The following is a 115,343-nucleotide window of genomic DNA, read 5'->3' on the forward strand; positions in this document are numbered from 1 at the left end:
TAGATTTCTCATTAAAAGCATACGTATACGTCTATATGTAACGGGTTACAGGGAGTGAAGGAAGGAATGTATCATGTCAACTATTAGAGATGTCGCAAAACAAGCCAGTGTGTCTGTAGCAACGGTATCACGGGTTATTAATCAATCTGGATATGTACATATAAAAACGAAAGAACGTGTAGAAAAAGTAATTAAACAGTTAAATTATCAGCCGAACGATGTGGCAAGAAGTCTTTATAAAGGAAGGTCCAAAATGGTTGCCTTACTCGTACCTGATATAATGAATCCCTTTTTTCCACAATTAGCTCGTGCGGTTGAAGATGTTGCGAGTAAGTATGGGTATACCTTTGTGTTGTGCAATACGGATGATGAAAAGGAGAAGGAGCTTGCCTATTTAAATGCATTACGGCAAAAATCAGTCGATGGAATGATCATTGTATCGAGCAAGCTTTCACAGGAGGATGTATCTGATATAACCACTCCGATGATCGCACTTGATCGTAAAATTAGCATTGATATTGATCTTGTGACAGTAAATAATCAAGATGGCGCACAGCAAGCAGTAAGATTCCTTATGCAAAAAGGCTGCCAGCGTATTGGTCATATTTGTGGTCCGGAAAATGCGAGTAGCTCAAAAGCCCGCTTAAAGGGATATTTAGATGTTGTCAAAAATGAACCATGGTTTTCTTCAGGGTATATTCGGTCAGGGAAGTATGGATTTGAAGCTGCTTTTGAGGCAACGAAAAAGATGCTTACAGAACACCCAGATATCGATGGCTTGTTTGCTGCAAACGATTTAATGGCAGTAGGTGCGTTAAAAGCAGCAGAGCAATTAGGGTATCGCGTTCCGGATGACCTATCGATTATTGGATTTGATGGTATCGGCATTGGGAAAGCAACAAAACCAGCAATAACGACGATGGCACAACCAATCTATGAGATTGGCGCAACAGCTGCGGAAATGCTGATTACTCGAATTCAAGATACTACCATTCCTATAACTGAAAAGGAGTTGCGAGTGAAGCTTATTGAGCGTGGATCAACGCGAGTTAGTTGAGTAATAAAGAAGGGGGTGTAGGCTGATTTAAAGCATCACGTTTGTATCTGTTGTCAAATAGAGTCAAGTTATAAACGGATGCTTTTATTCAGATTTTAATTTTCTGTTCTTTCTTCCACCTTTACCTTTAGTAAAAGAATGGTTTCATATTCACTGGTTAGTTGTTCTACGTCTGCTTCGTCCGTCAAATCTGGTATTCTAATGCTATTACTCGTCGTTTCTATATACACACCAAGTAGCGTTGGTTCATATAATTTGATTTCTATCTTTTCATCATCTTCCATGACAGACTGCCAACTACTAGTACTAGAAGAGTCCATCTTCATTTCTTTATCGATGCCGAATGACTGTGCAGCGCTCCCGAATCCATAAAGAAAGGCAAACGGATAATCTCCATTCGTATTGACTAATCCACCTCCTCATTCGGATTATTTGGAAAGGATAGTTCGGATAATGGTTTCGAGATTTTTTGTCCATTTTCATACTTTTCAACCCATAATGTAAACCAGCGCTCGTCTTCATTTGGAATCTGGATGTTGAAATCTAGTATTGTTCCTAAGCTTAGATCGTTAAATGTTTTTACATACTCAGAGTTTGAGTCCTTGGATAATATAACTCCCTCTGTTTGCTGTGAGCACCCATAGCTGAAAAAAATAAAAGAAATAAGAGCAACGATCAATAATGGCTTTCGTTTGAACATAGACTTCCTCCTTTTTCTTCTGAATAAGTAATCTTAGTTGGGTACTATTATATGGGATAACCATATTGTTCCAATATTGGTTCTCAGGTAATAGAATGAGATAAACTTCTTTTGTAATAGAAGAAGCACGATTACAATTCTAATCAAAATATTCTAGTGAAACACTCCTTAAAAAAAGTTTATTTTTTAAGGTTCGTTTTCTTGCTCTTCGGACGAGTTAACGGTAATATATCATTGTGAAATGGATAACAAAAAATAGGATACGATAATGTTTGTTGGGGATTGTACAAAGCTAGAATCGTAATTTTTTTCATCCAACGCTGTAAGTTTCCTATCGGTAATGTTAGATCATCATGACAGACAAAGGAGAATTCGTGTGAAAATAGGAATTGATAAAATTGGATTTTACACCCCTCATTTATATGTTGACATGAACAAGCTAGCAGTTGCTCGAGATGTCGAGCCAGAAAAGTTTACCATTGGAATTGGACAAAGTCAGATGGCGATTGCTCCGATTACACAAGACCCTATCTCTTTAGCGGCAAATGCAGCTTTGCAGATAATAGATGAGGAGGACAAAGCCAAGATTGACCTCGTTATTTTTGGTACAGAATCAGGTATTGATCATTCCAAGTCTGGTGCTGTCTATGTTCATCAATTATTAGGGCTTCGTTCAGAGGCGCGAGCGATGGAAATAAAACAAGCATGCTATGGTGCCACTGCGGCAATCCAACTGGCCAAAGGTCATATTGCGCTTCATCCAGAGAGCCGTGTGCTGGTGCTCGGATCTGACATTGCGCGTTATGGATTACGCACTGGTGGAGAAGCAACACAGGGAGCAGGTGCTGTAGCATTAGTGATTAGCGCTAATCCAAGTGTTATGGTGCTTGAGGATGAAAGTGCATATTTCACCTCAGATATTATGGATTTTTGGCGACCAGTTTACTCGGAAACAGCTTATGTAGACGGAAAGTTTTCTAATGAGCAATATATTCACTTTTTTGCAAAGGTTTGGGAGCAATATAAGGAAAAAACAGGCTTGCAGTTAGCAGATTATGAAGCGATTTGCTTCCATTTACCATATACGAAAATGGGCTTTAAAGCATTAAAAACAATCCTGGAAGAAGCTTCAGAAAAAGAACAGGAACGTCTTTTAACCAACTATAAAACAAGTACGTTATATAATCGAAATGTAGGTAATATATACACGGGCTCTCTATACTTAAGCTTACTTTCCTTGTTAGAGCAAAAAGAAGATTTACAGGAAGGTGCAAGATTTGGTATGTACAGCTATGGTTCAGGAGCAGTTGGTGAATTCTTCTCCGGAATCTTACAGCCAGGGTATCGCGAGCATTTGTTTGTTGCAGAGCATGCTGCACAGTTTCAAGCTAGAAAAGAAGTTAGTGTAGCAGAATATGAAGCTATTTTTCAGGAAAGCTTGCCAACGGATGGCTCAACTGTAGAATTAGATATTAGCCAAGATCCAGCAACAATCTGTCTAGCGGGAATATCGGATCACCAAAGAAACTATGTGAATAAGCAGCAATAAAAAGCAGGAATCTCCTGCTTTTTTTGCTCTATATTAATTGTGGGCTTATCAGGTCATAGGTAAGACATAAAGATGGTACATAAAACACTCATTTCTCTCTTATTGATAACCTATAGCTGCGAGACAAAAGGAAAAGGAGAGGGGATGAGTACAACATGATTTTATTACAGTGGTGCTAGGGATTAAAGATAAAAACCCTCTATTCTAAATGTATTGCTATCCTTTAGCTAGAAAGCTTCAAGCTTGTGTTAATCCATCTATATCCAATATCATAAATCGTTTTGGAGAGATCTTTTTAATATATCCTTTAGATTGTAATGTATGAAACACTCTACTTACAGTCTCAGGTGTTGTTCCGAGATAAGAAGCTAAATCTTTGTGACTCATTGGTAAAATTACTTCATTTGTATCATTGGAACTAATTTCAACGAGATATAACGCAATACGACTTTCGACTGATTCAGTTGCAAAACGGGTAGTCTGGACTTCAGATTGCTCAAGTCTATTGGCGAATTCTTCTAATAGCTTTAATGAGATAGATGGGAATTTTAATAATAATTTCTGAAATGAAGAACGACTTATTTTACATATTGTCACATTATCCATCGCTTCTGCGTACGATTCATGCACTGTATCCTTAAAAATGGAAAGCTCGCCAGAAAATTCACCAGCATGTATAATTCGAACGAGCTGCTCCTTTCCTGCTTCTGAAAGTCGATATATTCGTATTCTCCCTTCATTTACAATATATAGAGTATCTGCACACTCACCCGCTCGATAAATTGTGTGTCCTTTTTGATAGGTTACAGCATTGACAACTGCCTCTATTTCTTTCATTTGATCATTAGTTAGATGATTAAATATGGGAACGCTTGATACACATCCTCGTTTTTTATCAATAGAACAGGATGAAACTGCCTCATTTTTTTTCAAGATATCCCTCCTTACCTACATAATATTATTCTATTATTTACATGGAACAATTACCATTTTTAGTTACTATTTATTTCCGTCGTTTTGTATTTCAATAGTCTCATCCCATTTAAGATGACAAGCAACACACTCGCTTCGTGAATAAACATTCCAGAGGCGAGATGAATGTAGTCGAAAAGCACGCCTATTAGAAGTACAAAAACAGTAATCATTGAGAATAAAGTATTTTGTTTCATATTGCGTATCGTTTTCTTAGAAAGCGCATGTGCTTGAACAAGTTGAATAAGGCGCCCTCCCATTAACACAATGTCAGCAGTGTCCATGGAAATGTCTGTTCCACTATCTCCCATTGCTATACCAATATCGGCAGTTGCGATAGCGGGTGCATCGTTGATTCCATCACCAACCATTGCAGTTATCTGTCCTATGTTCTTTGTCTGTTTAATATAAGCTACTTTCTCTTGTGGTAGTAACTCTGCTTGATAATCATCGAGTTTTAGTTTGTTTGCGATAAGTTCAGCGGTATATTTATTATCTCCTGTAAGCATGACTAGTTGCTTCACATCGTTCTTGCGAAAAGCATTTATTGCCTCTATCGTATCGGTGCGAATTTGATCTGCGATAGAAATGATACATATAGGTTTTCCATCTATCGCAACATAAACGGCTGTATTTCCTAATCTTTCTTGTTTTTCAGCATAGGCCGTAATAACTTGTGGAAGGGTGATTTCTTCTTGTTGAAGCAACTTACGATTTCCGATTACTAGTTGCTTCCCTTCCACTTTCACCTGAATCCCTTTGCCTTTAATAATTTCTCCTTCACTAGTTGGTTGATTTATGTTCAGATCTCGTTCTTGAGCTTCCTTTACAATTGCTTTTCCTAAGTGATGTTCAGAAATAGTTTCTGCCTGTCCAACTAATTGTACTAGTTCATCTTCATCATATGTCTCATCAAATATTTTAATTGCAGTAACTTGCGGCGACCCTTTAGTCAATGTTCCCGTTTTATCGAATACAATTGTGTTTACTTTTGAGAAAGCTTCTAATACTTCTCCGCCTTTGATTAATATTCCATGCTTAGCTCCATTTCCGATGCCAGCAACAGTAGATACTGGTGCACCAATTACGAGTGCTCCAGGGCAGGCTATAACTAAAAATGTGATTGCTATATGCAAATCATTTAGTAAAAAGTATACGATTACGGATAGAAAAATCACAGATGGTGTATAATACCGTGCAAATTTATCCAGAAACTTTTCAGTATTTGATTTTGCTTCCTGCGCTTCCTCTACAAGCTCTATAATTTTAGCGAATGTCGTATCATTTCCAATTTTTTCAACTAATACTTCAAGATATCCTTGTTCAACAAGTGTACCAGTATAAACAAAATCATTTATCACCTTAGATGCTGGAATAGATTCTCCGGTAATGGTTGCCTCATTCACAGAAGCAGTTCCTTTTATTACTTTTCCATCAACGGGAATTTTTGCTCCTGTTTGAATAATAACACGTTCTCCAACCTCAATTTCTTCTAAGCTTACAGTTTGCTGCTTATCATTGCGAATAACAATGGCGTTTTGTGGAGCCGCATCCATTAATTCTTTTATAGAGGATCTTGTTTTAGCTAACGTTCGAGCTTCTAAGTAATCCCCAAATAAGAAAAGAAATGCCACAACAGCAGATTCAACATATTCTTGAATAAAAAGCGCCCCAGTGATAGCTAGCATTACTAGTAATTCAATGCTAAATGCTTTCATGTATAATGCTTGAAAGGCTTTTATTGCAATGGGCATACCAGCAATGACAGTAGCAATGATTAGCATTATATCTATCAAAGTTTGATCATTTGTTAATTTAAAAATAAAACTAAACATAATGAACAGTAATGAAATGAACGTTAATTTAGTCCTATTGTTATGAATGTAGGAAATCAAATGGTTCACCTCCGAATATGGCCATTCCTAGAATAATGAAGGACTGCAATTTTATAATAAATTAGTTGTTAGAATAGGATAACCTAATTTTGTGAGTGTAGAAGCTAAGTATTCTGCATTCGTTTTACTTTCGTCAAAAACAATTTTCACCTTACTTGATTGAAATAGAACGTTTACTTTAGTTACCCCGTCAATTTTTTCTACTGTTTTTTCTATTTTTCTGATACAGGTTGGACAAGTAAGTGTCTCTAATTGAAAAGCGACAGTTTTCACTTGAAAAACCTCCTTTTTGTTTGTTACCTAAAGTATAGGTGAATAAGAACAGCTAAAAATTGATCTACATCAAGATTTACTATTGGAGAATAATTTATTTACTTGATCGTAAATAAAAAAAGTAACTAAAAAGCATAGCTTATTAGTTACTTAATGTAGCAGTTAGTAGTTTGCTTACTATTCATTCATATGTAGCGCTTTTCTAGCTAATTGATCTGCATGTTTGTTTTGTTTTTCCGGAATCCACTTTATAAAAAAATATGGAAAAGCAGCTATTTCTAGCTTTATTTTTTCTAAGTAGGGTAAAAAGGTTTTGTTCTTTGTATAATCCTTTTCGATCGTATCGACGACTACCTTTGAATCAGATCGAAAAGAAAGGATTTCATCAGGGAAATCGCGTTTGCAAAGGAGTAATGCTTCTAATACTGCTTGGAACTCTGCTTCATGATTTGTTAGCTCCCCTAAAGGAAGCGCATATTCATACGATTCACCATTCCTTTTTATATAAATCCCTGCTCCGCTTTGACCAGGATTACCATTCGTTGCCCCGTCTGTATATACTTCGATCATTAACAATCCGTCCTTTTAATTTAGCATTCGCATTTTGATAGTTCTCTATAAACTATAGCATATGTCTTATTGTAATTTAATTCGTGAAAGACGGTTTCTTCATTATCTAACCAACTTCTTTTTCGCTATAATTTCAATGTTCTATTCTTTTCACTATTGAAATAAAATTGAGAATAGACGAAAATAGAGGAAAGAGCTCTGTGAGATTATTCTCCAGGGCATAGAGGAGGCAGAAAACATGCTTGTAAGTAACGATTATGTAAATAAGAAGGATGTTGTCTACGTAACAGAGAATACTAGCATGAAGGATGTCATGACAAAGCTTGCGGACTCAGGCTATCGCTGTATCCCGGTTTTGGATGAGTCTGGGGAAAAATATGTCGGAAATATTTATAAGGTCGATTTATTAAAGTATGAAAAAGAGCATTCCTTAGATGATGCTGTTGCACAGCTCGTATCTGATCGGGAAATTGGATTTGTGAAGGAAGATGACCCATTTTTTAAAGTGTTCTCTACGATTAAGCAACTGCCTTATCTTGCGGTAGTAAATGAAGAAAAGGATTTCCTAGGTATACTTACAAATGGAAATGTTATTCAAGTACTAGAAAATGCCTGGGGCGTGCATAATGGCAGCTATTCATTAACGATTGGTACGATTGAATATGCTGGTGTACTTCGTAAAATGCTGAAAATCATTAACAAATACTGTAATGTGCAAAGTGTTATTTCCTTAAATAACAATTCGAAATATGTTCGCAGAGTTTGTATCGTTTTACCAAAAGAAGTAACGGAAGAAATGGCGAAGAAAATTGAAGCTGACTTAGATCGAAACAATTTTACAGTTACGGATATTGAAAAGCTGAGTTAGCATGTAATTGAATAAAATGCATGAGGTTTATTAACGTAAGCCTGATGAGGCAAACAGAAGTAAAGAGGATAATTAGTTTATTACTTTGGCTAATATCCTCTTTTTTCTTTTGCGTGGATGATTTTGGTGGAACAAGTGTGCTAGATAAGTATATTAAAATGTATTTTTCATGATATTGCTTTCAATTCTTAAAGTACGTAAATGCTAAAAGCAAGGGTCGTTCAAAATAATAATAATTAATTTTTATCAAAAGCTATTTTAAATCCATATTATTCCTAGTAGGGAATGTCGTTTATATTAAGGATGGTAGGGCAATTTCAGAAAGGGGTGGATAAGCGCATGGATTTTCATGATAAAAGGAATAAATCAACCTATACGACACGTAATGCTGATCAATCGTGGATTAAAGTTATACAAGATCTCATTCCAATTAACCGTATAACGAATGCTGTAGATATTGGTTGTGGGGGAGGAATCTATGCGAAGGCTTTATCAGACATGGGGATAAATTTAATAACTGGAGTCGATTTTTCAGAGCAAATTCTCGAAGGAGCAAGCTACAATTGTAGGAATCATGACAACATTATTTTAAAGCATGGGAATGCCCTCGAAACAGGATTGGCTAGTAACAGCTATGAATTGGTACTCGAAAGGGCATTGATTCATCATATTGATGATTTGAATAAAGGTTTTAGTGAAGTTAATCGAATCTTGCAAAAAGAAGGGTTCTTTATTATTCAGGATCGCACGCTTGAAGATTGTTTGCTAGAGGGAAGTGAGAATCATATTCGAGGATATTTTTTCGATTGCTTTCCAAGATTAGCTGCGTTCGAACGCTCTCGTAGGCATCGTTCAATAGATGTGATTCAGGCATTAGAAGAATCGGGCTTTATCGAGATAGAAGAAGTGTCACAATGGGAAACGAGAGCAGTTTATGAAAATAATGATCAGTTAAAAATGGACTTACTTGCAAGAACGGGTCGAAGTATTCTCCATGAATTGACGGACGAAGAATTAGCGCAGCTCATCTTTCATATTGATACGGTGTTAGATTCTAGTAAGAAAATAGTGGAAAAAGATAGGTGGACAATATGGACAGCAAGAAAAAAATAACTTTAGAAAAATCTGTGGGCATTCCTGATTCGCGAATGCTCTTTTTTATTGTTGGTAAAGTTGTATAATTTTTAGCAATTTTTTAGATAAGGTGTAGCATGCACATAATTTATGAGACATTAAAATTTCATTAAAAATCAGTGCTTCTCCTTAAGTCCTTTCCAATGCTGGCGATAATTAACATAGATAGCAGAAAAGTGATAAGAAAAAACAAAAGCCAAGGTGCGTATCATCTTGTTCTGCTCTCCACTTTATAGAAGACCTTTTATACACATGTGACTTGGCTTAAATACAGCATCCAGGAAGGTGTAAATCATGAAAAAGTTGAAGCTTGATATTCATTCGATTAAGGTAAAACTCATTATCGCTGCAATTTTAATTTTAGCAATTCCGATGATTGTATTAGGATTCGTAACGTACAACAAAAGCTTAACAAGCTTAAATGAAATCGGTGTTACCAATCTAAAAAACAGTGTAGAGCTTACACTCGAAATGATTGATACGCTAGATAGTGAAGTAACAAAAGGAAATATATCACTTCAAGAAGCACAGGAAAAAGTAAAGGTTGCACTTTTAGGGGAGAAGCAGTCAGATGGAACACGACCGATTAACAAAGCGATTGATATCGGGGAGCATGGCTATCTTTTTATTTTAGATGAAAAAGGAAATCAAGTAGCACATCCAAACGTGGAAGGAAAGAACAACTGGGATAATCCGGATGCAAAAGGATTTATGTCCACACAGGAAATTATTAAGACTGCCCAAAACGGCGGGGGGTTAACTTATTTTCATTGGCCATTACCAAATGATGAAAATATCATTGAACGAAAAGCAGCCTATTCCAAATTGAATCCAGATTGGGGATGGGTGATTGTAGCGGGAACGTACATGATGGACTTTAATAAACCTGCATCAGAGCTTCTTGGAATGATTTTAATCGTAATGGGGGTTACATTAGTTATTGGAGTAGGGCTTGTTTGGGTTCTAGCTTCGAAACTAGCCACACCAATTCGACGAGTTTCCAAGCAAATGAACTATCTTGCTGAAGGCAACTTAAGTCAAGAAGAAATCGTCGTTAACTCAAAGGACGAAACTGCAGAGCTTGCAGCGTCTATGAACCATATGCAAAAACAGCTGCGAGCACTTGTGAGTAATGTGATGAGTGCTTCACAAAAACTGAATAATCAAAGTGGCGCACTCACTCAGTCGGCAAATGAAGTAAAAGCTGGGTCAGAGCAGGTTGCCATTACGATGCAGGAATTAGCAAATGGATCAGAAAATCAAGCGAATAGTGCAAGCGGACTATCTGCTGCAATGCAAGGCTTTGCTGTCCAGCTCGAACAAGCAAATACAAGTGGAAATCATATTGAACGAGCTTCGAGGAAGATTTCAAGTATGACGCAAGAAGGAAGTCAGTTCATGACAACCTCCATGAAACAGATGGAGAAAATTGATCATATAGTTGATGAAGCGGTGCAAAAGGTAAGTGGTTTAGATCAACAAACACAAGAAATATCTAAGTTAGTCCTTGTTATAAAGGATATTGCAGAGCAAACAAATCTGCTGGCACTAAACGCTGCAATTGAAGCGGCTAGAGCAGGGGAGCATGGAAAGGGCTTTGCTGTTGTTGCAGATGAAGTTAGAAAACTAGCAGAGCAAGTAGCTGAATCTGTTACCGATATAACTTCAATCGTCACAAATATTCAGCAAGAATCTGGAGCAGTTACTGTTTCTTTGAAGGATGGTTATCAAGAGGTTGCATTAGGCTCTGAGCAAATTCAGGAGACAGGTGAAAGGTTCCGTTCTATTGATGCGGCGGTTACAGATGTTGTTAAAAGTATTGAGGCGGTATCAAGTAGTCTAGCACAGATTGTAGAAGAAAGTGAGCAAATGAATCGCTCCATTGAGGATATCGCTGCAATCTCTGAAGAATCTGCTGCAGGTATTGAAGAAACGTCTGCATCCTCTCAGCAAACGAGTAGCTCGATGGAAGAGGTTGCGGCTAGCTCAAATGCATTAGCAAATCTTGCAGAAGAGTTAAACGAACTGGTGAAGCAATTTAAAATTTAAATCTATTTCTTTTATTTCTACTTTTATGGAAAGAGGAAAAGGAAGCATATTAGATGCTTCCTTTTCATTACGAATTAATATGCTTGCATTGCTTCGTATACTTTATTTGCGATTTGTTTAGATAATGTTCCCGTACTAGCATAAGAGCCACTTGCTAGAGGACCATTGTTCTGTTTATTCGTTAATATTATAATTTGTAGGTTATAGGTAGGATCTACGATAATTTGTGTGCCGGTAAATCCAGTATGACCGAAAGCTCTTGGTGAATGTAAATCACCCATGTACCAGCTTTTATTTAGCTCCCAGCCAAGCCCCTGCCCAAAAAGGTATGGAGAAGTGAATTGGTCTATCGTTTCTTCGTCATATAGCTTTACTTTACCATAAGTTCCATTGTTTAACATTGCTTGCCCAAGAATGGCAAGATCTTTAGCGGTTGAAAATAAGCCTGCATGTCCAGCTACGCCTTGATTAGCATAAAAGCTATTTCCATCATTTACTTCACCACGTAGTGTATAGTCTCTCCATCTTGTGAAAGAATCTGCATCCTCTTCCACGTAATAACCAAAATTAGGATCGTCAATCATTTTGTATTCAAATGGATTCCCCCAGGATGTAGCAGCAATCCGTTTTTTTGTTTTGCTATTTGGATTGAACATCGTATCTTGCATCTGTAAAGGAGTATAAATACTTTGCTCTAGATATTCATCAAATGCTTGTCCTGTTACTTCTTCGATAATAAATGCGAGTGTCATAAAGCTAAAGTCACTGTACCGTCGATCTGTACCTGTTTCATATTCAAGTGGAAGCTCATTAATATAATCGAGAACTTCCTCAGGTGTGTCAGCATGTAAATAAGTAGGCTGCCAAGGTGTTAATCCTGAAGTATGCGATAATAAGTCGGCAATGGTAATGTCTTCTTTTCCGTTTTGTGCAAACGCAGGAATGATATCACTTACTTTATCCTCGATGGATAGCTTATTTTCCGATGCAAGTTTCATAATTCCTTGTGTTGTTGCCATTACCTTCGTGACAGATGCTAAATCAAATAAAGTCTTTTTAGTCATTTTAGTAGGTTTATCTAATAAATTACCCATATCATACTTTTCTGCATAACCGTAAGCGCTTTCTTTTATGATTTTATTATCCTTCGAAATTAACACAACAGCCCCTGGTGTTATTCCATTGTTTATTGCTTGAAGGACAATTGTATCAATTTCCTTTAGTTTTGTTTCACTAAGTCCAACTTTTTTTGATGTTCCATAACTGAGCTTACCGTTATTTGTTGCTGCAAAGGATGAAAAAGGTGTTGAAAAGAGTGCAAAGCATAGAATAAGAATTAATGTGATAAAGCTTTTCTTCCTCATTTAAAACAGCCTCCTAAAGTGTATTTGATGGTAAAAAGATCCATCGATTTTTAAACTTTCATTGCTATCTAGTAATGAAAGCGTTATAATTACAATATACGATATTTTGTATATTGTCTATGGGTTAAAAGTCCGGGCTTTTCATATGCTTTTATTAATTCCGAAGAGAGGTATTGGAGCATGGGGAATTTCAAGCAAAGACTAATCAATGCAGAGAAGGAAATAGGAAGGTCAGTAGTAGCTTTAAATCCATCTATAAAGAAGCAATTGTCACAGGACGATACTACCTTATATTTTGGAATAAAGGATACGAATCAATTTCCACATGCATTACTCGATAAGCTTTTAAGCATAGATGATTGGCAGTGGTTAACAATTGATAAAGCAGCAAGCAATGGAAGGGCAATAGATACAGATATCCATAATCCAGTTACATATCGATTAATGACTGGTTCGACGAGTGGAGGACCAATCAATATTATAAAAGGCATTACTGACTTTGCAATTGGAACGGATGGAGGAGGCTCCGTGCTGGCACCTGCTATAAGCTGTCAGCTACCAGCAATGATAGGTGCTGGGATTGGGATGCAGCTTGAGAAAAACAAAACCTCCACGGATGGAATTAATTTTGTTGGAAGTGTTGGAGTTATAGCAAAAAAAATGCAGCAAGTCGTCGATGTGATAGAGAAACTATCAGAAAGAAGCTTTAATATCCCACAAAGGGAGCGATTAACAATTGCAATCCCTAAAAAAGGAACTGTTATTTCTCCTGATCGGGTTGATATGTATGAGAAGGTATCCCATTATTTATCAATGCTAGATCCGAACGACTATTCTATTATCGAAATGGATATGCAAGGGATGGAATATAGAGAAAAGGGCATTGCCGTTATTCAAGAGGCATTTCAACGTTTAAACGTTGACTTAATTGTTACATGTGAAGGTCCAATTGATGTTTATGGTTATGGAGAAACGATGCCGTCCACCTTTGGAACGGTTGGCAAGGAGATATTCGATCAAAATGGAAAATATTTAGTTCGAGTAGCGAACATGTGTCAAACAACGGCTATTACTGTTCCAACTGAATGTCTTGCAACCGGATTGTTAATTATAGCAAATACGGGATATGCCAATTGTATGAACGCAATCTCCTTAGCAAAAAAATTAGAAGAAAAAATCGTATTACCTCACGCATGGGTACAACAAATGAATATGAAAAAGGAAACCGATGCTGGACTTTCCGATTACATTAAAAAAAATATACGAGAATAAGGTGAAGTAATGAGTAGAATTTGGGAAAGTTTATTTTCAAAAAACGGGTTAGCAGCAAAGGAAATTGCTAAAAAAATGATCTTTATCGAAGCAGGAGAAAGAATCCCGCGCGTAGAGGATTTTGTTCAAAGCTTGTCTTTGGGGCGTGGCACTGTACAAGGAGCACTTAAGGTATTAGAAAACCTGCGAGCAATCCATTTAGAATCTCGTGGTCACTTAGGGACATTCTTGATAACGAAGGACATGCATTTATTAAAAGAAATTGCAGGTGTAGGCTCACTTATGGGAGCAATGCCGTTACCATATTCTACTTTATATGAAGGGTTAGCAACAGGATTAATTGAAGTGTCAGATGCGATGTTAAATCGAGTTAATCTAGCATATATGAGAGGTTCAAAGCAAAGATTGGAGGGGTTGAAATCACGAAGATATGATTTTGTAGTGATGTCACAGCTAGCAGCAGAGGAAGAAATTGCGCAGGACAATAATTTGCAAATAGCTATTAATTTTGGTCCGGAAACATATGTGACACGACACCAAATTTTTTTAGCAAATGCGCATGAAAATCAAATAAAGGAGGGGATGCGAGTTGGTATTGACTATACATCTATAGATCAATCTAAAATCACATTGTTGGAATGTGAAAACTTAAATGTTGAGTTGGTTCCACTTAATTACATGCAATTATTCGATAGTCTTCAAAGTGGTAGCTTGGATGCCGCGGTCTGGAATGCAGATGAAACGCGAGCAAACAAGGTATTAAAAAAAGTAGATTTTAAATCAGAAAAAGCAAAGGCGATTGCTAAGAAAGCATCTACATCCGTAGTGCTGATGGAAAAGGATCGGCCGGAGGTTAGTAATTTTCTTTTGCGGCTGGATAAGCAGCTTATTTTAGATATACAGCGGCTTGTAGTGGAAAAGAAGAAGCTGCCTCATTATTAAATAAACAAAATAAGGTTAGGAGAGTTGGAATGAACATCCAAGAATTAAAAGAACGATTACAGCTATTGCTTGAACAACATGTAATCACAAAGAAAGCATATGCAACTACTTTAGATTCCTATGAGTTTTTGCTTCGTTACTTGGAAAGAGATTTTGCTGATCATGCTGAAATGCTCTTTACACATTTACCGATGGCACTTACACGGATTGAGAATGGTGAGGATGTAGCAAGTCCTACAGATGACATCATGCTTGATGTAAGGAATTCGCCCTTTTATCCAATTGCGCAGGAGCATGTAGCATTTATTGAACAAAGATGGGAAGCACCGTTGCCAAAAGGGGAAAAGGACTTTTTATATTTACATTATACGACTGTTATTACGATGAACACAGGAGGAGAATAAGATGAAGATTGTTATTGGTGGACAAGTTGAAAAAAAAGCTATTGAGGCATTGGTTAAAGAATTAGATGATTCGATTGAGACAGTAATCAAATCAGATTTAGAAGCTGCAATGGCACTCAAAACAAACCAAGCTGATTATTATCTAGGTGCATGTCATACCGGTGGTGGTGGAGCATTGGCAATGGCAATCGCGATGAATGGAAAGGCTTCTTGTGAAACCGTTTCAATGCCGGGGAAAAAGCCTGTAGAAGCATCCATAATCGCAGCAGTGAACGATGGAAAAAGAGCCTTTGGTTTTACCGGCGATCATATTGATTTGGCAGTACCAATGATTATTAATGCAATAAAAAATAAAAAATAAAACGTAGAATGGGGAGTGCATGAAATGGAAATGCTATTTGTCATTTTAATTGGAGCAGTTGCTGCTGTTCTATCAAACAGAAATATCGCAGTTTTTAATGATGGGCTACGACCGATTGTATCTGAGCATATCGAAGGTAGGTTAAAACGGAGAGAGCTTGGATTAACTGCATTTGCGATGAGCTTCGGCTTAGTTGTTGGGTTTGGGATTCCGTTTACATTGTCGGCTAGTATTATTTTGATTCATAGTATTTTATTGGGAACGGATATTATTGGATTAGTTACACCAAAAAACCGCTGGGGAACTCCAGTTGCCGCATTTGTTGGTGGTCTCTATGGTTGGGGATTACTTGCAGGGTTAGAAGGATTTGTGAAGCTGTTTGATTATTTGCCAGTGAATTTCCTTGATGCGATGGGACAAGTTGGAACACCAGTTGTTGTAACATTTATGGCTTTCCCAGCACTTGCAGTAGCATTTCAGTTTAGTGTGAAAAAAGGGATATTGACCTTTGTTGTTGCTGCTTTAGTAAGACAATTAGCAGTTTTTGTGAATGAGCAAGGCTTTTTAACAATAGGTGATAACGTTGTTTCCTTAAATCAAGAAGGAATGGCTTTGATTGTTGGAATGATCTTTCTCTTTACTTATGCCATTAAGGAAAAAGCAGAAGAAGGTTCTTCTATTGATTTAGCTTCTGTATTTAGTGAAAAGGTAAAATCAATTAAAAAGAATGTTGCCTTTTTCATGATTATCGGTGCATTAATAGCTGGGGCTACTAATCTATTATTAATGGCTGGTGATCCAATTTCTTTAAATCTTCTTGCAGAAGGAAAGCAAACAGATGCTGGTATTGCAGCTGCTGCTAGAGCGATTGGGTTTATTCCTTTAGTTGCAAGTACAGCGATTGCTACTGGTGTTTACAGCCCAGTTGGATTTACATTGATATTTGTTGTCGGGTTGTTTGCTCCAAATGTATGGTTAGCAGTAATTATTGGTGCATTAGTAATCTTTGGTGAAGTCATGCTCCTTAGCTCTATTGCTAGATTTTTAGATAAGTATCCAGGTGTTCGAAACTCTGGGGAAAATATCCGTAACGCGATGACGAAACTGCTTGAGGTTGCTTTATTGATTGGTGGAGCAAATGCTTCCAATGCGATTGCACCAGGATTCGGTTTCTTCTTTATTGCTGGCTTCTACTTGTTAAATGAAGCAGCAGGTCGTCCAATCGTTCGCATGGCAGTAGGGCCAGTCGGAGCGATTGCAGTAGGGATTATTGCAAACATACTTGTGGCAATGGGGATTATGGCGATACCTCAATAACAGCATGGGAGTGATTGGTAATGCTACAAACAGTTAGAGGAAAAATTAAGCAAAATGAATTTGGAATATGTGCAGCACATGAACATTTATCCATTGATTTATCAAGAATAAAAAAAGACCCAGATACGATATTAGATGATGAAGCAGGTATGGAATCAGAATTACACCATTTTTATCAAGCTGGTGGACGCTCAATGGTTGAATTGACGAATGAAGGAATGGGAAGAGATGTCCAACGCTTAAAAAGGTTAAGTGAGGCTACAAATGTCCATATTATTGCATGCACAGGCTTTTACAAGGATCCTTTTATTCCAGATTTTGCTCAAAAATGGGATCGAGATGCGTTTGCCTTGTATTTTACGAAAGAAATAGAAGAAGGTATTCAGAATACGGGAATTTATCCAGGTGTTATTGGTGAGGTAGGTACGAGTGTAAATGAAATTAAACCAGTAGAAAAAGAACTCATCATTGGTGCTGGGAAAGCGGCACTTGCAACTGGATTAACCGTCACAACCCATACGTCTTTAGGAACAATGGGGGTTGAACAAGTAAATATGTTGTTTGATTTAGGTGTACCTAAGGATCAAATCATTATTGGTCATCAGGATTTAAATACGAACAAGGATGAAGTACTTGATGTGCTTCGTGCAGGTGTTTATATCGGATTTGATACAATTGGTAAAACAAATTATCGTCCAGATGAGGATAGAATTGCATTTTTATTAGACTTTATCGAGCGTGGTTATCATAAGCAAATTTTACTCTCAGCCGATTTAACCCGCAAATCACATTGGAAGAAGCACGGTGGTCCAGGATATGATCTCGTCCTTCAAGAGTTTATTCCGAAATTACAGGAGCATGGGGTAACAAATGATGTTATTCAAGATATGCTTATCAACAATCCAGCACATGCATTTTCAATAAAGGAGCGTTAACCGTGACTTACGATCCAGCAAAACTTAAGTATGCAAATTCAGTTGTTCCAACACGAACAGTAAAGGAAGCGGAGGAGCTTCAATTTAAATTGGTTGAATGTATGAGTGAGCATTTTACTGGTGATCAGTTTCTTTCATTGGGAGATCTTGGAGTAGCACCAGTTTATAAGAAGCCAGAACAGACAGCTCGAGTTGAACGTGTGTTAGCATCGTTTTTTGGTGTGGAGGATGTTGCGCTTGTCCGAGGCGCAGGAACAGGGGCGATTCGCATTATTTTAAGCACGATCATGAGCCCAGGTGATACGATGTTAATTCATACCGCACCAGTATATACAACAACAACAGATACCATTCGCGTTTTAGGATTGCGTACAAAGGAAGTCGACTTTAATGATTTAACAGCAGTTGAAGCTGTATTAAAAAAAGATACAGTATGTAAGGTGTTTTATGTTCAGCATGCTAGACAGCAGCCGACAGATACGTATGATTTAAAAGCGGTTATTCAAACGGTAAAACTTGTTCGTCCAGACTTGCCAATTATTGTAGATGATAATTATCTTGCGATGAAAGCATACGGAATTGGTGTGGAGTATGGAGCAGATTTTTCCACGTTTTCTGGCTTTAAAGTGCTTGGACCAGAAGGAATTGGTATTATTGCAGGAAAAAAAGAAGAAATCCAATTGCTTCAATCGAGAAATTATTCTGGTGGTGGACAAGTTCAAGGCTTTGAAGCAATGGAGCTATTGCGAATGATGACCTTTGCTCCAGTATCATTAGCAATTCAAAATGAGCAGGTAGCTGAGGTTTGTAAGCAATTAAATACCGGTGCTATAAAAGGTGTCACACATGCATACATGGTAAATGCACAATCAAAAAATATAATCGTGGAATTAGAGGAACCTATTGCACAACAGGTTATTAAAGCTAGTAATACTTTTGGAGCGGCGACGCATCCAGTCGGAGCTGAATCCAAGTATGAGATTTTGCCGATGATCTATCGGGTTTCTGGAAGCTTTATTGCTTCACAACCTCGATTAAAGCAGTATGGCATAAGAATTAATCCGATGAAATCAGGATCGAAAACTGTTTTATCTATATTGGAGAAAGCGATGAAAGCAGTAAAGCAGGGGTTCTGATAATTGAATGAACAACAGGAGGATGTCCCATGTTTTTGGATGTGACAAAACGAAGGAATCCAGACCTTATAAAGACTGGTGTTACGTTACACCAAACGGGTGAGATTCCACCCAACACATATATTATTGATGTAGATATTTTAAAAGAAAATGTAAAATTACTGTCAAAGGCTGCTGATAAGCATGAGATGACATTATATTTTATGTCTAAGCAGCTTGGTAGGCTGCCAGAGATAGCAAGGATAATCGAAAATAATGGAATAGCGAAAGCGGTAGCGGTAGACTTCGATGAAGGAAAGCTACTAGCTGAAAACGGAATAAAAATTGGTAATATAGGTCATCTTGTACAGCCAGGAAAGCACCAATGGAAGGAAGTTTTAAGCTGGAACCCAGAAGTTGTGACGATTTTTTCTTATGAAAGAGCACAACAACTATCCGTTACTGCGAGACAGATGGGGAAAGTGCAGGATATTTTACTCAAAGTAGTTGATTCAGAGGATAAAATCTATCATGGTCAAGAGGGAGGCATTCCGCTTCACAGCCTTGAACAAACGATTGATAACATCCTGCAATTAACTGGAGTTCGAATTGTTGGTGTTACTACATTTCCAAACCTACAATTAAATAGCTTAAATCTGGAAATGATCCCAACGGAAAATCTTTCTACTCTATTAAGAGCAAAGAAGATATTAGAGAAGAAAGGAATAGAAGTTACTCAAGTTAATGGTCCAAGTGGAACAAGCTGTGAAACGATTCCGTTTTTATCCCATAAAGGAGTAACTCATGGAGAGCCTGGACATGGGTTAACGGGAACGACTCCACTGCACGCATATAAAGATTTACCAGAAAAACCGGCAATTGTTTATGTTTCTGAAGTATCTCATACCTATGATGACAAGTATCAAGTCATAGCCGGTGGATTTTATGGAAGATCAAATATGAAGGGTTGCTTCGTTGGTCATGATAAGGAAACAATTATGAATCGATATACGGCGGCATATGAGCTTAGCCCTGAATCAATTGATTATTATGGAATGATTGCGAAGCCAAACGACTTTCAAATTGAAATCGGAGATACAGCTATATTTGCTTTTCGTACGCAGCTTTTTGTTACGCGAGCACATATTGCGCTTGTTGAGGGAATACAATCAGGAAATCCGAATGTCATCCACCTAGAAAGGAAGTGGTGACATCATGGCTAAAATGATGTTACTCGTAATCGATAGCTTTGGAATTGGAGCAATGGAGGACTGTAAAGACTTTGTACCGTCAGATTGCACAGCAAATACGTATAAGCATATTCGTGCCAAAAAACAGGATAGTCTACAAATTCCTGTCATGTATAAGCTTGGGTTGGGCACACTTGTGGACGGAAAAGAGGCACCTGAAAACGCATATGGCTATGCAAAGCTAGCTCATCATGGGGCAGACACGTATTTAGGCCATCAAGAAATTGCCGGAAGCTGCCCCAAGAAATCAAATAAACGACTAATGAAGGACATTCATCATGAAATGAAAAATGCCTTAGAAAAAAGTGGCTATACCGTTACTTATCCATTAGCTCATTGTCCGATCTTATTAGTTAATGGCAGTGCTGTTGTAGCTGATAATTTAGAGTCTGCTTTAGGAAATATAATTAATGTAACAGCTGACTTTAATCGCATGCCTTTTTCAGAAGTAAAGAAGCTGGGTGAGGTAGTTCGAGAAAATGTGGATACTACAAGAGTGATTGCTTTTGGAGGACCCTACACAAGTATTGAACATATTTTATCCTGTGTACAAGAAAAGCATCCTGGTCAGTGGGGAGTAGATACTCCGAAGGCAAACGTTTATGGCAAAGGTTACGAAGTATATCATATGGGCTTTGGTGTGGAGATTGAAAAGCAATTCCCGATGATTGCCGCAAAAAATGGATTAAAGGTATATCGACTCGGTAAAACTGCAGATGTATTGCATGGCGAAGGACCTGCTGATCCTATTGTGAATACGACGAAGCTTTTAAAGAAAGTAACAAGCAGCTATAAAGCAGAAACAGGGGATGCCGCTTTCCTTGTGAACGTACAGGAAACAGATTTAGCTGGTCATGCAGAGGATGTCGATTGGTACTGCAGCTTGCTAAATGAAACAGATCAGTGGCTCGCTTCGTTCATTCCAGAGATGAACGAAGAGGATATATTAATTATCATGGCAGATCACGGCAATGATCCAACGATTGGGCATTCCAATCACACCAGAGAATATGTTCCAATATTAATAGTAGGAAACAAAGTGAAAAAAACATCTATTGGGTTAAGAAATACGATGGCAGATGTTGGGGCAACGTTTTGTGATTTCTTTCAATTGCCTGCACCTGCTGAAGGGAAAAGTTTTTTATCCGAAATTAAAAGTGAACATCCCTTCAAATAGAATAAAAAGAGGTTGAATAATGGTTCAACCTCTTTTTGTTGTTTGAGATAGTATCTAAAAGTTAGATATTTAAAATGACAACAAGCAGTGAAAATGCAAATAATAATCCAGGCATTTTTAACGATGCAACAGGATCCTTTGCCCGAATATGTGTTAACATTGCAAAAAACATTATAATCGCTAGCCAGAGGCCGGCCCAAATGACTAATGGCGTATACCATATCCCAGCAATGATTGCTATTGCTCCAACCCATTCAAATAACCCAGTTATAACACGAAACCACTGGGGGAGTCCGAAATGATTAAAGCCCTCCACCATTTTTGGCGAGGTGAATTTCATGTAACCAAACATAAAAAAACCTGCTCCTAGTAGTACTTGTAAACCAACAGATAACATTATTATTTCCTCCATTCTTTTGCTGCAGACTCTATTATGATATATATTATCTTTTTATTGAAGTAGGCACTTTAAAGTGGTATAGTATCCAAAAGGAAACTTAGGAGGATGCAGATGGATGACCGCACATGTGTTGGTGTAGAAGTAGCGATTGATGCAATGGTTGGTAAATGGAAGCCAATTATTTTGTTTCATTTGATGGAAAATGGAACAATGCGGTTTAATGAATTAAGGCGAAAAATACCAAAAATCACACAGAAAATGCTCACCTCACAACTGCGAGAATTGGAATCTCATAGCATTGTAAATCGAAAGGTTTATCCCCAAGTCCCGCCAAAGGTGGAGTACTCTTTAACAGAATATGGAGAAAAAATAATTCCGATTTTAAATTCAATGCAAGAATGGGGTTCGTCTCACAAAGAGCATTTAAAAGAACTTAATAATAATAATGATCAGACTGCGGAGAAGTAGATAAGTACTTCTCCGATATTTTTATAAAATATGGAAATCAAATTTTATAACGCTTCTTTTTTTGAAAGCAAATACACTTGACTATATACCTAAGGGGGTATATAATGAGGTTAGTTAATTGAGTTTTTGTAGGAAGGGGAGAATAAAATTGGCTACAGTAGCAAAGGTTTATGTAACTTCAACATGTCCATTTTGCACGATGATGACGAATTATTTGCATGAAAATAATATTCCATTTGAAACGATTAATGTACAAACGGATCGACAAGCTGCAGTAAAGCTTGTTGAAACGACTGGTCAAACTGGTGTACCACAGACAGAAATCAATGGAAAATGGGTGCTTGGCTTTGATCCAGATGCAGTGCAAGAAGCGCTAAAAGGGTGAAGCAAGTGAAGAAAGCATTTCAGAAAATCAAGTACCAGTTCATGTGTAATTCTTGTTCAGTGAATAATGAGGACAAGGGATGCAATACTAAAACAGGTGGTCCGAAGATTTGTATTGGTCATGTAGGGTTATTTTTAGCTGCCGTTTTTATTTTAATTTCGGAGCTAATGAGATAAGACAGCGTTTCATTTTTTAGGGGTCAATCCGATTTAGCTGCTGGGGTGATGCAAACGTGCATCTATATCCAGTAGCTTTTTTATCGGATTCTGTTCAGCTAACAATCAGTGAGGAATGAAAGAGATTCCTCACATATAATGAACGTTATTAATTTTAAGTAGGAGTGGAAGCATTGGAACAACACGGATTGCGTTATTTTCCAATTGGATTATTTGCAAGTGTGATGGGATTTGCGGGAGTAACAATAGCTAGTAGACATCTCGAAGAGCTCTTAAATTTTCCGCATTATGTATCATTAGTATTCTTATTTTTTTCAACCTTATTATTTCTAGTTAATTTAGCAATGCTAAGTTATCGTTCTATTCATTTTCTTCAGGATGTTAGGGAGGATTTTAATCATCCGGTAAAGATGAATTTCTTTGCAGCGATATCAATAAGCTTACTTTTATTAGCGGAATCCTATTATCATTATGTGCCAGCCTTATCTTTTGTAGTCTGGGTAGTAGGTGCTGTCTTACAGCTGTATCTGACTTTAAAAGTGTTGTCTAACTTAATTTGGCGGCAATCATTTGTTATTGCTCAATTTAATCCCGCTTGGTTTATTCCAATTGTAGGGAATATTGTTGTACCATTGGCTGGAGTGTATCATGTAGGAAAGGATATTAATTGGTTGTTTTTTAGTATTGGAATTGTATTTAGCATCATTTATCTAACAATCATGATGCAACGATTGTTTTTTGATCCTTCATTACCAAATCCGTTGATGGCAACATTGTTTATTTTAATGGCACCACCAGCAGTAGGATTTTTATCGTATATGAAGCTAACCGGAAATTTAAATGTATTTGCTCATATTTTGTTCGGGTTTGCATTTTTTATTTTTTTACTATTGCTTTTTAATATAAAGCGATTTATTGTCCTTCCGTTTTTCGTATCATGGTGGGCATTTTTATTTCCAACAGCAGCATTAACCATTGCTACGATTCATATGTTCGTTGTTACTAAATCGATACTTTATGCTTGGTCGCTCGTTTTTGAAAGTGCTGGTCTACTATTTCTAATCATAGTATTAAGTTGGAAAACCGTGAAGCTTGCTGTGAATAAGAAATTATGTGTATCGCAATAACACAAACTTTTGATACAAGCCATTCTTTGAAAAAGAAAGGCTTGTATTTTTTGCATTTCCAATATTTTATCGGATACTATCTTTAAAAGAATTACAATCAATGCTTAAATAGAATGTAAGAAGCGTAGTATACAGGATACTATTGTACAAAAATAGTAAAAGCTATTTACTTCTAAGTAGATTGCATGGTAAATTATGGTTATTGATTGTAACAAAAGGGGGAAGAAAAGTGGCAGTCGTAACAGTAGATTTTGATGGGACACTATACCAAGGGAACTCGTTTAAGATTATGTTTAAGATTGCGAAAAAGAAGTTCACCCTTAAGCAATGGCTTGTCGTGATTGCAGGGCTAATTCAGGCTATTTTTATTGGTGTATTTAAAGGGAAAGATGCGTTTCGCCATCAGTTTTTTATCGCATTTGCTAAATCATTTAAAGGAAAGACAGAACAAGAAATGGCTTTATTTTTCCAAGAGTTAGTATCTATTGGGAAAAAGGATGTCCATGAAGACCTTGTAGAAAAAATACGTGAACACCAGCAACAAGGCGATACAATAATATTGCTTTCAGGTGCATTACGTCCATTTTTAGAAATGTTCGTTCAAGAAGTTAAACTAGATGTGCATATCATAAGCACCTCTCTGCTTTATGATCAAAATGGGGTTTGCACTGGTGAAATTGGACAAATTATAAATGGTGCTAGTAAGGTCGAAAAGGTGAAGGATTGGCTGCAAGCCTATTCGCGTAAAGAAGACGATGCACTGAAAATATGGGCATATGCGGATAGTGAGAGCGATATTCCACTGTTTGAACTAGCAACCTATCCTGTTGTAGTAAATCCTGATGAAGCGATGTTAGCAATCGCAAAGAAAAGGGAATGGCCGGTATTTAGTTCCTAGAATTAAAACGAATAAAATGGAGTATGAATAAACAGTTATTAGATAAAAAGGCGGATGAAAAAAAGGTTTATTATTCAAAAAATACGAACGAAATATTGACGTTAAAATTTAACTGTAATTAAATGTATTTATAAGCAGTTGAAATGGGTGAGACTCCTCCGGGAAGCAACAGAGGAACACAGACTAAAATCGCTACGTCCTGTTGCAACGTCTGCGCTAGTACATCCTGTATGTCGAAAAATTAACTCGGAAAAGTGTACTTTCTTTTCCGAGTTAGTTGAGGTCGTGCCCGGGGAAAGCGACCCCATTTTTAAACTACGTGGCTATAGATAGAATTTTGACACAGATACTTTTATTTTATCCCAACCTCATTTTTTATCTTACTTATTCTTTTTTCGTTTGGATAGTCTCCCTAATAGGAATGCGCCTGCACCAATGGCAATAGCTGTGTTCGTTTTTTTGTTGAATACTTGTTTTACTACTAAATTCATATTTTGTGGACGCTCTGCTAAACGACGCATGAAATAACCATACCAGTCTTTTCCAAATGGTACGTATGTACAGAACTGATAGCCTTCCTTGGCAAGTGTAAGCTGTAGGTCCTTGCGAAAGCCGTATAGCATTTGAAATTCAAACTTATCTTTCGGAATATCATTTTCCTTTACAAACTGCTTTACATGGTTAATGACATGATGATCATGTGTAGCAATGGAAGTGAACGATCCGCTTAACAAATGATATTCGATTAATTTAAGGAAATTGTTATTAATTTCTTTTTTATCCTGGTAAGCTACCGTTTCCGGTTCTTTATAAGCTCCTTTTACAATGCGTAGACGAAAATCCTTATATGCTTGAATCATTTTCACAGAATCGAAAAAATAAGCCTGGATTACGGTTCCAATATTCTGATAGCTTTGGGACAATTCGTCAATTAAATCAAAGGACGGTTGCAGGTGTTTGTAATCTTCCATGTCGACATTTATAAAAATACCGAATTCATTTGCTTTCGCGACAATCTCCTCTAGATTTTCACGACAAAAGGCATAGTCGATGTCAAGTCCCAGCTGGGTTGGTTTTAACGAAATATGTGCATCTACCTCATGTGCATGAATCGCTTCTATGACGTTTAAAATTTGGTCCTTTGCTTCGAGTGCTTCTTCTTTTTCAAATACAAATTCTCCGAGATTATCAACCGTGGCGGAGATGCCGTGCCTATTGAGCTCTTTTACGCTTTCAATCATTTCTTCAATAGTTGTTCCTGCGACAACCGTTTGTGCACCTAATTTGGTGCCGTATTTTTTGGCCATACTATTTAAAAGCTGATTTTGAGATAAACCGATGAAGAAATTTTTTAACCACATCTTTTAACCCTCTTTTTTTAATAGTTTTAATTATATTATAACAGGAAAAATTAGAATAATGGTACAATTGTTTTGAAGATTTGTCATAATTGTATCCGTTATCAGTTTAAGAGATAATAAGAAAATGGACAGACGTTAACTTAATTGAATTGTTAGACAATTCAGCGTTGATTAAAGATAAGAGCTATGGTAACGTTAATTTGAAAAGAAATACTCTTAAAGTCATTGAATATAAAAGTATCATGTACTGAAGCATTGTCCTAATGGGGCTTTTTTCTTTTTTATTTAACATATACATACAATTGTGAGTTAGACGCAACAAGGAGGATTTATATTTTGAACCGGTCCATTGATATTAGAAGACTTCATTCCTTAGAGGAATTAAATGAGATGCAGCAGATAGAAGAACAAGTTTGGGAAATGCCTCCAACCCCTGTGCATCAAACATACACCGCTTGCAATAATGGCGGTATTCTACTCGGCGCTTATGATGAAAATAGAATGATTGGCTTTTTGTATAGCTTTGCTGGATTTGATGGGAGTGCTCCATATGTTTGCTCGCACATGCTTGGCATCCTACCAGCCTATCAGAAATTAGGGGTTGGTATGCGGATGAAGCTCGAGCAAGCAAGGATTGCAAAAGATTTAGGTTATCACATGATTACATGGACGTATGATCCACTTGAAACCAAAAACGCGTACTTAAATATACATAAGCTCGGAGCTGCAGGTGTACAGTATAAAGAAGATCATTACGGAACCTTGGATGATGGGCTAAACCAAGGACTTGCTACTGATCGATTTCTTGTAGCGTGGCACCTACATAAGGAGCCTATTAAAAAAGAAGTACATGAGATTTCCGAACATCTATTGCTTCTTAAGATAGGGGAAAATGATCAACCTGCTATAACCGATACTTTCAATTCTGCTAATTTAGTAGAAATAGAATGTAAAGATGGTTGGTTTGTAGCTGTACCAGACCATTTTCAACAAATAAAGCAAAGAGACTTACCATTGGCGAAAGCGTGGCGTTCGGCTACAAGACGTGTTTTTATGGCCTTGTTTTCGAATGGTTACATGGCGACAGACATTATTCGGGACAAGGAACAGCGTATTTGTTATTATTATTTTTCAAAATGATAGTGGAGGGATAGAAGTGGAAATTCCAATTAGACAAGTTATCTTACATCGATTGAAAATGCGGTTAAATGATCCGTTTACAACGAGCTTTGGAACATTCCAGGAAAAGGAGTTTTTTATAATTGAGGCGGTTGATGCGGATGGGAATCATGGCTATGGAGAGAGCGTTGCTTTTACCAGTCCTTGGTATAGTGAGGAAACTGTAGAGACAACATACCATATGATGCGTGATTTTTTAATTCCACTTTTGCAGGAGCATTCCATATCACATCCGTTTGAAGTCACAAAGCTGTTTTCACCGATACGAAGAAATAATATGGCTAAGGCAGCAATCGAAGGAGCGATCTGGGATCTATATGCGAAACGAAATAACAAGCCATTGGCAGAGATGCTTGGTGGAAATAAAAAAGAAATTGATGTAGGGATTAGTATAGGGATTCAACCTTCTATAAAAGCTTTATTGGAGTTAATCGATAAGTTTGTCACGCAAGGGTATAAACGAATTAAAATAAAAATAAAGCCTGGCTGGGACATTGATGTGCTAAGAGAAGTCCGTGCTCATTTTCCCGATATTCTAATTATGGCAGATGCAAATTCTGCGTATTCGCTTGAAGACCTGGAGCATTTACAACAGCTTGATGCATTTAATTTAATGATGATCGAACAACCGTTAGCACATGACGATATCGTGGATCACGCTTTATTACAAGCGCAGCTAAAAACACCAATATGCTTGGATGAAAGTATTCACTCACTCGAAGATACGAGAAAAGCAATCGAGCTTGGTAGCTGTCAAATTATTAATATAAAAATTGGACGCGTTGGTGGATTATCAGAAGCTAAGAAAATTCATGATTACTGTATGGAAAAGAAGATCGATGTATGGTGTGGTGGTATGCTTGAAGCAGGAGTTGGACGTGCACATAACATTGCACTAACGTCGCTTTCACAGTTTACGCTACCAGGTGATACAGCAGGTTCCTCTCGTTATTGGGAAAAAGATATTATTGAACCGGAAGTAATCGTCAAAGATGGGATAATTCGCATTCCGGATAAGCCAGGAATTGGATATGAAATTGATGCGGATACAATGAAAAAGTTTACCATTGCAACGCATGCTTTTCAATTGTAAAGAATCTATAATTGTAAGGGATAAGTACAAGCTATGTAGTGTTATGATATAGTGAAAAGGAGGACATCTAAGCAAAGGAGGACAAAAGAATGAAGCGAATTTTAGTAGCATATGACGGGTCAAATTTAAGTAAGCGTGCACTTGAAGAAGCAAGATTGCAAGCAACAGAAAACCCTCAAGTTGAAATTCATCTCATTTCTGTTGTAACTCATGCAGGGCCAAGTACAAATAAAGCAATTGCTAGTAGCATCATGATGGAATTGGCTGAAGAAATACGCCCCATACTTAGTAGGATTGAGAAAGAACTAAAAGAAGAGGGGATAAAGGTAATTTCAGAAGTGATGGTTGATTACTCGCAAGGAAATCCAGGTGTCAAAGTGTGTGAATATGCAGAGAATCATCACATGGATTTGATTATCGTTGGAAGTCGTGGACTAGGAAATATGAAGTCCTTTTTCCTTGGAAGTGTGAGTAATAATGTTGTACAACATGCCAAATGTCCAGTACTCATTATGAAATAAAATAGATAGGAGCTGTTCTTCGTTAGCGGAGAGCAGCTTTTTTGGTTTTCGTAATAAGCGTAAAGAAAGTTTTTAAATAAGAGGCAGTTACTCATTGAGGTAACTGCCTCTTCATTTACTATAGATTATTATGTTGGCACTATTATTATCATGGAATCGCGGAATAATGGATATTTTTTTCATAAATATTAATTATGAAGAAAATTATTTACAAAAAATAATATGTGTGATAAGTTTGTTTTGTAAACGTTATCATTTTTTTGAACAGGAACAGGAGGATATAACAACAATGATGAATGCGAAGTTTCACGGAATTATTCCCGCCTTTTATGCTTGCTATGATGCAGATGGAGAGGTTTCAGAAAAGCGAACAAAAGCGTTTGTAAACTACCTAACAAACAAAGGTGTTCGAGGGCTTTATGTAGGTGGTAGTTCTGGAGAATGTATATATCATAGCTTAGAAGAAAGAAAAAAAACGCTCCAATATGTAGCGGAAGAAGCAAAAGAAGGACTTACATTAATTGCCCATGTTGGTGCGCCATCAACGAAGGACAGTGTTGAACTTGCGAAATATGCTGAGACATTAGGGTATGATGCATTATCTGCGATTCCTCCGATTTATTATAAGCTTCCTGAAAGTGCGATTGAGAAATATTGGGAAGCAATTATAGAAGCAACGGAATTGCCTTTTATTATTTATAACATTCCACAAACAACAGGGTATTATTTATCGCTTTCCTTATTTCAACGAATGCTCCGAAACAAAAAAGTAATTGGGGTGAAAAATTCTTCCATGCCAGTGTTAGACATTGAGCGTTTTAAAACGACTGGTGGTGAGAACTTTATCGTCTTTAATGGACCAGATGAACAATTTGTTTCAGGAAGATTAATTGGAGCAGACAGCGGAATTGGTGGAACGTATGCAGTGATGCCTGAGTTGTATTTAAAAGCAGATGAATATGTACAGGCAGGACAATTTGATAAAGCTAGAGCAATTCAACAATCGATCAATGATATTATTATTGCTTTAACATCATTGGATGGGAATATGTATGCCGTCATTAAAGCATGCCTCAACTTACGTGGCATAGAACTAGGAGGAGTTCGTGCTCCTTTAGAGGAAGTAGCAAAGCATGAAGCACAGAAAATAAAAGAAATTAATCAAATGATCGATCAAGCTATCCAAATGTATCAATAAAACAGGCGTGCTTCGATTAATTATAGGAGGTGATGAGAAAAGGGGGGAGAGCTAAAGAGAAGAATGGAAAGAAAAAAGTATGAAAAAAGTTTGAGGATTAAGGAGGATTATACATTGAAAAAATTAGGATTGGCTTTATTTAGTATTGTTTTATTATTATCTCTGCTTACTGCTTGTGGAAATGACGATAAAGAAGCTGATAAAGGAAAAACCGATGGGAAAGATACGGTCGAAATTTCTTTATGGCTCACACCACAATGGAAAGGTGTTATCGATTCTTCGGAGGAAGGTGCAGACTTTGACAGTTTCTTTAAGTATGCTGCTGAGAAATTTTCCGAGCAGTATGATAAGCATGATGTGAAAGTAAATGTAGAAGTAATTGCTGGTGATCAGCGTGATGAAATGTTAAACGTTAATTTAAATGGTGGCACACCTCCAGATATTTTCTTTGAAAGCGTATTCGCAATGGGGGATTACGCACATCGCGGTGCTCTTGCTCCTTTGAATGATATTGTTGATGATGAAGCGAAACAGGATATCGAACAAAGCTTCTGGGATACGGTAACATTTGGAGAAGATATCTATTTTTATCCGTTCTCACATATGCCAGGTACATTAGTTTATAACGCAGATATGTTTAAAGCGGCAGGACTTGAAAAGTATGTCGGGAGTGCGGATGCAATTCAAACATGGACATTGGATGAATATGAAACGATTTTAAAAGAACTAAAGGCGAACACACCAGAGGATAAATATTCGAACGCGTATCCAATGGGATTATATGCATTGAATAATCAAGGTGATACATGGAACTTAGCTTATTTAAGAATGTTTGGAAGCCCTTTCTTTGATGATGAAGGAAATATTGTTTTGGCAGATGAAAAAGGGACAAAGGCTGCAGCATGGCTAAAGGATATGTATGACGAGGGTCTTACGAATCCGGGAGCGGAGTCTGTTTCCTCGAATGATGTAAATGCAATGTTCCAAAATCAACAATTAGGCGTTAGCTTCACAAACTCTGTATTGTACAACAACATTAAAGCTGATATGGCTAGTGGAAATGTGCCTGAATTCGATGCTCGACTTGCAAATATTCCGTCTGAAAGCGGAGATCCACTTTCATTCACCTATGTAACAGGTGCTTCTATTTTTGATACAGGAGACAAAACAAGAATGGAAGTTAGTAAAGACTTTGTGAAGTTCTTCTCTTCTGATCCGGAGCTTGTTAAAGCTTCGAAGAACGGTGTGCCAGTAAGAAAATCAGTCGTTGAAGAGTTTAAGGATGAAAATCCATTGTTTGCTGCATATGAAGCGAACTCACAATATATGTTTAGCTTCACAGGAAATGTTCCTGGTTACAATGAGTTAAGACAGGTTTTATATCCAGAGCTTCAAGCATTATATACAGGTGAAAAATCGCCAGAAGAAGCTGTGAAGGATTATCAGAAAAAAGGAAACAATGTAATCGAAAAAGCGAAGGAAGACTCTGTCATCTATAACAAATAATCTATGAGGCACTGGGACAAAGGAATTTATCTTTGATATAAATGCTTTTCTTTTGTCTCATCCTCTCATAGTTTTATTGGAAAGGTAAATGATGCGTATGAAAAACAACATGCACGCTTTAAAGCGTAATTTAACAGGGTATCTATTCATTTCACCACAGCTATTATTTTTCATGGTTTTTCTTGTGTATCCGATATTCGAAGGAATTCGTTTAAGCTTATATAAAATCAATTACGGCAACATGACATTCATTGGCTTTGATAATTACAAGGCACTGTTTCAAGATGAAGTGTTTATAAAATCAGCGGTAAACACAGTTGTATTTGTTATTTGTATTGTAGCATTGACCGTTGTGTTTGCTTTGTTTGTGGCTTCAGCTATTTTTGATAAAAACGCTAAATATGTTTCGTTTATTCGGGGGAGCTATTATATTCCGGTTATGGTATCCATGGTCGTTATGAGTATGATTTGGAGTTTTTTATTGAATCCTTCCAATGGACTTATACCATTTTTAGCTAGACAAATGGAATTGCCTGTCGTAAATTTTCTCGGGGATAAGGATCTCGTCTTACCCGTCATCATTTTTGTAACATTCGCCACAAATGTCGGTCAAGCAATTATCCTTTATATAGCAGCTATGATAGGCGTGCCAAGGGATATTTTTGAAGCCGCTGAGGTAGATGGTGCAAGCCGCATTCGTGTTATTTTTAAGATTTTGATCCCGTTAGTAAAACCTACAACGATTTATATCATCATTATCAATATCATCAATGTGCTAAAAATATTCGTCGTTATTCAGCTCCTCACAGGTGGAGGACCAAACAATGCCTCTACGACATTAATGTACTTCTTGTACAATAATGCATTTAAATACAATCAACTAGGCATCGCATCATCTGTAGGTGTGATTATGTTCGCCATTGCGATGGTGCTTTCGATTCCACAGCTACGTGCCATGTTTAAAACGAACTAGAGGTGAAATGAAATGTTGAAACGCAAAAATAAATTAAAACAGGAAAAATTCGATATTACAGCAAATGTGATTGTGCTATTTTTTGCGATATTAAGTTTATTTCCATTATATTGGCTCGTTACAAGCTCATTTAAAAACAGTGCAGCAGTTGTGAAAATGCCACCAGATTGGTTTCCGAAGACCTTTAACTTTCAAAATTATATCGATGTTTTCAGCAATCAGCCTGCACTGAAATGGGCAATGAACAGTGTGATTGTTTCGCTTGTTGCTACGGTAGCATTAATTATTGTTAGCTCCTTAGCAGCCTATGCATTTTCTAAGCTACAATTCAAAGGAAAAAATGTTATTTTCATTATTTTTATTTCGAGTTTAATGGTTCCAAAAGAAGTGATGATCGTTCCGTTATATCGTATTGTTGATCAGCTTGGTATGGTTAACTCGCTACATGGCATGATATGGCCGAATGTTGCTACGGCTTTTGGTGTGTTTTTATTAAAGGGATTCTTCGATAGTATTCCAGATTCATTGCGTGAATCAGCAAAAATGGATGGCGCAAGTGAGTTTCGAACCTTCTTTAAGATTATGCTACCGATTGTAAAACCAGGAATTGGTGCACTATTTATCCTTTACTTTGTGCAAGTATGGAATGACTATGTGTGGCAGTTAGTTATCGGACAAGAGGAAGGCGTAAAAACATTGATGGTAGGAACAGCGACATTAATGCAAGATTTAAATCCAAACTTCGCATATAAGATGGCTGGGGCCACCGTCGCCGCAATTCCAATGCTCGTCATTTTTCTTTTCTTCCAACGTTACTTTACACGAGGAATTTCGATAGGTGCAGAAAAAGGATAATCTAAAATTATGGAGATGCATGTGATGACAACAAATGAACAAATACTACAATCTATCCAGCATGAATTAATCGTTTCCTGTCAAGCTCTACCCGAAGAACCATTGCATAGTCCGTTTATTATGGCAAGAATGGCACAGGCAGCGCGCTTAGGTGGAGCAAAAGGTATACGGGCAAATGGAATTGATGATATTCGTGCTATTAAACAAGTGGTTGCATTACCAATCATTGGTATAATAAAGAAAACATATGAAGGTTCTGACGTGTTTATTACGCCAACTGAAGAAGAGGTAGAGCTGCTTCACCAGGAGGGAGTAGATATTATTGCAATGGATGCGACCGACCGAGTTAGACCAGGAGGACAGCGAATACGAGATGTTTTTCCAGCGTTTCGTGCAACGTATCCCGATCAGTTGTTTATGGCTGATTGCTCTAGCTATGAAGAAGCAAAAGAGGCTTATGAATTGGGTTTTGATTTAGTGGGGACAACCTTGTGTGGATACACCACGCAAACAAAAGGAGTTTCCCTTCCTGACATCCACTTGATTAAACAGATGGCACGTGATATTCCGATTCCAGTCATTGCAGAGGGTGGCATATGGACACCGGACGATTTAAGTAATGTATATGAAAGTGGTGCGTATAGTGCGGTTGTTGGAACTGCGATTACGAGACCAAAAGAAATTACGGAACGATTTGTTCGTGCCATTAAATCCTAGCAGAACGATGATATTTCCTTGAAAAGGAATGAGCATTATGAAATTATTAGGAATTGATATTGGGGGGACTGCAATCAAGGTTGGCCTCGCAAATGAACATGGGGAAATTTCGCTTTTTAAAGAATATGCCTCTGAAAGCAAAAAGGGTGGCGAATATATGATTCAGAAGGTGATGCGTATCATCACCGAAATGAATACGGTAGACGCCATTGGAATAAGTACTGCAGGTCAAGTAAACCACCAGGACGGTTCCATCCTTTATGCAAATGATAATATTCCAGGCTATACCGGAATGCCATTAAAAGAGCTGCTTGAGGATCGCTTCGGTGTTCCGGTAATGGTTGAGAATGATGTAAATGCTGCTGCGATGGGTGAGTATTATTTTGGAAATACACATAGGCGAGATGACTTCTTATTTTTAACGTATGGAACAGGGATTGGTGGAGCGCTTTTTTTAAATGGTCGATTATACCACGGAAATGATGGGATAGCAGGTGAATTCGGACATCTCATTACACATCCGTCAGGGGCGCTTTGTAATTGTGGGAGGTATGGTTGTTATGAAGCCTATGCTTCGACAACAGCATTGATTAATAAAGCAAAATTGGTAGATAAAAGTTATGATAATGGTAGAATTATTTTTGAGGGATATCAGCAAGGAGATGTTTCATTACAGCAGCTCATCGTGGATTGGATTTATGAGGTAGCACTTGGATTAACTTCTTTAATTCATATTTTTAATCCTCCATCTATTATTATCGGAGGTGGAATTATGGAGCAGGATGTCCTTGTTAAACAAGTATCCTTTCAAGTAAAACAAATGATTATGGATAGCTTTTCAAACGTGCAAATACAAAAAGCTTCTCTTGGTAATAAAGCAGGTGTGCTGGGTGCAATCGCTCTTCACTTAGCGAGAGAAGTTAGAAGGAGTATGCTATGACGAAGACGGATATTTTTTCACTCATCCAAACGAGATATCGTTCGTTTACAAATACGGAGAAGAAAGTAGCCGATTATATTTGTGAGCATACGAAGGATGTCATATACATGTCCATCACAGACCTTGCTGAAGCATGCCAAGTTGGTGAATCTAGTGTCTTTCGGTTTTGTAAATCGATGAATTTTAAAGGCTATCAAGAATTTAAGATTGCCATGGCACATACCATTTCCATGGCAGATGAAACACCACAGCTTACAAGTGAAATTACGATGCAGGATACAATTGAGGAGCTTTCTGCCAAAATATTATCTACAACAATCAATGCCCTTACCCAAACACATAATTTAGCAAATGATGCAGACATTTCGAAAGCAATTGATTGGATGGTTGAAGCAGAGCGTATTCACTTTTTTGGTGTCGGTGCATCACTAATGACCGCGATGGAAGGTAAAAATAAGTTTATGCGTATTACGAATAAAACGGAATGTTCATTTGACTCTCACCTTCAAGTGATGTCAGCTGCATTAATGTCCAACAAGGATGTTGCAATTTTAATTTCCTATTCTGGTTCAACAAAGGACACATTAGAAGTAGCAAAGATAGCGAGAGAAAGAGGCGTGAAAGTCATCTCGTTAACAAGGTTTGCTAAATCACCACTAACGAGTTATTCCGATATTACATTACTTTGCGGTGCAAATGAAGGGCCACTTCAAGGTGGCAGTCTTTCTGCCAAAATATCACAGCTTTACTTGTTAGATGTGCTCTACGCAGAGTATTTTAAGCGGACACATGAACAATCTATTCGTAATAAAGAAAGTACGGCAAAATCTGTTATTGAAAAGCTTCTATAACACATACCCTAACCAATTCCAATGGTTAGGGGTTTTATTGCTTTAAAAATGGTAAGAAAGGAATCTTTTTTTTAACTAACATCTTTCTTTTTCATATTATAATAGGATTGGATCAGCAAAAAGGCGGATCAAAAGGAAGTTTTCCTTTGGTCTGCCTTTTTTAATATATTTTAGTTTGCAGGTTAAACTTGCAAGACTTTAACGAATGATTGCAAATTGTTTTGCAAGAAATTGGTCTTGGTACGTTTTTTTGTAGTTCGTATAATGAAATTGAGGTGGAGGCAATGAATCAACGTGCAAGAGATCTGGTTTTGCTATTCATGGATAATGATCAATATTTTACCGTAAGCCAGCTTTCAGACCACTTTTCTGTTAGTCAGCGGACAATGTATAACGATTTAATGGAGGTGGATGAATTTCTAGAAAAGCATCACCTTTCTGCATTAGAGCGTCAAAAAGGGATTGGCGTGAGGCTGAATTTGGAAAATGGCGAGAAGCAAGTAATTAAAGAGTTTCTTGATCATGAGGATTTTACTTTTCATACTCCAGAAGAACGCAAATATCGAGCACTGCATTATCTATTAATTCAGCATGAGCATGTAACCATTGATCAAGTGTCAAATTTCCTTAAAGTATCTCGAAATACCGTTATTAATGATATGAAGCTACTGAAAGAGTGGTTGGCTTCGTTTCAATTATCATTAACGTCATATCCTTATAAAGGATTAAAGGTTGAAGGAACAGAACTTTCTATTCGAAAAGCATTGCTTGCTGTTTATCGTCAAGAGCAAAAGCATCGATTTCAAATTTCGAACGAAGAGCGAATAATGTTAAGTGGAATTCTCTCAAAGGAAGAAATTAATCAGCTTGCAAGCATGATAGATGTAGTAGAAAATGAGCTGCAAATTATTCTTTCTGATCATTCTTATTTTCGCGTAATGCTCCATCTTGGAATGGCAATCGCACGAGTAAAACAGAACTGCACGCTAGAAAAAGGTACAGTAGCGGAAAGTATTCAGGAAACACGTGAATACGAAGTGGCCTGTATCGTGAAGAAAGAAATTGACCGTGTGTTTCAGATTGATTTTCCAAAGAATGAAATCGTTTACTTCGCTGCGCAGTTAGTTAGCAGTAGCTTGCAGGATACGAATCATTTTGGAAATATAAATGATCAATGGCTTCCACTACAAATTGTAACACGTACGTTTATAAAGGCGCTAGAGAATGTGTTTAATGTCCCTTTACTAGAAGATGCTCAATTATTTAATGGATTGTTAGCGCATCTACGACCTGCTCTATATCGAATCAGAAATGGTTCAACGATTGATAATCCAGTATTGAGTCAAATTCGTGAGAACTATAGCTTTGTGCATCATAAGGTGATGAAGTCACTTACTGTTATGGAGGCAGAGTTAAATGTAATTTTTAATGAAGACGAAGCTTCCTTTATAACGATGTATGTAACAGCAGCTTTAGAAAGACAAAAGAAGCAAACAAAAAGAACGCCGGTCGCTATCATTGTTTGTGATACCGGTACAAGCACTTCACAGATGCTTGCCACACAGCTGAAAAGCTTATTTCATATTCGAGTGCTAGGAGCATTTCCGGCACGACAGGCAAGTGAAATCGTGGCAAAGGAATTAGTGGATGTAGTCATTACGACCGTACCTCTGAAAATGGAGAATACGCAAATTCTTAAAGTAAGTCCATTACTTACCAAAGAAGATATTCAGAAGCTTACATTGCTATTCGACAAGCTAGAGGGTCCTGAATTACTTGTACAGGATATTCTGCATATTATTTATCCGTATTGTACAATTCATGATCCATTGGCGCTTCATGAGCGATTACAGGACTATTTTCAACGTGATGTAAAAGAGACAGCCAAAATAGAGAGGAGAATAAATCCTGTGTTAATAGAAGTGTTAAATGAGAACTTAATTGAAACACAAGCTTTAATTACAGATAGAGATGAAGCGGTTAGACGAAGTGGTGAATTGCTTTATCAAAATGACTTAATCGAGCCTTCGTACATTGACGCGATGGTTGATAATGTCCATGAAAATGGAACATATATCGTCATTGCTCCTGGAATTGCAATGCCACATGCTAGACCGGAGTATGGTGCAAAAGATATTGGATTTAGTATCGTGACGTTAAAAGAGCCAATTCGATTTGGACATCGAACCAATGACCCGGTAAAAATCGTAATCGGTTTTTGTGCCATTGATCATGAAACCCATTTAACTGCGTTATCTGAACTAGTTGGTGTATTAAATCAAGAAGACAAGCTAGAGGCGATATTACAGGCAACAACACCTCAACAATTAATGAAAATATTTAAAGGGGAGGAATAATAATGTTATCTATTGTAACGGTTTGTGGAGCTGGTGTGGGAAGTAGTATGATGCTCCGTCTTTATGCACAACAAGTATTAACAGAAGAAGGGATTTCAGCAACAGTGGATGCATCCGACATTGGTTCGGTCCGCGCAGATGATTATGACGTAGTTATTACAACTTCTGATTTTGCTGATATTCTCCGTAATTCGCGAGCAAAAGTGTTGCGAATTGACAATATGATGGACAAAGAGCTATTGCGATCCGAGCTTTTAAAAGCAATAAACGAATAAATAGAAGTGTAAATGGGAGTTTTTGTTCGGAAGTCATATATGACCAGCAAAAGCTTCCAAAATGAAATAAATAGAAGACGTATGTCAGTTATCTTAGATAGTTCTAATATGTGAAAAATGTTCAAAAATATTTCGTTATTAAATACCATTAAATCTATTAAAGGAGCGAGCACACATGGACTTTATCATGTATCTTATTGATAACATATTTAGCCAGGCTGTATTTGTAATTGGTATTGTCGTCATTATTGGTTTATTGGTTCAGAAAAAGGGCTTTGATTCGATTGTATCTAGTACCATTAAAACAATGATTGGTTTTTTACTTATTAATACAGGTGCACAGTCGTTAGGGATTTCCTTACTGCCGTTGCAGCCAATGCTTAGTAAAGTTTTTCGTTTAGAAGCCGAAATTCCTACGCTTGCAGAGGCGCAAATGGAGAGCTTTGTTCAAATTGGAACAGAAATGGCACTTATTTTTGCTTTAGGATTTATTATTCATATTTTATTTGCGCGAATAACACCATTTAAATACGTACATCTTTCTGCACATGTATCTTTCTTCTATGCTGGTTTAATTGCAGCGTTATTAAAATTTGGTACGAATATGGGATTTGTTCCACTTGTTTTAACAGGGTCTCTAATTCTCGGTTTTTATTTAACCTTTACATGTGCTTATGTGGCACCGTTAATGAAAAATGTAAAAGGTGGAGAAGGATTTACGCTTGGCCATTCAAGCTCTAGTGGTGTTTGGATTGCTGCTAAGCTTGGCGGACTTTTTGGAAATAAAAAGCGTGATTTAGAGGATATTAAAATTCCTAAAAGCTTAAACTTCTTACGTGAAATGACTATTGCGTTGACGGTAATTATGTTTTTAATGTTCTTAATTGTATCGATTATATCTGGTCCAAGTTGGATTATGGAAAATATTAGTGATGGAAGAGATATAATCTCATTCTCACTTTTAAATGGTTTACAGTTCGGTTTATGGATTACGGTTATTTTAGCTGGTGTGCGGATGCTTCTAGCAGAAATAATTCCTGCTTTCCATGGCATTGCGGATAAGATCATTCCGAATGCAAAGCCAGGATTAGATGTTCCGTTGTTATTTCCAAATTATCCAACATCGGTTATTGTCGGTTTTCTCACTAGCTTAGTTGCTGGATTTGTAGGTATGGTTTTTCTAGCAATGATTGATTATCCAATTGCTGTATTCCCAGCATTAATTCCTACCTTCTTTACTGGTGCGGTAACTGCAATTTTTGGGAATTCTACTGGTGGGATTCGTGGAGCATTGATTGGTTCCTTTACAAACGGATTGATCTTAATAATAGGACAGGCATTATTGCTCCCTCATATTGGTTCATATGCATCAATTATGCGGATTTTAAGTGAAACAGACTATGCTTTATATGGTCCATTGTTAGGAATGTTTCTTAAGCTGATAGGAGGGTAATCATGAAAAAGCTTGCACTTTATCTACCATGCTGCTATCCAAATGAAGCTCGTTTTTTTGAGATTTTAACTCTGATGGATCAATATCAGGTTGACGTACTTGAATTAGGGGTTCCTGTTAAGGATGCGCACATGGATGGAGCAGTCATCCAAGAAAGTCATAAGCAGGTGCTTTCACAAGGCTTTAATGAGGAATATTTTGTTGAAATCCTTCAGCGAATCAAAGAAGCATTTTCCTTTCAGATTGTATTAATGACGTATAAAGAGGGATTGGAAAGCTATCGCTTACTCCATGAAAAGCAGCATTTATTTGATGGGTTACTTTGTGTTGATCAAGCACTAACGGTGGAAGATTTTCCAGCACCAATTCAATTGTATAATGAAGAAACATCTGAGGATGAAATGGTCAAGCAATTGGAAAACAATCGGCTGTTTGCATATTGTATGAGTGGGATCGGAAAAACAGGTAGCTTTGAAAAGGTTCCCACAAATTATATCGATACAATAAAGCGAATTCGTAATTATAGCAGCATTCCTGTTTATGTAGGGTTTGGAATAAAAGAAAGAGAAGATGTCTCCCTTGTGTATCAAAATGGAGCAGATGGAGCGATTATTGGTTCTCATTTTGTAAAAAAGGTAAGAGACTGCACATTACAAGAAATCGGTGCGTATATAAAAGAACTGAAGAGCATATCATAAGGGACGCTTTTGCGTCTCTTTTTTTCATTCTTCCTTTCATTTTTAATCCCGCGTATAAATTGGAGTAAACCCCATTGAAAGTCTTTATCTACCATATATTTTCTTTCATTTGCTATGATGGTGGAAGAAGATATATTTAAGGAGCACCAACTATGAATAATTCAGAACTATTTAACGAAGCAAAGCAATTTTTAGAGCAATATTATATGGAAACCAATAAATCTAAAGCACTACTTAATGAGCGCCTCTCTACAGTAAAAGCTATGATTGCGAAGGAAGGCTCTTATGAGCATACAATAGACGAATTAACCTATGGTGCACGGGTAGCATGGCGAAATTCTAATCGTTGTATCGGACGATTGTTTTGGGACCGGTTGGAAGTAGTAGATGCACGTCATGTCACGTCAAGTGAAGAAGTATTTCCATATTTAGTTCAGCATATTGAAAAGGCGACGAATGCTGGAAAGATTAAACCGATGATTACTGTGTTTCCACCAGCAAGTCATAATAAGCGATTGAAAATATGGAACCATCAATTATTGCGCTATGCAGGCTATGAAACCGAAAATGAGATTATCGGTGATCCCGACTCGATTCCCTTTACGAAAATGTGTGAACAGCTTGGCTGGCAAGGAAAGCGCAGTTATTTTGATTTATTACCCCTTGTTATTCAATGGAATGATGAAACACCAGTTTATGTTGAAATTCCGAAAGAAATTATAATGGAAGTGCCGATCGAACATCAAGAATATAACCTGTTTGGCGATCTCGAAGTAAAGTGGTATGCGGTGCCAATTATTTCGGATATGCGACTTGAAATAGGCGGGTTACAATATACTGCAGCTCCATTCAATGGCTGGTATATGGGAACAGAAATCGGTGCTAGAAATCTAGCAGATGAAAAACGATATCATTTATTGCCGCTAATAGCCGATCAAATGGGTCTCAATCGCAATAAAGCTCGAAGCCTATGGAAGGATCGAGCATTGGTAGAGCTTAATGCCGCTGTATTAGATTCTTTTCAGAAGCATGGTGTAACCGTTGTTGATCATCATACTGCAGCAAAGCAATTTAGCGTATTTGAACGAAAAGAGCAGGAAGCAGGACGAGAACTAACAGGAAAATGGTCATGGCTTGTTCCGCCACTTTCTCCAGCAACGACGCATATGTTTCATCGTCCATACAGTAATACGATTAAAAAACCGAATTATTTTAAGTAACTTGGAAATCCTGGGAAAAACGCATGCCTACTGCGAAAAGGGAATAATTTTCTGCCGCGTTCTTTGCCAGTACTATTTCATACCAATAAGTCTTGAAACAAGAGCAATGGAGAGAAAATTACACCACCACATATTACAAAGAATCGATTAGTTTCGTAAAATCTTCTCCATTGCTTTTCCTTTTGCTAACTCATCAATAAGCTTATCCAAATAGCGGATTTCTTGCATCGTTGGTTCTTCAATATTCTCCACTCGAACACCACAGATTACCCCTTTGATTAAAGCGCGCGAAGGATTTAGATTAGGAGCTTCCGCAAAGAAAGTCTCAAAATCTGTCTGTTTTTCCAATTGTGCTTCTAACGCTTTCTGGCTATAGCCTGTTAACCAGCCGATGATTTCATCTACTTCTGTTTTTGTACGGCCTTTTCGCTCTGCCTTCGTGACATAATGGGGATAGACACTTGCGAAAGGCATTGTATATATCCGATGTTTAGTCATGATACACCCTCCTTCATCCGTTTTTCTGGAAATATCATACCAGTAATTAATAATTTATGATTATTCATATAAATAATGATAGTTCAGAAGCTATTTAGAAAAACTGTTAAATTTAGGTTCATTATACACGACAGTATGTCGATATAAAAGAAGAATACAACATAATGGAGGTACACAAGATGACGATGGAAACGCAGGAACAGCATTCGCTTTTAGAAGCATTTGTGAAAGTCGCACCATTTCTTCAAACATTAGTTAATGATGATATTACGGTTGGAATTTATGACACGGAGAAGCTAGTAATCAACTTTCCCGCTAAAAGCTTTTCCTTAAATGTGAATCCGGGAGATCCTTTAATGGAAGGAGATATCGTGACAGCTGCTATAAGAAATAATGAGAACATGGCAGCAGCAGTTCCGCCGGAGCTTTTTGGTGTACATCTTATTGCTCGTGCTATTCCATTACATGACGAAGCTGGTAATGTGATTGGTGGAGTTGGAATTGGAAGCAGTATTGAACATGCACAAAGACTATCTGATATTTCATCAAATCTATCAACTGTCATGGAAGATGTGACGAAAACAATTATTGAAATGTCACAATCCATTACAGAGCTTGCTGAAAATATGACGATTGTTTCGAATCAAGCTGAAGAAGTTACTACGAGTGCAGGAACAATTGAAGAGGTTTCGAATGTTGTAAAAGAAATTGCAGATCAGAGTAATTTACTTGGACTGAATGCAGCAATCGAATCAGCACGAGCTGGGGAACACGGAAGAGGTTTTTCCATCGTTGCGGATGAAATTCGAAAAATGGCGGTTAACTCAAAGCAGCAAGTTACCGAGATTCAGGCAATTACAAAGAAAATAAAAAGTGATATTAGTGACTTAAACAAACATACAAGAGAAGTGAACACGGAATCTGACAGTCAATCTGCTGCAATTGAACAACTATCGGCAACCATGGAAGAAATAAATGCAAATGTACATACGCTAGCAAGCTTGGCAAAGCAAAATGTTCAAATCGACAACTAAACTTCGGAGGGATTACAAATGAATTTTACACAACTTGAAGGACAGTATATTGCTGGAGAATGGCGAGACGGAAATAGCGAACGTGCAATGGAGAATCGCAATCCTTATAATGGAAAGCTAATTGCTACATACAAGGCTGCTACTATTCAAGATTTAGATGCTGCTTATGTTTCTGCTCAAACGGTTCAGAAAGAATGGGCTCGCGTTAATCCGGTTAATCAACGTGAAGTATTTGAACGTGCGGTTGCTTATATAGAGGAACAGCATGAATCCATTGTTGATGTTATTATTGAAGAAATTGGTGGAACAAGATTAAAGGCAGAATTTGAGATCGGATTAGTTAAGAATATGCTAAAGGAAGCAGCAACATTTCCATTTCGAATGGAAGGAAAAATTATGCCATCTCCAATTGATCATAAAGAAAACCGCGTGTATCGTGTTCCAATTGGCGTGGTAGGTGTCATTAGTCCATTTAACTTTCCATTTTTTCTCTCAATGAAATCTGTTGCACCAGCGTTAGCGGCAGGGAATGGTGTTGTTTTAAAGCCGCATGAGCATACTGCTATTACAGGCGGTACGATGATTGCAAAGATTTTTGAAGCAGCTGGACTACCAAAAGGACTGTTAAATGTTGTAACAACAGAGATAGCTGAAATAGGGGATCGCTTTGTTGAACATCCAATTCCGAGAGCAATTTCTTTTACAGGCTCTACCGCTATTGGAAAGCATATTGGTGCATTAGCTGGAAAACATTTAAAAGAGGTTCATTTGGAGCTTGGAGGGAACAGTGCATTAATCGTATTAGATGATGCCGATATCGATCTTGCGGTAAGTGCTGCTGTATTCAGTCGTTTTACACACCAGGGGCAAATTTGTATGTCAGCAAATCGCTTAGTTGTTCATGAAAAAATATATGATGAATTCGTAGAAAAATATATTGCCAAAGTTTCTACACTAACATGTGGTGACCCACGCGATGCAAATACAATTATTGGTCCATTGATTAATGAACGCCAAGTTAATAATACGGTGGCAATTGTTGAAAAAGCGTTGAGTGAAGGAGCTACGCCATTATTGAAGGGCAAGGTAGATGGCAATACGATGGAACCTGTTGTTTTTGGAAATGTTACAACAGAAATGACATTGGCAAAAGAAGAATTATTTGCTCCGGTAATTTCCATTATGAAAGCGTCTAGTGATGAGGAAATATTACGTCTTGTTAACGACACGCCATATGGCTTAAGTGGAGCGGTTCATACGAAAGATGTTGAACGGGGTGCTGAATTAGCGAAGCAAATGGATACTGGTATGATTCACATCAATGATGGAACAATTAATGATGAGCCTAATGTAGCCTTTGGTGGAATGAAGCATTCAGGTGTGGGACGCTTAAATGGCGAATGGAGTTTAGATGCGTTTACTACATTTAAATGGATCTCCGTTCAACATGTAAAGCGGCAATATCCATATTCGTAACAGGTGCTATATAGTATCACTCGAGAGGGACTTCTGAAAGGAAGTTTCCTCTTTTTTTTTTTTTGCACACTGAACTTGAATTTATTGTTTTTGATAGCCTATTTCGCTACAATATATAAGAACATTTATTCTTATAATAAAAATATAGATTTGCAATATAAAGTTTTCATTAGGTTATTTTTTGATGAACAGGTGGAGAGATGATATGAAAATTGGTTATGCTTGCATAAATATGAGTTTAAAGAAAAAATTCCGAACATGTCGTGTTGCCACAGCAGAAAAAGAGGGTGTTCCCAAGCTAAAAGAGCTGACGTTGGAAAACCTGCGCTTAACAAAAGAAATTATTGAATGGAATATTGCCCATGGTATATATTTTTATCGCATAAGCAGTGATATCGTTGTTTTAGCAACACATCCAGTTAATACGTGGGATTGGGCGAAGGATAAGGACGTGCAAACAATTTGTAATGACATAAAAGCATTACAAGAAAAACATGGATTGCGATTGTCCATGCATCCTGGGCAATACAGTGTATTAAACTCACCACGAGCAGAAGTGGTTGAAAATACAATCGCTGATTTAAACTATCATGCTACCTTAATGGAGCTTACTGGTGCAACGGACATGATCCTTCATCTCGGAGGGAAGTATGGTGATAAAGAGGAAGCATTAGCACGATTAATGGAACAAACGAAGCGGCTACCAGCTAAAATTTTGCAGAAGCTGCGTTTTGAAAATGATGATAAAATTTTCGATTTAGAAGATGTGCTTTATGTATGTGAAGCTACAGGGATTCCAGCTTGCTTTGACATTCATCATCATTTTTGTAATCCTGCAATGAGGGAGTTGTCTGCATTACTTCCTGCTGTTTGGAAAACGTGGAAGCAAGGAGAAGTTCCAAAAGTGCATATCAGCTCTGGTAAGGAATTTCCAACCGATAGAAGGCATCATGATTATATATTTCCAGATGATTTTGACCGATTAATGCACTATTTAAATGGCGCTGACGTTGATGTGATGGTGGAAGCAAAGCAAAAAGATATCGCTGCGCTTCGTTTACAGCAATACATCGCTGAAAGATAAATAGTGTAAGGAGCATTGTCTCCATGAAAAAAGGCTGTGACAATGATCGCTTCTTAAAATGCGGTTGTCACAGCCTTATATGATTACTAAAGGATAGTGTTCCCTAAATGAGTGCTCTTGAATAATTTAAATCTCTTTTACACTATTTTTAACGACTAACCTTGGAGAAAGACAAAGACTTTCATATGATTTATTTGGGTCTTGTAGCTTGGAAAATAATAGTTGGACAGCATGTTTTCCTAATTGTTCTACATCCTGCTCGATAGAAGTAAGCTCTACACCGAAGACATATGGATAAATAGAATTATCATAACCAACAACTGAAAAGTCATCTGGAACACGCTTACCATTTTCATACACACTTTTTAAAAATCCTAGTGTCATCATATCGTTCGTAATAAATACAGCGGTAATATCCTTATCAAGTATTTGATTTCCTGCTTCATATCCACTGTCAATGCGGTAATCTCCTTGTAGCACATAGCCAGGCTTAATCGTACTATTGAATTCCTTCATTGCTTTATAATACCCACGAAGACGAAGGTTCCCGTTATAGGACATTTCAGAGCTTGCGATACAGGCAATTTTTCGGTGACCATTTTCTAAAAGGTGACGCACCGCCAAATAAGCGCCAAGCTCGTTGTCATACGTTATTTTGTCACAAGAAAGCTCTGGATAAATTCGGTCAATTAACACATACGGGATAGAAGCTTTACTTAATTTCTCTAACCGATTGATTATTTCAGTATTATCGCTATAGGATGAATCACTTGGAATGATAAACATTCCTTCTACAGAACGAGAAGCAAGTAAATTAATTAGTTCTAAGTCGTTGTCGTATTCGTTGTTTGAATTAACAATCATCAGCATATAGCCTTTTTCACGACAATATGCTTCTATGTTTTTTGCTAATGAGGAAAAGAATATATTTTCAATATCTGGAATAATTAAGCCTAATGTTTGTGTTTTCTTTGTTACTAGGCTTCTAGCGATTTGATTTGCTGAGTAGTTGTATTCCTCGGCGATTTCCTTTATTTTCTTACGCTTTTCATTTGATATTCGACATGGTCGATTATTTAAGACGAGCGAAACTGCACTCGGGGATACGTTTGCTTTTTTGGCAATATCCTTAATCGTGATTTTCATTATGCATAGGCCTCTTTCTATCCAATATTAAAAAGCACCTTTTTAAAGGATTCCATTCTATTATCGGCGAATAAAGCCTAAATGGCAATGTAAAAAGTCCAACTCACGATTCCGAAAACGGACAAAGCTTCTAAGTAGCATAGGCTATCCTTTCTCTAATAAACAAACAGAGGGGGAAGAATCCCGCCTCTGTTTAACGTTTCATTTTATAAGAAAAAAATCATTGATAGTATAAACATGAACACGACACCAGAGATCATTGGGACGGATGTTCGCTTAATAATATCTAATGGATCGAGCTTTAATGTACCCGCAATTATGAGAACAACGGCAGCTACAGGTGATACTGCTCTAAATAAGTTTCCTGCTAGTCCCATCGGAATGGAAATAGCAATTGGGCTAATTCCTGCTGCTTCTGCAAGTGGAACCATTAAAGGAACCATTGCGAAGAACAACGCAATTCCACTACCACTTAATAATACAATTAATGCCGTAAGGGAAACCATAATTAATGGAAGGATAAAGGATACATTGCCACCTTGCAAGTGCCCCATGGATTGCTGAAGCTCGTTAATTAATCCAATCGATTTTAAACCTGTTACAAAAACAGATGCTGCAACAATTAATGCAACGATTGGGAATACTTTCCCCATGCCTTCGAAAAACTTTTCCGTATTGGAGAGTACTGCCTTATCGCCTTTGTGACGAATTAATTCACAAATAATTGCCAGGATGAGTGATACTAAAACAGCTGATTCGACACCGATAGAAATCGTTATGCCAGCTGTTAATTCTAGGATAAACGAAATAAGAAGTAAAATTATTGGAAATACAGGAAGAATACCATATACTGCTTTGAAAAGGGATCCGCCTTTAATTTCGTCTACTTTTTGCACTTCAATTTCTTCGTGATGTCCAGTGTGTTCCAGCTTCTTGTCCATTCGTTTTTGCCATAAATAGTGTACGAGTGCTATGAAAAGAAGGGTCGGTAAAGATACGATAGCATGATAACTAAATACATAGTTGGTAACATTCATATCCGCGAACTGCGCATATTTTGCAAGTTCTTCAGCGATTGCTACATTGTCACTTCCAAGTGGTGTTGGAATAATCGTTGCTGATGTTGCAATAATTGCAGCAATGGTCAATGTAGACATTTTCGCTTGTTTTAAAACAGGATACAATGTTGCTAATAATAGAATAGCTAATGTTGATGCACTTGGAATAACTAAGGAAAGTAGATTTCCTAATAGAAACACGATGGGAACGAGTACATATACAGATTTGACCTTGCCAATCGGTTTTGTCAATAATTGTACCGTAACATCATTAGCACCGATGGATGTCATATATGCCGTGTATCCACCAAGTATTAAAATAATCAACCCGGCTTTACTAAAGGTATCCTTAAACTGCTCAACAATGACCTGTAGTGGATCGAGTAGTGGAGAGCCGGTTGATTCAAAGTCTTTGATAGCAATATCGTTCCCCATCCCAATACTGATTAAAATAAGAACAATCCCCATCATAAATAATGCGATTTTAATATCCATTTTTTTAATTAGCATATATCCGAGAATTACAACAGCTAATATAGCTGAACTATACATAATGATATCCTGCATAAGGAATCATACCTCCTTTATTATATCTGTAATTAGTTACATTTTTTCAGACTTTCCATAAACCATTTCTTGAATTCATCTGGATTAATATCGATACAAACCTTTGCATTTACTTCTTTTCCAAGATATCCTTTTAAGTCGACAACTGTACAACCCGCCGTTAATGTACCGTTTAGTTCAACATCAACATGTGTGTCAACTGCTTCAAACATGGAAGGTTGGAGCAAGTAAGCTATCGCTGAGCTATCATACATTTTAAGTCCTGTTTTCATACTTCCGCCACGATATTTTTGGAAAAGATGAAAAATCATATTTCCTGTTTTGTTCATATCCTTTAGCTTTTGACTATCTTCTGGATAAACAAGCGCTTTCAAACCAACATCAAGTCCAACCATTACGATTGGGATCCCGCTATTAAAGACAATCTTCGCAGCTTCTGGATCGGCAAAAATATTAAATTCTGCCATAACACCTGCATTTCCTCTGCTTGCTGAACCACCCATAAGAACAATTTCTTGAATGTTCGTTGTTACCTCTGGATAGAGACGAAGTAAAAGTGCAATATTCGTTAGTGGTCCAATTGGAACGATTGTGATCGGCTCTTTACTCGACATGATTTCTTTATGCATGGCATTAACCGCGTGATCGCTTAGAAGCTTGTTTGGCTCCGGCTCTTCAAATTCATATCCATCCATTCCTGTTTCGCCATGAATATTGCTAGCATCAATCGGCGCTTTAATAAGTGGTCTGTTCGCCCCAGCAGCAACAGGAACATCTTTTTCAAAGAACTTCATGAGTCTGAGTGCATTATAGGTTACTTTTTCCAAGCTTACATTACCTGCAACTGTTGTGATTAAACGAACGTCGAGTTCTTCACTGTACAATGCAATTGCTAAGGCAACAGCATCATCTATACCAGGATCTGTATCAATAATGATTGGTCTTTTATTCATCATGTTTTTCCTCCTTAAATTGTTCTACTTCTTCTTTATATGGAATAGATTCTTGTGCACCTTGTTTAGAGATGGTGATTGCAGCAGCCTTTGTCGCATATTGCATACTTTCTTTTATTGGTCGTCCCATAGCAAGAGAGCTAGCGAGCGTTCCAATATACGTATCGCCGGCAGCTGTCGTATCAACACTTGTGACTTGCATACTAGGAACAAAAATAAATTGTTGGTGACTTCCAAAAACGCTTCCATTTGCACCAAGCGTTATGATAACGGATTGGACGCCATGTTCAAGATAGTATTCTATCGATTTTTTGCAATCGCTTTCTGTTTCTGGATAGATATTTGTTAACATTTGATTTTCCCACTGATTAACAACCAACAAATCAATTTCCTTGTAAAGTGTGATTGGTATTTGCTTTGCAGGTGCTGGATTAAAAATCGTATACAAGCCATGTCTTTTTGCAGTAGTAATTGCATTTACAACTGTATCGAAATCGCTTTCAAACTGGGTTAAGAATATATCTCCTTCTTTGGTGAGTGTGTTTATAGCGTTTAAGATATCGGTATTATTCGTAATATAATTTGCTCCTGCACTAAGAATAATGCGATTATCTCCTTTATGTCGTGTAATAATGGCTACTCCTGTGGACGCTTCCTTCGTTTTCGTTACGTTTTGGCAATCCACACCATAGCTGTTTAATGCAGAAACTAGCTGATTGCCAAAGATGTCATCGCCAACAGTACCAATCATAAAGGTAGATGCCCCATTTTTCTGGGCTGCCACTGCCTGGTTTGCTCCCTTCCCACCAGGAGTCATATAAAAATCTTTGCCGTCAATAGTTTCTCCATTTCGTGGCATTTGTTCTGCCTCAATAGACAAATCCATATTTAAACTGCCAAACACGAGGATTTTTTTCATGCTTCATACTCCTCTCAACAATGGTAAAACGTTTTACCAGTTAAGTTTACCACCATGATTTAATTTACGTCAATATTTTTTAGCGACTTTTTTTTACCAGTAAAAGCTTTTATCTTCCCCCACATATAACTGGCGGTATTTCTCCAATTAGTCTATGAGACGATAATAAAGCGATAAATAGTGAGTTAAGTTGTTAATAAATGTCCGATTCTGTTTTAGTTCGCGACCAGTGGGGAACCCCTTGACTGGTTGAAGTTTCACTTTATGATTAGAATTACCAATCGGTATGATATTATTTGTTAGGATGGAGATAAGCGTCATTCATTTTCACGGAGCGGGACAAATTAGAAGTTCTAAATAACGAAGGATCTTCAAATAAAAAAGCATGCACCTGTTTTAAGGTACATGCTTCATCGTTTATTTAGCGACAGTTTCTTCTTCAACAATTTTGTTGCAAACTGCTTCGGTTAATTCTTTTGCTGTTTTTGGAACAAAGGACTTAAGAATGGAGTTAATCATTGGCCCCATCATTCCTTTGGCAGTAATATCAAGATTACCAGTTACCTTTGTTTGCGTGTCTGAAATTTTTTCTGCTTCGAAATAACCATCTCCAGCAAAATTCTCATTAATTCCAGATAAATCAAATGTTACAGTTGTTGGTTCAATCCATTCTTTAATATTAATTTTAAGAGATACAGTCTTTTGCATAATACCGATATCACCTTTAAATTTCCAAGTTGATTCTCGATCATTAATAATATTGTGTTCAATATATCCTGGTACTAATGGAGCCCATTTATTCATATCGCTCACAAAGCTCCAAATATTTTCAATAGGGATGTCTAATACAATTTCGTGTGTTCCACTAGGCATGAAAAATTCCTCCTTGAGTTTTGTCGATGTTATTTTAGTAAATATTATTTACGCAATGGTTAGTTCTACTGGACTGTTTCCACCAAAATCTTTATCTTCCGCTTTTCCCACTGCGATTCCTGCTAAATAGCCGAATGTTAGAGCAGGTCCAATCGTTCCTCCTGCACCTGGATAGGCTGGTCCAAGTACTCCCATTGCGGCGTTTCCAGCTGCATATAACCCTGGAATTAGTTCTCCACGTAGGCTGATAACTTGTCCATGCTCATTAATGCGAGGACCACCATTTGTTCCTAATGCCCCACTATAAATCGGTAATGCATAAAATGGGCCATCTTCAATTGGTCCAATGTTTCCTTGAGGTCCTTGGAAACCAGCAAGCATTTGCTCAAAGTATTGGGTTCCACGATGGAAATCAGGATCTTCTAGATTTTTAGCGTTTTCATTAAAACGCTTTACAGTTGCTTCTAACCCGTCCGCGTCTACGCCAATCATTTCCGCAAGCTCACGAATTGATTCCGCTTGTGGCACCCAATCAGGAGCATCCTCACCAGGAGCCATCGTTAAAATTAGCTTGTTATCCTTTAAATTACGATCAAAAACTAACCATACTGGTCCTTCGTTCGGTAAGGATTGTGTAACTGCGTCATGAGCATAAAACGATTTTGGCATATCCATATATGTAGCGCCTTCATTTACAAAACGCTTTCCGTGTTTGTTGACAATAATCGAATGCGCTAGTCCACGACCACTACCCGTTTGATTAAAGACATGACCTTGATATTCAATGGTTGGATCGACCATTGCAGGAGACCACCATGCTTCACTCATGTTACCTAATGCAGCTCCTGCTTCCATAGCCATAATTAGTCCATCTCCCTCATTGCCAGGAGGTGACATTGGATGTGTAACTTCTCCTTTTAGGAACGTACGAACTAATTGCTTGTTCCATTCAAAGCCCCCGGAAGCAATTACAACACCTTTACGAGCCGCAAAATAAATCGATTTGCCATGCTGTTCGGCACGAACGCCAACAATCTCTCCATGGTCATTTTGAATGAGCTCTTTTGCAGGTGTTTCGGTAATGATTTCAATGCCACGATCAAGACAGGCTTTTAATAGTGCGCCTACTAGTGATCGTCCCATTGTTGCAATATTGTTTTCCATACGTTCTGCGATTAAATTAAAGTCTGCTTTTGTTGGGTCACCTGCTCCGCCTTCTTCTAATGTAAGCGGCGGAAAGATAGGGTGACGACGAAGTTTATCTGCCCATTCTCCAATTTGTGCTAATTCAAATGGCAGTGGATCAAGGGAACGCCCTTCTCTTTTTCCACCTTCTAAATTCGCATAATAATCTCCGTAAAATCTTGGCACTTTAAACCGTACAGGAGTATGATCATGCAAGTAGTCAATCATTTTTCTTCCTTCTTCGATAAAAACATCAACTAATGCAGGATCTGGAGCTTTACCATACGTAATATGATCTAAATATTTTTTTGCATCTTCTTTAGAATCCTCTACACCAATTTCCGCCATGTAACGGTTCATTGGTATCCATGGAATTCCACCTGAAAAAGCAGTTGTACCACCGATTTGATCGGCTTTTTCGAGTACAATAACCTTTGCCCCTTGGTCGTGTGCTAGAATGGCAGATGTAAGTGCAGTACCACCACTACCAACAACAACAACGCCTGTCTCAACATTCCAGTTGATTTCTTTGTTTGATAACATGCTTTCCCCTCCCATTTATATAAGCAAATATGCATAATAAAATGATGGCAACACTATGAGACAAATTCACTAGATAAATAGTTATTCTAATTAATGCAAATTTTACTTTATAGACATAGTGTTGTCGTATATAATGATAGCAGATAGAGATTTACAAACAATAAACACTTTTGGAAAAGATGATGCTTTATAGGCAATTTGAACCAAAATGATCACTACAAATCGGTAATAAGACAGAGGGGGATAAAATGTCTATTAGAATGGACCCGCGTGTAAGGCGGACAAAGGATTTGTTTGAAGCAGCTCTGCTTGATTTAATGGAAGAAAAAGAATATGATAAAATATCTGTGCAGGAGATCGCTAGAAAGTCAACATTAAATCGAGCTACCTTTTATTTGCATTATTATGATAAAAATGAACTTCTACAGCAGCTTTTAGACAAGGCAATAAAAGAGCTAGAAGAAAGTATTAAGGTGCAGGCTTTCGAATTTACTTATAAATATGATGAGCCACACCCGACATTTATTCGTTTATTTGAAAAAATGATGGAACGAAGTCGATTCTATAAAATTATGCTGGCAGAAGAAAAGGTGCCATATTTTACAGAGCGAGTTGTAAAAATAATTGAGATTTTTGTAAGGAATGGAATTCAGCAAATGGAACAGGATGGAATTGAATTTACGATACCGAAAGAAATTAGTGTTGCATATGGATCTAGCGCTATTTTGGGAGTAATCATATGGTGGCTTAAAAATGACATGCCTTATACGCCTAAATATATGTCTAGTCAGCTTACATTAACGTCAACCATTGGTCCATATGTTCGAAGCCCATATGTTTAGATGATGTTACGTTGATTTAAAGCAGGGGAAATCCCTGTTTTTTTCTTTTGTTGGCAAATATTAATGGACTAATACATAAAAATGAATGGAGTCACAAGAATTGATTGCGCATTGTAATCCATAGCATATAAAATAAAATAGTGCATTTATTTAATTTTAATAGTACGTTAAATCATAAAAGGAGGACAAGGAGATGATTTTCTCCATTATTAAAGCCGATGACACGATAACGTTATGGGGAATAATAATTGTTTGGGCGTCTGTTAGTATTTATTTGGAACAACGTTTTCAATGGGCATCCAAAATATCGGGTGCGATTATTGCGCTTATTGGTGCGATAATTATGTCAAACACAGGATTCATTCCGACTGAATCTACTGTTTATGATGCGGTTTGGGGAATTATTGTGCCGTTAGCCATTCCGTTATTGCTTTTTCAAGTTAATTTACGAAAGATATGGCGAGAAAGCGGAAAGCTTGTTCTATTATTTTTATTAAGCTCGATTGGAACGGTTGCTGGTACCATTATTAGTTTTTTTCTTTTACGAGACCATATACCATTCCTAGACAAGATTGCGGGTATGATCAGTGCCTCTTATATTGGTGGTGGTGTGAATTTTGCTGCCATGGCTGCGAAATTTGATACACCAGGTGAGTGGGTTTCTGCTACGGTTGTCGCCGATAACTTGATGATGGCGGCTTACTTTGTCGTTTTAATGATGATTCCTGCATTGACGTTTTTTAGGAAAAGGTTTACTACTCCACATATCAATCAAGTGGAAATTGCGACTGACGCAGAAAACGGGAAGACACTTTCAGAACGCTTTTGGAAGCGCAAGGAGATGTCATTAAAGGATATTGCACTATCTGTTGGAACAGCTTATTTGCTAGTTATCCTCTCCTTTAAATTGGCTGGAGTGTTCGATAAAGTCATCCCATCTGGTGAAAATGTTTCGTTCTTATTAAATGTGTTAAATGGACTTTTGGGTGATGCCTTTTTAATGCTGACGACGTTAACCTTTATAGCTTTATTCTTTTTTCCTAAGTACTTTGATAAAATGCGAGGAAGCCAAGAAATTGGTACATATTTAATTTATTTGTTTTTCGTCGTAATTGGCATCCCTGCATCTATTCCATTAATCATTCAAAATGCACCACTTTTATTGGTATTTGTTTTTATTATTGTATTGATTAATATGCTTGTATCATTTGCTGCTGGAAAGCTTGTAAAGGGAAATTTGGAGGATATTATCGTTGCAAGTAACGCGAATATCGGCGGTCCTACAACTGCAGCAGCATTAGCAATTGCTAAGGGCTGGAAGGATTTAGTTGGACCAATATTAGTAGTAGGAACATTAGGCTACATTATAGGTAATTATATTGGTACTATTTTAGGAATGTGGTTTTCTGGGTTATTGTAATTGTAGGGAGAAAAGGCTGGAGTGGAGTTTTTATTATCCAAACCAGCCTTTTTTCTTAAACCATAAAATCATCAGGATGGTAATTATCGACATGAGGATCCAAATAATGAGATAACCATATTGCCATTGTAGCTCGGGCATGTGAACGAAATTCATTCCGTAAATCCCAACAATAAACGTTAATGGTGCGAAAATAGAAGTGATTACTGTTAATATTTGTATTACTTTATTTTGCTGGTAAGAGTTAATAGAAATGAAATTATCTCGAATATCGTTTGTTAATTCACGATTAGAGTAGATCATTTCAGAGAGCTTTAAGAGATGATCATAGATATCTGTAAAATAAGCTCTTCGTTCCTGAATGCCTTCTAAATGATGTGAATTTAGGATGCGGTAAAAAAGATCTCGAATTGGATTAATGGCATGCCGCAGTTCTAATAATTCATGGCGAAGGTCGAAAAGATTCTCGAGGAGCACATGCATTGTTTCGTTATCAGGATTGTTTTCAACCGCATTAATCCGATCCTCTAGTCGATAAATGATTGGAAAATAATTGTCGACAACATTATCCATAATTTCGTAAAAAACACGATGTTCATCCCAATCTAATACATTTTTTGGGGTGAAAAGCTGGTTCCATACATCATTAATTTCTTGCAGATCTTTTTTATGAAAGGTAACAATATAGCATTCTCCGATAAAGAAGTTTATTTCAAATTGATTGAAGTGCTGTGGACCAATTGTATGCGTAACAAAAAAAGAAAAGTCATCGTAATAATCAAGCTTTGGTCGTTGATTTCCTTGAATACAATCCTCGACTGCTAATGGATGGAAGTGTAATTCTGTTTCTAGTAATGTAATCTCGTCTTTATTTGGTTGATAGAAATCGATCCACCACCAACGATAGGTATCAGCATGTAGCGCTTCTAATGGAACATTTGTAATACGTTCATTGTTATATGTGATTGCTACGGTTTGGATCATAGCCTGTTCTCCTTTGTTATACGGATTTTAATCGATACTATTAATACCACATGCTTTTCTAAATTATCTATTTCCCGATTTCAAGGAAAAGTATGCGAATGTTGTTTGATAATTTTCAGCTTCATCGATATGATACAGAGATAAGAGAAAGTAGGAGGGATGCTTGATGATTTCGCATTTGGCGGATACGATCACCTTGAACAATGGAGTGAAAATGCCTGGAGTTGGACTTGGCGTATATAAGGTGGAAAATGGTCCAACAGTAGAACAGGCAGTGAAAGTTGCGCTTGATTATGGCTATCGAAGTGTTGATACCGCTTCTTTTTATGGAAATGAGGAAGGGATTGGAAAGGCGTTAGCTGAAGTTAATATCCCGCGTGATCAATTATTTATTACATCTAAAGTATGGAATGATGAGCAGGGCTATGATGCGACACAGGAAGCATTTCATCGTAGTCTTCAGAGGCTCGGTCTAGATTATTTAGATTTGTATCTTATCCATTGGCCTGTAAAAGGCATGTATAAAGATACGTGGCAAGCACTAGAAGCACTTTACGAAGAAGGAAAAGTTCGGGCAATCGGTGTTAGTAATTTTCATATCCATCATCTACAAGATTTGCTAAAAGAGAGCCAAATTACCCCTGCTGTAAATCAAGTAGAATATCATCCGCATTTAACACAGGAGCCGTTAAAGGCCTTTTGTGAAAAGCAAGGCATTCAATTAGAGGCCTGGTCTCCGTTAAAGCGAGGCAGGCTGTTAGAGGAGCCGACAATTAAAGATCTAGCTAATAAATACGGCAAAACACCCGCACAAATTATTTTGCGCTGGAACGTCCAACATCGTGTTATTACCATTCCGAAGTCAATCCATCCAGAAAGAATCAAGGAAAATGGAAATGTATTCGATTTTTCACTTACCGAACATGATATGCAATTACTAGATCGTTTAAACCGAGATGATCGAAGTGGAACAAATCCAGATTCGTTTGATACGGATCATAAGTGAGAGGGTAGGGAATTGTGGTGAATAAAAACCCGACCGCGAAGTGCGGTCGGTAAAGGATAACACTATTTAAACTTGCTTCCTCTGTTTTTAGCACGGAGCTTTTTTAGCAGTTCTTTAGAAGTGTTTGCTGCCTTTATTCCAGCTTCGTTGTTAAGTGCACTAATTTCATAGCTCCCATATCAAAATAGGAATTTACTTTACAAATTGTGGCATTCTTTCATGAAGTAATTGTAATTGGTGAATAGGGGAAGCAAGCCATAAAAAAGGCGTGCCATTATGGCGACTTAATCACCATAAAATGAGCACGCTTTTTTGAAACAGAGAATGCTGTCCGTATCTAAGTATTAAGGTCTGTTCTCTATTAGAAAACAGGTAAAGTATCTTTATGTTGCACGCTATAAAACACCGTTGTCCATCATTTCTACGACATCATCAATCGAAAAGTTTCGACCTCGTAAAATGTCTAATTTCGTTTGCACATATTTTTGTGCTAGCTTGGTGTTGGTCTTAGAAGGCTGTTTCATTGGTTCCGGTTCTTCTACCAGGGAAAGGAAATAACGTTTATTATCTATTTCGATGACTGTATGATTTTGGTGTACAATGTCTTTGATTAATTTTGCTTCGCTTCTTTTTAGTTTCCTCACAGCAATTCAACCTCCAATTTTAAAAAAGTGGCTTAAGAGACGTCGGATTATATTGTTATCTAGAACGTGTGAGCAATTAGTCATTAATTCCTATATAAATATACCCTATTAAGATAAAGATAAACATTATTTTTTATAAAAGATACGAAGTTTTAAGATTATCTATGGGGGTAGTTTGATGAATTCTAGAAAAAAGCAGTTCTTTTGTATCAGTTTATGTTAATGCAAGACGTTGGTAGGAGACGAGCTTTTTTTCAATTGCTTTTGTTAATTCCATCGTTGTTTTTGGCACGAGCGACTTTAAGACAGGATTTGCAACCGGTGCTTTGAACCCTTTTGCAGTAATATTGAGAGAGGAAGTAACATTTGTTTTCGATTGATTTATCGGGGTTGCTTGAAAATAACCATTTCCTTTAAAATTTTCATTTAGTCCAACTAGGTCAAATGTAATTAAGGTTGGTTCTTTCCACTCTGTAATTTCTACTCCCATGTAAATCGTCTTTTGTATAATGCCTAAGTCTCCTTTGAACTTCCAAGTTGACTGTTTTTCATTTAGCTTTTTATGTTCGACATACCCATTTATTAATGGAGCCCAATTATCCATATCACTTACAAACGAAAACACACTGAATATAGGAACATTCATTGACATCTCATGCGTTCCATGTGGCATCAATATCTCCTCCTTAAAAAATAAACGACCTTATAGCATATGAACAGGAAAGAGGTTTTAGAAGTGAAAATGTGATAAAGAAAAAGATAATAAGAAAGGACTGAAACAAATGCTTCTGTTTTGTATCAGTCCTGTTTTCTCTATCCATTAAATGAAAGGCCACCTATGGACATATATTTCGTTTCTAAATACGGTTCAATACCTTCTATGCCACCTTCTCGTCCTAGACCGCTTTCTTTCATACCACCGAAAGGAGCATGTGCGGCAGAAGGTCCGCCATCATTCCACCCGATAATACCAAATTTCAAGTGATCATGTAGATACGTCCCTAGTCTATAATCACTCGTGAAAAAGTAAGCAGCAAGGCCGAATGGCGTAGAATTAGCTAGTTCAACTGCTTCTTCAGCTGTTGAAAAAGTTAAAATTGGTGCAACAGGTCCAAACGTTTCTTCATGCATGATTGTCATATCGGTTGTAACTTCTGTTAAAACGGTTGGTTGAATAAAGAAATAACCTTCTGATTCATTGGTTTCAAACGAATTTCCTATTTTCGCTGTTGCCCCTTTTTCTATTGCATCCTTTATTTGATCTGTTATTTTCTCAAAGCCTTGTTTATTAATAATTGGACCAATATCTGTTCCATCATCTAATCCATTTCCGACCTTTAGCTTTTCTACCTCTTGTATAAACTTTTCTGTAAATGTGTTGACTACATCTTCATGGACAATAATTCGATTTGCGCACACGCATGTTTGACCAGCATTACGAAATTTGGATGCGACTGCTTGCTTTGCGGCAAGATCTAAATCAGCATCTTTTGCAACGATGAGTGGGGCATGGCCTCCAAGCTCCATGGTCACATGTTTTACCGTATTTGCGCTATTTTTTATAAGCGATTTCCCTACAGCAGTTGAACCAGTGAATGTAATTTTTCGAACTGCTTCACTTTCGGTAAAGATGGAACCAATATCACTTCCTTTACCATTGACATATTGAATAACATCCTTGGGAATACCAGCTTCATGGGCAAGCTCAATAAATTTCATCCCAGTTAAAGGTGTTTCTGATGCTGGTTTAACAATAAAGGTACATCCTGCGGCTAATGCTGGTGCAGCTTTTCTAGCCATCATGGCAGCTGGGAAGTTCCATGGTGTAATCGCTGCAACTAAACCGATTGGCTCCTTTGTTACGATAATTCGTTTGGAGCCGTCATTCGCAGGAATTGTTCTACCATATATTCTTTTTGCTTCCTCGGCATACCATTCTAAATAATCTACGGAATAATCTACCTCCCCGAGTGACTCCTTTAATGGTTTTCCATTTTCCAATGTCATTAAGTTTGCAAGTTCTTGCTTATGGTTCATAACAACTTGTGCCCAGTTTTTTAATAATTGTGCCCGTTTATGTGCATTTGTTTTTGACCAGTTGAAAAAAGCGTTTGCTCCTTTATTAATTGCTGTTCGGATTTCTGACTCTGAATGCATTTGCACCGAATCAATTATTTCTCCTGTTGCTGGATTTGTAACATCTATTTTACGTTCCATATCGAAGCTCCTTTCTTGTAAATGAGGAAGGTTCTTTCTGATTTATTTCCCTGTATTATTCAGAATAAACGTTGGAATTTGTCAAATGAATTAATTAAGGTGATGTCAAACAGAAGTAGAGAAATGAAATGGAATTACTCCTCATGTAACTGTTGGTAAAAACACTATAAATTGGAAATCGAAATGAAGAAACAGAGAATAAGTAGATAATCAAATTGGATGTTGATTATCCGATTCTATTTTTTAACTATCTGTAAGTGATGAAATAAGTCCTGCTACTTGAGGCTTATCTTTAGAGACAAGCTTTTTTCTAAAGTGTTCACTTGTGAAAAAAATGTCGAATATTGCCCGGGAAATAATTATCGAGCAATGATAAATTCTTTCTTGAAGTGTTTCAGTAGTAGGCGAAGAATGTGGATTCATGTTACACTATTTACGGAAAAGAAAGGTATGATGATAGAAGATAGGGGGAAGTAAGGTGTCGAAGGACGGAAATACAATTGTTAAAGGAACAGAAGGAAATAAGGTTTTACTTATTCATAATGAAGCTCCTTCATCGGTCCTTTCAGATATAAAATCGTTAATTAAATTTGTAGTTTTAATGCTCAATGTACTACCAGTGCTCACAGGGTTTTTATTGGCGCTCCATTATTCAAATCAGGAGTTGTCGGCTTATTGGATGACACTTCTATTTACGATTGTTGGTAGTACTTTAATCATGGCTGGTGCATTAATTATTAATAATTGGTATGAAGTCGATCTTGATAGAAAAATGAAGCGTACAATCATGCGACCAACTGTTACTGGCAGCATTTCGATGAAAACCATTTTGATAATGGGGATTACTTCTACATTAGTAGGATTTATCATTCTTTCCTTTACTACGTTAGAATCCGTGCTATATGCATTTATTGGATGGTTTACGTATGTTGTTTTATATACATTTTGGTCAAAGCGGAAATATACGTTAAATACTATTATAGGGAGTGTCTCTGGTGCTGTAACGCCGTTAATTGGATGGGGAGCGGTTGAATCAAGCTTTCACATTGTACCAATCATGCTGTTTATTATTTTATTTATTTGGCAGGTTCCACACACGTTCTCTATTGCAATGCGAAGATTTGATGATTATAAGGCAGCGGGTGTTCCAATGCTACCAGTTGTTGGTGGCTTTGAAATGACAAAGCGACAAACCGTAATTTATATTGCAGGGCTTTTACCAACTCCGTTTTTTCTTAGTTCGTTAGGAATCGGTTTTGTTATCGTTGCTTCTATAATGAATGTGATTTGGCTTGGTTTCGCAATTGCTGGATTTTGGATGAAGGATGATATTAAATGGGCCAATATAATATTTAAATCGTCATTAGTTTATTTAGCCTTATTGTTTTTAATCATGATCTTTCTCTCTATTTGACCAAATATTAGTAGCGCAATTCGTATGTTATTGTACATAAGAATTGCGCTTTTATTTTGCCCCGTATTATTGCTTTTTTTCGATTATTATTATGACCATGGTCGAAGGAAGGCATGCATGTTTAAAAAAATAACTAGTAGGAGGAAGCGAAATGACAAAAATTTTTATTGATCCAGGTCATGGTGGATCAGATCCTGGTGCAACTGCAAACGGTTTACAGGAAAAGGATGTTACACTCGCTATTGCCCTAAAGCTAGGAAATATTTTAAACAATGAATATGAGGGGCATACACTAAAATTTTCACGTACAACCGATGTTACTGTTTCATTATCAACGCGAACAAATATGGCAAATAACTGGGGTGCCAATTATTTAGTGTCGATTCATATTAATGCTGGGGGCGGAACAGGCTTTGAATCGTATATTCATAATGGCAGCTATAGTGGAAAGGCCGAAACAAATCGTTTGCGTGGATATATTCATGACGCAGTAGTCTCAAGCACAGGCTTTAGAGATCGAGGCAAGAAGGAAGCAAATTTCCATATGCTGCGAGAATCAAATATGAAAGCAGTATTAACAGAAAATGGGTTTGTTGATTTTTTAGATGATGCAAATAAACTAAAGCAAAATTCCTTTTTAGAAAAAATTGCCCGTGGACACGCCAGTGGGCTTGCACGAGCATTTGGATTAACGCCGAAAAGCGGTGGCACACAAATTCATATCGTACAGCAGGGAGATACACTTTGGAGTATTGCTCAGCTTTATCAAACAACGGTAAACAGACTGCTTGAATTAAATCCAGGGATTGACCCAGATCGCTTGCAAATTGGACAAGAAGTTGTTGTAAGTGGTCAAGCACCAAGATACCACACCGTAGTAGAAGGGGATACATTATGGCGTATTTCACAAATGTATAATACAACGGTTGATAATTTAATAGCCTTAAACCCAGGGATTGATCCACAACGATTACAAGTAGGCGATCTCATAAGAGTAAGCTAGATTATTATAATAATAGAAGCTGAAATCATAAAGGCTGTCTCAATCTTTGTTGAGACAGTCTTTGTCTAATTTGAAGTGAGAGTTGCACCTTTTACAATAACTCATAAAAAATATACTATGATGATAATTCGTTTAACTAGCTATTTAAGTTAGAAAACGATATTCTTTTAATAATTGTATTGTTTCCTGACATATATTCACGTAATATGGACTTTATGGATGATAAACAAACATACCAGTAGGAAAAAGTACTTTGTTGCTTGTTAAAGGGGGGCTATAATGACAGATTCTTGCCATGGTTCCAATCAGACCTTAGCATTGAAAGAGCTTTTGAATTCAATTGATCGAATTGCAGAGATCAAGAAGAATTCCTATTTGTTTGCTGAAGGAGATCCGGTAAACGAATTGTATATACTAAGATCTGGAAAAGTACAAATTAGTAAACTTTCTCCAACTGGAAAAGAATTGGCGCTTCGCCTTTGTAAACCAGGAGATATTGTTGGAGAGCTTCCGATGCAGCAGGAGAATGTGAAATACATTCTAAATGCAAAGGTGCTTGAGGATGGAGAAGTTGCTGTCATCCAAAATGCTACCTTAGAGGAAAAGCTGCTGCAAAATAGTAAGCTAGCAGTTGATTTCCTTAAACTAATGAATGAATATTCAAGAAGGGATCAGACAAGATTTCGTGACCTTGTTTTATATGGAAAAAAAGGTGCGCTTTTTTCAACGCTCATTCGGCTTGCGAATAGTTATGGAAAAACACAGCAGAACGGAATACTTATCGATCATGTCATAACAAATCAAGAACTGGCTAATTTTTGCGGTACTTCACGGGAAAGTGTAAATCGTATGTTAAGTGATCTAAAACAGCAACAAATTATTTCTGTAAACCGAAAATATATTACAATACATAATCTAGAGTACTTAAAAACGGAAATCAATTGTGAGGATTGTCCTGTTGTTTTGTGTTGTATTCATTAAACAGAAAGAGTGCCTGCAAAAGGCACTCTTTTTCATGCGTACTTATTCTTTTTCCTCTTTTTTCTTGTCGTCACTCATCAAGTCATTTGTTGCATTTTTAAATTCTTTTAACGTTGAACCAGCGGCTTTTCCAATCTCAGGTAGCTTGGATGGTCCAAAGATAATAAGTGCAATAATAAGAACGAGAATTAACCCTGGAATTCCGATATTTGCTAGCATGTCACCACTCCTCTTTAAATTTTAAGTTGTTGGAACTTGCACTAACGCTTCCATTTGATCCATATAGTAGGGAAGAAACGCTTGGAAAAATGGATCAGATAGCTTTTGGTGATTCGTTTTCCAAAGGGCTTGAAGTGCAGGCGCTAAATGATCTTGATACATTTCGTGTTGCACATTTTGTAGTTGCTGCAATAATTCTTCATCGTTTGCTTGAATTGCCTTTACCTCTTCATTGGTTGCGGCTGCAATAAATGCAGTAATGCTTCCAATGTGATCAGGAAATTCTTCCTTTTCCAATGGATAGTAAAACCCAATACGGTCAAAAGCTCCGATAAGACATAGCAGTGATTGCTTTGCTTCTTGATCATCTTCCTCTGACTTGTCTTGATAGGTCGAGAGATATGGTGGAATAAAATAATCTCCAGGTATTGAGAAATAGTTATCGCGCCATAGTGCAGTAGATTCCCGATCGTAGTGCTTGTGAAAAGGAAATTCGAGTGCAAGCTGATCTGGTAGCTGCTGCATTGTTTCTTCATATTTATCCCAATCCCCAAGCCATATATGCGTAAATATATGGCTTAGGAGTTGTTTTCCGTATGCTTCTTCCAATGTAGGAAGCATCGGCAAAACCCCCTTTTAAATCCGAATTAATTCGATGTTGTTTCACAGAGTTTCCATGTTTGTTTTGTGCGTGTTACGCTTTTTTGATATCAACAAACATGTCTAATTGTCCAGGTGATCCACCAATTTCATCATAAATGGCACCGTTCTTCACAACAGGGTCTAATTCAGTTAGTTTATTGACGACAAATCCTTCGCCACGTCCTCCTGGATAGCCTGCTTCTTCATGCATCGGCGTTTTAAAGGTAAATGGTGTATGGTTATAGGTTGGAAGTGCTTTATCCTTTTTCCCATCAACCGTTTGCTGTGTTACACCATATCCTTGCTGTCCCATATTGTAGGCAGAACCGATAACGCCTGGCGCAATTCCATTTGTTACATAAACAGTTCCTTTTAATTCAATATTTCCATTGAAAATAGAAACGGTATCGCCAGTTTTAATGTTACGTTTTCTTGCATCACTTGGATTCATCCAAATATAGTTATCGGAACGAACTTCACGCAGCCAAGCACTACTAATATTTCGGTATGTTCCGATGTTGCGTGCCTTCCAGTTTATATATTGGAAAGGCTGCTTGGAATTAATTGGTTTGCGATTAAATGTTTTGATTTCCTCGAAAATAGGGATTCCTTCAAATGGTTTTCCATTAAAGGAGTTTTTTCCTCCTGCCACACCTTCATCATAAAAGTCTGCCTGACCACCGTAGCTATATTTTACATGATTTCCTACATACTCATTGCCAGCTTCTTCAAATCGACCACCACGGTTGAGTACATAGACTACCTTTGCCCATTCATCTGGTTTTACTGCTTTTTTCCAGCGTTCTAAGTCAAAGTATTTTCCGAGTGCGTTTTTTCTAGCTTTTTCAAATATCGCCATTTCACGTGAGGATGCATTTGGTACTGGCTTTTCATCAAATGCGATGTTTGCCACACGTTTAATATAAAAGTCTTCTTCAATATGAAGGGCACTACCGTCTGGGAATGCGTTGTCTCCATATCCTGGAAGCTGAAGCATTTTAGCGATTTCAATGACGCTATTTTCAAAGGAACGAATATTTGGAAATACACGTGTAACTGGTTGATACACACTTGCAAGCTTCGTTGTAATGTTCGGATAGATTGCTTCTCTTCCCCATCTTTCAAGATATGTTGTATCAGGTAAGATAAAGTCCGCATACTTTGAAGTATCTCCGATTTGCACATCAGATGCAACATAAAGTTGAATAATATCTTGATCACGAAGAGCTTGTTCTTGAATTTGTCCATTTGGTGCAGATAACACCGGTGACATCCGATGGGTAACTAACGCTTTTATGGCATATGGATATTTTTCTAGGGCACTTGGCAGTACATCGCCAATTGTTTGCCCGCTATATGGGAACCACGGTCTTTTTGCTGGATATCCATCCTTTGCAAATAATGTAGAAGCCTCATATTTTGATTGGTATCGCCCAATCGGAATCCCCCAGGCTTTTTTACCATTTGGAACTGTAAGTAGATCATATTTTCCGGTGAATTCTTTATAAAATGCACCAGTTGTTATGTTTCCGCCTTTCCAATCATAGCTCCCGATAAGGTGGTTCAGCATCGCAATTAGTCGTTGCGTATAATAGCCATTTTCATGCATTGCTGGTCCTCTATAAGCCATTATTGCTGCTCGTTTCCCGTAAGAGGTAAAACGCTTTGCTAACTGGACAATTTGTTCCTTTGGTAATGTGGTGATTGCTGCATACTCATCAATTGTCTGCTCCATTGTTCTTTCCTTATAAAGCTGAAAGGCAGTTTTTACTTTAAGTCCTTTTAATTTGCCATCATACAAAAGGGAACCAGTGTCTGCTTGATCATGTGGTACAGGCTTTCCGTTCTGAATGACGACGAATTGCTCCTCGGTTCCGATACCAATGTCACTTGCACGTAGTTTAGGTTTTTTCGGATCGCTTAGATTTACGAGATGGGTTGCATCACTCCATGTAGGCTCGCCATCTACTTCAGCTGCTTTTTTGTTTGGATTTGTAAGATATGTTTCATCATACCATTCTTTCTCAATGATGGTTCTTCCGATAGCTAAAGCAAGTGCTCCATCTGTTCCTGGCTTTACTGGAAGCCACATATGCGCTTTTTCGGCAGTTTTACTGAGGCGTGGATCGATTACCGCCATTTGCATGCCATTTTCAATCGCATTTGTTAGTTTGGGAGCAAGCCAGGTAGGTCCTTTATTTGCAACCATCGGGTTTGTACCCCATACGATAAGGAATAGTGTATTCTCAATATCCGCATATTGTCGTTTCTTCTTTTTCTCACTGGCAGAGTACGAGCGAACATTCCCAGTAACAGAGCTTATTCCACAAATGCCACCATGGTGATAATAGTTTTTACTTCCTACACTTTGTAGAATGAAACGTTCCATAAAGTCTCGACGATCTCCGACCATGAAAGCAACTTGGTTAACCTTTGGTCCAAAATCCGGATGGTTCGTATTGATTAACTTATCTTTATATTTATTATCAAACGCCTCAAATTCCATTTCTTTGTTTGTTACTTTTTCCCAGTCGCTCATTACTTCTTCTTCAGGGACGTATGCCATTAAGTCTTTTAATCCTGGTGTATTTAAGTCTTTGCTTCCATTTACGATTTCGTCATACGCTTGCTCCCAAGAGACCGTCTTCCATTTTCCGCTTCCTCTTGGTCCAACACGCTTTAATGGGTTTTTTACGCGATATGCATCGTAAGCCGTTTGAATACCAGCTTGCCCTTTCAAACAAATACGCCCTCCGCGGTTTCCACGGCCAAATCGTTTTACATCTCCTGTCCCTTTTACAGCATCGTCGACAGCAGTTCCATAGGCAATGGCACCGTATGGGACCATGTTAAGTGGACTATATTGGTTTCCTGCAATTTTACGAATGATAGAAGTGTAAGGACCTTGCTTGTTTCCATCTGTTATATAAGCTTTAATCGTACAGTAAGTGTTACATTGTTCACAAGTTGTGAAAATAACATTTTCTGCTCCATAGTCTTGGAAGTCAGTTCCATAGCCGTGTCCGTCATCTATCCATACTCCGTTTACGACTTGCTTTACGGGTCCGATGAATGCGGGTCCGATAGCAGCTACAGCACCGAATGCTCCAAGGGCTTTTAAAAATTTTCTTCGGTTCATTGATTTATTTTCCACGCTCATCCCTCCAATTTCTCCGCATGTTGCGTATCTTCAAGTGGCAGAAGTCTATCTCCGATTGTGAAGATAAGTAAGCCCATGGCAACTATACCGATGCTTACCATCCATTCATTAAAGGTTGGGAAGTAGTTCCCTGCTGGTCTGCCCTCAAAAACCGGTACAATTTGAGATGGAACGACAATATTGAATCGAACACCGATAATACCAATAACAACGAGAATACCCGCGATTAATAAAGCATTGATATTTGTTGCGGTTTTCTTATAAAAGACAAGGAATATTGGGACGACAGCTCCGAGGAACATTTGCACTCCCCAAAATGACCAGCTGTAACTACTCCCCATCATCGTACCTAGGCTTTGTAAGTGTGAATGTTCTAAGCCATATAAACCGACAAGGTATTCGTAAAATTGTAGTAGTAGGTCAATAAATAGGAACGCAATCATCATTTTAGCAAGGGAGACAACCATTCCTTGATCAATTTCTTTGCCAGTAACCTTTGTTTTAATAATATAGATTGCTAAGAGTAATGCAGTCCCCGATACCATTGCTGATACAACAAAGATAATAGGGAATATCCCTGTATTCCAAGAAGCACGCGCACTAACGACGGCGAAGATTGCACCTGTTCCCCCGTGAACACCAAGAATGGCTAGTGGAATTCCAATCGTGCCAAGGATTTTCATCCAGCGATGGTCTCTTTTTTTCGTATGTTCATTGATTGTACTGTTCTTGAATGTTAACATGCGAGCAATTTTCCCTCTGATACTATCGACCTTTGTTAGTCGAACGAGATCTTCACGCATGGCAATGTAAAGCTCTGCTACAAGTAAAGAAATGTAAACCACATAAAAGTGTATTTCCCATGCAAGAATACTCGTTACATTCCAGTGGATAAGTGCATTCATAAAGCGTTCAGGACGACCAAGGTCCATTAAAACGAAAGTAAGTGCAATAATCATACATACAACCGCAGTGAAAAGAGCCATTTTACCTACTCGTTCGTATTGATCCATACCGAATACGAAAATCAATGTTGAAAGTAGGAAGGATCCTGCGCTTAGCCCAACGAAAAAGATATAAAATGCAATCCATGCACCCCATGGTGTGATGGATGATAGATTCGTCGTTGTTAATCCAAGAATAAGTCGCTCAATTATGAAATAACCACCAATAGCAAAGAGGACGAGTAAAATACCAATCCACCATTTAAATAGTGGGTTTGAGGCCTTCGAATTTTCCTTTAGTGGTTCTTGTTTAGCTATGCCTTGCATCATGTTTTCACCTCTTTTATTTTAAGTAGATTACATTAGGTCCTGCTCCGAGCTCGCTCTTTAGGCGGAATGCTCGTGGGCTGTTTGCTAGCTTTGAAACGGTACTATTCGGATCATTAAGATCTCCGAAAAATCTAGCATCCCCAATACACGTTTCTACACATGCAGGCTCTTCACCACGCTCTAGACGGTGCATACAGAAATTACATTTGCGAACGGTTCCAATTGGAGTTTTCTTAGGCTTTCTTTCGCCACGTTCGATCCCGTATTCTGGGCTTGAAACATCATTAAAGCCAAGCATTTCATCTTCATAGCTCTCGCCAAAATCATACGATCTAGCGCCATATGGACAGGCTACGATACAATAGCGGCAGCCGATACAACGGTCGTTATCAATCGTAACAATACCATTATCTAGCTTAAAGGTAGCTCGAACTGGACACACCTGTACACATGGTGGGTTGTCGCAGTGCATACATGGCATTGGTAAATTAACTTTGGCAACGTTTGGAAATTCCCCAATTTCTTCTTCAAGTACTACATTATAAGAAATGCCTGGAGGGGTGCGGTTTTCCGCTTTACAGGCAACGGTACAAGAATCACAGCCAACACACTTTCGAAGATCGATTACCATTCCCCATTTAACACCATTCTCTTTTTTACTCTCTACTGGTGCTTGTGTAAATAAATCTCCAAATTCACTTGTTAATGATGCGTGATATTTTTTATGAAAAACTTCAATATCTAGTTTTCCATTTACTACTTTCTTGGCATCCTCTGCCATACTTAATCCGAGATTAGAATTGTACGGTGATTGATTAAGTTCTTCATCTGGATTTGGTAGCGCAGCGTCAACCATGTTGTTCCAATCTTTTTCTAAAAGTTGTTTCAGCATCCACTTCACCTCTTTTATATTCGTTCTACTTAAAGTGTAAAGGAGGGGGAAATCGAAAAATGTAACAATTATCACAAACTAAAGAGAAGTCATTAATTTGTCATAAGTTCCAAGTGCTAGAAAGATAGGAAAATGGAAATGAGAGTTCCATGTGTTGGGAAAATCGATATCGCGTTATGTTTAGGCATTGATGTAAATATAATGGAAATGGAATAGAAGAAAGGGGAGAAGGATTACAATGAAACGTGTCCAATTTATATTTTTTACAAGCTTGCTGATGGTTCTTTTGTTCGGTATTACTAATTATTCAGTGAAAGCAGACGCAGTGACTGATGTTGCTAAGCATGCTCCAGCTTTACCTGTTCTTGTTGATAGTAATGAAGAAGAAACGATTACTGGAAAGGTGGGAAATGGCAATGCAGAAACGCCTGGAGAATGGTATAAGGGCGATGTTCCACCAAATCTTATTCCAAATGCTCCTGTCTTATTATTTGTTCCTGGGCTAAATAATGTGGCACAAATATTTTGGGAAAATAATGATATGTACCAAACGGCATTTGATGCAGGATATCAGACGGCATTTATCCAATTATACGATGCTGGTGGTGCATCAGCAGATATGTGGGATAATGGAGCCTTACTTGCAGAAAAGATCGTAGAAATTTCCAATCATTTTGGTGGGAAGCCAATCACAATCGTTGCATACAGTAAGGGAGGCGTGGATACACAAACGGCGTTGACATACTATGGTGCATGGCAATATGTCCAGAATGTTATTACATTATCTAGTCCTCATCATGGCTCACAACTAGCTGATTTGGCCTATAGTTCGTGGTCGAGCTGGCTAGCAGATTTAATTGGTGCAAAGGGAGATGGTACGTATGCGATGCAAACGGGGAACATGGCCAATTTTCGATCGGTTATCGATCAAGAACCGAAAGCATATTATAACGACTATTATACGTTAGGAGGAACAAGCTGGGGTTCGGTGTTTTCATCAACCTGGTATGGTGGTGTTTATTTATCGCAATATGGCTCAAATGATGGGGTTGTGACAACGGCGAGTAGCAGATTACCTGGTGGAGAGCAATTAGCAATTGGAGAATGGACACATTCGACGATTCGAACAGGACTAACGTTCCCTGTATTTGAAGGAGCTCTAATCGATCCCCAGCCAAATGCTGTTTATAAAAAGCGGGAAGCAAAGGACGATAGTAATGCACGACCTTTAAGCAATCAATGGATACGAGGGGGAAAACTTACAGAAGGTATAGATGAACGCATTACGATGGCGGTGGAGGATAATGTAAACAATGTAACGATGCGGGTGTTAAGTGCTACACCGATTTCATCAGTTACATTGCTTTCGCCTAATGGTAAGGTCGTGGAGCCAGCTCTTAAGCATTCTATTTTAGAGGAAGGTGTGTATCAGGGTGCTTATCAATATACGATTTCGATCGACGAACCAAAAAGCGGAGAATGGGAGCTAACGCTTTCTTCAGAGGACAAAAATGGCTATTTGCTCGTTGCGAACTTTCATTCCGCACAAAAACTAGTTGAAAGTGAAAGCACAAAAAATAAGATAACAAATAGTAATACATGGAACTATTGGCTACATGCAAACAATGTTGTGCTAGAAGAAAAATCGTTACAGGCTACTTACCGAATTACGAAGTCGGGGCAACCGGATACGATGCAAACCTTTACGAAAAAGGGAACAACTGATTTATCGAAGGAGCTACCAGTTAAAGAAAAAGGGTCCGTATATAATATTACGATTGATGTAGAGGGAAAAACAAAGCAAGGCAAGCCATTTAATCGAACGATTATTGATTCGATTTATGTGGAGTAATTACTATAAGATTGTTTTATCGGACACCGATAACCTTGAATAAAAATACTGATAATTCTTGAAAATAGGACTACATTCTCTTTTCCTGCTTGTCTTATTCGCTTACACTTGTATCAAATACGCTTGTGAAAAGCGGTGGGGAGGAGATTCGTGTGACGCAAAAAATAGCAGTTGCTATTATTCATGGTGCTGGAACTCCTGACGAAAACTTTGCAGAAGCTTTGATTGAACGGGTAAAAAAGGAATTTGCTGTTAAACTATCAATCCCGAATGCTGAAGATGAGCTTGAATTTCAACCCATTTTTTGGTCCGCCATTTTTGAATCGGAGCAAAAAAAAATGTGGGAGCAGCTTCAAGAAAGTGCGCAGCTTGATTTTCCATATCTTCGACGCTTTGTTCTTGAGTTTTTAGCAGATGCAGTAGCTTATCAGCCTACCTTACTTGGGGATCAAAATTATCATCATGTTCATTCCCTTGTTGCTTCATCTCTACAGCATTTGCGTAAAAGGGCAGGAAGTCTTGCTCCGCTTTGTATTATTAGCCATAGTCTCGGAACCGTTGTCGCAAGTAATTACTTTTTTGATCTCCAATTTAGACGCGAGCAAATTGGGGATAAAACAAGGCAATGTATGGGGGAAACGCCAATGGAGCAATGTGAAACATTGACGTTATTCTATACAATGGGAAGTCCACTTGCCTTGTGGTCATTGCGCTACCTTGATTTTGGTTCACCTATCCATGTTCCATCCCCGTTAATTTCTGACCATTATCCGAATGTGGAAGGAGAGTGGGTGAATTTTTATGATAAGGATGATATCCTAGCCTACCCACTGAAAGGTGTGAACGAAGCGTATCAATCAGCAGTGACAGATGATGTTGCTGTAAATGCAGGTGGCTGCATTACGAGCTGGAATCCGCTATCACATGGTCAATATGAAAAGGATGATGTCGTAGTTGGTCGCATTACAGATGGACTCGTACAAATATGGAAAGCGATAAATATGGCAGGATAGGGATTAAAGTATTAGGAAGTTTGTATATGTTAGCGAATATAAAATGATTTCTCAAATTATAACCTAGTAAAGGGCATGTGTTGAAGCTGCGCTTTTCTAGGTTTTCTTTATTTTCATATTCTACGCTTGTTTGAATACAACTTTAATATGGGATCCCAAAAATCACGTTTGGCAAATGCGTTATAGGGAAAGCGACTAGTAATTAGTAAAATTGGTGGATCCTAAATGGGAACAAAAAGAAGAGGAGGTAGCTTTGGTGACACATACACTCGATGCTTGGACATTTTTTTTGTTTGTCGTTCCAATGCCTTTGCTCGTTATCTGGGCACTGGTGACATTTTTTACAGAACGGGGGAATGATACGTGAATGCAACGCTCATTACGTTTGTTGTTTATCTTGTTGTTATGATTTTTATTGGCTTTTTCACCTATCGAATGACAGCTACATTGTCAGATTATGTGCTTGGGGGTAGGAGACTAAACAGCTGGACAACTGCATTTTCAGCATCAGCAAGTGACTTTAGTGGCTGGTTACTTATTGGACTGCCAGGAGCTGCGTATGCTGCTGGGCTAGGAACCTGGAGTTTATGGATAGCATTAGGGCTTGCTGTTGGAGCGATGATTAATTGGCAATATGTGGCGAAACGGCTGCGCATTTATACTGCATATACAAAGGATTCAATTACCCTACCTGAGTTTTTTGAAAATCGTTTTCGCGATGAATCTCATTTGCTTCGTGTTATTTCCGCACTATTTATTTTGGTATTTTTTCTATTTTATACGGCATCAGGATTAGTAGCAGGAGCGAAGCTGTTTCAGGGGACATTCGAAATTGATTATCATACTTCCCTCCTTGTAGGTACTGCTATTATTGTCGCATACACGTTTTTAGGCGGCTTTCTTGCCGTAAGCTATACTGACCTTATTCAAGGAGTATTGATGTCGATTGCATTAGCGTTTACAGCAATATACGGCATCATAAAAATCGGTGGTTTCGGTGAATTGTTTCACCAGCTTGGCTCCATTAACACGAGTTTAATCGACGCATTTTCTGGAACATCATACAATGCTACTAATGGAGTTTTATGGGAAGCAGCAGGCCCAATCGGAGCTGTTGGCATTATTTCCGCACTTGCTTGGGGATTAGGATATTTTGGTCAACCGCACATTTTAGCTCGCTTTATGGCAATTCGTTCGCATCAGGACATTCGCAAGGCAAGGTTAATAAGTGTCAGTATGGGGTTAGTTGTTCCACTTTATGGTGCGCTCATCGTTGGCATGCTCGGGATTGTTACCTTTGACGAACCGCTAGCAGATTCGGAGCAAGTCTTTATTCAGCTCGTACAAGTCGTTTATGATCCGTGGATTGCTGGGATTCTCCTTGCCGCAGTATTAGCTGCGATTATGAGTACCGTTGATTCACAGCTACTCGTGTCATCCAGTGCGCTTTCTGAAGATTTTTATCGTCGATATTTAAGAAAGCATGCGAGCGAAAAAGAGCTTGTATGGATAGGAAGATTTTCTGTGCTTATCATTGCCTTAATTGCTTTAACCCTTGCGTGGAATGAATCAAGCTCAGTTTTAAAATTAGTCTCTTATGCATGGGCAGGTTTTGGTGCTACCTTTGGACCAGCAATCTTATTTTCCTTGTTTTGGAGAAAGACAACCAGAAATGGGGTTTTAGCAGGAATTATTGTTGGAGGAATTACAATCTTCACATGGCCACTAACTGGATCAGCGCTGTATGAAATGGTTCCAGGATTTCTATTATCTAGTGTCGCAATAGTAATATTTAGTTTACTAGGAGCAGGACCAACAAAGGAAATGCTTGCAGAGTATGATAAGGTAGCTGCCAAATAATTCAACTCTAGAAGCAAGAGAAGATAAAAAAGTGTCTAATCATAGCATATAAGGAGAGAGGATTATGGGTGAAAAACTATATGGAAATACACCTTGTTTTTTAGGAGGAAAAAAAACAACATTAGATGAAGCAGCACGGCAGAACTTTGACGTTCTCGTATATGGTGTCCCGTGGGAGGGGGCGGTGACCTGGGGAGATTATACAGGTTGTGAATTAGGCCCAAAGGTCATTCGGCTAAATTCTGCAAGATACTCAGGATATCTTCCAGAGCTTGACCATATTGATGTACTCGAGCATTATACGATTGGTGATTTAGGTGATGTGGACGTTGTTCCAGCAGATACATTAGAGACGGTGCGACGGATAGAAGGCTTTGCGACAAACGTCTGGAATACAGGGGCATTTCCAGTAGCGTTTGGCGGTGATCATGGTATAACCTTCCCAATTGTCAAGGCGATGGCCGAACAAGTAGATGGCGAAATTGGTGTGATCCACCTTGATGCACATTATGATAACCACCCTCATTTTGAAGGAGACCAATATGCGCGAAGTACACCTTTTCATAACATTTATACGTGTGAAGGGATTCGAAATGAAAGCATCGTTCATATGGGTATTCACGGTCCGAGGAATGAGCCACAAACAGGTAAGTATGCAAAAGAGGTTGGAGCAACAACAATTACCTCAAGGGAAATACGTTTTGCTTCCAGCTTGAAGGAAATCGCAGAAGAAGCCTATCAAATTGCAAGTAAAGGAACGAAGGCAGTTTACTTAACGATATGTAGTGATGTGCTTGACTTTGCTTTTAATCCTGGTGGTCCAGTTGATGGAAATGGGTTAACGTCATTCGAACTGCTTGAATTAGTATATGCATTTGCTGAATTTGGTATTTGCGGGATGGACTATGTAGAAGTATATCCACAGCAGGATGCAAATGATCATTCCTCTCATTTTGTCACAAATGCGGTTTTGTATGCTCTTGCCGGTACAATCCGCCACCAACAGCAACGTAAACGAATGGCAAGTGATCAAGTTAAGCAATGAGAAAACGCACGGAGACTTGAAAAAAATAGACGGATAACGTAGTATTCAAAAGGAATCTTACGTTATTCGTCTATTTGTGTAGATGGATCTTCGCGGTTAAATATAAAGGACAGTGGTATCGTGAAACGAAATAATAAGCAACAGTATAATCTGGATCAAAAGAATTTGTTTTTGGCGTTTTTTCGAGCAAGCATGCTCGGTTATGGTGGAGGGCTTTCTGCCATCCCGCTAATGAAAAAGGAAGTCGTGGATACATATAAGTGGATGGATGATGAAGAGTTTTCCGATATTTTGGCATTGTCAAATACATTGCCAGGTCCAATAAATACGAAAATGTCTGGTTACATCGGCTTTAGACTTTGTGGTTTTTTGGGACTTGTTAACGCCGTAATTGCAACGGTTCTTCCAACAGCAATTCTCATGATTTTATTGTTAACGGTTTTAAATGCATACAAGGACTCTCCATTGGTCCAAGGAATGGCAAACGGAGTTCTTCCTGTAGCAGGTGTGATGATTGGCGTGTTGGCATGGGATTTCTTTCAAAAATCACGAGCTGGCATGGGATGGCTACCAACAATTATTTATACGATAATTAGTCTTTTTGTTATGGAGCTGTTAGGAATTCATCCTGCGCTTTTAATTGCTGGATTAATTGGGATTGCTTTATTTTCTAACGCAGACTTCCGGAAAGAGCGGCAGGTGAAGGATAAATGATCTATTGGGATATATTTTTAGCGAATTTTGTAGCAAATTTACTCGGCTACGGCGGTGGTCCGGCAACTATTCCATTGCTAGAGTATGAGGTGGTTGATCGGTATGGCTGGTTTTCAACACAGGAGTTTAGTGAAATGGTCGCGCTTGGGAATGGACTACCAGGTCCAATTGCAACAAAGCTGGCAGCATATATTGGCTATGATCAAGGTGGGATACTTGGCGCATTTATTGGTGTTTTTGCATCAGTGGCACCTTCGCTTTTATTAATGATTGCCTTACTTGGGGTTTTAATGAAATATAAGCAGTCACCAAGGGTAAAGCGATTGACAAAGATTGTCCGACCAACGATTGCCGTGTTACTTGGTGTGATGACATATGACTTTTTCTTTCATTCGTATGAAAATGCCGGGCTTGGCCATACGATTATTCTTGGTGTTGGAGCGTTTTTATGCTTAGAGAGATGGCGGATAAGCCCGGTGTATGTTGTTGCAGGGGCATTAGTATATGGTGCAATCTTTCTTGCGTAATAAGGAGAATTTGAATGTGTTTTTGAAGGGAGTTAGGAATCGTCTAAATAGAAAAGCGCCCAATAATAGAAGGAGGGTTTATTTCTCCATCGCTTTTTGGGCGCATTTTATATTAGGTGATTCGTTAATTAAGTTGATCCATAAAGTATAATTCTTTGTAGTAGGCGTTTTCTTTAATTAACTTATCATGACTTCCGTGAATGGAAATGGCTCCATCCTTTATAAAAATGATCTCATCCATATTCTTTGCTCCTGCAAGATGATGTGTTACCCAAACAATCGTTTTATCGGAAGCAGCATGTAGAATTGTTTGAATTAATTCAGTTTCTGTAATAGGGTCTAAGCCAATCGTTGCTTCATCAACAAGAAGAATAGGCGTGTTTTGTAATAGCACACGTGCAAATGCAATTCGTTGCCTTTCTCCACCTGAAAAGCGACTGCCCATTTCCAGCATTGGTGTGTCTAGGCCTTTCGGAAGAGAATGGATAAGCTGAGAAAGCTGTGCTTGTTCAATCGCCTTCCATACATCTGCTTCACTTGCTTCTGGTCTACCTATCCGAATGTTGTTACCAATAGTTGTATCGAACAGATGTGGCTTCTGATTTAAAACCCCGATTTGGTGGGAAAGAAGTCCACTATGAACAGTTTGCTCGCCAATTGTAATGCTTCCACTATCGGGTTTAATGGCACCAGCAAGAAGCTTTACTAATGTTGATTTTCCAGCACCACTTTTTCCTAATACCGCGATCTTTTTTCCAACAGGGATGGTTAATGATAGATCACAAAGGATTGGAGTAGAGGTACCAGGATAATGGTAGGTAACATTATTTAGTTTTAAACTTGGTTCTTCTATGAAAGCAAGAGGCTCGTCATTTGAATTAACCTGCAGTTCAGCGTTCTCTTCCATTTTTTTGATTCTCGATATGGAATCCCGATAAGATGGTATATGAGATACTGCGTCCGCTAGGGGTACAAATGCATCTGTTACAGAAAATAGCATTAATGTAAAAGCTGCAATGAGTGTTGGTTCAAATACACCTTGCCCTGTTTGGACGGTAGCCCAAATCATCACTAAAATAATCGATGTTCCGACGACGAGTTGACTGATAATATCTTGAAGATGCTTCCAGCTTTTTATTTTACGTTCAGTTTGTACAAGCTGTTCATCTTGTGCATGATAGCTTTGTAAGAACGTGTCTGTTCTCCCACTTGCTCTCCAGTCCGTAATGCCATAAATGGCATCTGTTAGCTGCTGGTATAATTGGTTTCGTCTTTTCTTAATCGTAATATGATGTGTTCGATTCACATGATAGGATACGATTGGAATGAGAAAAATGATCACCCCAAGGAGAAGTAGCATCATTACTGCAAAGGAAATATCAAATATACCAAAGATACTAATTACAACGGCATAAAGCACGACACCAAGACCTGCTGGTAGTATCGTACGGATATAAAGATCTTGTAGATGTTCAATATCATCGGATAGAACACCTAATAAATCTCCTGTTTGATATCGAGACCGAAAAAATAATGCTTGCGGCTCTACTAAGCGATAGAGACGGATTCGCATGCTTGCTAATATTCGTAATACGATGTCATGACTTACAAGTCTTTCTAGATAAGGAAATACTGCTTTCCCAATACTAAATGCACGTACTGCAACAATTGGAACGTAAACCATCATCACATTTTCTGGTCGAAGTGCGGATTTTGAAATTAAGTAGCCAGATACAAATAACAGCATTGCACCAGAACCAACACCAAGTAAGCCGATGAGTAAGGTTAATGCAATTCTACTTTTATGTTGGCGAATATATGGCATTATCCATTCTTTCATTTCGAAACACGCCCTTGCATAAATAATTGGTGATAAGTACCTTCCTGTTCTAACAGCTGTTCATGTGTTCCTTTTTCAACGAGCTGACCACCTTTTAGTACAAGTAAATAATCCATTTGCTTCATCCAGTGATAGCGGTGTGTTGCAAAAAATACAAGCTTATTTTTAAATATACGTGTTATTAGTTGCTTGATTTCAAATTCGGTTTCAATGTCTAGATGTGCTGTTGGTTCATCAAGTAAGATAACAGGACGGTTACTAAGAAGAGCACGTGCAATGGCAATTCGTTGTTCTTGTCCACCACTTAAGCTTCTTCCAGCTTCCCCTATCTCTTCATGAATTCCATTAGGTAGCTGCTGCACAAAATCATAAAGTCCAATTTGTTTTATTACATTCCATACCGCATCATCGGTTGCTTCTGGTTCATAGAAGCGGATATTATCAGCTAATGTTGCTGGAAAAATATATGGCTGCTGTGGAATGTAGGCGATTTTATCCAGCCAGTCTGCACGATTTAATGTATTCGTTTCTGAGTTGTTGACAAAGATACGTCCAAATGTAGGATCGAGAAAGCCTGCAAGCATATGAATGAATGTTGTTTTGCCCGCTCCGCTTGGTCCAACGACTCCAATCATGCCGTTACCACTCCAAGAAAATGAAATATCTTTTAAAATAGGGGTGTTTTGAGCATGAACGGTAGCTTTATCTAACTGAATATCGGTTGGATTTGATAGCGGATTTTGTATCGGTTGTGCTTCCTCATGTAAATCAATCATGCTTTCTATTTCCTTCATTGCTACTTGCCCGTCAAGCGTTGCGTGGTAATCCTTACCTACTTGACGAATTGGTAAAAAGTATTCTGGAGCAAGAATTAAAATCGTTAAAGCAGGAAGTAACGTGAGATTTCCATCTATTAACCGAAACCCTAATCCAACTGCAACAAATGCAATAGAAAGACTTGTAAAGAAATCTAATGCAAACGAAGATAAAAAAGCTACCCGCAATGTTTTATTCGTTGCTTTCCGGTATTGTTCACTAACATGGTTTATTTTTTTCTCATGTGATTTACTTTGACCTAAATAGGTGAGTGTTTCTAAGCCTTTTAAGGAGTCCATAAAATGGTTTGAAAGGACTCGATATGTTTCATATTGCTTGTCAGCTAATTTCTGCGCGGCTAATCCAAGCAGAATCATAAAGATAATAACAATTGGTACGGTTAAAACAAGAATGGCAGCTGAAATTTTGTCAATGAAAAATACGTACAGAACAATCAAAGCAGGAATGAAGGCCATGCTAACCATCCGTGGGATAGCTATTTCAATATAGCCTTTCATTTTATTGATTCCTTCAATAGCAAGTGTAACGAGACGGCCTGTTCCAAAGCCTCTTGCTACAAGATGTCCTGTGTGGAAATAAGAGGAAACTAATTTTGTGCGGAGACGTGCTCCGTATCGATCTGCAAAGCGTTCAGCTGTATATTGCTTCCATCTACCAAGAATCGTGCGAAGCATAAAGAAAAGCAAAAATAGGGCAGCATCTGCCCCAATTTCTTTTATTTGTGCACCTTCAAAGAGAAATGTAATTGCTCTGGCCAGAAAACTGGCCTGAGCAATGATTAAAACAGATTCCAAAAATGTCATGATCGACAAGCTTGCATAGAATGGTAGGCTACCTTTGCCTGTTGGAAGTCCACGTTTACGAAACATTAGTACTCCAAATGCTCACTTTTTTTAAGTCGCTTGCGAAATACATAGTAGCTCCATATTTGATAACCGAGAACAAAAGGTAGCAATGTTAATGAAAAATAAGACATAAGCTTTAATGTGTATGCACCAGAAGCTGCTGAAAAGATGGTTAGATCATTTGCTGCTCCAAGTGTACTGATCATGACTCTTGGGAACATCCCAATGAAAATACTTGCTGTAAGAAAAATAATGGAAAAGCTTGTTAGTGTAAATGCACGTTTATCGAAACGTTTTACATTGAATACACTAGCACCTAAAAGAGAAAGCCAAGCAAACACTGGAAGTAAAATCCATGCATTGCCATGTTGTGTGAAAATATCAGTTGTATACCAGCCAATGCCTAAAAATGCTAAGAAGGCGATCAACGTAATTGGTGCAAGCTTCTTTGCAAGCTTTCTAGCACGTTCCTGTAGCTCTCCTTCTGTACGCAAAGTAATAAATTGCAATCCATGCACGACAGTTAGTAATAAGAACATTACCCCACCTAATAATGCGAATGGGTGGAGGAATTGAAGAAAACCACCGACCATTTCTTTGTTTCCATCAATTGGCATACCTGTCATAAAATTCGTTAAGACAACACCCCAAAGTATAGGAGGGAGGAAGCTACCGATAAAGATTGCCCAGTCCCATGTTGTACGCCATTTAGGGTTTTCGACCTTACTGCGAAATTCAAATGCAACCCCCCTAATAATTAAGGCTAAGAGCATAAAGACAAGCGGGATATAAAAGCCGCTGAACATCGTAGCATACCAATGTGGAAAAGCAGCGAACATTGCCCCACCAGCAGTGATGAGCCAAACTTCATTTGCATCCCAGAAGGGACCAATTGTATTAATATATACACGTCGTTCGACATCGTCTTTTCCTAGAAATCGTGAAACAGTTCCTACTCCAAAATCAAAGCCTTCTAGAACGAAGAATCCGATAAATAAGATCGCGATTAATAAAAACCATAGCTCATTGAGTGACAATGTTGTTAGCCTCCTTATCAAACGGATCGACTACTTTATCGTTTGATTCCGTTTTTTGATCGGTTTTTTTAATGTGCTTAACAAATAAATAAATGGTTACTCCAGCTAATATCGTATAAATTGTCGTAAACGAAATGAGTGAGAAGAGAACCTCATTAGCTGTGACACTTGGTGATACAGCATCCTCTGTTTTCATCATACCAAACACGACCCATGGCTGACGACCCATTTCTGTCATAATCCACCCAGCAGTATTTCCGATAAATGGAAGTGAAATTCCGAAAAGCATTAGCTTTAAATAACGTGTTTTTTGCTCTAGTATACCTTTTCTTGATGCATACCAGCCATAAAGTGCAAGCAAGAACATAATTGTTCCAGTAAATACCATGATACGGAAGCTCCAGAATACTGTTTTTACTGGTGGGATATAATCTCCAGGTCCGTATTTAGCTTCATATTGTTCTTGTAGTTGATTCATTCCTTCTACTTGTCCGCTAAACTTATTGTAAGAAAGTAGGCTAAGCATATAAGGAATTTGAATTTCAAAGTGATTCGTTTTTTCTTCTGAATCAATATTTGCTACTAATGTAAATGGTGCAGGATCCCCACTCGTATTCCAAAGTGCTTCTGCAGCAGCAAGCTTCATTGGCTGTTCCTTTATTAAAAGCTGTGCTTGCGAGTGACCAAAAATCATAACAAGGAAAGCTGCGATTGTACCAACAACTACAGCAACACGAAATGATTTTTTGAACATAGCGACATCTTGTTTTTTAATCAGCTTCCATGCACTAATTCCAGCTATGAGAAAAGCGCCAGTGGCAAATGCTGAGAAAAGCACGTGTGGGAACTGTACCCAAAGATGCGGGTTGGTTAAAATTGCAACAAAATCATTCATTTGTGCTCTTCCGTCTGCAAATTCATATCCTACAGGATTCTGCATAAAAGCATTAGCTGATAGAATCCAAAAAGCAGAAAGGATCGTTCCGATAGATACGAGCCATATGGATGTTAAATGCAATCGTTTTGATAAACGATCTGCTCCGAAAATCCAAATTCCAATAAAGGTTGATTCCATAAAGAATGCAAGTAAACCTTCAATCGCAAGGGATGGTCCAAATACATCGCCTACAAAACGGGAATAAGTAGACCAATTCATCCCGAATTGAAATTCCTGGAGAATCCCTGTAACAATGCCGACAGCAAAGTTAATTAAGAAAAGTGTTCCCCAAAATTTAGTCATTTTCATATAAATATCTTGCTTTTTTACTACATACATTGTTTGCATGATTGCGATAATAAATACAAGTCCAATGGAAACTGGCACGAAAAAGTAATGAAAAATGGTTGTTGATGCAAACTGTAATCTTGCTAGCTCTAGGATATCCATTGCTTTATCTCTCCTTTTGTTGTGAATTAATTCACAATAAATGACGTATTCAAATTCATTTGGATACTAACATATTTATAGTGAAAACATACGATAAACCTATTATAGCGCGAAATTTAGTTAAATTGTTCACAAAGTGTTACAGACCAATGACGATTTTTTGGCATATTCATGACAATAAATACTCTATGTAGAAACAACTTAATGCAAAAACCTTTACATTGGATTGCGAATGTTTATAGAAGAAAATAGAGAAGGAGCTTCTCTAACCAATGGCTAGGAAGCTCCTTGTTTAACGATCATATATGTGTAAGCTTTTTATGGCTTTACAAGAATTTTCACTTGTGATTTTTCTTTCATTAAAGATTCGAATCCTTCATCTACAATTTCATCTAAGTTAATTTTTTTCGTAATAAGCTTTTCTGCCGCGAATTTTCCATTGGCAATTAGTTCAATCACTGCAGGGAAAATATCACGGTATGCAATTGTTCCTGTAACATTGCGCTCTTTTAACAGGACATTATTTGCATTAATTGGTGGGTTGCTTTCCCAAATACTAATAATAACAGTTTCCCCTTCTAGCTTTGTAGAATCGATGGATTGCTGAAGTACAACAGGTACGCCGGTGACTTCATAGGCAATATCGACACCACCATTTGTTAGCTTTTGAATTTCTTCTACAGGATCCACTTCAGATGGATCAATCACAATAGCACCTAAATCGCTTGCAAGCTGTTTGCGTTCAGGGGAAAGCTCCACTGCATATACTTTGCTTGCACCAGATAAGAATAATGCTTGAATCGTTAACAAACCGATTGGCCCAGCGCCAAATACGGCTGCTGTGTCCCCGGCACGAAGTTTACTTTGTCTAATCGCGTGAAGGGCAACAGCTGCTGGTTCTGTTAAAGCCGCTTGTTCAAAGCTCATTGAATCAGGAATTTTATGAACCATTACTTCAGGGACTGTTGTATATTCAGCGAATCCACCGCCGCCGCCTGCTAAGCCGTGAAAGCCAAGCTGGTTACATAGATTGTATAATCCAGAACGGCAAGCCTTACATTTTCCACAGCTATAGATTGGTTCTACTGTAACACGATCACCCGGTTTCACACGATCGACACCTTCTCCAACTTCAACTACTTCACCTGAAAATTCATGTCCCATAATAATTGGAGCAATGTCGTTCGTAAGTGGATGTTTTTCTTTGACAGGGATAAATATTGGTCCTGCTGCGTATTCATGCAAATCACTTCCGCATATTCCCGCCCATGCAACCTTAATTTTTACCTTACCTTGTTCAACTGCTGGATCTGTTACTTCTTCTACACGAATATCCTTTTGACCATACCAACGTGCTGCTTTCATTTTTACCACTCCTGTTGTATGATTTTCAGTTGCTTCACCTTTAATTATACAATTAAAATAGATGGTTTTAAAGAATTTGTCTATTTGTTAACAAATTTGTCGCATTTAGAACACGTTCTTCTGACGGTGGTTCAACGTCTTTTAACGGATAGTCATAGCCTAACGCTTCCCACTTGTAAACACCAAGCTTATGATAAGGAAGTACTTCCACTTTTTCTACATTTGCTAACGCTTTAATAAACGTTGCTAGCTTTTGTAAATCTGCATCATTGTCGGTAATGCCAGGAACAAGCACATGTCTAATCCAAACAGGTATGTTTTTAGAAGCAAGGTATTGGGCAAAATCAAGAATATGTTCATTAGAAAGACCAGTGAGCGTTTTATGCTTTGAGGGATCAATTTGCTTTAAATCTAGTAAGACAAGATCAGTAAGCGCTAATAGCTCATCTAAGCTCTTCATAAAGGATGGTGATTTAGAAAAGCATCCTCCTGATGTATCAATTGCCGTATGAATCCCGAGTTTTTTTAATTCTTTAAACAAGGCAACGAGAAACTTCGTATGAAGTAGTGGCTCTCCACCACTTACAGTTACGCCACCATTAGATGCCTGAAAAAATGGAAGGTATGTTTTGATGTCGCTTACGATTTCTTCCACGGTAACTTCTTTTCCGTCCCCAATTTTCCATGTGTCTGGATTGTGACAGAATTGACACCGGAGTAAACAACCTTGCATAAAGAGTACGTAACGAATCCCGGGACCATCTAATGTTCCACACGTTTCAACAGAATGTATTCGGCCTTTCATTGTCATCCCATCCTTTCTAAAAGAGCATGTAAGAAGGTCTATCTTTCATGTTAATCGTACTGCCCTCCACTTTGAATATGGAGGACAGCACCTATATTTTTTTATCTACTTTCATGGAAGGTACGATTAATGACATCGATTTGTTGTTCTCTTGTTAGTTTAATAAAATTCACTGCATATCCAGAAACCCGAATGGTCAGCTGTGGGTATTCTTCTGGATGCTCCATGGCATCAAGTAAGGTTTCACGATCAAATACATTAATATTCAAGTGATGTCCACCCTTGATCATGTAGCCATCCAGCATTCCTGCTAGGTTGATTTTTCTTGCTTCTTCATCTCTTCCAAGTGCTTTTGGAACGATAGAGAAGGTGTTACTAATGCCATCAAGTGCTTGTGAATATGGCAATTTAGCCACGGAACTAAGAGAAGCAAGTGCTCCTTTTGTATCGCGTCCATGCATTGGATTAGCGCCTGGAGCAAATGGTTCTCCAGCTTTTCTTCCATCTGGTGTGCTTCCCGTTTTCTTTCCATATACCACATTTGAAGTAATCGTTAGAACGGATTGGGTTGGAACAGCATTCCGATACGTTCCATGCTGTTTGATTTTGTTCATAAAGCGTGTTACAAGATCCACTGCAATAGCGTCAACACGGTCATCATTGTTTCCGTATTTCGGAAAGTCGCCTTCGATATCAAAATCAACTACAAAGCCGTCGTCATCGCGAACCGTTTTTACGCGTGCATACTTAATGGCGCTAAGTGAGTCAGCTACAACAGATAAACCGGCAACACCACAAGCCATAGTACGTAATACTTCGCGGTCGTGTAATGCCATTTCTAGGCGCTCGTAGCTGTATTTATCATGCATATAGTGGATGATATTCAATGTGTTTACATAGAGCCCTGCTAACCAATCGAGCATACGATCATACTTTTCCATTATATCTTCATAATCGAGATATTCTTCCGTATATGCTGCAAATGGAGGAGCAACTTGTATGCGGAGCTTTTCATCCACACCACCATTAATTGCATATAGTAATGCTTTGGCAAGGTTAGCTCGTGCCCCGAAAAATTGCATTTGCTTTCCAATTGCCATCGCGGATACACAGCATGCAATTCCGTAATCATCGCCATATGTTTCGCGCATTAAATCATCATTTTCGTACTGAATAGAGCTTGTTTCAATCGACATTTTTGTACAATAGCGCTTAAAGTTATCTGGAAGTGCTTTTGACCATAACACTGTTAAGTTTGGTTCTGGTGCAGGTCCTAGATTTGTTAATGTATGCAAGAAACGATAGGAGTTCTTTGTTACAAGTGGTGTCCCATCTGTTGCAACACCTCCAATGGATTCGGTTACCCATGTTGGATCCCCACTAAATAAATCATTGTAATCTGGTGTGCGTGCAAATTTAACTAAGCGTAGCTTCATCACAAAGTGATCGACAAGCTCCTGTGCTTCTTCTTCGGTAAGAGTACCACTTTCTAGATCACGATCTATATAAATATCAAGGAACGTAGAAACTCGTCCTAAGCTCATCGCAGCTCCATTTTGTTCTTTTATCGCTCCTAAGTAAGCGAAATAGAGCCATTGAAATGCTTCATGTGCATTTTTTGCTGGCTGTGAAATATCAAATCCATATACTTTTGCCATCTCTTTTAACTCTTGTAGTGCACGGATTTGCTCCATTGTTTCTTCGCGATCTCGAATAATATCCTCAGACATCATTCCGTTACCGCCAATATAGGTTAATTCTTCTTTTTTAGCTTCAATAAGTCTGTCTACACCATATAATGCCACACGCCTGTAGTCTCCAATAATACGACCTCTACCATAAGCATCTGGAAGACCAGTAATGATACCTGCTTTTCGAGCAAGCTTCATTTCTGGAGTGTAGGCATCGAATACACCTTGGTTATGCGTTTTTCGATATGCTGTAAAAATGTGCTCAATTTCTTCATTCACTTTATACCCATAGGCCTCACAGGAGTTCGCAGCCATGCGAATGCCACCAAAAGGCTGTAAAGAACGTTTAAAAGGCTTATCTGTCTGGAATCCCACAATTTTTTCTTTGTTACTGTCTAAGTAGCCTGGTCCATGAGATGTAATGGTTGATACAATTGCTGTATCCATATCAAGAACGCCACCATTTTCACGTTCTTTCTTGGATAGCTCTAACACTTGATCCCATAATTCCAACGTATCCTTTGTTGCCCCACTTAAAAATTGTTCATCTCCAACATATGGGGTAAAGTTTGCTTGGATAAAATCTCTTACATCAATTTCTTGCTGCCATTTGCCATTCTTAAATCCAACCCATGCTTGTTTTGTCGACAACGTCATCTCAGACATTGCGATTCCCTCCTTTTATAATCCTACTAAGATTATATTGTGAAATAATGAGCAATATTCCACCTTTAGAATAACATACTTTTCTTTTAAGTAAGGGATCAAATTGTAACAAATTTGTGTAGTTTTATCCTTGATATAAATGGGTTCTTAAATTCTGTTATATATTTTAATTTTTAATACAGTAAAACAGTTTAAATACAGACGTTTTATCTTGTACATGAAGTGAGATTAGGAAAGAGAGAAAGAGCTCGTCTCCTTTTAAAACAAGTGACAGAATAATCAGTAAGTGATAGATTAGGTAAAGGGGGATTGACATGGAAGAAACAGTGCAATGGAAAGCATCAGTTAAAAAGAAGCGAAAATGGAAGCTTGGTTGGATTATAATTGGAAGCATCGTTGTTTTATGTGCAATCGCATTTATATTTATGAATGGATTTATTAATCGTTCGCTTCCCCAGCTGGAGGGAACCATTGAAGTTCCACTGTTAGCGGAAGAAGTTGTTGTGATAACGGATGAACACGGTGTTCCACATATAAAAGCAGCAAATGAAAAGGATCTTTATATTGCACAAGGCTATATCCAAGCACAAAACCGAATGTTTCAGATGGAAATGTCGAGACGGCAGGCCTCTGGAACGCTTAGTGAGGTTGTAGGAGAAGCGGCAGTAGATCATGATAAATACTTTCGATCACTCGGTTTACGACGAGCAGCAGAAAAATCCTATGAGATTTATTCTAAAGAAGGAGTAGAGGTTTTAAAATGGTTTGCGGCAGGGGTGAATGCATATATTGAAGAAGCAACGAGGGAGAACCGACTTCCAATTGAATTTACGTTAATGGCAATGACGCCAGAAAAGTGGACACCAATTGATTCCTTAACGATTGGAAAGTATATGGCGTTTGATCTTGGTGGACATTGGGAACAGCAAGCGTTTAACTATTACTTGCTTGATTGTTTTCCTGAGGAAAAAGCATTTGAAATATTTCCAGCTTATCCAAAGGATCGACCCACTATTATTCAAGAATCGGAAATAGATATAGCAGCTAGTTTCGAGCATGCGGTCATTCCACCACCGTTTAATGGAAGCAATAATTGGGTAGTAAGTGGTGAAAAAACAGCATCTGGTATGCCAATGCTAGCAGATGATCCGCATCTCGGGTTAGCGACACCATCTATTTGGCTCCAAATGGGCTTACAAGCAGAAGATCTAAATGTAAGTGGGGTTATTTTTGCTGGGGTTCCTGGAATCATTCTAGGACATAATGACAAAATTGCCTGGGGTGTTACGAATACAGGGCCAGATGTGCAGCAATTATATGTTGAAAAAAGAAATCTTAATAATGCGAAGGAATTTCTGTATGAGGATGAATGGTATACGGCAACGGTTATTGATGAGCCTATTAAGGTAAAGGATGGTGAAACAATTCCATATCAGGTCGTTGAAACAAAGCATGGACCAATTGTCTCCGAATTTGCGGAAGCTTCTGGAGAGGATACTGTATTATCCTTGAAATGGACTGCCTTAGAGGCAACAACGGAGCTTGAAGCGATTTTACATATTAATCGAGCAAATGATTGGGAGCAATTTGAAAAGGGATTAGAAAAATTTTTAGCCCCTGCACAAAATTTCGTTTTTGCTGCAAAGGATGGAACTATTGCTTTTAAAGCGAATGGTAACATTCCTATTTATAAGAACGGAACAGATGCCCTGCTTCCATTGCCAGGCTGGGATGCAAGCAAGGATTGGCAAGGGTATATTCCATTTGATGAGTTGCCCCGAGTTGTTAACCCTAAAAAGGGATATATTGCAACAGCTAACAATAAAGGAACACCTGATAATTATCCGTATCATATTAGTAATGTATGGGCACAGCCATATCGATATGAGCGAATAGCAGAAGTATTAGAGAGCGGCAGTTCTTTTAATATTGACGCTATGCAGGCCCTCCAAATGGATACGATGAATTTACGCGCACGCGAATTTATTCCGATGTTTGCACAGCAGTTAAAAAGGACACAGCTGAGCGAACAGGAACGGGAAATTCTCACCTTGCTCACAGAAAAGTGGGATTTTCATGATGATGCCAATCTAATGCAGCCGCTAGTTTTTCATCATTGGATGGCTGCAATTGATGAACTTGTATATGACGACATTCCAGAATCGATGCTGGCGCTTTTTTCGAATCAGGGGCAAGTAACAGATAATCTACTTCGTCAAGCTGCAGAAAATAGCTCCTCCATTTGGATTTCAGAAAAAGGTGGATTACAAAATGTATTGCATGAAGCGTTTGTATCAACAATCGAAAGTTTGACTGAACGCTATGGTGATAATGTTACAGAATGGGAATGGGGAGCGTATCATCAAGTGCAATTTAATCATCCACTTTCTGATGTGAATCCCGTTTTGAAATTTTTCTTTAATCGCAAGCAGCCAATGGCTGTTGATGGTAGTGCAGTGACACCGATGGCTGCTGCCTTTGATTTAGAAACGGGCCAAGTAGACCATGGTGCATCGTGGCGCTTTGTCATCGATACAGCGAATATGGATGAAGGCTATCATATCGTCGGGCCTGGGCAAGATGGACACTTTCGAAGTGCGTGGTATGATGATCAAATTGAGGATTGGGTAAATGGAACGTATCATCAAACCTTATTAAAAAAACAAGATGGAAAAAAGCTCACTTTACGTCCAAGGAGTAAGCCTGAAGATAGGATGGGGAAGAAATGATGAGGAGGTAGTGCTGGTGAAACCGTTAATTGGAGTTACAGCATCAATGGAAGTAGATGAGTCCTATTATATGGTATCTAATGATAATATTCGAGCGATAGAACAGGCGGGGGGGATTCCTGTTATCCTGCCACACATTGTAAGGCAGGGAGATATAGAGCGAATTGCTAGGAAGCTAGATGGGCTTTATTTACCTGGGGGCTATGATATTGATCCGACATTATTTGGTGAGGAGCCACATCCGAAGTTGGGAACGATCATTCCGTCGAGAGATCTGTTTGAATTACAGCTCGTGCGAAAAATGCTCGAAGAAAACAAACCGATTTTAGGTGTTTGTAGAGGCTGCCAAATATTAAATATTGCAGCAGAAGGGGATATGTATCAGGATATTTATGCACAGCATGACCAGACTCTCCTACAACATCAGCAGCATGCCCCGCTTTACCATGGTTCTCATTTTGTTCAGGTTGCAGCAGGAAGCTTGCTTCATAAGCTTACCAATATGCAACGGATTCGTGTGAATAGTCGGCATCACCAGGCTAATCGAATGGTGAAGGCTCCATTTATCATTAGTGGAACTGCGCATGATGGGATTATTGAAGCGATTGAAAGCACGGGGCATTCGTTTGTACTTGGGCTGCAGTGGCATCCGGAAAATATGGCTGTTGTTGGTGAGGGTGCTTCTAAGCGGATTTTCGAAGGGTTTATTCATGCTTGTCGCTAGCGTATGATGGTATGAGATTTGCGTTTCAACTGGATATAATTCAGTTTCCGTGGGCAAGGTCCTTATTTCCTCGGAAGCAAAGAGCCGCTTTCACGCTAGTCTAGATTTTACTTCATCTAAAGATATTAAGTGGAAAAATGAAATTTATCGATAAGGAAGTGAAGGCTTATGAAGGTGATTGACTTACATTGTGATGCATTGTGGAAGTTGCAGCAAGCTAAAAGGGGAAAGGTATATAAATTACCACCGCTAAATTTTCGAGACGATCCAGAGCTTGATCTGAATTTGCATCGCTTAAAAAAAGGAAGTTACCAAGCACAGTTTTTTGCTGTTTTTATTGAGCCAGAAATTCCTTCGGATGAAAAATGGCAGCATGCGTTAGAGCAAATTGATTTATTTCACAGCGAAGTTTTGGAAAAAAACCCTGAAATGAAGCATATTCGGAATTGGAGCGATTTTAATCAACTCGGTGAAGATGAAATTGGAGCTGTTCTTACATTAGAGGGTGCAGATGCTTTCGGGAATGACCTTGTTAAGCTAAGACAATTACATCGAGAAGGAGTTCTTTCGCTTGGCTTGACATGGAATAATGCGAACCTCTGTGCAGATGGAGCAGGAGAGCCGCGTGGTGGAGGCTTAACCTTACTAGGTAAGGAGGTCGTAAAGCTAAACAATGAACACCAAGTGTTTACAGATGTATCACATGCAAGCGAAAAGGGCTTTTGGGATATTATAGAACTGGCAGATTATCCAATTGCCAGCCATTCTAACGTACGAGCATTATGTGATCACCCGAGGAATTTATACGATTCGCAAATAAAGGCGATGTTTGCAAAAAAAGGTCTGATTCATGTTGTCTTTAATCCTCCGTTTATCAAGGAAGAAAGTGATCATGCAAGTATTACGGACCTTATTCGTCATATAGACTATTTATGTACGCTTGGAGGTATCCATCAAATTGGTTTTGGATCTGACTTTGATGGCATTACCCGAAAAGTAACAGACCTAGAAAATGCTGCACAATATCCGAACTTGATAAACGAATTATTAAAGCATTTTACAGAAGATGAGGTAAAGGGGTTTGCTTATCGGAATTTACTTACACATTTGCCAAAGTAGCAGCTTTTCTCTTGGATACCGCGATTTTCCACGTATCGAATAGGCTATTATCTCACATTGTAAGAAGGAACAGAGAAATCTGTTCATTAACCCACAAGGAGTGAACATCGATGGCAGACCGGAATAACAACAAATTGTTAGTTCCAGGAGCGGAAGACGCCGTAGATAGCATGAAGAATGAGATTGCAAATGAATTCGATGTGGAACTCGGCGCTGATACAACTGCACGTGATAACGGTAAGGTGGGTGGCGAGATGGTAAAGCGAATGATCCAAATCGCCGAAGAAACAATGGCTAATCGGAGACAATAGCCAATTAGAGGATGCTCTATTTAGGAGCGTCCTCTTTTTAAATGGAATTAACTATTATCTTGTAAGGAAATAATGCTTTTCTGATTGAAGGGTCACTTTGTATTTTGATAAATTCGCTTTTATGATAAAGTTAATTGAAACGCTTACATAGATGGGGGAGGATGATTTGAAGCGGGTAAAATTAAAAACAAAAATCCTCGTTTTAATTACAGGACTAATTGTAAGTATTACTGTATTACTAACAGCAATAAATGGATATTTTGAATGGAAGGAAACGGAGGAGCAAATTGGTCAACGTGCGTTACAAGCTGCCACAACAATGTCCTTCATGCCGACTGTGAGAAATGCATTTTCATCGGAGCAACCAGAGAAGATTATTCAGCCTATTGCGGAAAATTTTCGCGAAATAGTTGGTGCCGAGTTTGTTGTTGTTGGCAATACAGATAGTATACGATATGCACATCCTGATGTGAATAAACTTGGCAAGCGCATGATTGGTGGTGATAATGATCGTGCATTATTGAAGGGTGAATATTACACATCCAAGGCAGTTGGTAGCTTAGGCCCTTCCTTACGTGGAAAAGCACCTGTATTAGATAAAGATGGCGAAATTATCGGCATTATTTCTGTAGGGTTTTTAGTAGATGATATTCAATCGATTATTATGCAAAAGCTTTTAAAGGCGAGTGGCTTCTCCTTTATCGTTCTAGTATTCGGAATTATTGGTAGTGTTCTATTGGCTAATAATATTCGAAAAGACACATTTGGGTTAGAACCACATCAGATTGCCTCCTTGTATCGAGATCGGAATGCCATTTTATCTTCAATTAAAGAAGGCATTATTGCGATTAATAAGGAAGGACAAATTACGATGATGAATGATTCGGCTAAAAACATGCTCGGGTTATCGAATGATCATGTCAATAAAAAAATAGAAGATGTATTTCCGAACACGAAAATGTATGCTGTTTTAAGTTCTGGTGGGACCGTTCATGATGATGAAATGGTTCTTAATAATCGTGAAGTAATTGTGAATCGAACCCCTATTTTTGGGAAGCGTGGAGAGGTTGCAGGTGTTGTTTCTAGTTTCCGTGATAAAACGGAAATTAATGAAATGCTAAATACATTATCAGAGGTGCGAGCTTACTCCGAAGATCTTCGCGCACAAACACATGAATATACGAATAAGCTCTATGTTTTATCTGGACTTTTACAACTCGGACATTATAATGAAGCAATTGATTTGATTCAGACGGAATCACAGCTACATTTGCATCAGAACAAAGTACTACTTGGTCAATTAAAGGACAGAACAGTGCAAGCAGTTTTGTTAGGTAAAATTGGAAAGGCATCGGAAAAGAAAATCAACTTACATATTGATGCGAACAGCTCACTTGAAGAACTGCCAAATCAATTTGATATGGGAAAGGTAATAACAATATTAGGTAACTTGCTTGATAATGCGATGGAAGCGGTAGAAAACAAGACCGATAAGCATGTTACGTTTTTTGCAACAGATATGGGAGGAGATATTGTTTTTGAAATTGCGGATAATGGGGACGGCATTCCAAATGAAATGATGGAGCCTATTTTTGATTTTGGATTTTCAACTAAGGCAGTGGATAATCGCGGCTTTGGTTTAGCGAATGTCAAAAAAATCATTCATGAGCTCGGCGGTCAGATTGAAGTTCATAATCAACCAAGTGGAGGGGCAGTGTTTTCTGTATTTATTCCGAAAGTATTGCATTGCACGATTCAACAAGTTACTTGAGGAAAGGAGGAGAATAGCGTATGATTCATGTCATCATTGTGGAGGACGATTATCGGATCGCCAATATTCATGAAGAATTTTTAAACAAAATTGCTGGGGTGAAGGTGGTTGGTAAAGCACTTAATGGCCAACAAGCTTTACAATTAATAAAAGAAGAAACTGTCCAGCTTGTCATCCTTGATATTTATATGCCGGATATTCTCGGTTCTAAGCTTATTCAAGAAATTCGAGAAATCGATCAAAATATTGATATTATCATGATTTCTGCAGCAACAGAAACAGAAATTGTAGGTGATGTCATTCGTACGGGTGTTTTCGATTATATTATTAAGCCTGTGAAGATGGAGCGGTTTATTGAAACCATTGAAAAATATAAAAAGGTAAAAGAAAATCTAGAAGCAAGTAAGGATATTGATCAATCTTTTCTGGATGATTACTTTGGGGTGAAAAAACCGGGTATTGTGGATACACCAAAAGGAATTGACCCATTAACATTACAAAAAATTAAAGAAAATATGTACGAAACAGAAATAGGGATGACTGCAGAGGAGATGGGAACTCGTATCGGTGTATCACGAACAACCGCTCGCCGTTATTTAGAATATTTAATTTCAACTGGTGAAGTTATTGCAGAACTGGAGTATGGAATTGTTGGGAGACCTGAACGAAAATATCGTCCATACAAAAAGGATGCCTAAGAGAGTCATCGACCTTTGTCGGTGGTTTTTTTGAAATTTGTAGTTACTCATGAACAAAATGAACAAAACGCCCGTTAAAATCTTTTTGCTATTTATTTTGAAAACGGTTACATAAACGAGATAATCCCTTATATTTTTATAAAGAATGCAATAACAACATTGCCATGATAATAAAGGGGGAATTAAGATGAAAAAGATTGCTGGCATATTTTTATTTGTTATTTTCATTGTTTTGGCAAGTGCTTGCTCGGATGATACGAGCTCTAGTGATAAGGATTCAAATAAGGAATGGAAGCCGGAAAAGCCAATTGAAATTGTAGCACCAGCGGGAGCAGGTGGAGGTTGGGATACAACCGCTCGTATGGCAGCTAAAGTATTTAATGAAGCAGGATTAATTGAAGAAGATATTGGTGTTGTTAATAAGGCAGGAGGCGGTGGAGCTGTAGGCTGGGCATATATTGCTGGTCAAAAAGAAAGTGCATACAATTTATTTGTATCATCTCCACCAATTATTTTAGTTCCGTTAAATGGACAGTCTGAGTATGGGCATGAGGACTTTACACCTCTAGCAAATATGATCGCTGATTATGGAGCATTTGCTGTACGGGAAGATGCTAAATGGGACAATTTAAATGATTTATTTGAAGATATGAAAAAAGACCCTGAAAGCATAACTGTTGTTGGTACATCTTCTCCTGGTTCAATGGACCATATTCAATTTGTAAAGATTGCCAAAGCAGCAGGGGTAGATGTGAAAAAAATTAAGTATGTAACAGATCCAGATGGGGTTGGATTAACACAGTTGTTAAATGGAAGTGTGGAAGTATTCTCGACTGGTGTTTCTGAAACAGTAGAGCAAGTGAAGGCTGGAAAGATTAAAGTGCTTGGTATTACTGCGGAAGAACGGTTAGAAGGAGAAACGCTTTCTGATTTTCCAACAGCGAAGGAGCAAGGAATTGACACTACTTTCGTAAACTGGCGTGGATTCTTTGGACCTGCAGAGATGGATTCTGCAGCAGTAAAATATTATGAAGAGAAATTCAAAGAGCTTAGTGATTCCAAGGAATTTGCAGATGTGCGAAAGAAATATGGTTGGAATGAAATGTATATGAACAGCAGTGACTATAAACAATTTTTAGATGAACAAAAAGAAGATATCAAATCGTTGTTAGATGAACTAGGGCTCGGAAAATAAGCATACTTGCTTATGAATTAAATTGATTTTTCGATGTGGCAAGGCTGTCCTAACTGATTATATTGGTTGGGCAGCCATGCTTCTTTTTCAATTTGAATTATTTCAATGAAATGAGGTGAAAAGATGCTGAAATCAATCAATCAGAAAATAAGCATCGTATTGATTGTTGTGGCAGTGGGGTATTTGCTACTCGCTTTCCAGCTTCCTTCCTTTCCATATTCACCTGTTGATGCAGATGTATTACCGAAAGGCTTGGGCGTATTGCTAATCCTGTTAGCGATCGGGTTGTATTTTTCCAAGGATACAGAAACAGAAGCGGAAAAAGAGCAACGGAGAATTCCGAAAAAAGATATTGCTGCACTACTGGTTGTTTTTGTCTTTGTCTTTCTTTATATTTTTTGCTTGGAATGGCTTGGGTTTGTGTTATCTACGGCAATCTTTATATTCTTTTGTTCCTTGTATTTAGGCTATAAAAAACATATGACAAATGCACTTGTGGCAATTCTTTTCCCACTCTTTATGTATGTCACGTTTACGGAGCTACTAAAAATTTCATTGCCACAAGGGATATTGCCGTTTTAAGGGGGGAATAGGATGGGATCAATTGAAGGTGTTTTAACAGGCTTTCAGGTTGCATTTAGTATGGAAGGAATTTTATTTGTATTAATTGGTGTGTTTGTTGGAACGTTTATTGGAATGCTACCAGGTTTAGGCCCAATTAGTGCGATTGCGGTTATGATTCCAATTACATTTGGAATGGATCCAACCTTGGCATTAGTTATGATGGCGGGTGTTTATTATGGTGCTATATTCGGAGGCTCCACCTCTTCCATTTTATTAAATGCACCAGGTGTTTCTGGAACTGTAGCTACTGCATTTGATGGATACCCTATGGCCCAGCAGGGAAAGGCAGGGAAGGCATTAGCCATTGCCGCAATATCTTCTTTTGTTGGTGGTACGGTGAGTGTTATTTTACTAATGCTGCTAGCTCCTGCGCTATCTAGTGTGGCGATTGCTTTTGGACCACCCGCATATTTTGCGCTTATGTTTATGGGACTTACCGCGATAACGAGTCTTTCTGAAGGATCAACTGTAAAGGCGCTTATTTCAGCAGTAATTGGATTTATGGTAGCGACAATTGGGATTGATGCACAAACAGGCACACAGCGTTTTACCTTTGGAAATGCCAACCTATTAGAGGGAATTGATTTTCTAGTTATTGCCCTTGGCTTGTTCGCATTAGCGGAAGTTTGTACATTAATTATTAATCGAAAAGATTTATCCATAGACAATGCCCATAAGCTCGGAAGTTTACGTATTACGAAAAATGAATTAAAGGAAATGAGAGGGCCAATGACAAGGCAATCCTTCCTTGGGTTTCTGCTTGGTGTTTTACCTGGAGCAGGTGCGACAATCGCCTCTTTTATTGGCTATATTACAGAAAAGAAGATTTCGAAAAAACCAGAGGAATTTGGTAAAGGCTCTGTAAAAGGATTGGCAGCTCCTGAAACTGCTAATAATGCGGCTACAAGTGGTGCCTTTGTTCCATTATTAAGTCTTGGTATCCCAGGGTCTGGAACAACGGCAGTAATGCTAGGAGCGTTTCTTGTTTTGGGAGTTCAACCAGGTCCATTACTCATGACGGATCATCCGGAGATTTTCTGGGGAATTATTGCTAGTATGTATATTGGAAATGTATTTTTACTCGTTTTAAATTTGCCTTTAATCCCATACATTTCAAAAATCTTAAAAATTCCAAGACCATTGTTAATTTCACTCGTGATTATGTTTAGTGTTATTGGTGTGTATGCGATCAATTTTAATACTTTTGATTTATATTTACTTCTGCTGTTTGGGGTTATTGGATTTTTAATGCGGATTTTTCGTTTTCCTGCACCACCGTTTATTTTAGCCTTTATTCTCGGTGGTATGATGGAACAAGCGTTTAGACAATCCTTGACGATTTCAAATGGAAGTCTAGCGATTTTCATTCAGGAACCTATTGCTTTAAGCTTATTAATTGTAGGCTTTCTTTCTTTTATGTTTCCACTTGTGCGCTTGCTCCGAAATCGTAAGAAGGAACGCGTATAGCGTAAAAAATTAACTACGTGTCACAATAATAGAATAAATAAAAACTAGATTAGCGCTTTCATTCAATTTATAATGGAATATTGAATGGTAGCGCTTTAATTTTTAGTATAATAGAAAAATAATTTATTCGTTAGGGGTGGAGCAATGGGGAATCTTGGAGATATCCATAAGGCACGAGAACGAATTCAACCTTTTATTCATCAGACACCAATATTGCATTCAAGCCAGCTTTCAAAACGGTGTCAAAATAATATTTTTTTAAAAGCAGAGCATTTGCAAAAGACAGGCTCTTTTAAAATTCGTGGTGCAGCAAATAAAGTGATGCAAGAAGTAGCGAAAGGAACTACTTATGTGACTGCAGCTTCTTCTGGTAACCATGGACAGGCGGTCGCGTATGTGGCGCAAACGCTAGGTATTCCGTCAACGATAGTCGTACCGGAGGACGCAAATGTGAGCAAGGTAAAAGCAATTCAATCCTATCATGGGAACATTGTAGCTTGTGGGTTGACATCCGCTGAACGAATTCCAAAAGCAAAGGAATTAGCGATTGAAAAGCAAGGGGTGTATATTCCGCCGTATGATGATCCGTTAATTATTTTTGGTCAAGGAACGGTTGGCTTGGAAATTATCGAGCAAGTAAAGGATGCAGATATTGTAGTAGTACCTGTTGGGGGTGGAGGTTTAATGGCTGGTATATTAACCGCGATAAAAGAGACAAATCCGTCTATACAGGTGGTTGGTGTAGAGCCTGAGGCGGCAAATGATACATATCTCTCTCTTAAAAATGGTCATATTACACAGATTTCACCGACTTCGACAATTGCAGATGGATTGCGGACAAGCCAGCCTGGAGATCTCACCTTTCCAATCTTACAAAACTATTTAGATGACTTAGTTTTAGTTAGTGAAGAGGAGATAAAGCAAGCACTTTTATTTGTAATGGAAAGGATGAAGCAATTAATTGAACCTTCGAGCGCAACAACCGTAGCTGCATGTTTATCTGAAAAACTACAAGTACTAAATAAACGAATTGTTTGTGTGATTTCTGGGGGGAATGTTGATGTTCACACAATTGAACCGATGTTAGCAGGCTTGTAACATATGCGGTCATAATAGAGAATAAAACTTTGTGGAGGTAATGGCGATGGTGGAGCTTTTTATTATTATGCTGGAACGAGTAGGAATTATTATTGCTGTTGCCTTCATCGTGACACGTCTCCGTTTTTTTCAAGAGATGGTGCATGGAGATAGGCTAAGTAGAGAAAAGGAAATTACTGCGATTTTGTTTTTTGGTATTTTTGGAATTGCAGGCACCTATTTAGGTGTTGCATTTGACACGAATGCGCTTCATTTTAATAGTGTGCAAGTAGCGCTAACATCTAATGAGGCAATTGCCAATTCTCGCGTAATTGGAGTGGTCATAGCTGGATTACTTGGTGGCTACCGTGTTGGTTTAGGAGCGGGATTAATTGCAGGGTTGCACCGTTTTACGCTCGGAGGCTTTACTGCTATCTCCTGTGGAACGGCTACCATCTTGTCGGGCATACTTGCCGCTTTGTTTCGGAAAAAGGGAAAGCAAATCAAGCTGCCAGCTGCTTTTGCAATTGGAGCATTAGCAGAAATGCTTCAAATGGGGATTATTTTACTTGGATCTAAGCCATTTGAAAAGGCGCTAACATTAGTAGAAGTGATTGGAATGCCAATGATTATAGCTAATGGTGTCGGTACAGCTATATTCCTATTAATTGTCCAAAGTGTCGTTAATGAAAAAGAAAAAGCAGATGCACAACAGGCAGAAAAAACGCTTCGCATTGCAGATCAAACGTTAGCCTATTTACGTAAAGGGATGAACACAACTTCTGCTCACGCAGTTTGTTCTATTTTATATGAGGAAATCGAAGCAAGTGCGGTTGCCATGACAAATCGGACACATATTTTAGCACATGTCGGCATTGCGAGTGATCACCATCAAGCGAACCATCCGATTCTAACGGATATTACCGAGGAAGTTATTCGAACGGGAAAACTTATCATTGCCAAGGAGACGACAATACATTGTAAAACAGAGAATTGTCCATTGGGTGCTGCAATTGTTGCTCCATTAAAGCAGCGGGACCAAACGGTTGGAACGATAAAGCTTTATTATCGTACCGACAAAGAGATTACAGATGTTAGCATTGAACTTGTCACGGGATTAAGTGCTTTGCTTGGTAATCAGCTTGAAATTGCTGCAGCAGATCGGGCATATCAATTAGCAAAGGAAGCAGAGATTGAGGCACTGCAGGCACAGATTAGTCCACACTTTTTATTTAATTCGTTAAATATTATTGTATCCCTTATTCGTACGAACCCAGATAAAGCGAGAGCCTTATTAGTTTCCCTTTCTTATTTTATTCGACAAAATCTAGCGGGAACGACTGCAAGATTGGTTTCGATAAGTCAGGAGCTAGCACATGTAAAGGCATATCTAAAAATAGAAGAAGCCCGTTTTGTTGATAAATTGAAGATTATTTATGATATTGATGAAGCGGTTCTAGGGTGGAATATTCCGCCACTTACATTACAGCCAATTGTAGAAAATGCGGTTAGACATGGAATAAAGGATATGGAAATGAATAGTGAGGTGACAATTTCTATGCAGATGGAGGATCAACATATTACGATTAAAGTAACGGACAACGGAAAAGGGATTGGACAAGAGAAAATCTCACGCATAGGAAAGGAACGCATGGATTCTAGTTCTACATCTGGAACAGGAATGGGATTATACAATGTGAACCGAAGACTTATTATGACGTATGGGGAAGAAGCTGCATTAATGATTAAGAGTCAACAGGCACAAGGAACAGCGATTACTTTTCGACTTCCTAAGAAGGTGCATATCCATGAATAAACGCATAAAAGCTTTTGTTGTTGATGATGAACGTTATGCACGAGAGGAGCTTATTTTCTTATTAGCGGCACATCCATCCATTCAAATTATCGGTGAGGCAGATACTGGAGAAGAAGCGATCATGAAAATAATGCAGCTGCAACCGGATGTTGTATTTCTTGATGTAGAAATGCCTAAAATGGATGGGCTTGAAGTTGCCCGATCATTATTGAATCTAAAGAGGGTGCCTTTTATCGTTTTTGCTACAGCATATCCGCAATTTGCAGCAGAAGCATTTCGCATAAATGCACTTGATTACTTATTAAAACCTTATGATCCTGCACAGCTAGAGCAATCTGTACAGCGTTTGGAAAATAAACTCATAACTGATGGAGGAAAAGAGACAGTAAGTACGGTAGGAAAGCTAGCCGTAGAAGCGGAGGGTGAAATAGCCTACTTAAGCTTAGTAGATATTTTGTATATTTATCGTGATGATAAGGTCACGAGAATCATTACGAAAAAAGGAAAGTATTCTATTAAAGCTACATTAAAGGAATTGGAAAGTCGATTAACGGCCTTTTCTTTTTTTCGGATTCATAAAAGCTATCTCGTGAACTTAACGTATATTTCCAAGCTAAGCCCCTGGTTTAATGGCGCGTATGAACTTGAACTTGATGGGTTGAAAACAAAGCTCCCAGTTAGTAGAAACTATGTGAAGGAGCTTCGAAATCGGTTAGAGCTTTAATGGAGTTAGATAATGCATGTTAGTAGTTTAATTGGGCATGTTATATTCTAATTTTTGCATGTTAGATTCGAATTCCGCTTCTTTTGAAAAGTTTCGATAAACTGAATGTATGCGCATACATTTTTGAAGGAGGCGTTTTCGTGTATACATTCTTATTTGGAATTGCTTTGTTAATAATCGGTTATTTCACCTATGGAAAATTTGTAGAAAAGACGTTTGGAGTAAAATCAGACAGGAAAACACCCGCATATACGCATCAGGATGGGGTAGATTATTTGCCAATGAATACTCCGAAAAATTCATTAATCCAATTATTAAATATTGCTGGTGTAGGTCCTATATTCGGCCCGATAATGGGGGCATTATATGGTCCGGTAGCTTTCTTGTGGATTGTGTTCGGTGCTATATTCGCAGGTGCGGTTCATGATTATTTAACCGGCATGATTTCGATTCGAAATCGTGGTGCACATTTACCAGAGCTTGCTGGGAAATTTTTAGGGAAGTTTATGAAGCATGTTGTCAATGCGTTTGCTATATTACTATTGTTACTAGTTGGAACAGTCTTTGTGACAGCTCCTGCTGAATTACTTCATAATTTAATGAATGGTTGGACGAGTCTAGGGGTTATAATCGCGGCAATATTTATTTATTATATTTTCGCAACCTTGCTGCCAATTGATAAGATTATTGGGCGCTTCTATCCTATTTTTGGCGCGTTATTGATTATAAGTGCTGTAGGAGTTGGAGTTGGAATGCTAGTTACAGGTGCGCCAATTCCTGAGTTATCCTTGCAAAATTTTCACCCTGATCAAGCACCAATCTTTCCGTTATTATTTTTAACGATATCATGTGGTGCGCTTTCCGGCTTCCATGCCACACAGACACCAATTATTTCAAGAACAACTAGAGGAGAGAAGGAAGGGCGAAAAATCTTTTATGGCATGATGATTGCAGAGGGAATTATTGCTATGATTTGGGCAGCAGCTGGAATGAGTCTTTTTGATGGCTATAATGGTTTAAATGACATTTTAGCTGCAGGCGGTCCAGCAGCAGTTGTGACGGAGGCTTCGACGTTAATGCTTGGAGCGGTTGGTGGAACACTCGCTGTATTAGGTGTTATTGTTCTTCCAATTACTTCAGGTGATACCGCATTTCGCAGTGCACGAATGATCATCGCTGATTATTTTAATTTTTCTCAGAAGAAAGTATTAAATAGATTGTGGATTGCGTTACCACTGTTTGTTCTTTCGATCGCATTAACTCAAATTGATTTTACACTGCTTTGGCGATATTTTTCTTGGGCAAATCAATCAACAGCGGTTATCGCATTGTTTGTCGGAGCAATGTATCTTTATATCGCTCGAAAAAACTATTGGATCGCCTTGATTCCTGGCGTATTCATGCTGATGGCAACGATGACTTATATTTTAAATGCAAGCATTGGCTTTGGCTTAGCATTAAATTTTTCATATTTTGGGGCTGCAGTTATTTCAGTAGCCATCATTACGTTGTTTTTTTACGCTGCCAAAAAAGCACGTCAAGGAAATATTCCGTTAGAAGAGGACGTATCTGCGTTTGAGAAAATAGCTTAAGCGCACATAAAACAATGTGAACGCATTGGATTTGAAAATAAGAAGTCAAATAGTGATATACTATTTGACTTCTTATTTATTGGAAAGAAGAAAATATAGTAGCTAGAGTTATATTAGTGCCGATTATATATCATACATTCTAGGTTATTTGTATAAATAAATATTTTTCCAATAAAATATTTATAATAAATTTTCCGAAATATCTGTACATGAAGCGGCAGCTTTTGTATAATTTTTATTAACGGTACATTAAAGGACATTTTCCGTTAATTGTAACTAGATATATTAATTATGATTTTTTGAATAGAGAAGATACTCGTAAAATGTTGTGGAGGTAACCTATGGTGATTTCGATAAAAGAACTTCAAGAGCATATTCGTCCGGATGTTATTGCGATGCGGCGGCATTTACACCAATATCCTGAATTAAGCAATAAAGAAGTAAATACATCACAGTTTATAAAGGAAAAATTAACTGCTTACGGCGTTTCATTTGAAGAAGGTTTTGCAGGAAATGGTGTGCTTGGGATTATAAAAGGAGCACAGCCAGGGAAAACAGTTGCTTTAAGGGCAGATATGGATGCGCTTCCAATCCAAGAAACGAATGAGCATGCCTTTGTATCTAAGGAGAAGGGAATTATGCATGCATGTGGTCATGATGCCCACACCGCAATGCTTCTAGGGACAGCATATATGCTCCAGCAGCTGCAGGCACATATTATTGGAACCGTGTTACTTATCTTCCAGCCAGCTGAGGAAGCAGCGCCAATCGGTGGGGCGTTACCAATGCTTGAGGATGGCTTATTCAAGCATTATAAACCAGATGTTATATATGGGCAGCATGTATGGCCTGATCTGCCTGTTGGATATGTTGGTATCCGTGACCGCGAAATGATGGGGGCATCAGATCGATTTAAACTTGTTGTCAAAGGAAATGGTAGTCATGCCAGCATGCCACATTATGCGAATGATGCCATCGTTATTGCTGGACATATTGTGACAAGCATCCAGTCAATTGTTAGTAGAAATGTTGATCCACTAGAGGCTGCTGTCGTAACAATCGGAACGATTCATGGTGGGTATGCGCCCAATGTCATTGCTGATGAGGTTGTATTAGAAGGAACTGTGCGTACTTATCGAGCAGAAGTAAAGCAGGAGGTAAAAAGGCGATTTCATCAAATTACAGAACAAATTGCACACGCACATGGAGGTAGCGTGGAGGTTGATTATCTTGATGGCTATCCAGCAACAATTAATACAGAGAAATGGGCTGCATTAGCAAGAAATACAGCAAGAAATTATTTTGGAGCGCATGCTGCCCCTGATGTAAACCCATCCTTAGCAGGCGAAGATTTTAGTCGGTTTTTAGAACAAATTCCTGGTGCATTTATTTGGCTGGGTACACAAATTGAAGATTACGAAAAGCAAAAGCCACTCCATGATCCAGGATTTGAATTGAACGAGCGGGCATTAGCGGATGGTAGCACATTTATGGTACAGCTTGCAATAGATACGTTAAATGAATTAAAGCGAGATGAGTAAAATGATAACGAATTTTATTAATAAGCAAATACCGAATTTAATCGGTTGGCGCCGTTCATTTCATCAAGAGCCAGAATTAGGATTCTTAGAATATATTACAACCTATAAGCTTTATGCAGAATTAAAAAAGCAAGGCTTCTCTGTCTACGTCGGAAATGATGTGATGGATGCGACAGCTCGAAAAGGATTGCCAACAAAGGAAGCAATGGTCGCTCTAGAAAATAAGGCAAAGCAATGGGGAGTAGATGAAGATTTATTAGCCAGTATGCAACTTGGGATGACTGGAGTTGTAGCGACGTTAGACACGGGAAGAAAAGGAGACCATGTTGCATTTCGCTTTGATATCGATGCACTTCCAATTCTTGAATCTACGCTAGCCTCTCATTATCCGGTCCAGGAGAGCTTTACATCTAGATATGAAAATGTGATGCATGCCTGTGGTCATGATGGTCATATGGCGGTTGGCTTAGGAGTTGCCGCATTTATTTCTAAACATAGAGAACAGCTTAAAGGGCGTTTTACGTTGCTGTTCCAGCCAGCAGAAGAGGGCGGTAGAGGCGCAAAAGCAGTGACAGCTAAAGGCTGGCTAGATGATGTAGATTGTTTTTACAGTGGACATATCGGAATTGAATCATTACCAATTGGAACGATTGCCGCATCGACGAAGGGCTTTTTAGCTTCCAAAAAGCTGAACGTTCATTTTCAAGGAACTGCTTCCCATGCAGGGATGCATCCAGAACTCGGAAAAAATGCACTACTAGCTACAGCCACTACTGCGATGCAATTATATGGCATTGCTCGGCATGCAGCTGGTGTTACACGGATTAATGTTGGCAAAATGCATGCTGGAAGTGGGAGGAACATTATTGCGGATAGTGGATATATGGAAGTGGAAGTGCGCGGTGAAACAGAAGCAATTAGTCAATATGTTTATCAAGAGGCATTACGGATGATAGAAGGAACGGCATTGGTCCATGATGTTTCTTGGTCAATAGAGGATGTAGGTGAATCAGAGGAAATCAGCTGTAGTAAGGAAACGATTCAAAATATCGTTTCGTGGTGTCAAAACGGAACATATATAAAAGAAATTTTACCGAAAGTAACTGTATCTGGGTCAGAGGATGCTAGTATCATGATGAAACGGGTACAAGCGCATGGTGGAAAAGCAACCTATATGTTATTTGGTTCTACATTAAACTATCCTCACCACCATCCTGCATTTGATTTTGAGGAAGCTGTGTTGCCGGTTGCTTTAGAGGCGTATGTGAATATTATTATGGGAGGATCTAGCAATGGATAATCTCAAGCACTGGTTAGAAGAAAAGTTAAACGCTTTAAATGGTGCGTCACCGCAAAAGCAAGTAAAGGGTTATACCCGGTTAAGCTATACAAAGGAAGAAAAAGCAGCCCATCAAGCATTTATATCTATTGCAACAGAGCTTGGATTAAAAACATCACAGGATGAAGCGGGAAATCAGTGGGCGATTTGGGAGGTAGCTGCATCATTACCGACTATAGCCTTTGGTTCTCATTTGGATACCGTTAATCAAGGTGGAGGATATGATGGGACAGCTGGTGTGTTATGTGCGCTCGCAGCTGTTAAACAAGTAATGGATAAAAACATCCTTCCGAAAAGAAATATTGCGATTATTTGTTTTGCTTCAGAGGAATCTGCCCGATTTGGCATATCCACAATTGGAAGTAAAGCGATAACAGGAAGGTTTTCCATTGATGAATATGCGGAAATAAAGGATGTCCATGGAATCACATTGCCAGAAGCTATCAAGCAGTTTGGCTTGGATTGGGAGCGTGTACCACAAGCTGAGATACCGAGGAACAGACTGGAAAGCTTTGTAGAGCTCCATATAGAGCAAAGGATGGAATTAGAGACGAAGGAGCTTGATATTGGTATTGTTCATGGTATTGCCTGTCCAGTAAGGCTGCAAATTAAAGCAAAAGGAATGGCAAATCATACCGGAACAACCCCGATGGAAAATCGTCAGGATGCACTCGTTGCTTTAGCTCCTTTAATAGCTTATGTCGAACAGCAAGCTATGCAGCTAAATAGAACAAGTAAGCATCCAATCGTTGCAACGGTTAGTACAGTCAAGGTCACACCGAATGCCATGAATGTTATTCCTGGAAAGGTTGAGATGGGGATTGATATTCGGAGCGTTGATGATGAAAAGAAAAGAAAGCTTGCTTCGATGATTGCATCCTTTTGCAAAGAGCTTGCTAGTGAGCGAAATATATCAATAGAAGTGCATCCATTCGTTGATACCGATTCTGTCTTGCTTGATTACCATATGCAACAAGAATTATCGGATATATGTACGGAGCTCGGTCTACGCCATTGTACGATGAATAGTGGTGCAGGTCATGATGTGATGAACATGGCAGCAAAATGGCCATCTGGATTAATTTTTATTCCGTGTAAGGATGGAATTAGTCATCATCCACAGGAGTATGCTTCCATTTCTGCGCTTGCTAATGGCACACAGGTGTTAGCACGTTTTATAGAACGGGCTGGTGACAAAGATGAAAATTAATATTGGTATCGTTGGACCAGAGGATTCGGTACGCCGCATTATGTATGTGGTAAAGGAATTTAAAGATGTTCACTTTCAGCCGTTTATTTATGAAAAATTAGAGGATATGGATGCGATTTTTTTAACCTATAAAGCAACTGTCGACCAATGGCTTTTCTCTGGTGTATTAAATTATTCCTATGCTATAGATAAAAACTTGGTAACGGATGAAATCGCGACATACCCTCCATTACATGGCTCTAGTTTTTTTGGCACATTACTTGAATCACAATTAGCTGCTAACACCGTTTATCAAAAAATAGGGATTGATACGATTGCAGATGAAGAGATTGAAAAAGTACTTTCTTTTTACAATCTTAAGTCCATGAATTATATTAATTCGCCATTTAAAGGCTATCAATATGTCAATGAATTAGTAGATTTTCATAAAGAGCATTTTGAAAAGGGAAATATTGAGGTGATTATTACTTCGATTAAATCTACTTATCTTGCATTAAAGAAAGCTGGCATACCTGTTTTTCGTGTAACACCATCTTATCTAGCAATTCGGTTAAGCATTGAGTTATTAATTGAACGTGCACAGGTGAAGCGATATCGAAATGCGCAAATGGCGGTAGTAGGCTTTAAGGTTGATTTTAATTTAGGTAAAGAGGATGATGCGCTCTACTATTCTTTTCGCATGAAGCATAATGAGCTTGATTTAAAGCGTACCTTACTTCATTTATCGGAAAAGATGAATGGATCACTCATGCAGCTTGGGGATGGATTGTTTTTCATTTTTACAACAAGAGGAGAAGTTCACCAGGAAACAGAAGCAGAGATAGTCTCTTTAATAAAGGGAATGAAGCTGCAATTAAACATTGGTATAGATGTAGCGATAGGCTATGGTGAATCTGTTTCACAAGCAGAGCAGCATGTACGTTATGGCTTCAGAAATCGCAAGCAGCATCAAAATGCTCCGATTTTAATTGTTGATGAAGACCAGAATATGACGCTTATTCATGAGGAACAAAGCCAATCAATGGCTTACCGTACTGTTGAGCTGGACCAAAAGTGGCAATCTGCTATAAAAGATAGTGGCATTAGTCCTGGGGTAGTATCAAAAATTGAAGCATATGCAACACAATACAATCGAGAAGCATTTTCATCCCAGGATATAGCGCGCTGGCTACAAAGTACCGAACGAAATGGTAGACGAATTTTAGCAGGGCTTGAAAGGGGTGGTTTAGTCGAACAGTGTGGCGAATCTCAATCTGGAGAGCGTGGTCGTCCACGAAAAATTTATCGATTTAAATAAAATCGGAGATCACTTTAACGCTTTACGTATTTTAAAAATAATGTGGAAGAAAGGATGAAATGTATGACTACACAGGAAAGTCAACAAAAGAAACCGAAGATGACTAGAATTTTAAATGGTATTGAGCGTGTCGGCAATAAATTGCCTGATCCCTTCATGCTATTTGTGTACTTGGCGGTTGCGGTAATAATTTTGTCATGGGTTATTTCGTTATTTAACGTATCATTTGTGCAACCAGGTGTGGAGGAAAAGGTTTTTATTAAGAGTCTCGTATCAGCAGAAGGACTGCAATATATATTAACTTCCATGCTTGATAATTTTGTAGGGTTTAAGCCGTTAGGGTTAGTTCTCGCAATGATGCTTGGTATTGGACTTGCTGATAAGGTTGGATTATTAGAAACGGCTATAAAAAGCACCATTGTGAAAGCACCAAAAGCATTAGTAACGTATGCAGTTATCTTTACTGGTATTCTCGGAAATATTGCTTCTGATGCTGCGTTTGTTATTATTCCGCCGTTAGCAGCTATGGTATTTTACAATATCGGTCGCCATCCATTGGCCGGTTTAGCAGCAGGCTTTGCAGGCGTTGGTTCTGGATTTACAGCGAATTTTATGATTACTGGAACAGATGCGTTGCTTTCAGGAATATCGACAGAAGTAATGAAAACGCTCGATTCGAATATCGTCGTAACCCCTGTTGACAACTGGTATTTCATGCTTGCATCCGTTGTTGTGCTCTCTATCGTCGGGGCGCTTGTAACAGAAAAAATTGTTGAACCGCGTCTCGGAAAATACACTGGGAAGGCGAACAAAACCTTTGAAGAAATAAAACCAATTGAAAAGACGGGCCTTATACGAGCAACTATTGCAGGGTTAATTTATGTTGCAGTCATTGTAGGCGTTATTCTGATACCAAACTCTCCTTTAACAAATGAGGAGGGGGGAATTGTTCCATCTCCATTTTTATCTGGAATTGTACCAATAATCCTTTTGTTCTTTATCGTTGTAGGAGTTGTTTATGGAGTCACGGTTAAAAAAATAGAGAATACGAGATCAATTGGTTTCTTAATGGGAGAAGCAATGAAGGATATGTCTGCATTTATCGTGCTTATTTTTGCAGCAGCACAATTTATTTCTTATTTTGATTGGACGAATATCGGCTCATGGATTGCAGTAAGTGGTGCAAACATGCTGGAATCAGTTGGATTTACCGGAATTGGGGTCGTCCTAGGCTTTGTTTTATTAACCGCAGTATTGAACCTATTCATCTTTAGTGGATCTGCACAATGGGCATTAGAAGCGCCGATTTTTGTTAAGATGTTTTACTTCTTGGATTATCATCCTGCCTTTATTCAGGCGGCATATCGTATTGCTGACTCATCAACAAATGTTATCACTCCGATGAACCCTTATATCATCATTGTGCTATCCTTTATGAAAGAATACGATAAAAAAGCAGGGATTGGAACGTTAATTGCGTTAATGCTTCCGTATAGCTTGTTTTTCCTTGGTACTTGGATTGTAATGCTACTCCTATTCGTTTTCTTTGGAATTCCATTTGGTCCGGGAGTAACGGTTCATTTATAATCGATTCAAGTTTAACTAGTTTGATTAATTGATAATAAAAAAGCGGATGGCTTTAACAAGGCCGTCCGCTTTTTTGTTAGGTGATTAGTTTTAAAGGGTTTCTTTTAAAAATGCAATCGTTTGTTCAATGGATTCACGTGCTTGAGGATCATCCATATTTTCATCGTAAGAATGCTTCGCCTTTGGTACAGTAATTAGCTTGCTTTGAACGCCTGCTTTTTCCAAGGCTTGCTGCATTGCAACAGACTCCTCGTAAGGCACATCATCATCCGCATCACCATGGAAAAGCAAGGTGGTTGGGAAGCTATGATCTGCTTGAAGGGCTGGGCAGTATGCTTCCCATTCTGAAGCTGAATAAGGCGATGGTGTACCGGTCACATAATCAAGCCATTTTCCTTGTTGGCGACAATAGAGATAAATAGCAAAACGGCTGGCGATGGGGCCTTCTGCTATTTCTTTACTTTGAATTAATTGCTTTGCAAGAGCTTCAGGCACAGTAGTCATTGTATTAAAATGCGCACTTGGACGTTTATACCAATCCGCTAAGATATTCCCGTAACCATAGAAGGAAACGATTGCTTTTGGCTTTACTTGAAGGGTTCCTGATAATAATGCAAGATATCCCCCCGCTGAGCTTCCGATGACTGCTATTTTCTGAGGGTCATAGTCTAAAGCAAGATGATTTGGATCCTGTAGCCATTGAAGTGCATCCTCAATGTCTTTTTTAATTTCTGGAAGCTTTGTTTCAGGTGCAAGGCGATAATCAATGGAGAAAACATGAAAGCCTGCATCATTGTATCGCTTTATTTGCTCCTTATTCATATCATCTCTTGTTCCGAAGATAAGCCCTCCACCATGAATAAACACGATTAGTGGGGCTGTTTTTTCGTTGGCAGGAAATAGATTTCCTTTTAGTTCACAATCCTGCGTTGTTTTATAAACATAGGTGTTTGACATGTCGCATCTTCACTTTCTTTTATAATTATTGTCTATTTTATCATACTCCAGAAAAGGAGGCAGATACAGTGATAAGCAGACATTTTATGTTTTTGTAATGTAAACATTTACAATTTTATTCGAATGCAATGCGCTATATCATACAATGCAATTGGATAATAGATTCCAGTTGCAATTTTTATGCGTTGGGAGAGGGAAATAATATACGGAGAAGGAGTGGAAAACGTGCTTTACACAATCATTAAAAAAAATTCTTATCAGGATTCGATTAACCTAATGCTGTTGACAAATGCAGTTTCCGCCATGGAAGGGTTAGAAAAAGTACAAATCATGATGGCTACCCCTGCGAATAAAGATATTTTTAAGGATGCTGGTTTGTATACGGATGAACTAAAAGCCGCCGAATCGAATGATATGGCAATTGTAATTGATACAAAGGATGAAAAGAAAGTAGAAGAGGTACTTGAAAAAGTAGAACAGTACTTAAAGGATCAATCGATTTCAGGAGGAAGTCAGGCGTTTGAAACTGTTCGTACATGGGATCGAGCCCAAAGCACATTGCCAAATGCCAATCTAGCCTTAATTTCTGTTCCTGGTCAGTATGCTGCTGAAGAAGCAAATAAGGCGTTAGATATGGGCCTACATGTATTTTTGTTTAGTGATAATGTTCCAATGGGGGACGAGGCTCAGCTGAAACAAAAAGCCCATGAAAAAGGCCTGCTTGTTATGGGACCAGATTGTGGAACAGGAATTCTAGATGGTATTCCAATGGCATTCGCCAATGTTGTGCAAAAAGGACGAATCGGAATTGTAGGTGCTTCTGGTACTGGAATTCAGGAAGTATCTGCCATTATTGATCGCCTTGGTGAGGGAGTTAGTCACGCAATTGGTACGGGCGGTCGTGATTTAAAGGATCCAATTGGAGCAATTACAATGATGGACGGTATTCGTGCATTGGAAAACCATAGTCAAACAGATATTATAGCAGTTATTTCGAAGCCACCAGCAAAAGAAGTTCGCAATCAAGTTGTTGATTTACTTCATCATGTGACAAAACCAGTTGTAACGATTTTCTTAGGTGAGAAGCCAGAAACGTATGAAGGGAACGTGTATCAGGCATATACGTTAGCAGAAACAGCAAAAATCGCCGTAGATATTGCACAGGGTAAGGATGTACAAGCCGATTACAATGCAGGGGATTACGAGGTTAAAGATGTTCAGCTTAAACAAGGACAAACCGCAATTAAAGGTTTATATTCTGGAGGTACACTAGCATCGGAAGCAGCTGTATTACTCTCTGATGGACTTGGCCTAGGAACAGAAATAACAAATGAAGATGGCTATGTATTAAAGCATAAAGGACATGAAGTAGTAGATTTAGGGGATGACAAATATACACAAGGAAAGCCCCATCCAATGATTGATCCCGAAACGCGAGCGAAGTTTATTCTAGAGGCAGCAAAGGATGAAAGTACAGCTGTTATTTTACTCGATTTTGTTCTTGGTTACGGGTCACACGACGATATGGCAAGTGCATTACTTCCACATATTGAATACGCAGTTTCTTTTGCAAAGGAAAATGGTCGTGAACTGTATGTTGTTGCATCTGTATGTGGTACAAGTAATGATCCCCAGGATTATGAAGGACACATCAAGCGCTTAAAGGAAAGCGGCGTTATTGTAAAAGATAATAATAACGAAGCAGTACGTACGGCATTAAGCATAGTTGGGTTAAGGGTTAATGATGTACAAAAGCAGTATAAAGACAAGCCACAACCTAGGACAACGTTTAATCTAACTGTTTCAGATGAAGTGATGAAATTAGTAACAGAGAAGCCCCGGATAATTAATGTAGGTTTAAAGAGCTTTACAGATGCGATTGTCGCAAGCAATGTTCCAGTTGTTCAATATGATTGGAGACCAATAGCAGGTGGTAATGAGAAAATGCGTAAAATTTTGAGCTTACTCAAATAAGGATATGTATAAAAGAAGAATGGTACAACAAGCTTTACTACAAATAAAAACAAATGAGGTGGCTGTAAAATGAAATATAATTCCATTGATGAAGCAAATAAGGCGGTAATTGAAAAAATTATTGGATCAGCACCATTTCTTGTTGATGTGGTTCCTGCAAAATCCAAAATTAAAGAATTAACAGAAGGAAAAGTATTGCTCCATGCTGGACCTCCAATTAAATGGGAAGATATGACAGGGCCAATGCAGGGGTCTTGTATCGGTGCCTCATTGTTTGAAGGCTGGGCAAGTAACGAAGCTGAAGCGGAAACAATGCTAGCAAATGGAGAGGTTACTTTTATTCCGTGTCACCATGTGAACGCTGTTGGACCAATGGGTGGTATTACATCAGCAAATATGCCTGTTGTCGTAGTAGAAAATCGTTCAGAAGGAAATGAAGCATATTGTACGATGAATGAAGGAATCGGAAAGGTGCTTCGATTTGGAGCATATTCGGAAGAGGTCATCACGCGCCTTGAGTGGATGAAGAATGTGTTGGGACCAACGATTGCGAAAGCATTAAAGCTATCGGAGGACGGATTAAATTTAAATGTCATGATTGCTAAAGCAATTACAATGGGGGATGAATTCCACCAACGAAACATCGCAGCATCATTAATTTTTCTAAAAGAAATTAGTCCATATATTGTTCAAGTGGAGATGGATGAAAAGGATCGCAAGGATGTTATTAAGTTTTTAGCTGATACTGATCAGTTCTTCTTAAACATTATGATGGCTACTGGAAAAGCTGTCTTAGATGGTGCGCGTAAAATAGAAGAAGGAACTGTTGTTACAGCAATGACCCGTAATGGGAAGGATTTTGGTATTCGAATAAGTGGTATGGGAGATCAATGGTTTACTGCTCCAGTTAATACGCCACAAGGGCTGTTCTTTACTGGATATTCGCAGGAGGATGCAAACTCGGATATTGGTGATAGTGCGATTACTGAGGCATTCGGTGTTGGTGGAATGGCAATGATTGCCGCACCAGGTGTAACACGTTTTGTCGGTGCAGGTGGATTTCAGGATGCCTTATCTACAAGTAATGAGATGATGGAGATTTGTATCGACCAAAATAGTAATTTCACAATCCCGACATGGGACTTTCAAGGAGCATGTCTTGGAATTGATGCTCGTAAAGTAGTAGAAACAGGAATTGAGCCGGTCATTAATACAGGAATTGCACATAAGCAAGCTGGTATTGGACAAGTAGGCGCTGGTACGGTTCGCGCGCCTCGTGAATGCTTTGAGAAGGCATTGGAAGCATATGCCCAAAAGCTAGGATTAATATAAATAAGTAAACAGGGGATGGGACAAAAGACTTCTTGTGGGAAAACTGAATAAAATACGGGAGTCTATGAATCTATTTCATAAATTATTCTCTTGAGTAGTTGAAATGGTTGAGACTCCTTTCAAGTTAGTTGACGCTGTTTCTTGGAACAAAAGGTAGCGACTCAACAGGAAAGAGTCCCCACAGAAAGTTGAATTCTTCCGAGGGCTCAAGCAATAGGCGGAAAATAGCTTCTAAACATAATATACGAGGAGGAAACACATTGGGAGAAAAAGTCGTTATTGCATTAGGCGGAAATGCTATTTTACAGCCAAAACAAGCAGCAACCTATGAAAACCAATTAGAAAATGTAAATAAAAGCACAGCAATTATTGCTAGAATCGTTAAAAATGGTCATCAAGTAATCGTGACACACGGAAATGGCCCACAGGTCGGTAATATTTTACGGCAAAACGAGGAAGCGAAGGATGTCGTTCCACCATTTCCACTAGACGTTTGTAGTGCTGAATCGCAGGGGTTTATCGGCTATATGATGGATCAAACGTTGAAAAATGAATTGCATAAGCTAGGCTTATCCAATGAGGTAGTAAGTATGCTGACACAAACAGAGGTAGATCCTGATGATGCTGCATTCGATGATCCTTCAAAGCCGATTGGTGTTTTTTATTCAGCAGAAGAAGCAAGGAAACTCGCGAATGACAAAGGCTGGGTCGTTAAAGAAGATGCAGGCCGTGGATGGCGAAGAGTGGTTGCTTCTCCTTATCCTAAATCCATTCTTGGCTCAGCACTCATAAAGTCCTTAACGGATCAAGGAACGATTGTTATTGCATCTGGTGGTGGTGGAATCCCAGTTGTAAAACAGCAAGATGGAACGTACAAGGGGATTGA

At 38.3% G+C, this 115,343-nt stretch carries 102 protein-coding genes (1 of these 102 only partly in view); 69 read left to right on the forward strand and 33 right to left on the reverse strand.

The window, feature by feature from the left end:
* Positions 1–73 precede the first annotated feature (73 nt).
* Positions 74–1,057 (forward strand): LacI family DNA-binding transcriptional regulator, encoded by a 984-nt coding sequence (locus SPK86_RS10045; protein WP_284139093.1) that lies wholly within the window; start codon positions 74–76, stop codon positions 1,055–1,057.
* Positions 1,058–1,152: 95 nt separating this feature from the next.
* Here the strand turns inward: SPK86_RS10045 and SPK86_RS10050 are convergent, their stop codons facing one another.
* Positions 1,153–1,377 carry a hypothetical protein gene (locus SPK86_RS10050; protein ID WP_330949284.1) on the reverse strand — a complete coding sequence of 75 codons (225 nt, stop codon included), beginning with the start codon at positions 1,375–1,377 and terminating at the stop codon, positions 1,153–1,155.
* A gap of 86 nt (positions 1,378–1,463) precedes the next feature.
* Complete coding sequence (locus SPK86_RS10055; protein WP_330949285.1) at positions 1,464–1,757, reverse strand: hypothetical protein; 294 nt, start codon at positions 1,755–1,757, stop codon at positions 1,464–1,466.
* 376 nt (positions 1,758–2,133) lie between these two features.
* On the opposite strand from SPK86_RS10055, the gene SPK86_RS10060 reads away from it, so the two are divergent.
* On the forward strand, positions 2,134–3,306 hold the full coding sequence (locus SPK86_RS10060; protein ID WP_330949286.1) for a hydroxymethylglutaryl-CoA synthase: 1,173 nt from the start codon (positions 2,134–2,136) through the stop codon (positions 3,304–3,306).
* A gap of 237 nt (positions 3,307–3,543) precedes the next feature.
* Here the strand turns inward: SPK86_RS10060 and SPK86_RS10065 are convergent, their stop codons facing one another.
* From SPK86_RS10065 to SPK86_RS10080, 4 genes are all read right to left on the reverse strand, one after another.
* A complete protein-coding gene (locus SPK86_RS10065; protein WP_284139096.1) occupies positions 3,544–4,239 on the reverse strand; it encodes a Crp/Fnr family transcriptional regulator in 696 nt (231 codons plus the stop codon).
* A 59-nt stretch (positions 4,240–4,298) separates the two neighbouring features.
* Entirely contained in the window at positions 4,299–6,173 is a 1,875-nt protein-coding gene (locus SPK86_RS10070; protein WP_330949287.1) for a heavy metal translocating P-type ATPase, read from the reverse strand.
* Positions 6,174–6,224: 51 nt separating this feature from the next.
* Positions 6,225–6,446, reverse strand: a complete 222-nt coding sequence (locus SPK86_RS10075) for a heavy-metal-associated domain-containing protein (protein WP_284139097.1) — start codon at positions 6,444–6,446, stop codon at positions 6,225–6,227.
* A 177-nt stretch (positions 6,447–6,623) separates the two neighbouring features.
* The gene (locus tag SPK86_RS10080; RefSeq protein WP_284139098.1) at positions 6,624–7,016 is read right to left on the reverse strand and encodes a ribonuclease HI family protein; all 393 of its coding nucleotides are present in this window, start codon (positions 7,014–7,016) and stop codon (positions 6,624–6,626) included.
* Between the two features lie 238 nt (positions 7,017–7,254).
* Here SPK86_RS10080 and cbpA point away from each other — a divergent pair, with 238 nt between their 5' ends.
* The 3 genes from cbpA (at position 7,255) to SPK86_RS10095 (ending at position 11,067) form a co-directional block, all read left to right on the forward strand.
* Positions 7,255–7,884: a cyclic di-AMP binding protein CbpA gene (cbpA, locus tag SPK86_RS10085; protein ID WP_284139099.1), complete on the forward strand. Its 630-nt coding sequence runs from the start codon at positions 7,255–7,257 to the stop codon at positions 7,882–7,884.
* A 339-nt stretch (positions 7,885–8,223) separates the two neighbouring features.
* Positions 8,224–8,997, forward strand: a complete 774-nt coding sequence (locus SPK86_RS10090; protein ID WP_284139100.1) for a class I SAM-dependent methyltransferase — start codon at positions 8,224–8,226, stop codon at positions 8,995–8,997.
* A gap of 315 nt (positions 8,998–9,312) precedes the next feature.
* On the forward strand, positions 9,313–11,067 hold the full coding sequence (locus SPK86_RS10095; RefSeq protein ID WP_284139101.1) for a methyl-accepting chemotaxis protein: 1,755 nt from the start codon (positions 9,313–9,315) through the stop codon (positions 11,065–11,067).
* A 74-nt stretch (positions 11,068–11,141) separates the two neighbouring features.
* On the opposite strand, the gene SPK86_RS10100 is transcribed toward SPK86_RS10095, so the two are convergent.
* Positions 11,142–12,431 carry a serine hydrolase gene (locus SPK86_RS10100; protein WP_284139102.1) on the reverse strand — a complete coding sequence of 430 codons (1,290 nt, stop codon included), beginning with the start codon at positions 12,429–12,431 and terminating at the stop codon, positions 11,142–11,144.
* A gap of 180 nt (positions 12,432–12,611) precedes the next feature.
* Here SPK86_RS10100 and SPK86_RS10105 point away from each other — a divergent pair, with 180 nt between their 5' ends.
* Genes SPK86_RS10105 through SPK86_RS10145 form a run of 9 tightly spaced genes read left to right on the forward strand, consistent with a single transcriptional unit; the run spans position 12,612 to position 21,204 of the window.
* Positions 12,612–13,703, forward strand: coding sequence for a hypothetical protein (locus SPK86_RS10105; RefSeq protein WP_284139103.1), 1,092 nt, complete (start codon positions 12,612–12,614; stop codon positions 13,701–13,703).
* A gap of 9 nt (positions 13,704–13,712) precedes the next feature.
* Positions 13,713–14,645: a GntR family transcriptional regulator YhfZ gene (gene yhfZ, locus SPK86_RS10110; RefSeq protein ID WP_284139104.1), complete on the forward strand. Its 933-nt coding sequence runs from the start codon at positions 13,713–13,715 to the stop codon at positions 14,643–14,645.
* A 29-nt stretch (positions 14,646–14,674) separates the two neighbouring features.
* A complete protein-coding gene (locus SPK86_RS10115; RefSeq protein WP_284139105.1) occupies positions 14,675–15,049 on the forward strand; it encodes a PRD domain-containing protein in 375 nt (124 codons plus the stop codon).
* Position 15,050: 1 nt separating this feature from the next.
* Positions 15,051–15,410, forward strand: coding sequence for a DUF2620 domain-containing protein (locus SPK86_RS10120; protein WP_284139106.1), 360 nt, complete (start codon positions 15,051–15,053; stop codon positions 15,408–15,410).
* A 24-nt stretch (positions 15,411–15,434) separates the two neighbouring features.
* Positions 15,435–16,727: a YhfT family protein gene (locus SPK86_RS10125; RefSeq protein ID WP_284139107.1), complete on the forward strand. Its 1,293-nt coding sequence runs from the start codon at positions 15,435–15,437 to the stop codon at positions 16,725–16,727.
* 20 nt (positions 16,728–16,747) lie between these two features.
* A complete protein-coding gene (locus tag SPK86_RS10130) occupies positions 16,748–17,662 on the forward strand; it encodes a phosphotriesterase family protein (RefSeq protein WP_330949288.1) in 915 nt (304 codons plus the stop codon).
* Positions 17,663–17,664: 2 nt separating this feature from the next.
* Positions 17,665–18,798, forward strand: coding sequence for an aminotransferase class V-fold PLP-dependent enzyme (locus SPK86_RS10135; protein WP_330949289.1), 1,134 nt, complete (start codon positions 17,665–17,667; stop codon positions 18,796–18,798).
* A gap of 29 nt (positions 18,799–18,827) precedes the next feature.
* Positions 18,828–19,988 (forward strand): YhfX family PLP-dependent enzyme, encoded by a 1,161-nt coding sequence (locus SPK86_RS10140; RefSeq protein ID WP_284139110.1) that lies wholly within the window; start codon positions 18,828–18,830, stop codon positions 19,986–19,988.
* Positions 19,989–19,992: 4 nt separating this feature from the next.
* A complete protein-coding gene (locus SPK86_RS10145) occupies positions 19,993–21,204 on the forward strand; it encodes a phosphopentomutase (protein ID WP_284139111.1) in 1,212 nt (403 codons plus the stop codon).
* Positions 21,205–21,265: 61 nt separating this feature from the next.
* On the opposite strand, the gene SPK86_RS10150 is transcribed toward SPK86_RS10145, so the two are convergent.
* Positions 21,266–21,601: a DoxX family protein gene (locus SPK86_RS10150; protein WP_284139112.1), complete on the reverse strand. Its 336-nt coding sequence runs from the start codon at positions 21,599–21,601 to the stop codon at positions 21,266–21,268.
* Between the two features lie 114 nt (positions 21,602–21,715).
* Here SPK86_RS10150 and SPK86_RS10155 point away from each other — a divergent pair, with 114 nt between their 5' ends.
* The 4 genes from SPK86_RS10155 to SPK86_RS10170 all read left to right on the forward strand — a co-directional run bounded on the left by SPK86_RS10155 (position 21,716) and on the right by SPK86_RS10170 (position 24,658).
* Positions 21,716–22,072 carry a winged helix-turn-helix transcriptional regulator gene (locus SPK86_RS10155; RefSeq protein WP_284139113.1) on the forward strand — a complete coding sequence of 119 codons (357 nt, stop codon included), beginning with the start codon at positions 21,716–21,718 and terminating at the stop codon, positions 22,070–22,072.
* Positions 22,073–22,220: 148 nt separating this feature from the next.
* Positions 22,221–22,457: a glutaredoxin family protein gene (locus SPK86_RS10160; RefSeq protein WP_284139114.1), complete on the forward strand. Its 237-nt coding sequence runs from the start codon at positions 22,221–22,223 to the stop codon at positions 22,455–22,457.
* 349 nt (positions 22,458–22,806) lie between these two features.
* The gene (locus SPK86_RS10165) at positions 22,807–23,760 is read left to right on the forward strand and encodes an SLAC1 anion channel family protein (protein ID WP_330949291.1); all 954 of its coding nucleotides are present in this window, start codon (positions 22,807–22,809) and stop codon (positions 23,758–23,760) included.
* A gap of 229 nt (positions 23,761–23,989) precedes the next feature.
* Positions 23,990–24,658: an HAD family hydrolase gene (locus SPK86_RS10170; protein WP_330949292.1), complete on the forward strand. Its 669-nt coding sequence runs from the start codon at positions 23,990–23,992 to the stop codon at positions 24,656–24,658.
* Between the two features lie 380 nt (positions 24,659–25,038).
* Here SPK86_RS10170 and SPK86_RS10175 read toward each other — a convergent pair whose 3' ends face one another.
* Positions 25,039–26,019, reverse strand: coding sequence for a proline dehydrogenase family protein (locus SPK86_RS10175; protein ID WP_284139117.1), 981 nt, complete (start codon positions 26,017–26,019; stop codon positions 25,039–25,041).
* Positions 26,020–26,355: 336 nt separating this feature from the next.
* Here SPK86_RS10175 and SPK86_RS10180 point away from each other — a divergent pair, with 336 nt between their 5' ends.
* From SPK86_RS10180 to SPK86_RS10250, 15 genes are all read left to right on the forward strand, one after another.
* On the forward strand, positions 26,356–27,159 hold the full coding sequence (locus SPK86_RS10180) for a GNAT family N-acetyltransferase (RefSeq protein ID WP_330949293.1): 804 nt from the start codon (positions 26,356–26,358) through the stop codon (positions 27,157–27,159).
* Between the two features lie 22 nt (positions 27,160–27,181).
* The gene (gene menC / locus SPK86_RS10185) at positions 27,182–28,291 is read left to right on the forward strand and encodes an o-succinylbenzoate synthase (RefSeq protein WP_330949338.1); all 1,110 of its coding nucleotides are present in this window, start codon (positions 27,182–27,184) and stop codon (positions 28,289–28,291) included.
* Positions 28,292–28,380: 89 nt separating this feature from the next.
* Positions 28,381–28,812 (forward strand): universal stress protein, encoded by a 432-nt coding sequence (locus tag SPK86_RS10190; protein WP_330949294.1) that lies wholly within the window; start codon positions 28,381–28,383, stop codon positions 28,810–28,812.
* Positions 28,813–29,101: 289 nt separating this feature from the next.
* The gene (locus SPK86_RS10195; protein WP_330949295.1) at positions 29,102–30,010 is read left to right on the forward strand and encodes a dihydrodipicolinate synthase family protein; all 909 of its coding nucleotides are present in this window, start codon (positions 29,102–29,104) and stop codon (positions 30,008–30,010) included.
* Positions 30,011–30,124: 114 nt separating this feature from the next.
* Complete coding sequence (locus SPK86_RS10200; protein WP_330949296.1) at positions 30,125–31,516, forward strand: ABC transporter substrate-binding protein; 1,392 nt, start codon at positions 30,125–30,127, stop codon at positions 31,514–31,516.
* Positions 31,517–31,604: 88 nt separating this feature from the next.
* The gene (locus tag SPK86_RS10205; RefSeq protein WP_284139122.1) at positions 31,605–32,489 is read left to right on the forward strand and encodes a carbohydrate ABC transporter permease; all 885 of its coding nucleotides are present in this window, start codon (positions 31,605–31,607) and stop codon (positions 32,487–32,489) included.
* Positions 32,490–32,501: 12 nt separating this feature from the next.
* On the forward strand, positions 32,502–33,344 hold the full coding sequence (locus SPK86_RS10210) for a carbohydrate ABC transporter permease (protein WP_284139123.1): 843 nt from the start codon (positions 32,502–32,504) through the stop codon (positions 33,342–33,344).
* 24 nt (positions 33,345–33,368) lie between these two features.
* Complete coding sequence (locus SPK86_RS10215; RefSeq protein ID WP_284139124.1) at positions 33,369–34,061, forward strand: N-acetylmannosamine-6-phosphate 2-epimerase; 693 nt, start codon at positions 33,369–33,371, stop codon at positions 34,059–34,061.
* Between the two features lie 37 nt (positions 34,062–34,098).
* A complete protein-coding gene (locus SPK86_RS10220; RefSeq protein ID WP_284139125.1) occupies positions 34,099–35,001 on the forward strand; it encodes an ROK family protein in 903 nt (300 codons plus the stop codon).
* Positions 34,998–35,852, forward strand: coding sequence for a MurR/RpiR family transcriptional regulator (locus SPK86_RS10225; RefSeq protein ID WP_330949297.1), 855 nt, complete (start codon positions 34,998–35,000; stop codon positions 35,850–35,852). Before SPK86_RS10220 ends, SPK86_RS10225 begins: the two co-directional genes overlap by 4 nt.
* Positions 35,853–36,136: 284 nt before the next feature.
* Positions 36,137–38,209, forward strand: coding sequence for a BglG family transcription antiterminator (locus SPK86_RS10230; protein WP_330949298.1), 2,073 nt, complete (start codon positions 36,137–36,139; stop codon positions 38,207–38,209).
* Positions 38,210–38,211: 2 nt separating this feature from the next.
* Positions 38,212–38,484, forward strand: a complete 273-nt coding sequence (locus tag SPK86_RS10235; RefSeq protein ID WP_284139128.1) for a PTS sugar transporter subunit IIB — start codon at positions 38,212–38,214, stop codon at positions 38,482–38,484.
* A gap of 175 nt (positions 38,485–38,659) precedes the next feature.
* Entirely contained in the window at positions 38,660–39,937 is a 1,278-nt protein-coding gene (locus SPK86_RS10240; RefSeq protein WP_284139129.1) for a PTS ascorbate transporter subunit IIC, read from the forward strand.
* A gap of 2 nt (positions 39,938–39,939) precedes the next feature.
* Positions 39,940–40,635: a tryptophan synthase subunit alpha gene (gene trpA, locus SPK86_RS10245; RefSeq protein WP_284139130.1), complete on the forward strand. Its 696-nt coding sequence runs from the start codon at positions 39,940–39,942 to the stop codon at positions 40,633–40,635.
* 152 nt (positions 40,636–40,787) lie between these two features.
* Positions 40,788–41,855: a nitric oxide synthase oxygenase gene (locus SPK86_RS10250; RefSeq protein ID WP_284139131.1), complete on the forward strand. Its 1,068-nt coding sequence runs from the start codon at positions 40,788–40,790 to the stop codon at positions 41,853–41,855.
* A gap of 147 nt (positions 41,856–42,002) precedes the next feature.
* On the opposite strand, the gene SPK86_RS10255 is transcribed toward SPK86_RS10250, so the two are convergent.
* Positions 42,003–42,353: a DUF2200 domain-containing protein gene (locus tag SPK86_RS10255; protein WP_284139132.1), complete on the reverse strand. Its 351-nt coding sequence runs from the start codon at positions 42,351–42,353 to the stop codon at positions 42,003–42,005.
* A 179-nt stretch (positions 42,354–42,532) separates the two neighbouring features.
* On the opposite strand from SPK86_RS10255, the gene SPK86_RS10260 reads away from it, so the two are divergent.
* The 3 genes from SPK86_RS10260 (at position 42,533) to uvsE (ending at position 45,947) form a co-directional block, all read left to right on the forward strand.
* A complete protein-coding gene (locus SPK86_RS10260) occupies positions 42,533–43,387 on the forward strand; it encodes a methyl-accepting chemotaxis protein (protein ID WP_284139133.1) in 855 nt (284 codons plus the stop codon).
* An 18-nt stretch (positions 43,388–43,405) separates the two neighbouring features.
* Positions 43,406–44,863: an aldehyde dehydrogenase family protein gene (locus tag SPK86_RS10265; RefSeq protein ID WP_284139134.1), complete on the forward strand. Its 1,458-nt coding sequence runs from the start codon at positions 43,406–43,408 to the stop codon at positions 44,861–44,863.
* Between the two features lie 205 nt (positions 44,864–45,068).
* Entirely contained in the window at positions 45,069–45,947 is an 879-nt protein-coding gene (gene uvsE, locus SPK86_RS10270; RefSeq protein ID WP_330949299.1) for a UV DNA damage repair endonuclease UvsE, read from the forward strand.
* Between the two features lie 126 nt (positions 45,948–46,073).
* Here the strand turns inward: uvsE and SPK86_RS10275 are convergent, their stop codons facing one another.
* From SPK86_RS10275 to SPK86_RS10300, 6 genes are all read right to left on the reverse strand, one after another.
* Positions 46,074–47,093, reverse strand: a complete 1,020-nt coding sequence (locus SPK86_RS10275) for a LacI family DNA-binding transcriptional regulator (protein WP_330949300.1) — start codon at positions 47,091–47,093, stop codon at positions 46,074–46,076.
* Positions 47,094–47,299: 206 nt separating this feature from the next.
* Positions 47,300–48,718, reverse strand: coding sequence for a C4-dicarboxylate transporter DcuC (gene dcuC, locus SPK86_RS10280; protein WP_330949301.1), 1,419 nt, complete (start codon positions 48,716–48,718; stop codon positions 47,300–47,302).
* Positions 48,719–48,750: 32 nt separating this feature from the next.
* Positions 48,751–49,671 carry a ribonucleoside hydrolase RihC gene (gene rihC, locus SPK86_RS10285; RefSeq protein ID WP_284139285.1) on the reverse strand — a complete coding sequence of 307 codons (921 nt, stop codon included), beginning with the start codon at positions 49,669–49,671 and terminating at the stop codon, positions 48,751–48,753.
* Positions 49,664–50,590, reverse strand: coding sequence for a ribokinase (gene rbsK / locus SPK86_RS10290; RefSeq protein WP_284139138.1), 927 nt, complete (start codon positions 50,588–50,590; stop codon positions 49,664–49,666). The genes rihC and rbsK overlap by 8 nt, the downstream gene beginning before the upstream one ends.
* Before the next feature lie 417 nt (positions 50,591–51,007).
* On the reverse strand, positions 51,008–51,463 hold the full coding sequence (locus tag SPK86_RS10295) for a CoxG family protein (protein WP_284139139.1): 456 nt from the start codon (positions 51,461–51,463) through the stop codon (positions 51,008–51,010).
* Between the two features lie 48 nt (positions 51,464–51,511).
* Complete coding sequence (locus SPK86_RS10300) at positions 51,512–53,191, reverse strand: FAD-binding protein (RefSeq protein WP_330949302.1); 1,680 nt, start codon at positions 53,189–53,191, stop codon at positions 51,512–51,514.
* 248 nt (positions 53,192–53,439) lie between these two features.
* Between SPK86_RS10300 and SPK86_RS10305 the strand changes: the two genes are divergently transcribed.
* Both SPK86_RS10305 and SPK86_RS10310 read left to right on the forward strand, forming a co-directional pair.
* Complete coding sequence (locus tag SPK86_RS10305; RefSeq protein WP_284139141.1) at positions 53,440–54,033, forward strand: TetR/AcrR family transcriptional regulator; 594 nt, start codon at positions 53,440–53,442, stop codon at positions 54,031–54,033.
* Between the two features lie 193 nt (positions 54,034–54,226).
* Positions 54,227–55,453 carry a DUF819 family protein gene (locus SPK86_RS10310; RefSeq protein WP_330949303.1) on the forward strand — a complete coding sequence of 409 codons (1,227 nt, stop codon included), beginning with the start codon at positions 54,227–54,229 and terminating at the stop codon, positions 55,451–55,453.
* A 33-nt stretch (positions 55,454–55,486) separates the two neighbouring features.
* On the opposite strand, the gene corA is transcribed toward SPK86_RS10310, so the two are convergent.
* Entirely contained in the window at positions 55,487–56,437 is a 951-nt protein-coding gene (gene corA / locus SPK86_RS10315) for a magnesium/cobalt transporter CorA (protein ID WP_330949304.1), read from the reverse strand.
* Positions 56,438–56,603: 166 nt separating this feature from the next.
* Here corA and SPK86_RS10320 point away from each other — a divergent pair, with 166 nt between their 5' ends.
* Positions 56,604–57,443 carry an aldo/keto reductase gene (locus SPK86_RS10320; protein WP_330949305.1) on the forward strand — a complete coding sequence of 280 codons (840 nt, stop codon included), beginning with the start codon at positions 56,604–56,606 and terminating at the stop codon, positions 57,441–57,443.
* A gap of 395 nt (positions 57,444–57,838) precedes the next feature.
* On the opposite strand, the gene SPK86_RS10325 is transcribed toward SPK86_RS10320, so the two are convergent.
* The 3 genes from SPK86_RS10325 to SPK86_RS10335 all read right to left on the reverse strand — a co-directional run bounded on the left by SPK86_RS10325 (position 57,839) and on the right by SPK86_RS10335 (position 60,304).
* Entirely contained in the window at positions 57,839–58,087 is a 249-nt protein-coding gene (locus SPK86_RS10325; RefSeq protein WP_284139145.1) for a hypothetical protein, read from the reverse strand.
* Between the two features lie 214 nt (positions 58,088–58,301).
* Complete coding sequence (locus SPK86_RS10330) at positions 58,302–58,760, reverse strand: SRPBCC family protein (protein WP_330949306.1); 459 nt, start codon at positions 58,758–58,760, stop codon at positions 58,302–58,304.
* Positions 58,761–58,900: 140 nt separating this feature from the next.
* On the reverse strand, positions 58,901–60,304 hold the full coding sequence (locus SPK86_RS10335; protein WP_284139147.1) for an NAD-dependent succinate-semialdehyde dehydrogenase: 1,404 nt from the start codon (positions 60,302–60,304) through the stop codon (positions 58,901–58,903).
* Between the two features lie 478 nt (positions 60,305–60,782).
* Here SPK86_RS10335 and cyoE point away from each other — a divergent pair, with 478 nt between their 5' ends.
* The 3 genes from cyoE (at position 60,783) to SPK86_RS10350 (ending at position 63,702) form a co-directional block, all read left to right on the forward strand.
* Positions 60,783–61,718, forward strand: a complete 936-nt coding sequence (gene cyoE / locus SPK86_RS10340) for a heme o synthase (RefSeq protein ID WP_330949307.1) — start codon at positions 60,783–60,785, stop codon at positions 61,716–61,718.
* Positions 61,719–61,869: 151 nt separating this feature from the next.
* Entirely contained in the window at positions 61,870–62,721 is an 852-nt protein-coding gene (locus SPK86_RS10345) for an N-acetylmuramoyl-L-alanine amidase (protein ID WP_284139149.1), read from the forward strand.
* 279 nt (positions 62,722–63,000) lie between these two features.
* Positions 63,001–63,702, forward strand: coding sequence for a Crp/Fnr family transcriptional regulator (locus SPK86_RS10350; RefSeq protein WP_284139150.1), 702 nt, complete (start codon positions 63,001–63,003; stop codon positions 63,700–63,702).
* Positions 63,703–63,744: 42 nt separating this feature from the next.
* Here SPK86_RS10350 and tatA read toward each other — a convergent pair whose 3' ends face one another.
* The 5 genes from tatA to SPK86_RS10375 form a co-directional block, all read right to left on the reverse strand.
* A complete protein-coding gene (tatA, locus tag SPK86_RS10355; protein WP_284139151.1) occupies positions 63,745–63,921 on the reverse strand; it encodes a twin-arginine translocase TatA/TatE family subunit in 177 nt (58 codons plus the stop codon).
* Positions 63,922–63,942: 21 nt separating this feature from the next.
* Complete coding sequence (locus SPK86_RS10360) at positions 63,943–64,542, reverse strand: molecular chaperone TorD family protein (RefSeq protein ID WP_284139152.1); 600 nt, start codon at positions 64,540–64,542, stop codon at positions 63,943–63,945.
* Positions 64,543–64,615: 73 nt separating this feature from the next.
* Positions 64,616–67,723 carry a molybdopterin-dependent oxidoreductase gene (locus SPK86_RS10365; RefSeq protein ID WP_284139153.1) on the reverse strand — a complete coding sequence of 1,036 codons (3,108 nt, stop codon included), beginning with the start codon at positions 67,721–67,723 and terminating at the stop codon, positions 64,616–64,618.
* A complete protein-coding gene (nrfD, locus tag SPK86_RS10370) occupies positions 67,720–68,997 on the reverse strand; it encodes an NrfD/PsrC family molybdoenzyme membrane anchor subunit (protein ID WP_284139154.1) in 1,278 nt (425 codons plus the stop codon). Before nrfD ends, SPK86_RS10365 begins: the two co-directional genes overlap by 4 nt.
* Positions 68,998–69,010: 13 nt before the next feature.
* On the reverse strand, positions 69,011–69,889 hold the full coding sequence (locus SPK86_RS10375; protein WP_284139155.1) for a 4Fe-4S dicluster domain-containing protein: 879 nt from the start codon (positions 69,887–69,889) through the stop codon (positions 69,011–69,013).
* A 238-nt stretch (positions 69,890–70,127) separates the two neighbouring features.
* On the opposite strand from SPK86_RS10375, the gene SPK86_RS10380 reads away from it, so the two are divergent.
* From SPK86_RS10380 to SPK86_RS10405, 6 genes are all read left to right on the forward strand, one after another.
* Positions 70,128–71,741, forward strand: coding sequence for an esterase/lipase family protein (locus SPK86_RS10380; RefSeq protein ID WP_330949308.1), 1,614 nt, complete (start codon positions 70,128–70,130; stop codon positions 71,739–71,741).
* A gap of 152 nt (positions 71,742–71,893) precedes the next feature.
* A complete protein-coding gene (locus SPK86_RS10385) occupies positions 71,894–72,754 on the forward strand; it encodes a chemotaxis protein (RefSeq protein WP_284139157.1) in 861 nt (286 codons plus the stop codon).
* 363 nt (positions 72,755–73,117) lie between these two features.
* On the forward strand, positions 73,118–74,614 hold the full coding sequence (putP, locus tag SPK86_RS10390; protein WP_284139158.1) for a sodium/proline symporter PutP: 1,497 nt from the start codon (positions 73,118–73,120) through the stop codon (positions 74,612–74,614).
* Positions 74,615–74,678: 64 nt separating this feature from the next.
* The gene (locus tag SPK86_RS10395; protein WP_284139159.1) at positions 74,679–75,659 is read left to right on the forward strand and encodes an agmatinase family protein; all 981 of its coding nucleotides are present in this window, start codon (positions 74,679–74,681) and stop codon (positions 75,657–75,659) included.
* 120 nt (positions 75,660–75,779) lie between these two features.
* Positions 75,780–76,373 carry a chromate transporter gene (locus SPK86_RS10400; protein WP_443089773.1) on the forward strand — a complete coding sequence of 198 codons (594 nt, stop codon included), beginning with the start codon at positions 75,780–75,782 and terminating at the stop codon, positions 76,371–76,373.
* Positions 76,370–76,900 carry a chromate transporter gene (locus SPK86_RS10405; protein ID WP_284139160.1) on the forward strand — a complete coding sequence of 177 codons (531 nt, stop codon included), beginning with the start codon at positions 76,370–76,372 and terminating at the stop codon, positions 76,898–76,900. Before SPK86_RS10400 ends, SPK86_RS10405 begins: the two co-directional genes overlap by 4 nt.
* Positions 76,901–77,024: 124 nt before the next feature.
* On the opposite strand, the gene cydC is transcribed toward SPK86_RS10405, so the two are convergent.
* The 7 genes from cydC to pflB form a co-directional block, all read right to left on the reverse strand.
* Positions 77,025–78,740 carry a thiol reductant ABC exporter subunit CydC gene (gene cydC, locus SPK86_RS10410; RefSeq protein WP_284139161.1) on the reverse strand — a complete coding sequence of 572 codons (1,716 nt, stop codon included), beginning with the start codon at positions 78,738–78,740 and terminating at the stop codon, positions 77,025–77,027.
* On the reverse strand, positions 78,737–80,446 hold the full coding sequence (cydD, locus tag SPK86_RS10415) for a thiol reductant ABC exporter subunit CydD (protein WP_330949309.1): 1,710 nt from the start codon (positions 80,444–80,446) through the stop codon (positions 78,737–78,739). The genes cydC and cydD overlap by 4 nt, the downstream gene beginning before the upstream one ends.
* Positions 80,446–81,459, reverse strand: a complete 1,014-nt coding sequence (gene cydB, locus SPK86_RS10420) for a cytochrome d ubiquinol oxidase subunit II (protein WP_284139163.1) — start codon at positions 81,457–81,459, stop codon at positions 80,446–80,448. Before cydB ends, cydD begins: the two co-directional genes overlap by 1 nt.
* Positions 81,446–82,846: a cytochrome ubiquinol oxidase subunit I gene (locus tag SPK86_RS10425; RefSeq protein WP_284139164.1), complete on the reverse strand. Its 1,401-nt coding sequence runs from the start codon at positions 82,844–82,846 to the stop codon at positions 81,446–81,448. Before SPK86_RS10425 ends, cydB begins: the two co-directional genes overlap by 14 nt.
* A 318-nt stretch (positions 82,847–83,164) precedes the next feature.
* Complete coding sequence (locus SPK86_RS10430; RefSeq protein WP_330949310.1) at positions 83,165–84,211, reverse strand: 2,3-butanediol dehydrogenase; 1,047 nt, start codon at positions 84,209–84,211, stop codon at positions 83,165–83,167.
* 67 nt (positions 84,212–84,278) lie between these two features.
* The gene (gene pflA / locus SPK86_RS10435; protein ID WP_284139166.1) at positions 84,279–85,022 is read right to left on the reverse strand and encodes a pyruvate formate-lyase-activating protein; all 744 of its coding nucleotides are present in this window, start codon (positions 85,020–85,022) and stop codon (positions 84,279–84,281) included.
* 95 nt (positions 85,023–85,117) lie between these two features.
* Complete coding sequence (gene pflB, locus SPK86_RS10440; protein WP_330949311.1) at positions 85,118–87,373, reverse strand: formate C-acetyltransferase; 2,256 nt, start codon at positions 87,371–87,373, stop codon at positions 85,118–85,120.
* Positions 87,374–87,687: 314 nt separating this feature from the next.
* Here pflB and SPK86_RS10445 point away from each other — a divergent pair, with 314 nt between their 5' ends.
* The 18 genes from SPK86_RS10445 (at position 87,688) to SPK86_RS10530 (ending at position 110,194) form a co-directional block, all read left to right on the forward strand.
* Positions 87,688–90,102, forward strand: coding sequence for a penicillin acylase family protein (locus tag SPK86_RS10445; RefSeq protein WP_330949312.1), 2,415 nt, complete (start codon positions 87,688–87,690; stop codon positions 90,100–90,102).
* 16 nt (positions 90,103–90,118) lie between these two features.
* Entirely contained in the window at positions 90,119–90,826 is a 708-nt protein-coding gene (locus tag SPK86_RS10450) for a gamma-glutamyl-gamma-aminobutyrate hydrolase family protein (RefSeq protein ID WP_330949313.1), read from the forward strand.
* Between the two features lie 168 nt (positions 90,827–90,994).
* Positions 90,995–91,945 (forward strand): dipeptidase, encoded by a 951-nt coding sequence (locus SPK86_RS10455; protein WP_330949314.1) that lies wholly within the window; start codon positions 90,995–90,997, stop codon positions 91,943–91,945.
* Between the two features lie 110 nt (positions 91,946–92,055).
* Positions 92,056–92,256 (forward strand): alpha/beta-type small acid-soluble spore protein, encoded by a 201-nt coding sequence (locus SPK86_RS10460; protein WP_284139171.1) that lies wholly within the window; start codon positions 92,056–92,058, stop codon positions 92,254–92,256.
* A gap of 151 nt (positions 92,257–92,407) precedes the next feature.
* The gene (locus SPK86_RS10465) at positions 92,408–94,027 is read left to right on the forward strand and encodes an ATP-binding protein (RefSeq protein ID WP_443089774.1); all 1,620 of its coding nucleotides are present in this window, start codon (positions 92,408–92,410) and stop codon (positions 94,025–94,027) included.
* A gap of 20 nt (positions 94,028–94,047) precedes the next feature.
* Complete coding sequence (locus tag SPK86_RS10470; protein ID WP_330949316.1) at positions 94,048–94,725, forward strand: response regulator; 678 nt, start codon at positions 94,048–94,050, stop codon at positions 94,723–94,725.
* A 187-nt stretch (positions 94,726–94,912) separates the two neighbouring features.
* On the forward strand, positions 94,913–95,920 hold the full coding sequence (locus SPK86_RS10475) for a tripartite tricarboxylate transporter substrate binding protein (protein WP_330949317.1): 1,008 nt from the start codon (positions 94,913–94,915) through the stop codon (positions 95,918–95,920).
* Between the two features lie 123 nt (positions 95,921–96,043).
* A complete protein-coding gene (locus SPK86_RS10480; RefSeq protein ID WP_284139175.1) occupies positions 96,044–96,502 on the forward strand; it encodes a tripartite tricarboxylate transporter TctB family protein in 459 nt (152 codons plus the stop codon).
* Positions 96,503–96,514: 12 nt separating this feature from the next.
* Positions 96,515–98,011, forward strand: a complete 1,497-nt coding sequence (locus SPK86_RS10485; protein WP_284139176.1) for a tripartite tricarboxylate transporter permease — start codon at positions 96,515–96,517, stop codon at positions 98,009–98,011.
* Positions 98,012–98,155: 144 nt separating this feature from the next.
* Positions 98,156–99,109, forward strand: a complete 954-nt coding sequence (locus tag SPK86_RS10490) for a threonine ammonia-lyase (RefSeq protein ID WP_330949318.1) — start codon at positions 98,156–98,158, stop codon at positions 99,107–99,109.
* A 46-nt stretch (positions 99,110–99,155) separates the two neighbouring features.
* Positions 99,156–100,904, forward strand: coding sequence for a sensor histidine kinase (locus SPK86_RS10495; RefSeq protein ID WP_330949319.1), 1,749 nt, complete (start codon positions 99,156–99,158; stop codon positions 100,902–100,904).
* Complete coding sequence (locus SPK86_RS10500; RefSeq protein ID WP_284139179.1) at positions 100,897–101,628, forward strand: LytR/AlgR family response regulator transcription factor; 732 nt, start codon at positions 100,897–100,899, stop codon at positions 101,626–101,628. Before SPK86_RS10495 ends, SPK86_RS10500 begins: the two co-directional genes overlap by 8 nt.
* A gap of 140 nt (positions 101,629–101,768) precedes the next feature.
* A complete protein-coding gene (locus tag SPK86_RS10505) occupies positions 101,769–103,220 on the forward strand; it encodes a carbon starvation CstA family protein (RefSeq protein ID WP_330949320.1) in 1,452 nt (483 codons plus the stop codon).
* A gap of 341 nt (positions 103,221–103,561) precedes the next feature.
* Positions 103,562–104,761: a M20 metallopeptidase family protein gene (locus tag SPK86_RS10510; protein WP_330949321.1), complete on the forward strand. Its 1,200-nt coding sequence runs from the start codon at positions 103,562–103,564 to the stop codon at positions 104,759–104,761.
* Position 104,762: 1 nt separating this feature from the next.
* On the forward strand, positions 104,763–106,061 hold the full coding sequence (locus tag SPK86_RS10515) for an amidohydrolase (protein WP_330949322.1): 1,299 nt from the start codon (positions 104,763–104,765) through the stop codon (positions 106,059–106,061).
* Positions 106,054–107,310 carry a M20 family metallo-hydrolase gene (locus tag SPK86_RS10520; protein WP_330949323.1) on the forward strand — a complete coding sequence of 419 codons (1,257 nt, stop codon included), beginning with the start codon at positions 106,054–106,056 and terminating at the stop codon, positions 107,308–107,310. The genes SPK86_RS10515 and SPK86_RS10520 overlap by 8 nt, the downstream gene beginning before the upstream one ends.
* Positions 107,300–108,607: a hypothetical protein gene (locus SPK86_RS10525; RefSeq protein WP_330949324.1), complete on the forward strand. Its 1,308-nt coding sequence runs from the start codon at positions 107,300–107,302 to the stop codon at positions 108,605–108,607. The genes SPK86_RS10520 and SPK86_RS10525 overlap by 11 nt, the downstream gene beginning before the upstream one ends.
* Before the next feature lie 63 nt (positions 108,608–108,670).
* Positions 108,671–110,194 (forward strand): AbgT family transporter, encoded by a 1,524-nt coding sequence (locus tag SPK86_RS10530; RefSeq protein ID WP_330949325.1) that lies wholly within the window; start codon positions 108,671–108,673, stop codon positions 110,192–110,194.
* A 90-nt stretch (positions 110,195–110,284) separates the two neighbouring features.
* Here the strand turns inward: SPK86_RS10530 and SPK86_RS10535 are convergent, their stop codons facing one another.
* The gene (locus SPK86_RS10535; RefSeq protein ID WP_284139186.1) at positions 110,285–111,151 is read right to left on the reverse strand and encodes an alpha/beta hydrolase; all 867 of its coding nucleotides are present in this window, start codon (positions 111,149–111,151) and stop codon (positions 110,285–110,287) included.
* A gap of 225 nt (positions 111,152–111,376) precedes the next feature.
* Here SPK86_RS10535 and fdrA point away from each other — a divergent pair, with 225 nt between their 5' ends.
* The 3 genes from fdrA to arcC form a co-directional block, all read left to right on the forward strand.
* A complete protein-coding gene (gene fdrA, locus SPK86_RS10540; protein WP_330949326.1) occupies positions 111,377–113,125 on the forward strand; it encodes an acyl-CoA synthetase FdrA in 1,749 nt (582 codons plus the stop codon).
* A gap of 69 nt (positions 113,126–113,194) precedes the next feature.
* Positions 113,195–114,457 (forward strand): DUF1116 domain-containing protein, encoded by a 1,263-nt coding sequence (locus SPK86_RS10545; protein WP_330949327.1) that lies wholly within the window; start codon positions 113,195–113,197, stop codon positions 114,455–114,457.
* 260 nt (positions 114,458–114,717) lie between these two features.
* Positions 114,718–115,343: the 5' portion of a carbamate kinase gene (arcC, locus tag SPK86_RS10550; RefSeq protein ID WP_330949328.1), read on the forward strand. Its footprint extends 313 nt past the window's final position; 626 of the gene's 939 nt are visible here — the first part of the coding sequence; the start codon lies at positions 114,718–114,720; the stop codon falls past the right edge of the window.

It is taken from the genome of Virgibacillus sp. MG-45 (genome assembly GCF_036409425.1).
GTDB lineage: Bacteria > Bacillota > Bacilli > Bacillales > Amphibacillaceae > LDC-1.

Coding starts and splice junctions, on each gene's coding strand:
- SPK86_RS10530 (WP_330949325.1), top strand. CDS start 108,671: ATGACTACACAGGAAAGTCAACAAAAGAAACCGAAGATGACTAGAATT.
- SPK86_RS10195 (WP_330949295.1), top strand. CDS start 29,102: ATGATGAATGCGAAGTTTCACGGAATTATTCCCGCCTTTTATGCTTGC.
- SPK86_RS10310 (WP_330949303.1), top strand. CDS start 54,227: ATGATTTTCTCCATTATTAAAGCCGATGACACGATAACGTTATGGGGA.
- SPK86_RS10235 (WP_284139128.1), top strand. CDS start 38,212: ATGTTATCTATTGTAACGGTTTGTGGAGCTGGTGTGGGAAGTAGTATG.
- SPK86_RS10150 (WP_284139112.1), bottom strand. CDS start 21,601: ATGTTATCTGTTGGTTTACAAGTACTACTAGGAGCAGGTTTTTTTATG.
- SPK86_RS10465 (WP_443089774.1), top strand. CDS start 92,408: ATGGGGGAGGATGATTTGAAGCGGGTAAAATTAAAAACAAAAATCCTC.
- SPK86_RS10225 (WP_330949297.1), top strand. CDS start 34,998: ATGACGAAGACGGATATTTTTTCACTCATCCAAACGAGATATCGTTCG.
- SPK86_RS10480 (WP_284139175.1), top strand. CDS start 96,044: ATGCTGAAATCAATCAATCAGAAAATAAGCATCGTATTGATTGTTGTG.
- SPK86_RS10095 (WP_284139101.1), top strand. CDS start 9,313: ATGAAAAAGTTGAAGCTTGATATTCATTCGATTAAGGTAAAACTCATT.
- uvsE (WP_330949299.1), top strand. CDS start 45,069: ATGAAAATTGGTTATGCTTGCATAAATATGAGTTTAAAGAAAAAATTC.
- SPK86_RS10330 (WP_330949306.1), bottom strand. CDS start 58,760: ATGCCACATGGAACGCATGAGATGTCAATGAATGTTCCTATATTCAGT.
- SPK86_RS10190 (WP_330949294.1), top strand. CDS start 28,381: ATGAAGCGAATTTTAGTAGCATATGACGGGTCAAATTTAAGTAAGCGT.
- SPK86_RS10425 (WP_284139164.1), bottom strand. CDS start 82,846: ATGGATATCCTAGAGCTAGCAAGATTACAGTTTGCATCAACAACCATT.
- SPK86_RS10525 (WP_330949324.1), top strand. CDS start 107,300: ATGAAAATTAATATTGGTATCGTTGGACCAGAGGATTCGGTACGCCGC.
- SPK86_RS10210 (WP_284139123.1), top strand. CDS start 32,502: ATGTTGAAACGCAAAAATAAATTAAAACAGGAAAAATTCGATATTACA.
- SPK86_RS10265 (WP_284139134.1), top strand. CDS start 43,406: ATGAATTTTACACAACTTGAAGGACAGTATATTGCTGGAGAATGGCGA.
- SPK86_RS10175 (WP_284139117.1), bottom strand. CDS start 26,019: ATGTGGTTAAAAAATTTCTTCATCGGTTTATCTCAAAATCAGCTTTTA.
- SPK86_RS10475 (WP_330949317.1), top strand. CDS start 94,913: ATGAAAAAGATTGCTGGCATATTTTTATTTGTTATTTTCATTGTTTTG.
- SPK86_RS10300 (WP_330949302.1), bottom strand. CDS start 53,191: ATGTTATCAAACAAAGAAATCAACTGGAATGTTGAGACAGGCGTTGTT.
- SPK86_RS10140 (WP_284139110.1), top strand. CDS start 18,828: ATGTTTTTGGATGTGACAAAACGAAGGAATCCAGACCTTATAAAGACT.
- SPK86_RS10405 (WP_284139160.1), top strand. CDS start 76,370: ATGATCTATTGGGATATATTTTTAGCGAATTTTGTAGCAAATTTACTC.
- SPK86_RS10460 (WP_284139171.1), top strand. CDS start 92,056: ATGGCAGACCGGAATAACAACAAATTGTTAGTTCCAGGAGCGGAAGAC.
- SPK86_RS10430 (WP_330949310.1), bottom strand. CDS start 84,211: ATGAAAGCAGCACGTTGGTATGGTCAAAAGGATATTCGTGTAGAAGAA.
- SPK86_RS10455 (WP_330949314.1), top strand. CDS start 90,995: ATGAAGGTGATTGACTTACATTGTGATGCATTGTGGAAGTTGCAGCAA.
- SPK86_RS10380 (WP_330949308.1), top strand. CDS start 70,128: ATGAAACGTGTCCAATTTATATTTTTTACAAGCTTGCTGATGGTTCTT.
- SPK86_RS10485 (WP_284139176.1), top strand. CDS start 96,515: ATGGGATCAATTGAAGGTGTTTTAACAGGCTTTCAGGTTGCATTTAGT.
- SPK86_RS10240 (WP_284139129.1), top strand. CDS start 38,660: ATGGACTTTATCATGTATCTTATTGATAACATATTTAGCCAGGCTGTA.
- SPK86_RS10535 (WP_284139186.1), bottom strand. CDS start 111,151: ATGTCAAACACCTATGTTTATAAAACAACGCAGGATTGTGAACTAAAA.
- cydD (WP_330949309.1), bottom strand. CDS start 80,446: ATGTTTCGTAAACGTGGACTTCCAACAGGCAAAGGTAGCCTACCATTC.
- SPK86_RS10500 (WP_284139179.1), top strand. CDS start 100,897: ATGAATAAACGCATAAAAGCTTTTGTTGTTGATGATGAACGTTATGCA.
- cydC (WP_284139161.1), bottom strand. CDS start 78,740: ATGAAAGAATGGATAATGCCATATATTCGCCAACATAAAAGTAGAATT.
- SPK86_RS10090 (WP_284139100.1), top strand. CDS start 8,224: ATGGATTTTCATGATAAAAGGAATAAATCAACCTATACGACACGTAAT.
- SPK86_RS10395 (WP_284139159.1), top strand. CDS start 74,679: ATGGGTGAAAAACTATATGGAAATACACCTTGTTTTTTAGGAGGAAAA.
- dcuC (WP_330949301.1), bottom strand. CDS start 48,718: ATGCAGGATATCATTATGTATAGTTCAGCTATATTAGCTGTTGTAATT.
- SPK86_RS10050 (WP_330949284.1), bottom strand. CDS start 1,377: ATGGACTCTTCTAGTACTAGTAGTTGGCAGTCTGTCATGGAAGATGAT.
- SPK86_RS10495 (WP_330949319.1), top strand. CDS start 99,156: ATGGTGGAGCTTTTTATTATTATGCTGGAACGAGTAGGAATTATTATT.
- cbpA (WP_284139099.1), top strand. CDS start 7,255: ATGCTTGTAAGTAACGATTATGTAAATAAGAAGGATGTTGTCTACGTA.
- nrfD (WP_284139154.1), bottom strand. CDS start 68,997: ATGATGCAAGGCATAGCTAAACAAGAACCACTAAAGGAAAATTCGAAG.
- SPK86_RS10055 (WP_330949285.1), bottom strand. CDS start 1,757: ATGTTCAAACGAAAGCCATTATTGATCGTTGCTCTTATTTCTTTTATT.
- tatA (WP_284139151.1), bottom strand. CDS start 63,921: ATGCTAGCAAATATCGGAATTCCAGGGTTAATTCTCGTTCTTATTATT.
- SPK86_RS10520 (WP_330949323.1), top strand. CDS start 106,054: ATGGATAATCTCAAGCACTGGTTAGAAGAAAAGTTAAACGCTTTAAAT.
- SPK86_RS10250 (WP_284139131.1), top strand. CDS start 40,788: ATGAATAATTCAGAACTATTTAACGAAGCAAAGCAATTTTTAGAGCAA.
- SPK86_RS10375 (WP_284139155.1), bottom strand. CDS start 69,889: ATGCTGAAACAACTTTTAGAAAAAGATTGGAACAACATGGTTGACGCT.
- rihC (WP_284139285.1), bottom strand. CDS start 49,671: ATGAATAAAAGACCAATCATTATTGATACAGATCCTGGTATAGATGAT.
- SPK86_RS10105 (WP_284139103.1), top strand. CDS start 12,612: ATGGGGAATTTCAAGCAAAGACTAATCAATGCAGAGAAGGAAATAGGA.
- SPK86_RS10115 (WP_284139105.1), top strand. CDS start 14,675: ATGAACATCCAAGAATTAAAAGAACGATTACAGCTATTGCTTGAACAA.
- SPK86_RS10275 (WP_330949300.1), bottom strand. CDS start 47,093: ATGAAAATCACGATTAAGGATATTGCCAAAAAAGCAAACGTATCCCCG.
- pflB (WP_330949311.1), bottom strand. CDS start 87,373: ATGTCTGAGATGACGTTGTCGACAAAACAAGCATGGGTTGGATTTAAG.
- SPK86_RS10335 (WP_284139147.1), bottom strand. CDS start 60,304: ATGGAACGTAAAATAGATGTTACAAATCCAGCAACAGGAGAAATAATT.
- SPK86_RS10515 (WP_330949322.1), top strand. CDS start 104,763: ATGATAACGAATTTTATTAATAAGCAAATACCGAATTTAATCGGTTGG.
- SPK86_RS10045 (WP_284139093.1), top strand. CDS start 74: ATGTCAACTATTAGAGATGTCGCAAAACAAGCCAGTGTGTCTGTAGCA.
- corA (WP_330949304.1), bottom strand. CDS start 56,437: ATGATCCAAACCGTAGCAATCACATATAACAATGAACGTATTACAAAT.
- SPK86_RS10230 (WP_330949298.1), top strand. CDS start 36,137: ATGAATCAACGTGCAAGAGATCTGGTTTTGCTATTCATGGATAATGAT.
- SPK86_RS10255 (WP_284139132.1), bottom strand. CDS start 42,353: ATGACTAAACATCGGATATATACAATGCCTTTCGCAAGTGTCTATCCC.
- SPK86_RS10145 (WP_284139111.1), top strand. CDS start 19,993: ATGGCTAAAATGATGTTACTCGTAATCGATAGCTTTGGAATTGGAGCA.
- SPK86_RS10215 (WP_284139124.1), top strand. CDS start 33,369: ATGACAACAAATGAACAAATACTACAATCTATCCAGCATGAATTAATC.
- SPK86_RS10100 (WP_284139102.1), bottom strand. CDS start 12,431: ATGAGGAAGAAAAGCTTTATCACATTAATTCTTATTCTATGCTTTGCA.
- SPK86_RS10205 (WP_284139122.1), top strand. CDS start 31,605: ATGATGCGTATGAAAAACAACATGCACGCTTTAAAGCGTAATTTAACA.
- SPK86_RS10510 (WP_330949321.1), top strand. CDS start 103,562: ATGGTGATTTCGATAAAAGAACTTCAAGAGCATATTCGTCCGGATGTT.
- SPK86_RS10130 (WP_330949288.1), top strand. CDS start 16,748: ATGCTACAAACAGTTAGAGGAAAAATTAAGCAAAATGAATTTGGAATA.
- SPK86_RS10305 (WP_284139141.1), top strand. CDS start 53,440: ATGTCTATTAGAATGGACCCGCGTGTAAGGCGGACAAAGGATTTGTTT.
- SPK86_RS10260 (WP_284139133.1), top strand. CDS start 42,533: ATGACGATGGAAACGCAGGAACAGCATTCGCTTTTAGAAGCATTTGTG.
- SPK86_RS10350 (WP_284139150.1), top strand. CDS start 63,001: ATGACAGATTCTTGCCATGGTTCCAATCAGACCTTAGCATTGAAAGAG.
- SPK86_RS10155 (WP_284139113.1), top strand. CDS start 21,716: ATGGATGACCGCACATGTGTTGGTGTAGAAGTAGCGATTGATGCAATG.
- SPK86_RS10360 (WP_284139152.1), bottom strand. CDS start 64,542: ATGCTTCCTACATTGGAAGAAGCATACGGAAAACAACTCCTAAGCCAT.
- SPK86_RS10320 (WP_330949305.1), top strand. CDS start 56,604: ATGATTTCGCATTTGGCGGATACGATCACCTTGAACAATGGAGTGAAA.
- SPK86_RS10345 (WP_284139149.1), top strand. CDS start 61,870: ATGACAAAAATTTTTATTGATCCAGGTCATGGTGGATCAGATCCTGGT.
- SPK86_RS10295 (WP_284139139.1), bottom strand. CDS start 51,463: ATGCCTAGTGGAACACACGAAATTGTATTAGACATCCCTATTGAAAAT.
- SPK86_RS10220 (WP_284139125.1), top strand. CDS start 34,099: ATGAAATTATTAGGAATTGATATTGGGGGGACTGCAATCAAGGTTGGC.
- rbsK (WP_284139138.1), bottom strand. CDS start 50,590: ATGAAAAAAATCCTCGTGTTTGGCAGTTTAAATATGGATTTGTCTATT.
- SPK86_RS10120 (WP_284139106.1), top strand. CDS start 15,051: ATGAAGATTGTTATTGGTGGACAAGTTGAAAAAAAAGCTATTGAGGCA.
- SPK86_RS10545 (WP_330949327.1), top strand. CDS start 113,195: ATGAAATATAATTCCATTGATGAAGCAAATAAGGCGGTAATTGAAAAA.
- SPK86_RS10125 (WP_284139107.1), top strand. CDS start 15,435: ATGGAAATGCTATTTGTCATTTTAATTGGAGCAGTTGCTGCTGTTCTA.
- yhfZ (WP_284139104.1), top strand. CDS start 13,713: ATGAGTAGAATTTGGGAAAGTTTATTTTCAAAAAACGGGTTAGCAGCA.
- SPK86_RS10470 (WP_330949316.1), top strand. CDS start 94,048: ATGATTCATGTCATCATTGTGGAGGACGATTATCGGATCGCCAATATT.
- pflA (WP_284139166.1), bottom strand. CDS start 85,022: ATGACAATGAAAGGCCGAATACATTCTGTTGAAACGTGTGGAACATTA.
- SPK86_RS10080 (WP_284139098.1), bottom strand. CDS start 7,016: ATGATCGAAGTATATACAGACGGGGCAACGAATGGTAATCCTGGTCAA.
- SPK86_RS10445 (WP_330949312.1), top strand. CDS start 87,688: ATGGAAGAAACAGTGCAATGGAAAGCATCAGTTAAAAAGAAGCGAAAA.
- trpA (WP_284139130.1), top strand. CDS start 39,940: ATGAAAAAGCTTGCACTTTATCTACCATGCTGCTATCCAAATGAAGCT.
- SPK86_RS10365 (WP_284139153.1), bottom strand. CDS start 67,723: ATGAGCGTGGAAAATAAATCAATGAACCGAAGAAAATTTTTAAAAGCC.
- SPK86_RS10490 (WP_330949318.1), top strand. CDS start 98,156: ATGGGGAATCTTGGAGATATCCATAAGGCACGAGAACGAATTCAACCT.